The organism is Chelatococcus caeni (genome assembly GCF_014196925.1).
Taxonomy (GTDB): Bacteria; Pseudomonadota; Alphaproteobacteria; order Rhizobiales; family Beijerinckiaceae; genus Chelatococcus_A; species Chelatococcus_A caeni.
Genome location: NZ_JACIEN010000006.1, coordinates 166,119 through 277,179 on the forward strand (window position 1 = coordinate 166,119; position 111,061 = coordinate 277,179).

A 111,061-nucleotide genomic window follows, 5' to 3' on the forward strand; every position below is an offset into this window, starting at 1 on the left:
CTGAAGTCGGTGCCGCCGTCGATCCGCGAGGCAGCGCTCGGCATCGGCGCCTCGCACCAGCAGGCGGTGTTCCACCACGTGCTGCCGCTCGCCATGCCCGGCATCATGACGGGGACGATCATCGGCATGGCGCATGCGCTCGGCGAAACCGCGCCCCTGCTCCTCATCGGCATGGTGGCCTTCATCGTCGACGTGCCGGGCTCGATTACCGACGCGGCGACGGCGCTGCCGGTGCAGATCTACCTGTGGTCGGACCTGCCGGAGCCGCTGTTCCAGGCCAAGACGGCCGCCGCCATCCTGGTTCTGCTCGCTTTTCTCTTTATCATGAACGGGCTCGCCATCCTGCTGCGCCGCCGCTTCGAGCGCCGCTGGTGAGCCGCGTCCCGAGCCGAAGGGAGTTCTCTATGATGACGACGATGCCGAACATCGAGCTGGCCAAGGCCACGGCGGCCGAAGCCGCGGACGAGGCGGTGACGAAGGTCGTCGCCCGGGACGTCAACGTCTACTACGGCGACAAGCACGCCCTGCACGATGTCTCGATCGACATTCCCGAGAAGGCGGTGACGGCCTTCATCGGCCCGTCCGGCTGCGGCAAGTCCACCTTCCTGCGCTGCATCAACCGGATGAACGACACGATCCCGATCTGCCGCGTCAGCGGTCGCATCGAGATCGACGGCAGCGACATCTACGACCGGGGCCTCGACCCGGTGCAGCTGCGGGCGAAGGTCGGCATGGTGTTCCAGAAGCCGAACCCCTTCCCCAAGTCGATCTACGAGAACGTCGCCTACGGGCCGCGCATCCACGGGCTCACCAGTTCCAAGGCCGACCTCGACGAGGTCGTCACCATGAGCCTCAAGCGCGCCGGCCTCTACGAGGAGGTGAAGGACCGCCTCACCTCGCCGGGCACCGGCCTCTCCGGCGGCCAGCAGCAGCGCCTTTGCATCGCCCGCGCCATCGCCGTCAATCCCGAGGTCATCCTCATGGACGAGCCGTGTTCGGCGCTCGATCCCATCGCCACCGCGAAGATCGAGGAGCTGATCGACGAGCTGCGCGAGAACTACACCATCGTCATCGTGACGCACTCGATGCAGCAGGCGGCGCGCGTCTCGCAGCGCACGGCCTTCTTCCACCTGGGCAAGCTCGTGGAAGAAGGATCGACGGAACAGATCTTCACGGCCCCGCAGGACAAGCGGACGCAGGACTACATCACCGGGCGCTTCGGCTGAGGCCGCCGCAGGAACAAGGATTGCCGACGATGACCGATCATATCGTCAGCTCGTATGACGTCGAGCTCGACACCCTGCGCAGCAAGATCGCCGAGATGGGCGGCATCGCCGAGAAGATGCTGGGCGACGCGACGATGGCCCTGGTGCGGCGCGATGCGGCCCTCGCCCAGGCGGTGATCGCCGTCGACGAGCGGCTCGACGCCCTGCAGCACGACGTCGAGGAGCGCGCCGTGCTCACCATCGCCAAGCGCCAGCCGATGGCGGTGGACCTGCGCGAGATCGTCTCCGCCATCCGCGTGGCGGGGGACATCGAGCGCGTCGGCGACCTCGCCAAGAACACCGCCAAGCGCGTCGTCGCCATCAGCAACGAGATGCAGCCGCAGAAGATCGTCGGCGGCGTGCAGCACATGAGCGACCTCGTGCAGGCCCAGCTCAAGGACGTGCTCGACGCCTATGCGCAGAAGGACACGGCCCGCGCGCTCGACGTGTGGCAGCGCGACGACCGCATCGACGCGCTCTACACCTCGATCTTCCGCGAGCTCCTGACCTACATGATGGAAGATCCGCGCAACATCAGCTTCTGCACGCATCTCCTGTTCCTCGCCAAGAACATCGAGCGCATCGGCGACCACACCACCAATGTCGCCGAGACCATCCACTATCTCGTCACCGGCAAGCCGCTCGCCGCCGAGCGGCCGAAGAGCGACGAGTCGAGCTTCACCACGGTGCCGGTCGCCGGCCAGCAGTAAGCGTCGATCACGCGTAACGGAAGGACCGATGGGACCTCGTATCCTCATCGTCGAAGACGAAGAGCCGCTCACACTCCTCCTGCGTTACAACCTCGAGGCCGAAGGCTACACCGTCGACGCCGTCGCCCGCGGCGACGAGGCCGAGGTGCGCCTGCGCGAGCAGGTCCCGGACCTCGTGTTGCTCGACTGGATGCTGCCGGGCCTGTCCGGCATCGAGCTGTGCCGGCGCATGCGCGCCCGGCGCGAGACCGAGCGGCTGCCCGTCATCATGCTCACCGCCCGCGGCGAGGAGGGCGAGCGCGTGCGCGGCCTCGCCACCGGCGCGGACGACTATGTCGTCAAGCCCTTCTCGGTGCCGGAGCTGCTGGCGCGCGTGCGCGCGCTGCTGCGCCGCGCCAAGCCGGGCCATGTGGCCACCCTCCTCACGGCCGGCGACATCGAGCTCGACCGCGAGACCCGTCGCGTGCGCCGTTCCGGCCGCGAGCTGCACCTCGGCCCCACCGAGTTCAAGCTGCTCGAGTTCCTGATGCAGAGCCCCGGCCGCGTGTTCACGCGCGAGCAGCTGCTCGATGGCGTCTGGGGCCACGACGTCTACATCGACGAGCGCACGGTGGACGTGCATGTCGGCCGCCTGCGCAAGGCCATCAACCGCGCCCGCAAGCCCGATCCCATCCGCACGGTGCGTGGCGCCGGCTATTCCTTCGACGAGACCTTTTCGCACGCGGAGTGAGGGGCGGCGGTGCCGGCCGCCCGTCCGCTTCCTCGCCATCAAAGAAAAAGGCCGGAGCGTCGCCGCCCCGGCCTTTCGTTTATCTTGAAGCCCGCTGCGAGGCTCAGGAGCGCATCACCTTCTTCTCGCGCCGGCGGTCCGCCGCCGGCTGGTAGGCGATGCGCGCATGGTGCGCGCAATAGGGCATGCCGAGGAGGGAGCGGGCGCCGCAGAAGCGGAAGTCCGGCGTCGTCGGGTCGCCCATCGGCCAGCGGCACATGGCTTCCCGCAGCTCCATGATGGTGACGCGCTCGCTCAGCGGCACGACCACCTCTTCCTGCGGCTGGAACTGTTGCTGCGGCACCGCCTCGGTCTCGAGCTCCGGCGCTGCGGCGAGGGCCGTGTTGCCGCGCACGACGGTCTGGCCCGACGGCTGCGCCATGGGATGGCTCAGGCTGCGTGTGGGCGCCGCCTTGCGTGGCCGGGATGCCGCCGGGGCCGCCGACTTGGCGCGGCCGGAGAGGCCGAGCCGATGCACCTTGCCGATGACGGCATTGCGCGTCACGCCGCCGAGCTCGGCGGCGATCTGGCTGGCGCTGAGGCCCTCGGTCCAGAGCTTGCGCAGCAGCTCCACCCGCTCGTCGCTCCAGGTATTGCTCTGATCGCTCATCGCTCTCTCCGCCCGGCTCGTCTCGGCGCGCGCAAGGGAAGCGCGAAAGAGGCTCTCGCCTCGTCGCATCCTGCTGCAGGTAGCGCCGATAGGGAATTGGCCACACGATATGTCGTGGTCTGTGGCTCGGAAACTACAATATGAGGGAAGGCGCGAGCAAGGCTTCGCGCCGGCCGATCTGCGTTTTCCCCAAGATCATGACAGCAATCGGGCGCCGGCTGATCGATCGTATCAATGCGATTGAATTGACAGGCTCCGTGACCCATCTAAAATTGTGGACGGTGCCGCCCCTGCCCGGGCGGCACTTTGATTTTCGGGAAAATCCGAGGCGTCCGGCGGCAGGCCGGTGCCTCATCGCGGAGACGAGAGACGTGACTTCGCCGCTTCTGCAGACCTATGCGCGGGCCGACATCGAATTCGAGAAGGGCGAGGGCGCGTGGCTCGTGACGCGAAGCGGCGAGCGATACCTCGATTTCGGCGCCGGCATCGCAGTCAACGCCCTCGGCCATTGCCATCCGCATCTCGTCGAGGCGCTGACCGCGCAGGCCGGCAAGCTCTGGCACACGTCGAACCTCGTGCGCATCCCCGAGGGCGAGCGGCTCGCCCAGCGGCTGGTCGATGCCACCTTCGCCGACAATGTCTTCTTCACCAATTCCGGCGCCGAGGCGCTGGAATGCGCCATCAAGATGGCCCGGCGCTACCATTCGTCCAAGGGCCAGCCCGAGCGCTTCCACATCGTCACCTTCGAGGGCGCCTTCCACGGCCGCACGCTGGCGACCATCGCCGCCGGCGGCCAGAAGAAATATCTCGAGGGCTTCGGCCCCAAGGTCGAGGGCTTCGACCAGGTCGCCTTCGGCGACTGGGAGGCGCTCGAGGCCGTCGTCGGCCCGCAGACCGGCGCCATCCTCATCGAGCCGATCCAGGGCGAGGGCGGCATCCGCGCCGTTGCGCCCGAGGCGCTGCGCCGCCTGCGCAAATTCTGCGACGAGCGGGGCCTCCTCCTCATCCTCGACGAGGTGCAGAGCGGCGTCGGCCGCACGGGCAAGCTCTTCGCGCACGAATGGGCCGGCATCACGCCGGACATCATGGCGGTGGCCAAGGGCATCGGCGGCGGCTTCCCCATGGGCGCCTGCCTCGCCACCGCCGAGGCGGCGAGCGGCATGACCTATGGCGTGCACGGCACCACCTTCGGCGGCAACCCGCTCGCCATGGCGGTCGGCAATGCGGTGCTCGACGTGGTGCTGGCGCCCGGCTTCCTCGATCAGGTGGCGCAGACCGGCCTGCTCCTGAAGCAGCGCCTTGCCGCGCTCAAGGACAGGCATCCCGGTGTCATCGCCGAGGTGCGCGGCGAGGGGCTGATGCTCGGCCTCAAGCTCGCCGTGCCGAACACGGAATTCGTCGATGCGGCGCGGGCCAACCGGCTCGTCGTCATCGGCGCCGGCGACAACGTGGTGCGGCTGCTGCCGCCGCTCACCATCGGCGAGGCCGAGGTGAGGGAGGCGCTGGAGCGCCTAGAGGCGACCGCCGCCGCCGTCGAGGCCGCCCGCTCGGCCGAGAAGGGAGCAGCGTGATGAGCGGCTCCGTGCGTCACTTCCTCGACCTCACCGATTTCACGCAAGGCGATCTGCGCCAGGTGCTCGACGCCAGCGCGGCGTTGAAGGCCGGGCGCCGCAAGGGCCAGCCGCCGAAGGAGAAGCCGCTCGCCGGCAAGGTGCTGGCGATGATCTTCGACAAGCCGTCGACGCGCACGCGCGTGTCCTTCGACCTCGCCATGCGCGAGCTCGGCGGCGAGCCGCTGATGCTGACAGGCAAGGAGATGCAGCTCGGCCGCGGCGAGACCATCGCCGATACGGCGCGCGTCCTCTCGCGCTATGTCGACGCCATCATGATCCGCATCCTCGACCACGAGGCGATGCTGGAGCTCGCCCGCCATGCCGACGTGCCGGTGATCAACGGGCTGACGAAGCGTTCGCATCCCTGCCAGATCATGGCCGACGTGCTGACCTTCGAAGAGCATCGCGGCCCGATCAAGGGCCGCACCGTCGCCTGGTCGGGTGATGCCAACAACGTGCTCGCCTCCTGGGTGCACGCCGCGGCGCGGCTCGATTTCACGCTCAACATCGCGAGCCCGCCGGAGCTCGCCCCGCCCGAGGAGGTCATCGCCTTCGCCCGGCGGGAGGGCGCGCGCGTCAATGTCACGAGCGATCCCTTCGCGGCGGTGGACGGCGCCGATGCCGTCGTGACCGACTGCTGGGTGTCCATGGGCGACGAGGACGAGGGCCGCCGCCACAACCTGCTCAAGCCCTACCAGGTCAACGGCAAGCTGATGGGCGCCGCTGCCAAGGGCGCCATCTTCATGCACTGCCTGCCGGCGCACCGGGGCGAGGAGGTGACGGACGAGGTGATGGACGGGCCGGCTTCGGTCGTCTTCGACGAGGCGGAGAACCGCCTCCATGCACAAAAGGGTATTCTGGCTTGGTGTCTGGGAGCAATCGCGTAATGGACATGGCTGCGTCGCCGGCCGGCGACGACCGCGTCCTGCCCTTCGCGGTGGAGGGGCTCGACGTGCGCGGCCGCGTGGCCAGCCTCGGGACGAGCGTCGACACGATCATCGCGCGCCACGACTATCCCGCCCCCGTCTCGCGCGTGGTCGGCGAAGCCGTGGTGCTGACGGCGCTGCTCGGTTCGGCGCTCAAGCTCGACGGCCGCTTCCAGCTGCAGACGCGCAGCGACGGGCCGATCGACATGGTCATCGTCGATTTCGATGCGCCGGGCCGGCTGCGCGCCTGCGCCCGCTTCGATGCCGGGCGCCTCGAGGCGGCCATCGCCGAGCGCGCGACGGCGACGGGCGACCTCATCGGCCACGGCCATCTCGCCCTCACCATCGACCAGGGCGGCGACATGAACCGCTACCAGGGCGTGGTGGCGCTCGAGGGGCAGAGCTTCGAGGAGGCGGCGCACCAGTACTTCCGCCAGTCCGAGCAGATCCCGACGCTCGTGCGCCTCGCCGTCGGCGAGGCGCTGGGCGGCGGCGACCATGCCTGGCGGGCCGGCGGCCTCATGGTGCAGTTCCTGCCGCGCTCGGCCGACCGGATGCGCCAGCCGGACCTGGACCCCGGCGATGCGCCCGAGGGGCACGATCCGGCGGCCGGGCCGGACGAGGACGATGCATGGGTCGAGGCCAAGCTCCTCGTCTCCACCGTCGAGGATCACGAGCTGCTCGATCCGACGCTGACGCGCGAGCAACTGCTCTACCGCCTCTTCCACGAGCGCGGCGTGCGCGTCTTCGAGCCGCAGCCGGTCGAGGAGAGCTGCCGCTGCTCGTCCCACCGCATCCTTGCCATGCTCAAGCGCTTCTCGCCCGAGGATCGTGCCGACATGGTGGGGGACGACGGCCGCATCGGCATCACCTGCGAATTCTGCTCGCGCCATTACGACATCGACCCGGCGGATGTCGCGGAGGAAGCCGATGCCGGCTGACGATCGCGGACGTCCGCGGGGCACGGACGGCTATGGCGAGAACGCCGAGGTGCTGGTGGCCCGTTACGAGAGCCTGTCGTTCCTCGACAACCATGCCGACATCCTGCACCTGCTGCCGGCCGCGCCGGCGCGCGTCGTCGATATCGGCGCCGGCTCGGGCCGGGACGCGGCGGGCTTCGCCCGCCTCGGCCACGAGGTCGTCGCCGTGGAGCCGACGGCGGAGATGCGCAGCCGCGGCGAGGAACTGCACCGCGATGTCGCCATCACCTGGCTCGACGATTGTCTGCCGGACCTCGCGGGGCTGCGGCCGATGGGCCCTTTCGACGTCGTCGCCATGACCGCGGTGTGGATGCATCTCGATGCGGCGGAGCGCGAGGCCGCCATGGCCGTGATCGGCAATCTGGTCGCGCCGGGAGGCCTCCTCGTCCTCTCCCTGCGCCATGGCCCGGTGCCGCCCGGCCGCCACATGTTCGCGGTGACGGGCGACGAGACCGTCGCCCTTGCCGCAAGGCACGGCTTCGAGCAGGTTTTCCGGGCGCAGGTCCCGAGCAAGCTCAGCCAGCCGGGCGTGAGCTGGACCAAGCTCGCCTTCCGCAAGCGGCGTGGCTGACGCCGCCTATTGCGCGAGGCTGCGCGCCAGGTCGCGCATGAAGGCGGCGCCCGCCTCCAGTTCCGCGAGCGTGATGTACTCGTCCGCCTGATGCGCCCGGTCGATGGTGCCCGGCCCGCAGACCACGGTGGCGATGCCGGCGTTCTGGAAGTGCCCGGCCTCCGTGCCGAAGGGCACGGTGATGGTGCGGTTGCGGCCGGCAAGGCGCAGCGCCAGCGTCTCGGCGGCCGAGCCTGTGTCGGGCCTGAGGCCGGGAACGGAGACCTCGCACAGGGTTTCGATGCGGCTCGCCGGCGCCGTGCGCCGCATGCGCGCGAGGACCGTCTCGGATACCGCGGCGAAGCGGCGCGGGATCTCCTCAGGGTCGAGATCCGGCAGGCCGCGGAACTCCCAGTGGAAGGTGCAGTTGCGCGCGAGGATGTTGCGCGCCGTGCCGCCGGCGATGGTGCCGATGTGGATCGTCGTATAGGGCGGGTCGAAACGGCCGGACGCGTCGCCGCGCGCCACGAAGTCCTCGGCCATGCGGTTGAGTTCCGCCACGAGGTCGCAGGCGGCCATGACCGCGCTCGCGCCGAGCTCGGGCTTCGAGGAATGCGCCTCGACGCCGTGCACCTGCGTCTCGAAGGTCACGACGCTCTTGTGCGCATCGGCCACCTCGAGGCCCGTCGGCTCGCCGACGAAGACGGCGCCGGGCAGCGGCAGGTCCTTGCCGAAGCAGGCGATGCCGTCGACCACGCCGAGGCAGGTCGTTTCCTCGTCATAGGAGAGGAAGATGTGGATCGGCCGCTTGAGATCCGCGGCCAGGAACTCGGGCACGAGGGCGAGCGCCAGCGCGCAGAAGCCCTTCATGTCCACCGCGCCGCGGCCATAGGCGCGCCCGTCCGCGACGCGCAGGCTGTAGGGATCGCTCGTCCAGGCCTGGCCGGCCACGGGCACGACGTCGGTATGGCCGGAGAGGACGACACCGCCGGGCACGGCCGGGCCGATGGTGGCGAGCAGCGCCGCCTTGTCGCCGGTGGCGTTCGGCAGGCGGATGTACGGCACGCCCCAGCCGTCGAGATAGGCCGCGACGAATTCGACGAGCGCGAGGTTGGACTTGGCGCTCTCGGTGTCGAAGGCGACGAGCCGCGCCAGCATGTCGAGAGGGGAAAGGCGCGTGCCGGTCATGCGGGGCCCGATCGGTTGCTGCTGCGAAGGATCAATGCATGACCCGCCGCACATAGGGGCTGTCCAGCGGGAACAGCGGGATATCCACGGGAAAACGCTCGCCGCGCTGCGTGATCATGTCGTAGGAGCCCGTCATCGTACCGTGGGCCGTCGAGAGGGGGCAGCCGCTGGTGTAGGTGAAGCTCTCGCCCGGCTCGAGGATCGGCTCCTCGCCGATGACGCCGGGGCCGTGCACCTCCTGGGAGCGGCCCTCGCCGTCGGTGATCGTCCAGTGGCGCGTCTTGAGCTGCACGGTCTCGGCGCCGAGATTGACGATCTCGACCGTGTAGGCCCAGAAGAAGCGGCTTTCGCGCGGCGAGGATTCGTCCTCGAGGAAACGCGGCTCGACAGTGACGCGAATTCCCTTCGTTTCGGCCCGGTACATCTCGCAGCTCCGTGAACGTCGCAAACGGACAACGCCCCGTCCGGCGTGGTAAGCGCTAACGGGGCCGAGCGTCAATCGCCCCGCGCGCCGGGGAGGCAGCACGACATGCTCGATGGGATCATGCGCCGTGTCATCGACCCGCCGCTCGCCGTCGCGGGCCGGCGGCTGGCCGCCGCCGGCGTTGCGGCCGATGCGGTGACGCTCGCGGGCTTCGCAGCCGGGCTTGCCGGCGCGGCAGCGGTCGTCCTGCGGCTCGATGTCCTTGCCGCCCTTCTCTTCCTCGCCGGGCGCCTCGCGGACGGCCTCGACGGGGCGATCGCGCGGGCCGGCCGGCGCACCGACCGCGGCGGCTTTCTCGACATCGTCTGCGACTTCGCCTTCTACGGCGCCTTCCCGCTCGCCTTCGCGCTGCGCGATCCCGACGCCAATGCGCTCGCCGCGGCGGCCCTTCTGTTCAGCTTCTACGTCAACGGCGCGACTTTCCTCGCCTATGCGGCGGTGGCGGCCCGGCGGGGATGGGAGACCGAGGCGCGCGGCGTGAAATCCATCTATTTCACGGCCGGCCTCGCGGAGGGTACCGAGACGATCCTCGCCTTCCTCCTCATGCTGGCGCTGCCGCAGCATTTTCCGGTGATCGCCTACGCGTTTGCCGCCATGACGCTGGCGACGGCCCTCGGCCGGGGGCTCGTCGGCTGGCACCGCTTTCGCGATGCCCCGCAGGGGCGCGCTCCGGGCTTTTCCCCGCCGGAACGGGACGATCACGCGCGGCCATAGCCTTTGCGGTGAAAGCGCGCTAATCACGGTGCGCCCGCTCATCGGGCGTTGTCCGTTTGTCCCGCGAGGTTCCTGCGAGGTTTCATGGTCCAGCTCGTTCCCGGCATCCAGCCTGCAGAGACGATCGCCGCCTTCGCCGAGACCGGCGTCATCCGCACCGCGGCGGCCTTCGACGGGGACCAGATCCAGCCGGCGAGCCTCGACCTGCGCCTCGGCGCACGGGCCTATCGTGTCAGGGCGAGCTTCCTGCCCGGCCGCGGCCGCTCGGTGCGCGAGCGGCTCGCGGGCCTCTCCCTGCACGAGATCGACCTGACCCGCGGGGCCGTGCTCGAGACGGGCTGCGTCTACATCGCCGAGCTGCAGGAGGGGCTTGCGCTGCCTGCCGGGCTCGCCGCCGCGGCCAACCCCAAGAGCTCGACGGGCCGCCTCGACGTCTTCACCCGCGTCATCGCCGACCACGGCCGTGAGTTCGACGTCATCGACGCCGGCTACGAGGGGGCGCTGTTCGCCGAAATCTCGCCGCGCACCTTCCCGGTGCTGGTGCGCCAGGGTTCGCGCCTGTCGCAGCTGCGCTTCCGCCACGGCGCCTGCCGTCTGACCGATGCGGAGCTCACGGCCCTGCACGAGGAGGAGCGGGTAGTCACCTCGCACGAGCCCTCGATCCAGGCCGGCGTCGCCGTCAGCGTCGACCTCGCCGGTTTCGGCGAGCGCCGCCTCGTGGGCTATCGCGCCAAGCGCCACACTGGCCTCGTCGATGTCGACAGGCCCGGCGCCTATCAGGCGAGCGCCTTCTGGGAGCCGCTCTATGCCGGCGGCCAGGGCGAGCTCATCCTCGATCCGGGCCAGTTCTACATCCTCGCCTCCAAGGAAGCCGTGCACGTGCCGCCGGACTACGCGGCCGAGATGGTGCCCTTCGATCCGCTGGTCGGCGAGTTCCGCGTGCACTACGCGGGCTTCTTCGATCCCGGCTTCGGCCATGCCGGGGCGGGCGGCTCGGGCGCCCGCGCCGTGCTCGAGGTGCGCTCGCGCGACGTGCCCTTCATCCTGGAGGACGGGCAGATCGTGGGCCGCCTCGTCTACGAGCGCATGGCCGCCCGCCCGGCCGTGCTCTACGGCGCCGGCGCCGGCTCGCACTATCAGGCGCAGGGGCTGAAGCTCTCCAAGCACTTCGTCATGGACGTGTGACCGGCCGGCCTGTGGCGCCGGAGCGCGGCGCGGAGGCCGCGCCGCCGGCGGGGCTGTGATATCAGGCCTTCTTCTCACCATAGTAGTAATTCGCCTGCTTGCCGAAGACCAGGCCGCGCAGGGTGCGGCGCATGCCCTCCGAGCGTCGCAGCGGCTCGATGACAGCGCGCATGGCCCGGTAGGCGGCGACCTTCACGCCGTCCATCAGCGGGCTGGTCCCCGGCGCGGGCTGCGGAAACCCATATTTGCGCAGCAGGCCGTTGGCGCGCAGCAGGGTGTTGAGACGCTCCGCCCGCGGCGACTTCCAGGTGATGGCCATGGAGACGGAATGGCCGTCGCCGGTGCGCACCCAGTGCGGCCACAGGTGAGGCACGAAGAGCCCGTCGCCGGCCTGGAGCGAAAAGACCTGCGCCTTCTCCTCGTGGCGCGGGTCGTAGCGCTTGTTGCGGTGCTTGGAGGGCAGCATCTCCAGTTCCTCGTCGCTCAGCAGCGAGCGGTCGCGGTTGTCGAAGATGTGGAAGAACTTCGGCCCGCGGATCTGGACGAAGAAGTTCTCCTCCGGGTCGACATGGAAGGGCGTGGTCGCATTCGCGGAGGCGACGAAGACGAAGCCCTGGATGTCGTGGAAGCCTGCCTCCTCCAGGGAGCCGTGGCCGAGCTTCTCGGCGACGCCGGTCAGCACCTCCTCGAGGAGCGCGCGATAGGCCGGCTCCACCTCGACGCGCTTCAGCACCATCCAGGCGTTGCACTGCTCGATGCGGTGCACGACCTCCTCGGCCGGCATGTCGAGCGTCGGCACGTCTTCCGGCTTGACGCCCGGCGCGACATCGCCGGCGTTATACTCCACCCGGTCGCGCGGCAGCGTCTTGGCGAGGCGGGCGAGCGTGGTGAGCGAGAACAGCGGGTGGTCGGCGAGATTGTGGCGCGTGGCGAAGGGCTCGCGCGGGAAGCGGCTGGAAAAGTCGGCCTCGGTGGCGGTGATCTCGGCAATCATGGCTGTCAGTATCCCTTCAGGCGGTAGTAGACGTGCTTGGCCGCGCCGCGCAGGCGGCGACGCAGGTGCTCGAGGCGGGCGACGGCGGCCGGGAGGCCGTGGCCCTCCGGACGCAGGCCGATGAAGAGATCGGCGACGGCCATCCGTTCCGGCCACAGGTGGTCGATCATCGGATAGTCGGCGATGGCGCAGGAATCGGTGCGTTCCACCGTCGGGCGCTCGAGCTGGGACCGGGTGAGGGCCAGCGTCAGCTGAACCCCGGGCGAGAAGCGGGCGAACTGCTCGTCGTAGGCGATCTTCCAGAACCAGCTGTGGCTGCCGGCATCCAGCAGGAGGCCCGCGGCGACGGGTGTCGCGCCCGCGCGCAGCATGACGACCCGGCAGCGGCCTTCGCTGGCGAGCAGCCGCGTCATGGTGCGCACGAAGGTGGCCGTGCCGTTGGATTGCAGCAGGGCCGTACCGCGTTCCGCCTTCCAGCCGGACGCCTCGAGCGCGAGGAACATCTCGGTGGCGTCGCGCACGGCCTGCGGCTCGCTCGCCGTCTCGATGTGCACCTCGCCGAGGTCGCCGAGCCGGCGCAGCTGGCGGCGCAGTTCCTTCAGCTTCTTGCTCGGCAGACCCGCTGCCTGGAACGTCTCGGGGTCGTGCCCGCCGTTGAGCACGGCCCGCTCGTGACGGTCGAAGGGGCGAACCGGCAGGCCGCGGGCCTGGGCGGCGGCCGTGAGCGTCCGCGCCACCGCCCCCTCCGCCGGAAGCAGCGGGAACAGGATGCCGCCGGCCAGCGCGGCGCGCTCCGCCATGTGGTCGAGGAACGCGCCGGCGACGGCCGGGGCGTCGTCCGCATCGATCAGCGGCGTATCGAGGCCGCAGAACGGCATGTGCCACATGCGCGACACGCCGGGTACATCGATCCGCCGGCCGTCGGCGAGGAAGAGGCCGAGGAGATCGCGCGGCTCACGGCCGCTGTCCCGCCAGACGAGCACCGCGCCGGTGTGCTGTTCCGAGGCGATGTGCAGCGCGGCGGTGAGCGCGAAGGCGCGCTCGGTGAAGATGTTGCGCTCCAGCGCCCGGCGGGCGAGGTCGTCCCAGGCCTCCGCGAGGTCAGACAGTCCTGCAACGGGCCGCCGCTCGATGACGAAACGGCCGCCGGAGGCGGCTGTGAGGCCCGCAACAGGCCTTGTGGTGCCGCGCGCCGCGGGCGGCTTCTTGGGGATGTCCTGCAAGCGACGAGCGGCGTTGGATGTCATGCCGGCTGTTCCGATCTGCAACTTTTTGTCCCACCACGAAACGGGTCCGGCCGTCGTGCGGCCGGCTACGGGGGCTGTTGCATGGATCGTGCCGGCGTGAAGGCCGGGAGTGCCGTTCGGCGTCAGCGCGCGTGGTCGATGGCTGGCCGCGGATCTGTGGTCGTCTGCGCATCCGGCACATCCGACGCGGGCGCGCCGTAAAGCTTGTAGAGCTGTCGCGCGGCGCCGAGGCCGATGACGACCACGATGACGATGTAGGCGATGAGCCACAGACGCCGCTCGCGGCGACTCTCCCAGCCCGGCGGAACATTGGACGGATCGTCCATCGGCGCACCTCCGGCTGCAGCATGGCAGAGGCGTGGCGCCATCCGCAACGAGGCCGAGCCAGGAAGTTCGGCCAGGAAGCTGGGCCAGAAAATCGGCCAAGGAAACGGGGCAAGGAAAGCGGGGATGTATTGCCCTCGCCACGAAGCCCCATGGTGACAGCTGCGCCGGAACCGGCTATGGAAAGGCGTCGCCATCGTTGCATTGGAACGAATGCGCGACAGGCCGCACACAGGCTTCGCGGGTGTAGTTCAGTGGTAGAACGACAGCTTCCCAAGCTGTATGTCGAGGGTTCGATTCCCTTCGCCCGCTCCAAAAAATCAAGGAAATTAATTCCCCGGCTCCCGTCCCGTTCTCGTGGAGATCGGAGCGGAACGGGGCCATGAGGATCTGGATCGGGCAGGTCGGGACAAAATGTCCCGAAAACCCGCAGTGGCTGTCGGCTTGTTGCGCAGCGCTCAGAGCAGGGCTGGCTGTCGGCGCTCCGGCTGCGGTCCCTTCGCGGAGATGATCAGCTCCCTCCCATGCCGTGGCCCGGTGCGCACCCTAGAGGCCAAGCCATTTGTTGAGGATGCTGTAGCCGATGGGGCCATACCGGCGCTCGAGGGGCTCCAGAAGTTCATAGGTGGTCGTGCCCGGATGCAGTCGATCCAGAACTTCCTGCCGATCCTCGGGTCGCACGGTGACGAGCGTTCCATCCGGCCGCGTGACTGTCCAAACCTGCAGTGGTTGGGACGGGGGGCGCTGCCTCGTCGTTGGCGGCTCGTCCGTAAGTCCCAACGCCCACCTGAACTGGTCCGTTCTTTCCATGATGCGCCGTTCGGATTGAACCAGCGGATAGCTCACGTTGAGCCGCTTCGCGAGGTCTTTCGACTCGATCCACGGGCGCTCCTTTAATCCTTCCCTGATCTTCTGGCGATCTGGTCCGATCTCTTGAGTTCCGCCGTAAGCGGCTGCCGTGACAAGCCCGCATCGAAGAAAGGCTTGTCGCCTCTCCCAAACGGTATGTTCGCTGACGTTGTTTGCGCGCGCGAGCTCTTTGTTATTCTGTTCCGGATTATCCAATATGGCTTGTTCCAAATGCGTCAGCATGGGACGTATTCGGGAAAGCTGCACATCATACGCATCGAGTTCGCGCTGGATCGCAGCCGCAACGCTGGTTCCGGCCGCCTCCGGCGAAGTATCATGCGGCATACCCCGGTCCACCCGGTCCGGCGCAGCCGAGGCATGCGACGGACGGGACGCCTGTCGGGGCAATTGTTGATTGGGCATGGACTGTTCGAGGAGAGCCCGACTCGTGCTGGGCGCAGCCGGGCTCGACGGCGCGCGGGCACTCGCAGGTGATAAGGCTGCCCCTCGCCATGCATCCGGCTGAGACCTGCTCGCTCTCGGATGATCGGGCGAGATCTCGGCAGCCCGCCACCTCTCGCCTCCCGAGGCCGCATTCAAATCCCGGGAAGGACCATAGGCAGGCGGTGAAACAGGAGGGGTCAGCCCACTTTCATGCGGCATGTCCGGTGCAAGCAATACAAGGGGCGGAAATTCGGGGGACGCCTGGAAGGCCTGGGTAGGTTTGGGAGGTCTCGTCTGGCCGACGGGCGGGCTGCGATCCATGATTCTAAGCCTATAAACTGGTCAAAATGATAATCCATGTATGTGTCAATGAAGTTGTAGGCCGCTATTAGGAAAATGGGAAAAGAGGTTTCGTGGTTCAAATGCAATGCAATATATTTGCCATGTGAGCTTTCTCTCTTGAGATTCGCAAGCTCAGCCTCTTGGTGCGATGCCGGATAGGCCGCCTGTTGAAGTCACAATTTGAGCCTGTGGTAGGCGCGTTTTGCCGCGGCGCGGAGCGCCCGCCGCATCAGCTCGAGGCGCAGGGCCGTCCAGGTCCGGGCGTCGCCCGCCGGGCGCAGGCCGATGAAGAGATCCGTGACCGCCATGCGCTCGCGCCAGAGATGGTCGATCATCGGATGGTCGGCGATGGCGCAGGAATCCGTGCGGGTAAGGGTGGTCTCGGCCAACTGTCGGTGGGTCAGCGCGAGCGTGAGCTGCACGCCCGGGGAGAAGCGCGCGAAACGCTCGTCATAGGCGATCTTCCAGAACCAGGCCTGGTCGCCGCTCTGCAGCACGAGCGCTGCCGCCACCGGCATCTCGTCGACCGAGAGCGTCTCGACATGGCAGCGTCCCTCGCGCGCCAGCAGTCGGGTCATGGACCGCACGAAGGTGGCCGTGCCGTGGTCCTGCACGAGGGCGGTGCCGCGCGCGCCCTTCCAGCCCGAGGCCTCGAGGCCGAGGAACACCTCGGTCGCGTCCCGCACGCCCTGCGGGTCACGCGCTTCCTCGATCCGCACCCGGCCGTGGTCGCCCAGCCGGCGCAGCTGGCGGCGCAGGTCCTTCAGCTTCTTCGCCTTGAGGCCGGCGTGCAGGAGCCGTTCGGCATCCTGACCGCCATTGAGGACGGCGCGCTCGTGCCGGTCGAGCATGTGCACCGGCAGGCCCCGGGTGCGGGCGGCCTCCGCAAGCGCCGTCGCCACCGAGCCCTCGGCGGCCAGCATCGGCAGGACGAGGCCGGCGCCGGCGCGTGAGCGGCGGGAGAGGTGGTCGAGCAAAGCGGCGGCCACGGCGCCGCCATCATCGGCATCGATCAGCGGCGTGCCGAGGCCCGAGAGCGGCACGTGCCAGCCGCGGAGGAGGCCGGGCGCGCCAAGGCGCCGGCGCGCGGCGAGCAGGAGGAGGCCGGCGAGCTGCCGCTCGGCGTCGCGCTCGCGCCAGACGAGGACGGCGCAGGTGCCCTGCGCCCCGGCGAGGTGCTGCATCGCGGCGAGGGCGAACGGCCGCTCGGCGAACACGTTGCGCTCCAGCGCGCGGCGGGCGAGATCGTCCCAGGCCTCGGCGATGTCGCCGAGCTCGGTGCCGGCGCGCTCCTCGACCACGAGACTGCCCGCATCGGCATCGCACGGCTTTTCGCCCTTGCCGGGCGTGGACGGACGCGGCGAGCCGGCGGGGGCGATCACCGCGCCGAATCTGAAACGGACGACATTCGGTTCCATGGCGGCCCTGTCCCGCTTCTGCCCCTGGCGTCCCGTCGCGGGACGGATGTCGCCGTCGTGGAGCGGTCGATCATCCCAATAGCAGGGGGCGTGCCGGAAAGGCGCGCCGAAGGATCAGCGGTTTCCGCCGATGGCGAGCGGATTGTCGGTGAGCGCCTGGGCATCGGGCGTGTCGACCGCAGGCGTGCCGTCGAAGGCGCCCCACAGGCGCCTGACGAAGCTCTCGTCGAGGTCGCGCAGGATGAAGACGATGCGCGTGCGCCGGTCCCCGTCCGGCCAGGCGTCGAGCACCACCGGCGGGTGGAAGATATGTTGCACGCCATGGATGACCACCGGGTGCTCCGGCTCCTCCTTCACGGCGACGAGGCCCTTGACGCGCAGCAGGTTGGGCCCGTGCACCGAGCGCAGCAGGTCGAGAAAGAGGTCGAAGGAGGGGGCCGGGATCGGCCGGTCGCTGGTCAGGCAGAAGGCGCGGATACGCGCGTCGTGCCGGTTGACGTCGTGATGGTGGTGGCCGTGGCTGTGGCCGTGATCGTCGTGATGATGATGGTCATGATCAGGGTGGCCATGGTGATCGTGCCCGTGGCCATGATGATGCGCCTCCTCGAAGGCCTCGGCGCCGAGCCAGCGGGCGACGTCGCCGATCTTGCCATCCGGGCAGTAGAGGCCGTGGTCGAGAAGGCGTTCGGCGGTCGCGGCGGCATCGTCCACGCGCACGATGTCCGCCGCGGGGTTGAGGGCGGCAAGACGCGCCGTGAGCCGCTTCAGGCTGTCCGGGCTGCCCTCCGGCAGCAGATCGGCCTTGGTCAGGACGAGGCAGTCGGCCACGGCGGCCTGTTTCACCGCCTCCTCATGCGCATCGAGCGTCGCCTCGCCGTTGACAGCGTCGACGAGCGTCACGACCCCGTCGAGCGCATAGCGCATCGACAGGTAGGGGTGGCGCAGGATCGTGTGCAGGATGGGAGCGGGATCGGCGAGACCCGTGGTCTCGATGACGACGCGGCGGAAGGGTCGGATGCGGCCGTTGTCGCGCCGGCGCAGGAGGTCCTCCAGCGTCCCCACGAGATCGCCGCGGATGCTGCAGCACAGGCAGCCCGCCGCCATCAGTACGAGGTCCTCGTCGACCTTCTCGACGAAGAGGTGATCGAGCCCGATTTCGCCGAATTCGTTGATGACGACGATGGTGTCCGCCATCCACGGGTCGCGCAGCAGCCGGTTGAGCAGGGTCGTCTTCCCCGCCCCGAGGAAGCCGGTGACGACATTGAGCGGGATCGGCGCCGGACGGCCGGGCTGGGCAGCGGTCATGGAAAGAAAGTCCCGCATGGCTGGCGGGCCACCGGCCGTGCCGGCGGTCGCGTCAAACATTCCACGCCGCCGGCCCTGCGCCGGCGGCAATGTTCTACTATTACATTTGTCGCGCGATGGACAAGCGCAAGACCGGGCGAGCGCTGCCTGCGCGCGACCGGTCGGGCCGCTAATTGCCGCTCACCTTCCGGGCCGGCGGTGTCTTCTGCACGGCCTTTTTCGCAGGGGCCTTCGTCTTGATGGCGGGGCGCGGCGGCGGTCGCACGGCGCCCTGCAGCACCATCGGCCCACTGCCGCTGAGCGTGGTGCCCTCGGCCTCCTGCGGCGCGAAGGCGCGGGCGGCGGTCGGCGTCGCGGCCGGCGGCGTCGCGGCGACGGCGGCCGGGGCTGCTTTGGAGCCCGGGGCGCGGCCGACATAGACGTCGATGGGCGTCGTCGGCTCCCGCGGCCCGAGCGTGCCCGGCTTGTCGCCCATGACCTTGGAGAGGCCGGGGGAGGGCGAGAAGATATTGAACAGGCCGGCGTTCGCCTCGACCGGCTGGATCTCGTCGCCATCCTCGCCGACCGTGCCGCGGTTGCGGCCGCATACCGCCTCGCGCATGTCGGGCGGGGACGTGTAGGAGGCGGGCATGGCCTCCAGGCTCGAGCCGCCCCAGCCGGCGCTGGCGAAGCCCTTGTCGAAGAGCGCCGCGGCGCGGATCGTACGCTCGGTGGCATTGTGCGCGCCGAGCACCACGGTGATGAGGGTGCGCCCGCCCCGCGTCGCCGTGGCGACCACGTTGAAGCCCGAGGCGCAGATGAAGCCGGTCTTCATGCCGTCGGCGCCCGGATAGCGGCCGATGAGGCCGTTGGTGTTGCGCATGATGCGCTTGCCGAAGCGGATCGCCCCGATGCCGAAATAATCCTTGTACTGCGGAAATTCCGTCAGCAGCGCCCGGGCCAGCACGGCCATGTCGCGGGCGCTCGTGCGCTGGCGCTCGTCGGGCAGGCCGTGCGGGTTGACGAAATAGCTGTCGTGCATGCCGAGCCGGCTGGCGGAGGCATTCATCATGCCGGCGAAGTTCTCGACCGAGCCGCCGACCCCCTCCGCGAGCGCCACGGCCATGTCGTTGGCTGACTTGACCATGATCATCTTGAGGGCGTTGTCGACCGTCACCTCGGTGCCCGGCTTGAAGCCCATCTTGGAGGGGATGACGGCCGTGGCCGTCGCGCTCACCGCCAGCGGCGTCTCGAAGGTGACGCGCCCGGCGCGGATCTCACTGAGCACGACATAGGTCGTCATCAGCTTGGTGATCGAGGCCGGATACCAGGCGAGCGTCGCATCCTCCGCGTGCAGCACGCGGCCGGAACTGGCATCCACCACGATGGCGGGCGCGGCGAGCGCCATGGACGCCGAGAAAAAGAGTGCCGCAAGGCCGGAAAAAAGAGGTGCAGCCGTTCGCGAGAAGAGAGCGGATGTCATGTCGAACCTGTCCGGGTCGCCTGCCGGCGCATGGCCGACACCGTGGTGCGATGCGGCCCGAAGCAGTCCTCCCGGGCTTTCAAACCCGGAAGGCAAGCGTTTTCGCTGGTCAGTCGTAACCTGTATCGTCTGATTTGCATAGGGTCGCAGCCGCCTGTAGACAGCAATTGCGGCAGCGTCCGGGCGGACGGTGGCGTCTTCCACACCCCGTATCACCGGACGTCCATCGTGGTCACAGCCCTTCTGTGGATCCCCGCCACCATCGCGGCCGCGGCCGCGCAGACCCTGCGCAACGCCATGCAGCGCAGCCTGACCGATGTGCTCGGCACGGTCGGCGCGACGCAGGTGCGCTTTCTCTACGGCTTTCCTTTCGCCCTTCTCTTCCTCGCGCTCGTCACCGTCGTGACGGGGGAGGTTGTGCCGGCGCCGGGCGCGGGCTTCCTCGCCTTTGTCACGGGCGGGGCGCTGGCCCAGATCGCGGCGACGGCGCTCATGCTCGCCGCCATGCGCCGCGAGGGCTTCGCCGTCACCATCGCCTATACCAAGAGCGAGCCGGTGCAGGTCGCCCTCTTCGGCCTCATCGTCCTCGGCGACCGGCTGACCTTGCTCGGCGCCGGCGCGGTCGTCGTCGCGACGCTCGGCGTCGTCATGATGTCGGTGAAGCCGGGCAGCCGCCTCACCTCCCTTGCCCGCGGCGGGCCGGCGCTCGCCGGCATCGCCTCCGGCGCGTGTTTCGCGCTCGCCGCCATCGGCTTCCGCGGCGCCATCCTCGCCCTGCCGGAAGGCTCGTTCCTGGTGCGGGCGACGACGACGCTCGTCTTCGGGCTCGGCATCCAGACGCTGGTGCTCCTCGCCTATCTCGCCCTCTTCGACAGGGGCGCGCTCATCGGCAGCTTCCGGGCCTGGCGGCCGTCGCTCTTTGCCGGCTTCATGGGCGCGCTCGCCTCGCAGTTCTGGTTCGTCGGCTTCTCGCTCACGAGTGCAGCCAACGTGCGCACCCTCGCCCTCGTCGAGGTGTTCTTCGCCCAGATCGCGGCGCGGCGCCTCTTCGCCCAGTCGGCGTCGCGGCGCGAGATCGCCGGCATGCTCCTCGTCTGCCTCGGCGTCGCCATGCTCTTCGCCGCACAGTGATATGAGCGATAATCGGGTTGCGACCCGTCATAGGCGGGTGCACAGTGCGCCGCACAATGATGGGAGGATGACAGAAATGACCGCGGCAATCGTCGGCTGGGCCCACACGCCGTTCGGCAAGCTCGACACCGAGAGCGTCGAGAGCCTCATCGTCCGCGTCGCCAACGAGGCGCTCGCCCATGCCGGCATCGGCGCCGACGATGTCGACGAGATCGTGCTCGGCCATTTCAACGGCGGCTTCTCGCAGCAGGACTTCACGGCCTCGCTCGTGCTGCAGGCCGATCCCGCGTTCCGCTTCAAGCCGGCGACGCGCGTCGAGAACGCCTGCGCCACCGGCTCGGCCGCCGTCCATCAGGGCCTCAAGACCATCGCCGCCCGCGATGCGCGCGTCGTGCTCGTCGTCGGCGTCGAGCAGATGACGACGACGCCCGGGCCCGAGATCGGCAAGAACCTGCTCAAGGCCTCCTATCTCAAGGAGGAGGGCGACATCACCGGCGGCTTCGCCGGCGTCTTCGGCAAGATCGCCGGTGCCTATTTCCAGCGCCACGGCGACCAGTCCGACGCGCTCGCCATGATTGCGGCCAAGAACCACAAGAACGGCGTCGACAATCCTTATGCCCAGATGCGCAAGGATCTCGGCTTCGACTTCTGCCGCGCCGAGAGCGAGAAGAACCCCATCGTCGCCGGGCCGCTGAAGCGCACCGACTGCTCGCTCGTCTCCGACGGCGCGGCCGCCATCGTCCTCGCCGACATCGAGACGGCCTTGAGGATGCGCCGGGCCGTGGCCTTCCGCGGCACGGCCCATGCACAGGACTTCCTGCCCCTGTCGCGCCGCGACATCCTGAAGTTCGAGGGCTGCACCAGGGCTTGGGGCGAGGCGCTCGATCGCGCCGGCCTGACGCTCGACGACCTGTCCTTCGTCGAGACGCACGACTGCTTCACCATCGCCGAGCTCATCGAATACGAGGCCATGGGCCTCGTGCCCGAGGGCGAGGGTGCTCGGGCCATCAAGGAAGGCTGGACGGAGAAGGGCGGGCGCCTGCCGGTCAATCCCTCCGGCGGCCTCAAGGCCAAGGGCCATCCCATCGGCGCGACGGGCGTCTCCATGCACGCGCTCTCCGCCATGCAGCTGTGCGGCGAGGCCGGGGGCATCCAGGTGCCTGGCGCAACCCTCGCCGGCATCTTCAACATGGGCGGGGCGGCGGTCGCCAACTATGTCTCGGTGCTCGAGCGCATCAAGTAACGGCATCGCCTGCCGGCGGTCAGGGGCGCCTCGGGCGCCCCTTTGCATTCCAGGGGCCGATGCCCATATCCTGTGGGCGACTTCCCGCCGAAGCCGAAGATGTTCTGCCGAGGATCATTCCCCCGGCGCCCGCGTGGTCACGGCCAGCGCGTGCATGCCCTTGGCGAACTCCTCGGCGAGCAGGGCGTTGACCATGCGGTGGCGTTCGACGCGGCTCTTGCCGGCGAAGGCCGGGGAGGTGATATCGACACGGAAATGCGTCTCGCCACCCTCGCGCCAGCCGGAATGGCCGATGTGGTTGTCCGATTCGTCCGTGACCGTGAGGTGGGTGGGGGCGAGCCCCGCCGTGAGTTTGGCGCCGATGGCGTCCTTCATGCCCATGAGTGAACCCTGCATTGCAACGCCGCTGTGTCTCCGCGGCACTTGTTCTGATAACCGCGTCTCACATAAGCTCTGAGCCATGAATCTCAACTCGCCCCTCTTCGACCGCATCCGTGTCCGCCCCGCGGCGGAGGAGACGACGCGTCGCGACGAGCCGGCGTGCGAGCATCCGGGCTGCACGGGCCTCGGCCTGCATCGGGCGCCGAAGGGGCGCGGGCAGGAGGGCCAGTACTTCCGCTTCTGCCTCGAGCATGTGCGCGCCTACAACCAGTCCTACAACTACTTTTCCGGCATGAGCGAGGATGCCGTCGCCGCCTACCAGAAGGATTCGGTCATCGGCCATCGGCCGACGTGGAAGATGGGCGTCAATGGCGCCGCGCGCATGCGCTCCGCCGCCTATGCCAAGGCCGAGGACGAGGCGGAGGTGGTCGATCCGTTCGACTTCTTCGCCGGCGCGCGCGAGGCGCAGGGCACGACCCGCCGCACCGAGCCGGCCCGGCGCCTGTCCGCGCCGGCTGCCCAGGCGCTCGACACCCTCGGGCTCGACGAGACGGCCGATGCGCCTGCCATCAAGGCGCGCTACAAGCAGCTGGTGAAACGTTTTCACCCCGACGCCAACGGCGGCGACCGGTCCTTCGAGGCGCGGCTGCAGGAGATCATCCGCGCCTACAACACCCTGAAGACGGTCGGATTGTGCTGAACCACCTGTCGTCGTGATGGTCATGATGACGCATGGTGATTTGTGCGCGCCGGCGCGAGCCTATATCGAGTGCAATATCGATATATTTGGGCTTGCCCGCGGGCGGAGGCGGTGAAACTCTGCCGCGACACGGCGGGAAGTCCCGCCGATTGTGAGGAGCCATGCAAGCGACCACTGAAACGGGTGCGAACCTGCCCGACATGAAGCTGTCCGTGCGGCAGGTTTTCGGCATCGACACCGATCTCGAGGTGCCGGCCTATTCGACGCCCGAAGAACACGTTCCCGACCTCGATCCCGACTATCTCTTCGACCGGGAGACGACGCTCGCCATCCTCGCGGGCTTTGCCCGCAACCGCCGTGTCATGGTCACCGGCTATCACGGCACCGGCAAGTCGACGCATATCGAGCAGGTCGCGGCGCGCCTCAACTGGCCCTGCGTGCGCATCAATCTCGACAGCCATGTCAGCCGCGTCGATCTCGTCGGCAAGGACGCGATCGTGCTCAAGGAAGGCAAGCAGGTCACCGAATTCCAGGACGGCATCCTGCCCTGGGCGCTGCAGCACAACGTCGCCCTCGTCTTCGACGAATATGACGCCGGCCGCCCGGACGTGATGTTCGTCATCCAGCGCGTGCTGGAATTATCCGGCAAGCTGACGCTGCTCGACCAGAAGCGCGTCATCCGCCCGCACCCGGCCTTCCGCCTGTTCTCCACGGCCAATACCATCGGCCTCGGCGACACCTCGGGCCTCTACCACGGCACGCAGCAGATCAACCAGGGCCAGATGGACCGCTGGTCGATCGTGACGACGCTCAACTACCTGCCGCACGACAAGGAAGTGGCGATCGTCCTCGCCAAGGCCAAGCACTACCAGAGCGGTGAGGGTCGCGACATCGTCAACAAGATGGTGCGGCTGGCGGACTTGACGCGCAACGCCTTCATCAATGGCGACCTGTCGACGGTCATGAGCCCGCGCACGGTCATCACCTGGGCCGAGAACGCGGACATCTTCGACGACATCGGCTTCGCCTTCCGCGTCACCTTCCTCAACAAGTGTGACGAGCTGGAGCGGCCGCTGGTGGCGGAGTTCTACCAGCGCTGCTTCGGCAAGGACCTGCCGGAATCGGCCGTCAACGTCGCCCTGAGCTGACGGGAGGCGAGAGGGCAGCGCCGTGAGCATCTCGAACCGCAAGCCCGCCACCTCGAAGGAGGGGCCGAGCGAGCCGCTGAAACGCGCCGTCGCCGGCACGATGCGGGCCATCTCCCGCCGGCCGGAGCTCGATGTCGCCTTCGCCGTCGACCGGCCGGCGCTCGTCGGCGAGCGTGCCCGCCTGCCCGAGCCTCCGCGCCGCATGAGCGAGGCGGATGCCGCCATCCTGCGTGGCCACGCCGATGCCATGGCGCTCCGGCTCGCCTGCCACGACGAGGCCGTGCACCGCCGCTTCGCCCCGGACGGGCAGGCTGCGCGGGCGCTGTTCGATGCCGTCGAGCAGGCGCGTGTCGAGGCCATCGGCGCGCGGCGCATGAGCGGCGTCGCCGCCAATCTCACGGCGATGCTCGAGGACCGCTGCCACCGCGCCAACATGCAGGACGTCGCCGATCGCAGCGACGCGCCCATCGAGGAGGCCGTCGCCATGATCGTGCGCGAGCGGCTGACCGGCCAGCGCCCGCCGCCGTCCGCGCGCAAGCTGGTCGACATCTGGCGCGACGTGGTGGAGGACAAGGCGAGCCGCGAGCTCGACAGGCTGGCGTCCTCGGTGGAGGACCAGCGCCTGTTCGCCCGCGGCGTGCGCGACATCCTCGTCAGCCTGGACATGGCCGACGAGACGGACCTCGACGCCGAGGACGAGGCGGACGACGACAGCGAGGACAAGTCCGACCAGCAGCAGGACGAGAACGAGGGCGAGGGCGAGCGCCAGTCGCAGGACGAGGGCGGCGAATCGGAGAGCGCCGCCGAGGCCATGCAGGAGCTCGAGGAGGGCATGAGCGAGGCCGCCGAGGCGCCCTCCGGCGAGATGCCCGACGATGCCGACGTCTCGGAGGCGGATGATGCCGGTGAATCCCGCCGCCCGCCGACATCGCTGTCCAACGAGCCGCGCGGCCCCGAGTACAAGGCCTTCTCGACGCGCTTCGACGAGACGGTTGCCGCCGAGGAGCTCTGCGATGCCGAGGAGCTGGCGCGGCTGCGCGGCTATCTCGACAAGCAGCTCGCCAATCTGCAGGGCGTCGTGGCGCGTCTCGCCAACCGCCTGCAGCGGCGCCTTCTCGCCCAGCAGAACCGCGCCTGGGAATTCGACCTCGAGGAGGGCATGCTCGACCCCGCGCGCCTGCCGCGCGTGGTGACGGACCCCTTCCAGCCGCTCTCCTTCAAGCGCGAGAAGGACACCGACTTCCGCGACACGGTGGTGAGCCTGCTCATCGACAATTCGGGCTCCATGCGCGGGCGGCCGATCACGGTGGCCGCAACCTGCGCCGACGTCCTCGCCCGCACGTTGGAGCGCTGCGGCGTCAAGGTGGAGATCCTCGGCTTCACGACGCGTGCCTGGAAGGGTGGGCAGTCGCGCGAGCTGTGGCTGCAGTCGGGCAAGCCGGGCAACCCCGGCCGCCTCAACGACCTGCGCCACATCGTCTACAAGGCGGCCGACGCGCCCTGGCGCCGCGCCCGGCGCAACCTCGGCCTGATGATGCGCGAGGGCCTCCTCAAGGAGAACATCGACGGCGAGGCGCTGGACTGGGCGCACAAGCGCCTCCTGGCGCGGCCCGAGCAGCGGCGCATCATGATGGTGATCTCGGATGGCGCGCCGGTCGACGATTCGACCCTATCCGTCAATCCGGGCAACTATCTCGAGCGCCACCTGCGCCACGTCATTGCCGAGATCGAGGAGCGCTCGCCCGTCGAGCTCATCGCCATCGGCATCGGCCACGACGTCACCCGCTACTACCGCCGGGCGGTCACCATCGTCGATGCCGAGGAACTCGGCGGCGTGATGACCGAGAAGCTCGCCGAGCTGTTCGACGAGACGGCGAGCCGTGCCGCACCCGTCGCCGGCCGGCGCCAGCGCCTCCACGCATGAGATGGCCACGGCCGACGCGCCGCGCCCTCCTCGGGGGCGGGCTGGCGGCCGCGGGCCTCGCCGCCTTCGGGCTGCACCGCGTCAATGCCCGCCCGCCGGTGCCGGACGGGCCGGTGCGCCTCAATGTCGAGGCGCGCCGCATCGACGCCTTCCGTCCGGGCGATCCCGGCCGCCAGCGCTTCGGGGCGCTCGTCTTTCGCGGCGGGCTGCAGCTCAAGGCGGGCTATGAAGGGTTCGGCGGCTTTTCCGGCCTCGCCTTCGCGGACGACGGCCGGCTCGTCGCGATCTCCGATGCGGCCGAGTGGCTCGTCGCCCGGCCGGAGCGCCAGGGCGATCGCCTCGTCGGCCTCGCCGAGGTGGTGATGGCGCCGATGCTCGCCGGCAACGGCGTGCCGCTGGCGGCAACCTCGGCTTACGACACCGAGAGCCTCACGATCGCCGGCGGCACCGCCTATGTCGGCGTCGAGCGCGTGCACCAGATCCTGAAGTTCGACTGGGCCCGGTCGGGCGTCGCGGCACGCGCCGAGCGTGTTGCCGTGCCGGACGAGGCACGTCGCCTGCCCCGCAACCGCGGGCTCGAGGCCATCGGCGTCGCGCCGCGCGGCAGCCCCGTCGCCGGTGCCATCGTCGCCATTGCCGAGCGCTCGGGCGAGGACGAGACGGCCGGCTTCATCATCGGCGGGCGGCGGCCCGGCCGGTTCGCGTTCGGCCGGCGGGACGGCTTCGACGTGACGGATCTCGCCTTCCTGCCCGGCGGCGATCTGATCGTGCTGGAGCGGCGCTACGTGCCGCCCTTCAGCATCGGCATGCGCATCCGGCACATCGAGGGACGGGCGCTCGTGCCGGGCGCCGTCCTCGACGGCACGGCGCTCATCGAGGCGGACAACGGCTACGAGATCGACAACATGGAGGGGCTCGCCGTGCGCCGCGGCGCCGCGGGCGAGACCATCCTCACCGTCATCTCCGACAACAATTTCTCGATGATGCAGCGCACGCTGCTGCTGGAATTCGCCCTGGCATCCTAGTGTCAAGAGGCGCGGGCCTCGACCGCAGGCCGCACGAGGCCCATGAGGGCACCGTAGGGCACCAGCATGGCGAGCGCCATCACGACCTTGACGAGGAAGTCGCACACCGCCCAGCCGATCCAGACGGGAACGGTCGTCGAAAGCGGCCCGCCGCCATAGGTGGCGAGATCGGTCACATCGCCCGCGAAGGCGAGCGTGAAGAACAGGGCCGTGTCGAGCGCCGAGCCGAGGAGGCTGCCGGTCAGCGGCGCCTTCCACCACGCGAGCCGGCGCAGGCGGTTGAACACGCCGATGTCGAGCAGTTGCCCGACGAGGAAGGCGGTGCCCGACGCGAAGGCGATGCGCGGGCTCGCGGCGACGACGGAAGCCGCCAGCGCCAGCACGAAGCCGACGATGACGAGGCGGCGCGCCGTCGCGGCGCCATAGCGGCGGTTGGTCAGGTCGGTGACGAGGAAGGCGACCGGATAGGTGAAGGCGCCCCAGGTCAGGTAATCCTCGAGGCCCCAGGGCGTGAAGGGGTGCTGCACCGCGACGTTGGAGGCGAGCACCACCAGCGCCATGGCGGTGACCGGCGCCCACAGGCGGCGCGTCTGCGCCGGCAGGATGGGGCGTCGATCACGGTCCATGGCCGGCTCCTCTCACCAGTCGCGGGCGTCCAAACGCAAACGGGCGGCCGTGAGCCGCCCGCAGGAAGACTGGCGCGCCGGCCTTATTCGGCGGCGGCGAGCTTCTTCTCGACCTCGCGCTTGAGCACGCGGGCGCCCTGCGACAGGTCGCCCTCGGAGGCCTTGACGAGGAAGGCATCGAGGCCGCCGCGGTGCTCGACCGAGCGCAGGGCGGCAGCGGCGATGCGCAGGCGAACGGCGCGGCCGAGCGCATCCGACTGCAGCGTGACGTTGCACAGGTTCGGCAGGAACCGGCGCTTGGTCTTGCGGTTCGAGTGGCTCACGAGGTGGCCGGTCAGAACCGCCTTGCCCGTCAGTTCACAACGGCGTGCCATGATTATTCGTCCTCAACGCTACAGGTGCCGCCGACCAGGCAAAGCCCCATGACCGGCAACCGTCGCCGGCGGCTGGGCACCACATGTCCCGAGAAAGTCGCGGGTGTATAGTGGACTTCGCCTGTGTTCGTCAAGGACGTGAACGCGCCCATCTCGCCAAATGGCGCAGGAAGCGCCACGATTCGGACTGATTCGCAGGCCAGTAAGGACGAGCGGGCATCCGGGGTTCGACATGCAGGCGCGCTACCGATCGACGCGGTGGAAGTCTCTTCCCCGCATGCTGGGCCGCTCCGGCTGGAGCATGGCCTGTCTTCGCGCGTCCGCGGGCGCGTCCCTTGCCTTGGCAGCCTTCGTGGCGCCGGCCGCGGCCGGCACGGTCGAGGCGAGATACGACATTTCGCTGATGGGCTTCAAGATCGGCGTGGCCACCGTCAAGGCGGATATCGACGGGGATCGCTACGACCTCTCGATCTGGGCCAAGCTCACCGGCCTTGCCGGGGTCATGACCAGCGGCAAGGGCGCCGCCACGGCGACGGGGAGCGTGGCCAGCAGCCGTCCCGCCCCGGGCACCTTCGCCATCACCACCGCGGGCTCCGAAAAATCCATCACCGTGCGCATGGCGATGTCCGGCGGCGCCGTCCAGGCCGTCGAGGTCAATCCGGAGATCGAGCCGCACCCCGACCGAATCGCCGTCACCGATGCGCATCGGCGCAACGTGCTCGATCCGGTCAGTGCCCTCTTGATGCCCGTCTCGGCCACGCTGTCGCCGACGAATGCCGCGAGCGCGGGCCCGAACGCCTGCCGGCGCACGCTGCCCATCTTCGACGGGGCCGCCCGCTACGACGTCACCCTGTCGCCGAGGACGGTGCGCACGGTGAACGCCAACGGCTATCAGGGTCCTGTCGCGGTCTGCGACGTGCGCTATTCCGCCATCGCCGGGCACCGCGCCAACCGCAAGGTGACCAAGTTCATGGAAGAGAACAGGGACATGCAGGTGTGGCTCGCGCCGCTCGCCGGCACGCGCCTGTTTATGCCCTACCGCATCGCCGTGCGCACGCCCATCGGCCTCAGCGAGATCGAGGCGACGAGCCTGACCATGGACGGCGTCCCGCTTGGGCGGGACATGTCGCCGGTGCGCGCCCAGAACTGAGGCGGTTGCGGGCGGGACCGGCGCTTCACGGTTCTGCGAGCGAGGCATACGTGCGGCCCCGATTCCTGTTCCATTTCAGCACGTCGCGGTAAACGCGTGGCGTCCCTCGGGCCGTGGTGCCCTCGTGGCGCCGATGGCGGCTTGTGCTCTCTTGCGGGAGGCGGCCACAATATCTTGTGGGGACCGGATCGGGAACGGCGCCTTCGCAGTGATTCGTCGCATCTCTGTTCCCGTTTCGGCCTGATCGTTAACGTCCCGGACGCTCACGGCTCTCCGGCGCGTTAAGGATCGCCGGCTGCAGGAAGCCTCTGCCCGTTAACCGTTCCGCGTGCTTCATCGCGCCGCGGCAGGACCTTCGATGGCGGGCATTTGTGGCGCAGGGCAGGTGCGGCCACCATATGTCGTAGCGAACGAATCCTGATTCTCCACGAGTCAGCGATTCGGGCTCCCTTCGTTCGCGGCCTGTTCGCATCGTTAAAAAGCGAGCGGGCGGGCGTTCCGCTGTGGTACAGGAGGGCGCCGGGGCAAAGCCTCGCGGCGCCGGGCCGTTTGTCGTAATCGGGATCGCATGCTTCTTCGATCATTGCCGCCTTCCGTGCGCGCCCGCGGGGTCACCGCCGTGCTCGGGCCGACCAACACGGGCAAGACGCATCTCGCCATCGAGCGCATGCTGGCGCACGAGAGCGGGGTAATCGGCCTGCCGCTGCGCCTCCTGGCACGGGAGGTCTACGGCCGCCTCGTCGAGCGCGCCGGCGCCGATCAGGTCGCGCTCGTCACAGGCGAGGAGAAGATCAAGCCGCTCAACGCCCGCTACTGGGTGGCGACGGTCGAGGCCATGCCGCGCGACCTCGACGTCGCCTTCTGCGCCATCGACGAGATCCAGCTCGCCAGCGACTTCGACCGCGGCCACGTCTTCACCGACCGGCTGCTCAACCAGCGCGGCCGCTCCGAGACCCTCATCATCGGCGCGGCCACCATGCGTCCGCTGGTCGAGAAGCTGCTGCCGGGCGCCAACATCGTCTCGCGGCCGCGCCTGTCGCAGCTGAGCTATGCCGGCGAAAAGAAGATCACGCGGCTGCCGCGCCGCTCGGCCGTCGTCGCCTTCTCGGCCGAGGAGGTCTATGCCGTCGCCGAGCTCATCCGCCGGCAGAAGGGCGGGGCGGCCGTCGTGCTCGGGGCCCTGAGCCCGCGCACCCGCAACGCCCAGGTCGAGCTCTACCAGTCCGGCGACGTCGACTATCTCGTCGCCACCGACGCCATCGGCATGGGCCTCAACCTCGACGTCGACCATGTCGCCTTCGCCAGCGAGAGGAAGTTCGACGGCTACGGCTTCCGCCAGCTGACACCCGCCGAATTCGGCCAGATCGCCGGCCGCGCCGGGCGCCACATGCGTGATGGCACCTTCGGCACCACGGGCCGCTGCCCGCCCTTCGATTCCGAGCTCGTCACGGCGCTCGAGGACCATGCCTTCGAGCCGGTGCGCATGCTGCAGTGGCGCAACCCGGATCTCGACTTCGCCTCGCTGGCTGCCCTGCAGCGCAGCCTCGCCGCGCCGCCGCGCGAGGAAGGGCTGACGCGCGCGCCGACCGCCGAGGACGAGGCGGCGCTCGACATCGCCGCCCGCGATGCCGAGGTGCGCCGCCTTGCCGGCTCGCGCGCGGCGGTCGAGCGCCTGTGGGAGGTGTGCCAGGTGCCGGACTACCGGCGCGTCGCATCGGCCGCTCATGCCGACCTCGTCGTCACGATTTACCGCGATCTCGTCAGCAACGGCGTGCTAGCGGAGGACTGGTTCGCCCGTCAGGTCGGCCTCGTCGACCGCACCGACGGCGACATCGACACCCTCTCCGCACGCATCGCACAGGTGCGCACATGGACCTTCGTCGCCAACCGTCCCGACTGGTTGACCGATCCCGAGCATTGGCAGGCGCGAACCCGTCAGGTAGAGGACAGGCTGTCGGATGCGCTGCACGAGCGTCTGGCCAGCCGGTTCGTCGACCGGCGCACCAGCGTCCTGATGCGGCGTTTGAGAGAGAATGCGATGCTTGAAGCGGAAGTCACCGCCGCTGGGGACGTTCTGGTCGAAGGCCAGCACGTGGGCCAGCTCCACGGATTTCAGTTCGCCGCGGACCCGCAGGCGGACGGCACCGAAGCCAAGGCCCTGCGCGCCGCGGCGCAGAAGGCGCTGGCCGGCGAGATCGAGATGCGCGCCGAGCGCCTCGCCAACGCCGGCGACGAGACGTTCGTGCTCGCGAACGACGGGGTCGTGCGCTGGATGGGCGAGGCCGTGGCGCGGCTGGTGCCGGGCGAGAAGCTGCTGGGCCCGCGCCTGCGCATCCTCTCCGACGAGCATCTGACCGGCCCGGCGCGCGACAAGGTCGAGCAGCGATTGGAGCTGTGGCTCAAGGCGCATGTCGCCAAGCTGCTCGGGCCGCTCATCGCGTTGGAGGAGGCAAGCGAGCTCAACGGCATCGCCCGCGGCATCGCCTTCCAGATCGCCGAATCCCTCGGCGTGCTCGACAGGGCGCGCGTGGCGCAGGAGGTGAAGGGCCTCGACCAGGAGCAGCGCGGCGCCCTGAGGCGCATGGGCGTGCGCTTCGGCGCCTATCATCTCTACCTGCCCCAGCTCCTGAAGCCGGCGCCGCGGGCGCTCGCCGCCCAGCTGTGGGCGCTCAAGCACGGCGGCCTCGACGTCAAGGGGCTCGACGACATCCCCCATCTCGCCGCCTCGGGGCGCACCTCGATCCCGGTCGATGCCGAGGCGCCGAAGGCGCTCTATCGCGCCGCCGGCTTCCGCGTCTGCGGCGAGCGGGCCGTGCGCGTCGACATCCTCGAGCGCCTCGCCGATCTCATCCGCCCGGCCATCGCCTACCGGCCCGGCACGACGCCCGGCGAGCCGCCGGCCGGCGCCGCCGACGGTGACGCCTTCGTCGTCACCGTCGCCATGACGTCGCTCGTCGGCTGCTCGGGCGAGGACTTCTCGTCGATCCTCAAGGCGCTCGGCTATGTCATGGACCGCCGCACGGGCCCGGCCATCACGGTGCCGCTCGTGCCGGCGCCCCGGCAGGTGACGCCGCCCGAGCGTGGAGCCGAAGCCGCTGCCGCGGAACCGGCCGAGCCCGCCGGAACGGAAGGCGAGGCCGCGGCTGCTGACGCCGCACCTTCCGAGAGCGAAGGAGCGGTCGAGGACACCGAGGCACAGGCTGCTGCCCCGGAGGCCGCCAACGAAACCGTTGTCGAGGCCGAGGCTGCCGAGCCGGCCCCCACCGAGGTGCCGGCCGAAGCGCCCGCCGACGGGCCGCAGCTCACGGTGGAATCGGCATCCCAGGAGCCGGCATCCCAGGAGCCGGCCTCGCAGGAGCCAGCCGCTCGGGAGGCTGGGCCGGAGGAGGCCGCTGCGGCCGATCCGGCCGAGCCGGTCCTGATCGAGGTATGGCGCCCGCATCGCCATCACCATCACGCCCCGCAGCGGCAGGGCGCGGACAAGCGCGGCCGCCGCCATGGCCGGGGCGAGGCGCCGCGCGAAAGCGCAGCGGGACGGCCGGAGGCTCCGGCGGTGCGCGGGCCGATGCGCCCGGCCCAGCCGCGCAACGGTGCCCCGGGCGGCGGGCGGCCGGCGGACAAGCGGGCCGACGGCGGGCAGCGCCGCGGCAAGCCGGGAGAGGGACGCGGCGAGCGCCGCCACGAGCAGCGCAGCGAGCGGGCGCCCGATCCCAATTCGCCTTTCGCCAAGCTGCTCGCCCTCAAGCAGCAGCTGGAATCGCGGGACGACAAGAAGTAGCGGCGCCGCGGGGCGCGAGCCCCGCCGCCCGCGCGGGCGGAGTGCATGGCGGAGCAGGAAGCCGAGCGGCTGCGTCTCGACAAGTGGCTGTGGCACGCGCGCATGGCCAAGAGCCGCACGCTCGCCGCCAAGCTGGTAATGGCCGGCCACGTGCGCCTCAACGGCCGGCGCATGGAGGATCCCGCCCGCCGCATCGGCAAGGGCGACGTCCTCACGATCGCCCTCGCGCACGGGACCTTCGTGGTCACCGTCGTGGCGCTCGGCACGCGCCGCGGGCCTGCGGCAGAAGCGCGCACGCTCTATGTCGAAAATTTGCAGGACGGCCCTGCACCCAGCGAATGAGTGCGCTCTGGCGTCATCCGCGCCGGCTCCTTAAGTCACGGTACGGGCTGGTGTGCGACGTTGTGATGCAGGCGCGGCATTCGCCGGTCGCGCGCGACGAGACGTCGCTTGCTTTGCCGGCCCGGAGCGGGTAGAGCGCGCTTTCGCACTGACGGACGGGCTAGGGCCCGCCTTCTGAACACGGGACCAGGCGGCAGGAGAAGCGGATGACCTACGTCGTCACCGACAACTGCATTCGTTGCAAGTATATGGATTGCGTCGAAGTTTGCCCGGTCGACTGTTTCTATGAAGGCGAGAACATGCTCGTCATCCACCCGGACGAGTGCATCGATTGCGGCGTGTGCGAGCCGGAGTGCCCCGCCGAGGCGATCAAGCCCGATACCGAGCCCTCCCTCGAGAACTGGTTGAAGCTCAACGCCGATTACGCCAAGGTATGGCCCAACATCACGCAGAAGCGTGAGGCGCCGGCCGATGCCAAGGAGTTCGACGGCATCGCCGGCAAGCTCGAGAAGTATTTTTCGCCCGAGCCGGGCGAGGGAGATTGAGCGCCCCTGCCGCGCCCGTTTGAAGGGTGCGGCGCGGTAGACCTTTGATTTTCACTGCATTTTATGATAGGTTGTTGTTCTACAGTCGGTTAGCGCAATGGGCACGGTCGTTTTCGCCGTACTTTGTTCAGCCAGAGAACGTCAGTAGCGGACCTGCGATACCCTTCGCAGGCGTCCAGGGTCTTTGCGCGACACGGGTTCATCGACTGAGATCGGTTTGCGAGGCAGAGGTGTTCCTCCTGCCCCGCTGGTGTTGTGCCACCGCCGCGGATCAGCCTTCCCGGTGGGGGGGCGTATCGTCCGTTTCGAGGCGAGTGCGATCAGGAGGCGACCACTATCATGACGAATGCCAAGAAGACCGCCCAGCGTCAGGGTTTCAAGACGGGGGAATCCATCGTCTATCCCGCTCATGGCGTCGGCCAGATCGTCGCCATCGAGGAGCAGGAGGTCGCCGGTTTCAAGCTGGAACTGTTCGTCATCACGTTCGAGAAAGACAAGATGACCCTGCGCGTGCCGACCACGAAGGCGGCGAGCGTGGGCATGCGCAAGCTCGCCGAGACGCCGCTCGTCGACAAGGCGCTGGAGACGCTGACCGGCCGTGCGCGCATCAAGCGCACGATGTGGTCGCGCCGCGCTCAGGAATACGAGGCCAAGATCAATTCGGGCGATCTCATCGCCATCGCCGAGGTGGTGCGCGACCTGCACCGCTCCGACGCGCAGCCCGAGCAGTCCTACAGCGAGCGCCAGCTCTATGAGGCCGCGCTCGACCGGATGGTGCGCGAGATCTCGGCTGTCAACCGCGTCACCGAGACCGAGGCGCTGAAGCTCATCGAGGACAGCCTCGCCAAGTCGCCCAAGCGGGCGGCGAAGGCGCCGGCCGAGGCCGACGCCGACCTCGACGCCGAAGAGGTCCAGGAAGAAGCCGCCTGATCGCCTTCAGCTCACGCAGGAGCCCGGCAGAGATGCCGGGCTTTTTGCTGTCTGGCAGTCGGCCAGCTTGACGGCGCGGCCTCGGGCATGCCTGCGCCGGAGGAATTTCACCCTTCGCTCGAAAACGAGTTCGGCCGCGTCGCGCCGCGCCTGGCAGCCATCCTCCGCGGGCGCGCGACCCGGCCGCGAAGCCCCCGGCCTTCAGGTCACGGCGCCGATCATTCTTCCGTGATGATCTTGTAGGTCCAGCCGGGCGTGAGCGGCTTGCCGGCGGTGAGGCCGTTGAGCACGAGGAAGCGTTCGAGCGGCCGGTCGGGAGCCGACATGCGGCTGGCGAGGCTCTCGGCCGTATCGCCGGGCTGCGCCGTGACGAGGGCGATGCGGCGCGGGCGGATGGACGCTATCTCGTGCGAGGAGAGGCGGCGGAAGCTCGCGAGCGTCTGGCGGAAGGCCCGGGTCGTGGCCGCGCTGTTGTCGCGCGAGGCATAGACGAGGCGGTAGACGGCATTGTCGACGCGGATGGCCGCGAGCTGGAAGTGCCACTCCTTGCCCTCGGTGGTGCCCGTCGCGGCCGGCAGGCCGTTGATCGTCGTCTCGGCGATGTTCTGGGTCGTCATTCCCTCGATCCAGCCGGAGGCGAGGAAATCCTTGAGACTCTGTGCCGGAGGCAGCTCGACGGCGTCAAGGCGCAGGGCCTGCGACCCGTCCGGCGAGACGCCGAAGACGGCCTGGGCGGTATTGTCGAGCTGGAACCCCTCCGGCCCGGCGAAGGTGATGCCGAGGCGCGGGTGCTGGAAACGGCGGCCCTGCACGACGCCGTCGGCCGGATCCTCGCCATAGGCGAGGCCGTTGATGGCGTTGAGATAGGTGTTGCGGTCCGCCGCCCCCGCGGCGCTGCCGGCCTGCCGTGCCGCGGCGATGGCCTGGGACACGCGCTCCGGCGTCGTCGGATGGGTGGAGAGGAAGTTCTGGCCCTGGGCCGACCGGCTCGAGCTGCCATTGAGCTCGGCGTTGCGGCTCAGCGAGACCAGGAAGCGCGCCGCGCCGTAGGGGTCGTAGCCTGCCTTGGCGATGGTGCGCACGCCGATGCGGTCCGCCTCGAGCTCCTGCGCGCGCGAGAAGCCGGCGATCGACAGGCGTGTCTCGTCGCGCACCTGCTCGCTCGCTGCCGGGTCGTTCAGCACCTCGGAGACCACGCGGCTCACGAGCATGGAGCGCTGCTCCATCTCCGCGCGCGCAACGGCATGGCGGGCGGTGACGTGGGCGATCTCGTGGGCGAGCACGCCGGCGATCTCCGACGTGTCGTTGGACAGAGCGAGCAGGCCGCGCGTGACGTAGACGTTGCCCGTCGGCAGGGCGAAGGCGTTGACGGTCGGGGAGTTGAGGATGGTGACACGATAGCTCTCGGCCGGACGGTCGCTCGCCGGCGTCAGCTTCGCCACCACCTGCTGCAGCAGCTGCTCGGCCCTGGCGTTGCGATATTCGCCGCCGAGCGCGGAGACGAGCTGCTGGTGCTCGCGGCTCGCGGCCCGGTCGAGGCCGGTCAGCCGCGGCGCGGCTGGCGGCAGGGGCGCGGTGTCCGGCAGCCGGGTGCCGTCGAAGGCGCAGCCGGCCAGGAGAAAAGCCATGAACAATCCGGCCGCGAGACGCGCGGCGCGTCCCGGCCCGATTCGTCCTGCCCTGTCGCTCAGCCTGCTCATTCCGTCCCGGCCACCTCGATACGCTCTACGTCTTCCGCCCGTGTTACCTCGATCAACGGCCCGCCGCGAAGCTCGACGACCCCGCGCACACGCACCCGGCGCCCCTCGAGCGAGGCTGCGGTGAGCCCGGCCGCGCGCATGATCCGCCAGATCGGTTTCGACACGGTGACCGTCATGTCCTCGGACCACCTCCGGCCGAAATTCAGATAGGTGCGCGCCGAGCGTTCGCCCACACTCACGACGATGCCCTCGACGATGGCGAAGCGTCCCGCGAGGGCCGCAAGCGCTTCGAGATCATCCGCCTGCCGCACCGCATGCTCGGCTTCGCGCCACAACCCGCGCACCTCGCGCCGCGCCTCTGTCTCTGCCGTGAGCAGAGCCGGTATGCAATCCTTCACGCCATACTGCGGCCATACACGCGCCAAACCGTTCCGCACCAACAGCTCCTCGAGCATCATGACATCGGATGCGCCTTCGGCGTCGGTCGACGCGCGTTGTGGGAAAACGTCCCAAGCGGCCGAAAGGTTCTTTCCGACCAAAATTGAGGCAACATTGCGGCCCCATCGGTCCGTTCCCGCCCCGATTGCGGCGAGCGCGACATCTTCTCCGGCGAGTGTTGCAAGCCGTCCACGCCAAGCCTCGGCCGCCGGCCCCTCCTGCGGCAGCAGGATGCCGGCGAGCCGCACCATGCGGCCGTCATCGAGGCCGAGGTCGCCGTGCCGCGTGACGGCGGCGATGCGCACGGGACCGGCGGCCTGCCCGGCGCAGGAGGCCGCAGCAGCCACCGACGTCGATGCGAGCAGGGCCGCGAGCGAGCCCGCGATCCCGACATGAAGCATCTGCCGCGCTGCAATTTCGAGAATCATGTGCTAAAGGGGCTGCGGTTGTCCCGGTAGCTCAGCAGGATAGAGCAACGGTTTCCTAAACCGTAGGTCACAGGTTCGAATCCTGTCCGGGACGCCATCACTTTCCCTTGTTACCCCACCGACGGCACACGGGCCAGCGCCTCCGACGCCACCTGTGGCGGATGCGTGGCAATTTGCGTCGAGGGGCGATAGTCTCGCGCCTCTGGAGCCAGCGGGGCGCCGCGGATGAGCGAGGCGGGAACCGGCAGGGCGCAGCTGCGTCGCCCGGCGGAGGAGGAAGTCGCTGCAAGGCCCGCCGTTATCCGGCTGATGGCTGTGGCGGCGCTTGTCGTGCTGTTCGACATCTTCCGGCCGCAGATCGTCGGCATCGACTTCGAGCAGGCCATCGAGATCTATTCGCCGCTGCTGCGCGGCCTGCTCATCGGCATCTACGCCCTTGGCCTCTGTTTCGGCCTGATGGCGCCGCGCCGCTTCGCAGCCTCGCTGCTGCGCGCCTGGCCCATCTTCCTGGTTCTCCTACTTGCGGCGCTGTCGGCCTTCTGGTCTCCGCTTCCGGGGGTGACGCTGCAGAAGACCTTCGCCAGCACGGCGACCTTCGTCCTCGGCTGCGGCTATGTCGCCTATTTCGGCGCCCGGGAGACCTTGCGTCTGGTCGCGATCGTGCTCGCCATCGGTATCCTCGCCAGCGCGCTCTTTGCCTTCATGACGCCTGAAGACGCGCTGCACCAGCGCACGGATGCCTTTGAATCCATCCATGCCGGCGTCTGGCGGGGCGTTTTCTACCATCGCGTGCTGCTCGGCCAGGCGGCGGCGCTCACCTGCATCATCTGGCTCTTCTGCGCCGGGCCGTCCCTCGGGCCGCTCGTTCTGCGGCTTGCCGTCGCCGCCGTGGCCGTCCTCTGTCTCGTACGGTCGGAATCGGCCGGCGGCTATGCGGCGCTCGTCATCGGGGTTGCCGCTTTGGCCGGGCTGCGCCTCCTCGAAGGGGCCGGGCGGAACCTGCGCGGCGTGCTGCTGGTCCTCGGCATCTTCCTCCTCGTTCCGCTGCTGATCGCGGCCGAGGCGCTCATATCGGTCGGTATCGCGGCGCTCGGGCGCGACCTCACCTTCACGGGCCGCTGGCAGCTGTGGGTGCTGCTGATCGATCTCGTGGGTGAGAATCCCTGGCTCGGCTATGGCTTCAGCGCCGGCTACCAGGTGCTGCGGCCGGCCGTCACCGCGATGTTCGGCTACGATTTCGTCAATCCGCACAGCGGCTACATGGATATTCTCGTCGGCCTCGGCGTTGTCGGGCTCCTCGCCGTCCTCTTCGTCCTCTTCATTCTCCTTCGCCAGTCCCTGCGCCTTGTCTTGCGGGAGGACGTGGCACGGCTCGGAGCCTTGCGCTACCTGCCCTTCGCCGTCGCCGTCTTCCTGATCGGCGCGAATGTGGTCGAGGCCATGCTGATCGAGAGCCGCGGCTTCGCGACGGCGCTGCTCGCGCTGACCTTCGCGGCTGCCGGCGATGCGGTTCGCGGCCTCGCGGCCGCCCCGCGCCTGGCTGCGGCGCCGGCCGTTCTGCCCACCCTCGCGGGGCAGGCGCGATGAGACGCGCCATGGCCCTCGTCCTGGCCGTCGCGCTGGTGACCGCCGGCCTTGTCATGCTGCGGTCCCACGGTTGGGCGGTCCGCGCGGCGGGAACCTTCATGCCGGAGTTCGGCGCAAGCCAGCTGCCGCGTGTCGCGATCGCTGATTCGCCGGTTCCGGGACCGGTCGGCGGCGTCGAATCGGGCGAGGTTCTGGCCGTTGCCGCACTGGCCTGCGACAGCGAGTGGCTGGCGCTGGTGGCGCGGCGGAGCGGCGAGGAGGCGGAGCGGCAGCGCGGGGCCTGCGCCGATCTGCGCCGGCGCCTCGTGCGAGCCTCGCCCCGTTCTGGCGATGCCTGGCTTGCACTGGCTGCCACCCATGTGACCGGGGGGCGCCTCGACGACCAGGGCAGGGCTGCCCTCGCCCTGTCGATCCGCACCATGCCTTTCGAGGCGTGGATGGCGGAGCGGCGGGTGCTCTTCGCCCTCGATGCCTTCGACGCCCTCACGCCGGACGAGCGCAGGCGCATCGCGGCGGATTTCGCCGTCCTCGTGATGTCGGGGCACCGCATGCAGCGCATCCTCGCGCGCGCGTCGCTGGACCCGCGGGCCGAAAAGGTCGCGCTGGCGCTGGGTGACTTGGCGGGCGGCGAGGTGCGCGCATGGTTCGCCACCCAGCTCGCGCGGCTCGATGCCGCCGAGAAGTGAACGCCTTCCACAGGCCGCTCCGGGTCCGCCCGTTTGACACCCGATCGGGCCAGACCCATATTCGAATGATGATGTTGAAGGTCGTGCCACAGCGCCGTTTCCTGCTTCGCGCGGGTTCCCTTATCGCGGGAACATAGCCCCGGGCGCGGTGTGGCCATTGGCTGCCCGGGCTCGGGGCAGCCGCCGGGCTCCGGCCCGACGACCGCCGGCGCATGCCGGCCTGTAGCAGCATCGCACGACGATCACCCCCATGACGCGGCAAGGCGCCGCGGCGGCCGGCCCGCAGGCGCCTCGGGCCGCCGGGGTCGTTCCCGCAACTGGCCTGCCCGGCAAGGGGCCGTGCCGGGCCGCCAACGCTCAATCGAGAGGTTACCCATGTCCACCGTGTCTTCGCGCCGCACCTTGCGCCGCCCGCCCATCACGGTCTCGCAGGAGGATTTCGACCGGCTCTACGCGCTGGCCGAGGCCGCGGCCGACCGCCAGCCGGAGGTCGCCGAGAATCTCCTGGGCGAGCTCGACCGGGCCAAGGTCCTGCCAGCCGGCAAGCTGCGCAGCGCCGTCGTCGCCATGGGCTCGCGCGTCACCTTCGAGGATGAGGTGACCGGCAAGGTGCAGACGGTCGAGCTCGTCTACCCCGGTGAGGCCGATATCGCGGCCGGCCGCATCTCCATCCTGACTCCCATCGGCGTCGCGCTCATCGGCCTCGCCGCCGGACAGTCGATCTCGTGGGAGACGCGCGGCGGCGAGCGGCGGCAGCTCAAGGTCCACGCCGTCGAGGAGCGGTCCTGAGGCGCCACCGGGCGCCTCGGCGGTGACGCTCGGCAAAAAGCGTGATTGCAAGCGCCTCGTGAAACGGTAATGTGCCGGTGACGGTGCCTCGCTCCCGCGAGGTGAAAAGGGAACGCGGTCGAAAGCCGCGGCTGCCCCCGCAACTGTAGGCGGCAAGCGCCGGGCCGGATGCCACTGGGACCCACGGGTCCCGGGAAGGCGGCCCGGGGCCGAGAGCCGCAAGCCAGGAGACCTGCCGTCGCCGATCCACGCGTGAGGCTGCCGGGTGTGGCAGCCAGGGAGATGCACGATGACCGCAGTCGCAACCGCCCGCGTTGCCAGCCGCGCCGAAGCCTTCAAGGTGGCGCTTCTCGCCTTCGTCCTCGGCACGGGCCTCGTCTTCGTGACGGGCTTCGCCCATCCCGACACCATCCACGACGCCGCGCACGACACGCGCCACGCCCTGAGCTTCCCCTGCCACTGACGGGCAATGCTTCAACGCGTGCTCGCGGTCGGCCTTGTGGCCGGCCTCGTTGCTGGGCTTGCGGTTGCGGTCCTGCAGCATTTCACCACGACGCCGCTGATCCTGGCGGCGGAAGTCTATGAGGTCGAGGCCGAGCAGCAGGCCCGTGGCCTGCTGGTGCCGGCCAATATCATCCTCGCTCACGGCGGCCACGGCGCCGGTGCTGCCGTATCGGGCGGTGAGGCCGGCTTCGATGCCGGCAGGGCCTTGCTGACCGGCCTTGCCACGGTCGTCACGGCCGTCGGTTTCGCCCTCGTCATCCTCGCCGCCATGATCGCGGCAGGCGGGCGCATCGACGAGCGCCGGGCCCTCGGCTTCGCCTTCGCCGCCTTCCTCGCCGCCGGCCTTGCACCGGCCCTCGGCCTCGCGCCGGAACTGCCCGGCAGTGCCGCCGCGCCGCTGCTGGCGCGGCAGGTCTGGTGGATCGCGACGGCGGCGCTGACCGCGGGCGGCCTGTGGCTGTTCGTGCGCCACGGCGCGTTCTGGGCCCGTGCCCTCGCCCTTGCCATGATCGCGGCGCCGCACGTCGTCGGCGCGCCGCATCCGGCCGCCTACGAGAGCCGCGTGCCGGCCGAGCTCGCCGCCCAGTTCGCGGCCGCCTCGCTCGCCGTGCAGGCGGTGCTGTGGCTATCGACCGGGCTTCTCGTCGGCCTCCTCTGGCAGCATCTGGCCCGCCGGGCGGGTGAGGCGTGATGGCGGCGCCTGACGTCACCGTCTTCGTCTGCGTCTCCTGCCGGCGGCGCGCCGACAATGCCGCCGGCTTCGACGAGCCGGGCCGCGTGCTCGCCGAGCGCCTCGCCGACCGGCTGGCCGATGATGCGCCCGGCGCCGCGGTGGTGCCGGTCGAGTGCCTCGCCGTCTGCAACCGCCCCTGCACGGTGGCGCTCGCCGGCGAGAGCAAGTGGACCTATCTCGTCGGCGACCTCGACAACGAGGCGCATCTCGACGACATCGCCGCTGCCGCACGCGCCTATGCCGCTACCGACAACGGTATCGTCGCCTGGAAGGAGCGGCCGCTGCCCTTCCGCAAGGGCGTCGTCGCGCGCGTGCCGCCCCTGGCCTTTCGCCCGCAGACACCGGCGCCGGCCCTGAGCGGCAGCGATGCGCTGACGCAGGACTAGCCGCGCCGCCCCTGGCGCAGCCCCCGATTTTCTTGTGCCGCCGTGATGCGGCAGACTGGACCGACAGATGCAAGCGACCCTTCCAGCAACCACGGCCAAGGTGCCGTGCACCATCGTCACCGGCTTCCTCGGCGCGGGCAAGACGACCCTCGTGCGCCGCATCCTCGAGGGCGGCCACGGCCGGCGCATCGCCGTCATCGTCAATGAATTCGGCGATGTCGGCTTCGACGGCTCGTTCCTCTCCGGCTGCGGCATCGCCGGCTGCCCGGAGGAGGCGGTGGTGGAGCTGCCCAACGGCTGCCTGTGCTGCACGGTGGCGGATGACTTCGTGCCGGCGCTCGACCGGCTGCTCGCCATTGAGCCGGCGCCCGACCACATCGTCATCGAGACCTCGGGCCTCGCCCTGCCCAAGCCGCTCGTCAGCGCCTTCAACTGGCCTCAGATCCGCTCGCGCGTCACCGTCGACGGCGTCGTCGCCGTGGTCGACGGGCCGGCCGTGGTGGAGGGGCGCTTCGCCGACGATCCCGTTGCGCTCGCCGCCCAGCGCGCGGCGGACGAGACTCTCGACCACGACAATCCGCTCGAGGAAGTGTTCGAGGACCAGCTCCTGTGCGCCGACCTCATCGTGCTCAACAAGACGGACCTGATGAGCCCGGCCGAGATCGAGGCGGTGTCCGCGCAGATCTCGGGCGAATTGCCGCGCGCGATCAAGATCGTGCCGGCCGCGAACGGTGCCATCGACGCGCGCGTCCTCATCGGCCTCGGCGCGGCGGCGGAGAACGACCTCGCCGCCCGCCCGTCGCACCATGACGACGTCGGCGAGCACGACCACGACGATTTCGAGAGCGCCGTCTTCCCGGTGGCCGATGTCGATTCGCCGCAGGAGATCGCCCGGCGCGTGGCCGCCGCGGGCGCGGTGGATGGTGTCCTGCGCATCAAGGGTTTCCTTGCGCTGCCGGACAAGCCCATGCGGCTCGTGGTGCAGGCGGTGGGATCCCGCGTCGGCCACCACTTCGACCGGGCGTGGAAGCCGGGGGAGGAGCGCGCGGGCCGGCTCGTCGTCATCGGCCTCAAGGGCTTCGACCAGGCTGCGGTGGCGGGCGCGCTCGCCGGGTGAGGAACGCGCGGGCTCGCCGGCCCGCGTGAAAGGTGAGGGACGGAGGCGATGCACCTCCTCGCGACGACTTCCGTGACGCTCGACGAGGCGAACGAGGCGGTGGACGTCGCCCAGTCGCCGGGCGACATCGTCGTGCTCTCCTTCGCCGACAGCGACCTCGCGCTCGTCGCGGCCGCTCATGCCCGCCTCGGCAAGGGCTTCCCCAGCCTGCGCCTCGCCGACCTCAAGCGGCTGCGCCACCCCCTGTCGGTCGACCTCTATGTCGATCAGGTGGCGGCGAAGGCGCGCTTCGTCCTGGTGCGTTGCCTCGGCGGCATCGACTATTGGCGCTACGGGCTCGAGCGGCTGTCGCAGCTCGCGCGGGAGACGAACCTCATCTTCGCGGCGGTGCCCGGCGAACCGCGGCCCGACCCGGCGCTCATGGCGCTCTCCAGTGCCCCGCCGGACCTGCTCCGCGTGCTCCACGCCGATTTCTCGGCCGGCAGCGAGCCGGCGATGCAGGCGATGCTCGGCCGCATCGCGGCAGCCCTTGGCCATGAAACGGCGAGCGAGACCGCGTCTGCACCGCCGGCGCCGCTGCCGCCGCTCGTCGCCTGGTCGGCCGAGGGCGGGGCCGTGGAGCCCGAGGCGGCGCTTGCAAGCCTGCCGGCTGACCGGCCGGTCGTGCCGCTCCTCTTCTATCGCTCGGCGCTCGCGGCCGGGGATGTCGCGCCGGCCGCAGCCCTCGCCGAGGCCTTGGCCGTGCGTGGCCTCGCGCCGCTGCCGCTGGCGCTCACCAGCCTCAAGGATCCTGCCGTCGCCGAGCCGCTGCGCCGGCTCATCACGCTGCGCCCGCCCGCCGTGATCGTCGCGCTGACGGGCTTTTCGGCGCGGGACGATGCCGGCTTCGTCCTCGACGCGGCCGGGGCGCCCGTCATCCAGGCGATCGTCTCGGGCAGCACGCGCGAGGCCTGGGCGGAGGCGCCGGCCGGCCTCGCCGCCGCGGATCTTGCCATGCAGGTCGTGCTGCCGGAGGCGGACGGGCGCCTCATCGGCCGCGCCGTCGCCTTCAAGGAATGGGCGCTCGACGTGCCGGCGGCCGATTTCGTCGGCCGGCGCAAGGTCGCCGATCCGGAGGGCGTGGCGGCGGTCGCGGATCTCGCCGCCCGCTGGGCGCGCCTTGCCGCGACACCGCGCGGCGAGCGGCGCCTCGCCTTCATCCTGTCCGACTATCCCGCCCGGGCCGGCCGCGCCGGCTATGCCGTGGGGCTCGACACGCCGGCGAGCCTATGCGCTATCTTCGACGATCTCGCCGCGGTCGGCTTCGACACGCGCCGCAGCTTCGACGTGGCCGAAGTGATGCCGCGGCTGACGGGCTCTTCTCCCTCCCCCGGCGAAGCGGCGGGGAGAGCCGGGGTGGGGGGCGGTGCCGCAGGTGGGTGCTCGCCGAATACGATGGCTACGGCAGGTGATTCCGAACGCCCCGGCGCTGCGCCCGAGGGCGCCCCACCCCTGGTCCCTCCCCGCCGCAAGCGGGGGGAGGGGGACAGGGGGCACCCGGTCAGCGCGGTTGATCTCTCCCGCGATCCGGGGGGCGATGGCGAAGCGCTCCTGTCCCTTGCCGATTATCGCGTCTGGTTCTCCGCCCAGCCCGCCGCGCTGCAGGCGGAGGTTCTGGACCGCTGGGGCGCGCCTGAATCGGACCCCGCCTGCCGCGACGATCATTTCGTCTTCCCGGTCCTGCGCGCCGGCAAGGCGCTCGCCGCCCTGCAGCCGGGCCGCGGCCTGCCGGGCGCCGACAGGAAGGCGCTGCATCACGCGCCGGACGTGCCGCCCTGCCACGGCTATCTCGCCTTCTATCTGGCGCTCCGGCGCGCCGGCATCGATGCCCTCGTTCATCTCGGCACGCACGGCACTGTGGAATGGCTGCCGGGCAAGGCCGTGGCGCTGTCAGGGGCCTGCTGGCCGCAGGTGGCGGCGGGCGACCTGCCGGTGATCTATCCCTTCATCGTCAACGATCCGGGCGAGGCGGCGCCCGCCAAGCGGCGCATCGCGGCCCTGACGCTCGGCCATCTCACGCCGCCGCTTGCCGTCGGCGGGCTCCACGGCGAGGCGGCCGCGCTGCGCGACCTCGTCGAGGAATATGCCGGCGCCCAGGCGCTCGACCCGCGCCGCGCGAAGCTCCTTGCCGAGGACATCCTGTCGCGCGCCGAAGCCTCCGGCCTCGCCGCCGAATGCGGCATCGTCCCGGGCATGGCCATGGCGGAGGCGCTGAGCGCGCTCGATGCGCATCTGTGCGACCTCGCCGAAATCTCCTTCGCCGAGGGACTGCACATCTTCGGCCGCAGCCCGGCGGCGGCGGAGCGGGCGCGCCTCCTCGCCGAGATCGCCGGGCTCGACGAGGCGCAGGCAACCCGCGTGGCCGAGGCCGTCGCGGCGAGCGGCGCGGCCGAGCGTGACGCTCTCGTCGCCGCGCTCGACGGGCGCTTCGTGCCGCCCGGCCCATCGGGGTCGCCGGCCCGCGGGCAGGTGGAGGTGCTGCCCACCGGCCGCAACATGACGACGCTCGACCCGCGCGCCGTCCCCACCCCGGCCGCCACCCGGCTCGGCGAGCGCGCCGCGGCCGAGGTGATCCGCCGCCATCTGCAGGAGACGGGGGACTGGCCGCGCCGCATCGTCATGGACCTGTGGGCCTCGCCCACCATGCGCACCGGCGGCGAGGACATCGCCCACGCGCTGGCGCTGATGGGCGTGAAGCCGGAGTGGGACCATGCCTCCGGCCGCGTCGGCGGCTTCACCATTCTGCCGCTGGCGCTGCTCGACCGGCCGCGCGTCGACGTCACCCTGCGCGTCTCGGGCGCCTTTCGCGATACCTTCCCCATCCAGCTGGCGCTGCTCGACCAGGCGGCGCGGGCGGTCGCGGCGCTCGACGAGGAGGACGGCTGGAACCCGCTCGCCGCCGCGCGCCGCGCCGGTGGCCTCCTGTCCCGCGTCTTCGGCGCCGCGCCGGGCCGCTACGGCGTGGGGCTGGCGGACCGGGTCCTGGCGGATGACGAGGCCGCGCGCGGGGACCTTGCCGCGCTCTACCTGGCCGCGACCGACCACGCTTATGGCGCCGGCGAGGCGCGTCGGGACGGCTCCTTCGCGGAGCGGCTCGCGGCGGCGGATGCCTTCGTCCATGTGTCCGACACGCGCGAGCGCGACATCCTCGACGGCGACGACGCCATGGAGGCCATCGGCGGCTTCGCCGTCGCCGGGCGCGACGGGGCGCTCGTCTTCAGCCTCGACACCAGCCGGCCGGAGGCGCCGCGCGTGCGCACCGTCGAGGAGGACGTCGCTCGCCTCGTCCGCGGCCGGCTCGCCAACCCGCGCTGGGTCGCCGGCCAGCTCGCCCATGGCTGGCGCGGCGCCGCCGAGCTCGCCCAGTCGCTCGATGCCGTCTTCATCTGCGCGGCCACCACGGGCGCGGTGTCGGACCGCCAGTTCGACATGCTCTTTGCCGCCTATGTGGGCGACGAGGCGGTTTTCGCGCAGGTGCGGGAGGCCAATCCTCCGGCCGCCGGTGCTATCCTCGAGCGTTTCGCCGCGGCCCGCCGCCGCGGCCTGTGGCGCTCGCGGCTCAATTCCGCCGCCACCCGACTGGACGCCCTCGTCCGGGAGGCCGCGGCATGAGCGGCGCGGCTCCCGTACCGGCCAGCCGACGCGGCTGGTGTCCGGGCATCGCCCGCCCCATGGCGACCGGCGACGGCCTCCTCGTGCGCATCCACCCGCGCCACGGCTGCTTGACGACGGCACAGCTCGGAGGGCTCGCCGATCTGGCTGAGCGCTACGGCAACGGCCCCACCGATGTTACGAGCCGCGGCAACCTGCAGTTGCGCGGTGTTGCCGAGGCCGATCATGGCGCGCTCTCCGACGCGCTCGCCGGACTCGGCTTCATCGATGATTTGCCGGCAACAGGACCGCAGCGCATCGTCTTCCTCGATCCGCTCGCGGGTCTCGACGGCCTGCGCGACCTGCGCCCGCTCGCCGACGCCATCGAGGCCGCGCTGCGGCCACTGCGCGCGAAGCTCCCCGGCAAGTTCTGCATCGCCCTCGGACATGAAGGCACCGCGCCCGCCGTGGCGGCGGACCTCGAGGTCGCCGTCGATGCGGACGGAAACGCTGTCGTCCGTTTGCGCGATGTATGGCCACCTGAAGCTGACGCGCCCTACTCCCCTCCCACTTGCGGGGAGGGGCTGGGGGTGGGGGTCACGACGAAAGAGGGTGGTTGCCTTCCTGGCTGGACCCCCCCCCTCCCTAACCCTCCCCCGCAAGGGGGGAGGGAACAGGCGGCCGGTCTCCCGGTCCGGATTGCTGCGCTGGTATCGGAATTCCTCGCCAATAACCCCGGTAAGCGGAGCCCTCGGCAAAGAAACGATGTGCCGGCTAATTACCTCGGCCTTCTGCCAGCCGGCGAACAACCGATCCTCGCTGTCGCCCCGGCCTTCGGCCGCCTCGCCGCTGCCGACATGCGCCGGCTCGCCGGCTGGGCCGGCCGCCACGGCGCGGGAGAACTGCGCCTGACGCCGTCCCGGGCCGTGCTCATCCCGCATCTTGACAGGGGCGCCGCGGACGGGCTGATGCGCGAGGCGCGGGCGGCCGGCTTCATCGTCGATGCCGACGATCCGCGGGTCTTGCTCGTCGCCTGCCCGGGGCGCCCGGCCTGCCGGAGCGCCTTCGCGCCGGCGCAGGCCGATGCCCTGCGCCTCGCCGGCGTGGCCGGGCTCTTCGGCGCCATGCATGTCTCGGGCTGCGCCAAGGGGTGTGCGCGCCAGGCGCCGGCGCCGCTCACGCTGGTGGGCGAGGCGGGCGGCTATGGCGTGGTGCTCGACGGCACGGCGCGCGATGCGCCGCTCGCCGTGCGCTCCGTGGCGGAGATCGAGACGCTGCTGCAGGCGGTTGTCGCGACCGGCCCGTCGCGGGGCGAGGCAATCGCGGCCCTCGCCCGCGCGCTGAGGCCTGAACTGGGGAAGGAGATGCCGCGATGAGCGGCCGTTACGATTACGAACGCGACGGGGCGGCGATCTACCGCGCCTCCTTCGCCATCATCCGCGCCGAGGCCGATCTTGCGCGCTTTTCCGGCGCCGCCGAGCGCGTCGTCGTGCGCATGATTCACGCCTGCGGCATGACGGACCTGCCGCAGGACGTCGACATGTCCGCCGGTTTCGCGGAAGCGGCGGCGGCGGCCCTGCGCCGGGGGGCGCCCATCCTCTGTGACGCGCGCATGGTGGCGAACGGCATCACCCGCGCGCGCCTGCCGGCGGGTAACGAGGTCGTCTGCACGCTCGACGATTCGCGCGTGCCGGCCCTCGCCGAAAAGATCGGCAACACCCGCACCGCCGCGGCCATGGAGCTGTGGCGCGAGCGGCTCGCCGGCAGCCTTGTCGTCGTTGGCAATGCGCCCACGGCGCTGTTCCGGCTGCTCGAGATGCTGGACGAGGACGCGCCGCTGCCGGCTGCCGTCATCGGCATCCCGGTCGGCTTCGTCGGCGCGGCCGAATCGAAGGCGGTGCTCGCCGCCGACGGGCGCGTGCCGCATCTCGTCGTCCACGGCCGGCGCGGCGGCAGCGCCATGGCGGCCGCGGCGGTCAACGCCCTTGCGAGCGACAGCGAATGACCCCCCCAGGCAAGCTCTTCGGTGTCGGCATGGGACCGGGCGACGCCGGCTACGTGACGCTGCGCGCCCGCGAGGTGGTGCTTGAGGCCAGCCTCGTCGCCCATTTCGCCAAGAAGGGCCGGCGCGGCCATGCCCGCACCATCGCGGATGAGGCCATCGGCACCGCCGGGCGCGAAATGGCCCTCGTCTATCCGGTGACGACCGAGATCGCCGTGGCCGATCCGGGCTACGGCGCCGCCATCACGGCCTTCTACGACGAGGCGGCCGAGGCGATCGCCCGGGAACTCGCCGCCGGCACCGATGTCGCCGTGCTGTGCGAGGGCGACCCCTTCTTCTACGGCTCCTTCATGCATCTGTGGCGACGCCTGCGCGGGCGCTTTTCGGTGGAGGTGGTGCCGGGCGTCACCGGCATGTCGGGCTGCTGGTCGCGCGCGGGCGTGCCCATCACCTGGGGTGACGACGTGCTCACGGTGCTGCCGGCGACGCTCGCGAAGGACGATCTGGTGCGCCGCCTCGGCACGACCGACGCCGCCGTCATCATGAAGCTCGGCCGCAACCTCCCCAAGGTGCGTGCGGCGCTGATCGAGGCCGGGCTCATCGAGCGCGCCGTCTTCGTCGAGCGCGGCACCATGCACGGCGAGATCGTCTGCCCGCTCGCCGAAAAAGCGGACGACGAGGCGCCCTATTTCGCCATGGTGCTGGTGCCCGGCGAGGGGCGTCGGCTGTGAGCGCGCCGGGCCGCCTCGTCATCGTCGGTCTCGGGCCGGGCGAGCCGCACTGGCTGACGCCGGCGGCGCGCGCCGCGCTCGAGGGGGCGAGCGACCTCATCGGCTACGGCCCCTATCTCGACCGGCTCGGCGACCTGCAGCCGGACCAGCGCCGCCACGCCTCCGACAACCGGGTGGAGCTGGAGCGGGCGCGCCATGCCCTCACCCTCGCCGCCGAGGGCCGGCAGGTGGCCGTCGTCTCGGGCGGCGATCCCGGCGTCTTCGCCATGGCGGCGGCCGTGTTCGAGGCGCTCGAAGGGGGCGATCCCGCCTGGGCCGGGCTCGACATCGCGGTGGAGCCCGGCGTCACCGCCATGCTCGCAGCGGCCGCCCGGGCCGGCGCGCCGCTCGGCGGCGATTTCTGCGCCATCTCCCTGTCCGACAACCTGAAGCCGTGGGACGTGCTGGAGAAGCGGCTCGCGGCAGCGCTTTCGGCCGATTTCGTCATCTGCCTCTACAATCCCATCTCGCGCGCGCGGCCCTGGCAGCTCGGGCGCGCCCTCGCCATCGCCCGCGCGCATCGCGCGCCGCAAACGCCCGTCATCTTCGCCCGGGCCGTGGGGCGGGCCGACGAGAAGCTGACGGTGATGCCGCTTGCCGAGGCGGCCGGCGGCCTCGCCGACATGGCGACCCTCGTCATCATCGGCGCCTCGACGACGCGCTGCGTGCCCCGCCCGGCCGGGGAACGACCCTGGGTCTACACGCCGCGCAGCTACGGAGGCGGGCGATGAGCAGAGCGGCGTCAATTCTCCCCTCCCCCTTGCGGGGAGGGGTCGGGGGTGGGGGGCGTCAGGCCGGGCGCCGGTCGCTTGTGCAGCGGATGGCGCTACCCCCCTCCCTAACCCTCCCCCGCAAGGGGGGAGGGGACGCTGGCGCTCCGGTGCCTGGCAATGAGCCATGCCAGCGCCGCCTCGGCCGTCTCGACCGTCGGCACGTCGGGCCGGTCGGGCCGTCGCACCATGACGACGGGCAGGCCGAGGTTCCGGGCCGCGATGATCTTCGCCTCGGTGGCGCGGCCGCCGGCGTTCTTGGAGACGACGACATCGATCGCCTCGCGCTGCATCAGCGCCATCTCGTCCTCCACCGCGAACGGCCCGCGCGCCCGGATGAGCGTGGCGGACGCGAGAAGCCCCTCCGCCGGCTCGATGCTGCGCACGACATAATGGTGCTGCGGCGCCGCCGCGAAGGCGGCGAGCTCCTGCCGCCCGATGGTGAGGAACACGCGGGCGGGCTTTCCGCCGAGCGCAGCCGCCGCGCCGGCCATGTCGGCCACCTCGGTCCAGCTGTCGCCCGGCTGGCGCTGCCACGGCGGCCGGGCGAGGGCGAGGAGCGGCACGCCTACCATCCTGCGGGCGGCGGCTGCGTTTGCGCTGATGCGCGCGGCGAAGGGATGCGTCGCATCGACGACGGCCGCGATCTTTTCCTCGGCGAGGAAATGCGCCAGCCCGTCCACGCCGCCGAAGCCGCCGATGCGCGTCGTGACAGGCGCTGCGGCAGGCGCGCTCGTGCGCCCGGCGAGCGACAGTACGGGCTCGAACCGCGTATCCTCCGCCACGAGCCGGGCAAGGGCCGTCGCCTCGCTGGTGCCGCCGAGAAGGAGAATGCGCATGGCCGCTGACATGCCGGACTTCTCGCCCAAGGCAGCGCCGATGTCGAGCGCCGTGCCAATATCGAGCCCCACGCCCTGGCTGACCATCGTCGGCATCGGGGAGGACGGGCGCGCCGGCTTGTCCCCCGCCGCGCTCGCCGCGCTCGAGGCGGCCGAACTTGTTGTCGGCGGGGAGCGGCACCTCGCGCTCGCGGCGCCCTTTCCCGGGCGGGCCCTCGCCTGGCCGAGCCCGCTCAAGGAGGCTTTTCCGGAGATCCTCGCCCATCGCGGCCGGCCGGTGTGCATCCTCGCGAGCGGGGATCCCTTCAATTACGGCATCGGCGCGCAGCTCGCCGCCCTCGTGCCGGCCGACGAGCTGCTGTGCCTGCCGCAGCCCTCGTCCTTCTCGCTCGCCGCCGCGCGCCTCGGCTGGTCGCTGCCGGATGTGACGACGGTCAGCCTGCACGGCCGTGCGCTCGCCGGCATCGTGCCTTACCTGCAGCCCGTTGCGCGGCTTATCGTGCTGACATGGGACGGCACGACGCCCGGCAAGGTGGCGGCGCTGCTCGCAGAGCGCGGCTTCGGCGCCTCGCGCCTCACCGTGCTCGAGGCCATGGGCGGGCCGCGCGAGCGGCGCCTTGCGACGACGGCGCAGGGCTTCGACCTTACCGGGATCGGCCCGCTCAACACGCTCGCCGTCGAGGTCGTCGCCGGCCCCGACGCCCGGGTCGTCACGCTCGTGCCGGGGCGCGACGATGCCTGGTTCGAGAACGACGGCCAGCTCACCAAGAGCGAGATTCGCGCCGTGACGCTGGCGGCGCTCGCCCCGCGCGCGGGCGAGGTGCTGTGGGACATCGGCGCCGGCGCCGGCTCCATCGCCATCGAATGGTGCCTCGCCCATCCGCGCAACCGCGCCTTCGCCATCGAGGAGCGGCCGGACCGCGCGACGCGCGCCGCGGCGAATGCGGACAGGCTCGGCGCCACGGGCGTCACCGTGACGGTCGCGAAGGCGCCGGAGGGGCTCGCCGACCTGCCGCGGCCCGAGGCCATCTTCATCGGCGGGGGGCTGACGGATGCCGGCGTCTTCGAGGCGGCCTGGGCCGCCTTGCCGGCCGGCGGGCGGCTCGTCGCCAATGCCGTGACGCTGGAGAGCGAACAGCGGCTCGCCGCGCTCTTCGCCGCCCACGGGGGGCGGCTGCGGCGCCTCTCCGTGGCCCGAGCCGAGCCGGTCGGCGGCTTCCATGGCTGGCGCACGGCGATGCCCGTGACGCAATGGGTGGCGGACAAGCCATGATCGCCCTCGGCATCGGTCTTTCGAGCGTCGCCGACGGGGCGGCCATCGCGGCGCTCGCATGCCGGGCATTGGCCCATGCCGGACTGGAGGCCTCCGTGCTCGCCGTGCCGGACTGGCGCGCGGACCTGCCGGCGGTGGCCGCGGCGGCGCGCCTCATGGGCCTGCCGCTCGCGCCGGTATCGCGCGCGGCCATGCAGGCGGTCGAGGCGGCCGTGGTGACGCGCTCGCCCGAAAACCTTGCCCGCTACGGCGTCGGCTCGGTCGCCGAGGCTGCGGCGCTCGTCGCCGTCGGGCGCGGCGCGCGCCTTCTCGTGCCGCGCCTTGCGGAGGCGGGCGCGACCTGCGCCGTGGCTGAAGGGGAGGGGCCATGACCGTCCATTTCATCGGCGCGGGTCCCGGCGCCGCCGATCTCATGACCCTGCGGGGGCGCAGCCTCATCGAGCGCTGCCCCGTCTGCCTCTATGCCGGCTCCATCCTGCCGCCGGAGATCCTCTCCTGGTGCCCGCCGGGCGCGCGGCTGGTCGATACGGCCGGGCTCGACCTCGATGCCATCGCCGCCGAGTTCGCGCGCGCCCATGCGCTCGGGCAGGACGTGGCGCGCCTGCACTCGGGCGACCTCTCCATCTGGAGCGCGGTGGCCGAGCAGATGCGCCGGCTCGATGCCTTTGGCATTCCCTATACGCTGACGCCGGGCGTGCCGGCCTTCGCGGCGGCGGCGGCCGCGCTCGGGCGTGAGCTGACCCTGCCGGGCGTCGCCCAGTCGCTCGTGCTCACCCGCACCGGCGGCCGCGCCTCGCCCATGCCGGACAGGGAGAAGCTCGCCACCTTCGCCGCGACGGGCGCGACGCTCGCCATCCATCTCTCCATCCATGTCGTCGACAAGGTGGCGGAGGAGCTCGCGCCGCACTACGGGCCGGATTGCCCGGCGGCCGTGGTCTGGCGTGCGTCCTGGCCGGACGAGCGTATCCTGAGGGGCACCCTCGCCAGCATCGCCGGCGAGGTGGCGCGCGAGAAGCTGGAGCGCACCGCGCTCATCCTCGTCGGGCCGGCGCTCGCCCGGGAGGATTTCCGCGACAGCGCGCTTTATACGAAGACCTATGCGCGGCGCTTCCGCCCGCAGGAGGGGGAGAGCGAGACGTGATGAGGCTGCCGGAGATCGAGACGCCCGCCTTCGCGCCCGGCTCGGTGTGGCTCGTCGGCGCCGGGCCCGGCGATCCCGGGCTCCTGACGCTCCATGCCGTCAAGGCGCTCGCCGAAGCGGACGTCATCGTCCACGACGCGCTCGTCGATCCGCGCATCCTGGCGCTCGCGCCGCCTTCAGCCCGGCGCGAATATGCCGGCAAGCGCGGCGGCAAGCCCTCGGCGAGCCAGCGCGACATCTGCGAGCGGCTGATCGCGCTCGCGCGCGAAGGGCTGCGCGTGCTGCGCCTCAAGGGGGGCGATCCCTTCGTCTTCGGCCGCGGTGGCGAGGAGGTGCTGGCGCTCGCCGCCGCCGGCGTGCCGTTCCACGTGGTGCCGGGCCTGTCGAGCGGCATCGCTGCTCTTGCCGCCCATGCGGTGCCGGCGACGACGCGCGACACCAACCAGGCCGTCATCCTCGCCACCGGCCATGCGGCGCCGGGCGAGGCGGGGGCCGACTGGGCAGCGCTCGCCCGCGCCGGTGTACCGATCGTTCTCTACATGGCCGTCGCCAACCTGCCGGCCATCGTGGCCGGGCTCAAGGACGGCGGCATGCCGGGCGCGACGCCGGCGCTTGCGGTGGAACAGGTCTCGACCCCGGCCGAGCGGCTGGTGGAGGGCACGCTCGACGAGCTTGCCACGCTCGCCGCCGCCGGCGGCCTCAACGCGCCGGCGGTGATCGCCGTGGGCGCCATCGCGCGGTTCCGCGCCACGCTCGCCGCCCGCCTGAGGGAGGCTTCGTGAGCCGCGGCCTCCTCATCGCCGCCCCGCGCTCCGGCTCCGGCAAGACGACGATCACGCTCGCGGTGATGCGGGCGCTCAGCCGGCGCGGCCTTGCCGTGCAGGGCGCCAAATGCGGGCCGGACTATATCGACCCCGCCTTCCATGCCGCGGCGACCGGGCGGCCGAGCTTCAACCTCGACAGCTTCGCCATGCCGCCGGCCCTGCTCGATGATCTCGTCGCCGGCCATGTGGCGGCCGACCTCGTCATTGCCGAGGGCTCCATGGGACTCTTCGACGGCGTGACCGGCGGCGAGGGGGCGACCGGCGCCAGCGCCGACATCGCCGCCCGCTTCGGCTGGCCGGTCGTGCTGGTGCTCGACGTCTCGGGCCAGGCACAGTCGGCGGCCGCCACGGCCCTCGGCTTCCGCAGCTACGATCCGCGCGTGACGATCGCCGGCGTCATCCTCAACAACGTCGCGAGCGAGCGCCACCGGCGCCTCGCGGCCGACGGCATGGCACGCATCGGCCTGCCCGTCCTCGGCGTCGTCATGCGCCGCAAGGAGATCATCCTGCCCGAGCGCCACCTCGGCCTCGTCCAGGCGGGCGAGACGGCCGACCTCGCCGCCCGCCTCGACGCACTGGCGGACCTCGCGGAGGCGTCGATCGATCTCGACGCCTTGCTGCGCGCTGCGCGGGAAGCGCAAAGTGCAGGCGACGAGCGGGAGCGACAGGCTCCCTCCCCCCGCTTTGCGGCGGGGAGGGTTGGGGTGGGGGGCAGCGGCGCGACGATCGACAGCCGGCCCATCCAAGCGGGAACACCCCCCACCCCTAGCCCCTCCCCACCGCAAGGCGGGGGGAGGGGAACGGCGCCCAGTCCTTCATCGCCCAGTCCTTCATCGCCCGGCCTTCCATCGCTCCGCCTGCCACCGCCCGGCCGGCGCATCGCGCTGGCGCAGGATGCCGCCTTCTCCTTCGTCTATCCGCATGTGCTCGACGGCTGGCGGCAGGCGGGGGCGGAGATCGTGCCGTTCTCGCCGCTGGAGGACGAGCCGCCGGCGGACGATTGCGACGCCTGCTGGCTGCCGGGCGGCTATCCGGAACTGCATGCCGGGCGGCTCGCCGGCAATGCGCGCTTCCTCGACGGCCTCCGCGGGTTCGCGGCGAGCCGGCTGGTGCACGGCGAATGCGGCGGCTACATGGTGCTGGGCGAGGCGCTGGAGGATGCCGAAGGTGTGACGCACGCCATGGCCGGCCTGCTGCCCGTCGTCACCTCCTTCGCCAGGCGCCGCCTGCATCTCGGCTATCGCATCGCGACGCTGGCCTGCGACAGCGTCCTCGGTTCCGCCGGCGCGGTGCTCGTCGGCCACGAGTTCCACTATGCCTCGGTGACGGCCGGTGCTCCGGGCGAGGTCGATTGCCTCGCGCAGGTCCGCGATGCGCATGGAACGGACATCGGCCCCGTAGGCCACGTGCGCGGGCGCGTCAGCGGCACCTTCTTCCACGCGGTCGCACCGCGCTAAGTCCTCTCAGGGGCTGGCGACGATGAGCGCCCAGTAAACCTTGTATTTCGACCCCGGCGCATAGGCCGTGGCGATGCCGAGGCGCGTCGCGCCGGGTGCCAGCATGGTGCGGTCGTGCTGGGGCGATTCGCGCCAGCCGGAGAAGGCCTCCGCCACAGTGTGATAGCCGGCCGAGAGGTTGACGGCGGGGGAGGCGACCCCGGCCGCGGCGAGGCGCTGCTTCACCGCATCGGCCGAGCTCGGCCTGTCGGCCGTCGCCATGCGCTCAGCCTCTGCCTGCGCCTCGCGCTGCAGGGCGGCGTCGACGGCGACGGGCGGCAGGCCGTGGTTGCGGCGATAGGCCGAGATCATGCCCGCGGCGCTCGCGGCATCGACGCTCGCCCCCGCCGAGGCGAGTGAGCGGTAGAAGGCCGGCTGCTGCGTATCCGGCGGCGGGGAAGAGCAGGCCGCAAGGAGCGCGAGCGGGGCCGCGGCAAGCGCGCGGCGCAACAGGCGCCGGACGGGGAGGTCGTTCACCATGGTCATCCTATGAAGGTTTGGACGTCTCGGCCGCGCCTGCCGGCGCCGGCGTGGCCTGTGTGGTGCCCGTCAGCCGCTCGAGCGCCTGTTCCAGCCGCTCGGTGCCGCGCACGTGGAGGTCGCGCTGCGGGTAGGGGATCTCGATGCCCGCCTCGCGCAGCTTGCGGAAGATGGCGAAGAGCAGAGCGCTCTTCACGCCGAGTGACGCTTCGACATTGCCGACGAAGCAGCGCAGCTCGAAATCGAGCGAGGATTCGCCGAAGCGGATGAACAGCACCGACGGGGCGGGCTCGCTGAGGACCTCGGAATGCTCGCGGGCGCAGCCCTCGAGGATGCGCGCCACCTCGTCCGGGTCCGCCTCGTAGGAGACGCCGACGGGCACGATGATGCGGCCGATGCGGTTGTTGTGCACCCAGTTCTTGACGACGCCGGAGATGAGGTTGGAATTCGGCACGATGACCGCGGCGCGGTCGAAGGTCTCGATCTCCGTGGCGCGCACGTTGATGCGCCGAACATAGCCCTGCTCGTCGCCGACGACCACCCAGTCGCCGACGCGGATCGGCCGCTCCCACAGGAGGATGAGGCCCGAGACGAAGTTGTTGACGACCGACTGCAGGCCGAAACCGATACCGACCGAGAGGGCACCGGCGACGATCGCGATCTTCTCGAGGCTGAGCCCCATCTGGGCCGTCGCGAGCGCGACCGCGAGGAAGAAGCCGAGGTAGCCGGCCGCCGTGCGGATGGAATTGCGCAGCCCGGAATCGAGCTCCGTCGCTGGCAGGAACTTCTGGTCGAGCCAGCGCTGCACGGCCCGCGTCACCACGATCACGATGAGGAAGGTGACGATGGAGATGGCGATCGCCGTCGGCGACAGCCTGACCTCGCCGAGCTGGATGCCGGCGAGCCCGCTGCGCAGCGAGCCGAGGATGTCGGACGATTCGATGCCCCAGGGCGCGAGCACCAGCACGACGGCGCCGATGGCGAGCAGGATCCGGATGGTGCCGCCCACGAGCACCGACAGCTGGTCGAGCGCGCGGCGGCGCAGCCCGAGGCTCGTCTGCAGCGACAGCGCGAAGCGGCTGTCGGGGCGGATCGCGTGCTCGAAGGTCTCCTCGACCAGGACGAGCAGCAGGAAGAGCACCGCCGCGAGCGTCGCCACCCAGACGACCTGCTCGACGAGGAAGGTGGCGAGGGCGATGTAGCCCGCGAGGCAGGCGATGACGATGATCGCCGTCACCAGCCAGCCGAGGGCCTTGAGCGGCCCGCCAGCCCGGCTGTCGGGCACGTAGGGGCCGAGGCAGGCTTCCTCGCTGGCGCCGGACGATTGCGTCCGGTGCAGCGTCACCGCCAGCAGCGCCGCGATCGCCGCGGCATGGACGCCGCGCAGGAAGACGAGGACGGCATAGTCGGCGCCGATGGATTCGGCGATGCGCTCCACCGTCGTGAACAGGAGGACGAGGCCCGAGCCGGTCGTGACCGCCGTGACGAGGATGCGCGCCGTCCCCTCCTGCACCGGCACCAGCCGCCAGGCCGGCAGGCCGGGCGCGATGAGGCCATGGGCGAGAGAGCGCACGAAGGCGAGAAAGACGAGGCTCGTCAGGAAGGTCCCGACGATGGGCGCAACCCGCGGCGGCAGCAGCTGGATGCTCTCGAGCGCAAGATAGAGCACCAGCGCCCCGGCAAGGACCGGCACGGTCTGGGCGAGCACGATGCCGAGGGCTGTCACGGACTGCCGCAGCCGGCTCGGGTCCGTCACCTCCGCGGGGCGGCGTGCGACATGCGGCAGCAGCCGGACGCGCGCGAAATGCAGGGCAAGGCCGATGCCGAGGGCGGCGAGCAGCGCCAGCACCTCGCCGCTGCGGGCGCGCCGCTCGAAGGTCGCCAGCCAGTCGCGCGTGACCGTGGAGAGCGCGGCGAACTCGCCCGGCAGGGCCGAGAGCATGCGCGACCAGAGGTCGGGGCTGAGGAGGCCGTGCGTGCGCTGGAAGATCATGCGCGTGAAGGCCGCCTGCCGCCGTTCGGTCAGCGTGGTGCGGATCTGCTCGGACTGCACCTGCAGCGCCCTGGCGAGGCGGATCGTGTCCTCGAGTTCCTTCAGCGACCGGCTGCGCTCCTCCCGCTCACGGCTGATCTCCACCGTCTCGGGCGCAGCACCCGCCTCCGGCGCCGCGCCGAGCTGCGTCAGCCGCGCCTTCACCGCGTCGGCCTTCGGCGTCAGCGCCGTGAGCGTCGCCTGGATGCGGGCGGCCGGCGCCTCCAGCAGCTGGCGCAGCCGCTGCAGGTCGTCGTCCGAAAGATCCTGGCGCGTCAGGGCGTTCTCGATCTGGTCGAGCTGGGCCCGTACGCCATCGAGCTGCGCCCGGTGGACGCCGGCATCCTGGCCGTTGCCGGTCTCGGCCGCCGGTGCCGGCGCAGCCTGCACCGGCGCCGGCTGCTGCTGTGGTGGCGCGTCCTGCGCGGCGGCGGGCAGGACGAGGCCAATGGCGAGGGCGATGGCCGCCGCAACGCGAAGGATCGGGACAGGACGTGTCATGCGCATGCGGCATCCGCTGCTTCGGCGCAGCCCCCTGGCTTCGCCCGCGGCAACCTCTTCGGCTGTTGCGGCAAAGACAAGGCGGCGGAGTTGCGCTCTTTGGGCAGCAAGCGGGCCATCGGTGAAGGAAGCGTTAATGCCCGGCGGGCGGGTTGCGGCGGCAGGCGCTGGCGGGCAAGCTGCGGGCCCGGTCCACCCTCGCGGACATCCATGTCGATCATCCGTCTCTACGCCCGTGTCCTCAGCCTGCTGAGGGACGAGGCGCGCCTGGCGCTCACGCTCGCCCTCGCCAATGTCGCGCTCGCGGCGGCGCTGTTCGCCGAGCCCGTGCTCTTCGGCCGGCTCATCGACGTGCTCGCCCGCGCCCAGGCGCCGGATGTGCCGCTCGACACGCGCCGTCTTACCCTGTTCGCCGGCCTGTGGGTCGCCTTCGGCCTGTTCTCGATCGCCATGGGCGTCGTCGTCGCGCTGCATGCCGACCGGCTGTCGCACCGCCGGCGTCTCGCGGTCATGGCGCGGCTCTTCGAGCACGTCCTCGGCCTGCCCCTGTCCTTCCACGGCGAGAACCATTCCGGCCGGCTCCTCAAGGTGATGCTGGAAGGCGCGAACGGCATGGCGAGCCTGTGGCTCTCCTTCTTCCGCGAGCATTGCGCCGCCTTCGTCATGCTCGTCGTGCTGCTGCCGCTGTCGCTCGTCATCAACCTGCGCCTCGGCGCGCTGCTGCTCGTCCTCGTCCTCGTCTTTGCGGTGCTCATCAATTTCGTCCTCAGGCGCACGCAGACCATGCAGGGCACGGTCGAGCGCTATCACAGCGCGCTGGCCGAGCGGGCCTCGGACGCCCTCGGCAATGTGCCCGTCATCCAGAGCTTCACGCGCATCGAGGCCGAGGCGCGCGCCCTGCGCGAGACGACGGACCGGCTGCTTGCGGCCCAGACCCCCGTCCTGTCCTGGTGGGCGCTCGCCACCATCTCGACGCGTGCGGCGGCTACGCTCACCATCCTCGCCGTCTTCCTCCTCGGCACCTGGCTGCATCTGCGCGGCGAGGCCAGTATCGGCGAGATCGTCACCTTCATGAGCCTCGCCACCTTGCTCATCGGCCGGCTGGAGCAGGCGGTCGGCTTCGTCAACGTGCTCTTCATGCAGGCGCCGAAGATCGCCGAGTTCTTCGCCGTGGCGGACACTGCCCCCACGGTCGCCGACCGGCCGGATGCGGTCGCTGCCGGGCAGCTCTCCGGCGCCGTCACCTTCGACGGGGTGAGCTTCTCCTACGACGGCAAGCGGTCCGCGGTGGCGGATGTGACCTTCGCGGTCTCCCCCGGCGAGACGGTGGCGCTCGTCGGCGCCACCGGTTCGGGCAAGTCGACGACGCTCGGCCTGCTCTACCGGGCCTTCGATCCGCAATCGGGCACGATCTCGGTGGATGGGCGCGACATCCGTTCGCTGACACTCGAGAGCCTGCGCCACAATATCGGCGTCGTCTTCCAGGAGCCGATGCTCTTTGCCCGCTCGATCGCCGAGAACCTCGCCGCCGGCAAGCCCGACGCGAGCGAGGACGAGATGCGGGCGGCGCTCGCGAAAGCTCAGGCGAGCGAGTTTCTCGCCCGCCAGCCGGACGGGCTCGCCACCGTCATCGGCGAGCGCGGGCGCACGCTCTCGGGCGGCGAGCGCCAGCGCCTGTCGATTGCCCGCGTCCTTCTCAAGAACCCGCCGATCCTCATCCTCGACGAGGCGACGAGCGCGCTCGACGCGGCGACGGAGGCGAAGCTGCAGAAGGCGCTCGAGGCGGTCATGGCCGGGCGCACCACCTTCGTCATCGCCCACCGGCTCGCCACCATCCGCAACGCCGACCGCATCCTCGTCTTCTCCGACGGCCGCATCATCGAGAGCGGCACCTTCGCCGAACTGGTGGCCAAGGGCGGCCATTTTGCGGCCCTCGCCCGGGCGCAGTTCCTGGCCGAGGCCGAGACGCAGCCGGAGGGCGCCGGCATCGCCGAGACGTGAGGTTTCGGTGGGCCGTGGTGGTGTGTGCCATGGGGCCGCGGCTAGGCAATCGCCGCACGGCCACCCGCCGCCGTGCCCGCGCTCGTCGCGGGCATCCACGCCCTGACGCTCGTGCTGCCTCAAAGGACGTGGATGTCCGGGACAAGCCCGGCCATGACGGCCCGGTCGCGTTGCCGGGCCGATGCTCTTCGCGTCGACAGAACCGCCGTGGGCAGAACCTTCGATGCCCTACTCGCCCGCCGCCTTGCGACGTGGGATGAGCGGCGTCACGCGGAGCAGCGTGATGCGGTTGCGCGTCTTGCGCAGCACCTGAAAGCGGAAATTGTGGAATGTGAAGGCCTGGCCCTGCTCGGGAATGGTCTGCGCCTCGTGGATGACGAGGCCGGCGATGGTCGTCGCCTCCTCGTCCGGCAGGTCCCAGTCCATGGCCCGGTTGAGGTCGCGGATCGGCACCGAGCCGTCGACGTTGATGGAGCCGTCCGGCAGCGGCCGCACGCCCTGCACGATGATGTCGTGCTCGTCCTTGATGTCGCCGACGATCTCCTCGATGATGTCCTCGAGGGTGATGAGGCCCATCACCTCCCCGTATTCGTCGACGACGAGGGCAAAGTGCGTCTTCTTGGAGAGGAAGGCGCGCAGCTGGTCGACGAGGCCGGTCGTGTCCGGCACGAACCACGCCGGCAGGGCGATCTTCTCGATGTCGAGCTTCTCCGCGTCGCCGCCGGCGGCGGCAAGCGCCCGGAGCAGGTCCTTGGCGTGCAGGATGCCGATGATGTTGTCGCCCGTGCCCCGCCACAGGGGCAGGCGCGTATAGGGCGAGGAGAGCACCTCGCTGACGAGTTCCTGTGGCGGCAGGTCGGCGTTGATGGTGCGCATCTTGGTGCGATGGACCATCACGTCCGAGACCTCGAGGTCCTGCAGGTCGAGGAGCCCGCCGAGCATGTCGCGGTCGTCCTTCACCACGCCGCCCTCGCGGTGCAGCAGGTCGACCGTGCCGCGCAGCTCCTCGTGGGCGGAGAGGATCGCCTGGTTCTCGCCGATGCGGATGCCGAAGGGCCTGAGCGTCAGCCGCACGACGGCCTCGACGGCAAGGGCGAGCGGCCCGAACAGGGCCACGATGAAGGCGACCGGCCGCGAGACGAGGAGCGCCACCCGGTCAGGGGAGTTGATGGCGACGGTCTTCGGCATCACCTCGGAAAAGACGACCACGAGCACGGTCATCGCCGCCGTCGCATAGATCACCCCGGCGCTGCCGAAGAGTGCGACCAGCACGCTCGTCGCCAGGGACGAGGCGAGAATGTTGACGATGTTGTTGCCGATGAGGATGGCGCCGATCAGCCGCTCGCGCATGGCGAGCAGGCGGTTGACGATGCTGGCATTCGCATCGCCGCCCTTCTCCAGCGCATGCATGCGTGCACGCGAGGCGCCGGTCAGCGCCGTCTCGGAGCCGGAGAAGAAGGCCGAGAGAATGAGGCAGATGAAAACGGTCCCGAGCGCAAGCCAAAGGTCGGCCGTCATGACGGCTGCAGTTCCTCCGTGAGAAAATCGCGCACGGCGCCCGCCTCGATGCCCTTGGCGACGAAGCTCTCGCCGATGCCGCGCGCCAGAATGAAGGTGAGCGCCCCGCGCTCCACCTTCTTGTCCTGGCCCATGGCGTCGATGAGGCTGTCCGCCGTACCGACGCCGCCGGGCACGTCCTGAAGCCGCGACGGCAGGCCGACGGCCTGCAGATGCCGGGCGACGCGCACCGCATCCTGGCCGGGGCACAGGCCGAGCCGCTGCGAGAAGCGGAAGGCGAGGGCAAGGCCGATGGCCACCGCCTCGCCGTGCACGAGGCGGCTGCCGTCGTAGCGGCAGGCGCGCTCGAGCGCATGGGCGAAGGTGTGGCCGAGGTTGAGCAGCGCCCGCTCGCCCGTCTCGCGCTCGTCACGCGAGACGATGGCGGCCTTGGCGGCGCAGCTCACGGCCACCGCATGGTCGCGCTCGTCGCCGGGGGCGAAGACGCGCGCGCCGTTCGCCTCGCACCAGTCGAAGAAGCCGGCGTCGTTGATGAGGCCGTATTTCACCACCTCGGCATAGCCGGCGCGGAACTCCCGCGCGGGCAGCGTGTCGAGCAGCGCCGTGTCGGCAAGCACCAGGCTCGGCTGGTGGAAGGCACCGACGAGGTTCTTGCCGTGGGGCGAGTTGATGCCGGTCTTGCCGCCGACGGAGGAATCGACCTGCGCGAGCAGCGTCGTCGGCACCTGCACGAAGCGCACGCCGCGCCGCACGACCGCGGCGGCGAAGCCCGCAAGATCGCCGACCACGCCGCCGCCGAGCGCGATGACGAGGTCACCGCGCTCGATGCGCGCGGCGAGGATGCCGTCGCACACTTCGGCGAACCGGGCGTAGCTCTTCGAGGACTCGCCGGCCGGCACGGTGACGAGGGCCGTCGTGAGGCCGGCGGCTGCGAGGGAGGCCTCGAGCGCCGCCGCATGCAGCGGCGCGACCGTCTCGTCGCTGACGATGGCGCAGGCGGCGGGCTTGAGCGCCGCCACGGCGGAGCCCGCCTCGGCGAGGACGCCGCGGCCGATCCGGATGTCGTAGGACCGCTCGCCGAGCGACACGCTGACGACGCGCGCAGGGGTGGCGGGGCGGGCGGGGGAAGGGGATGTTGTCACGGTAGGGCCCGTTATGCGCGGCCGGCGGGCGATTGGAGGAAGGCGGAGAGGCGCCGGATGATGTCCTCCACCACCGCCTCGTGCGGGGCATCGCGCGAGATCACGGTGATGGCGGCCTCGGCATAGACCGGATAGCGCAGCTCGATGAGCCCGCGCAGGGTCTTTTCCGGATCGGGCGTCTGCAGCAGCGGCCGGTTGGGGCGCTTGCGCACGCGCCTGATCAGCACGTCGAGGTCGGCCTTGAGCCACACCGAGATCCCGGCTTCGGCGATTCGGGCGCGCGTTTCCGCGTTCATGTAGGCGCCGCCGCCAGTGGCGAGCACCTGCGGCCCCTCGCCGAGCAGCCGCTCGATCACCCGCCGCTCGCCGTCGCGGAACGCGGTCTCGCCATGGGCGGCGAAGATCTCGGGGATCGTCATGCCGGCCGCCGCCTCGATTTCGTTGTCGGCATCGACGAAGGTGAGGCCGAGCCTTGCGGCGAGCCGCCGCCCGACCGTGCTCTTGCCCGCGCCCATCATGCCCACGAGCACGATCGAGCGCGTGCCGAGGCTGCGGCGCAGCGCGTCGGGCGCGAGGGCGGCCGGTGGAGCCTCGTCGTCCACGGTCGCCATGTCCTGATAGCTCGTCATCTTGGTATTCACTCTTCGATGCTTCACTATCACGGACGGGAAAGCCGCGCCACGGTGGCCGCGGCATGGATTTTGACGGCAGGCTCCGACACGTGCCCACCCTGTTCCGCTTTCTCTTCGTCGTCGGGTTCATCGTCGGCGCCGTCTATGCCGGCATGTTCGCGCTCGCCACCTTCGTCGAGCCGCAGGAGCGCGAGATCACGGTGACCATTCCCAATTCCCGCCTCGGCAAGTGACCCCGGCAGCTGACCATGCGCGACGACCGGTTGATCGCCCTCTATCTCGACATGCTGGCGGCCGAGCGCGGCGCCTCCGCCAACACGCTCGCCGCCTACGGGCGCGATCTCGAAGACTACACCACCTTCCTCGCCGCGGCGGGCACGGGCCTGACGGATGCGGATGCGGCGACGGTGCGCGCCTATCTGCAGGACGTGCACGCCCGCGGCTTCAAGGCGAGCTCGGCGGCGCGCCGCCTGTCGGCCGTCAGGCAGCTGCACAAGTTCCTCTATGCCGAGGGCTATCGCGGCGACGACCCGACCGGCGCCATCGAGGGGCCGAAGCAGGGCCGGCCGCTGCCGAAGGTGCTCAGCGTCGCCGAGGTCGACCGGCTCATCGCCACGGCGCACGAGGGCATCGACGACGAGAAGCGCCCCCTGCGCGAGCGCCGCCGCGCCGCCCGTCTCGCCTGCCTCCTCGAGCTCATCTACGCCACCGGGCTGCGCGTGTCGGAGCTCGTCTCGCTGCCCGTGGCCGCGGCGCGCACGAAGGAGCGCTTCCTCCTCGTCAAGGGCAAGGGCGGCAAGGAGCGGCTGGTGCCGCTGACGGAGGCAGCGCGCCGGGCGATGCGGACGTGGCTCGACCTCGCCGCCACGGGCGAGGCCGCGGACAGGCCCTCGCCCTGGCTCTTCCCGGCCGACAGCGAGAGCGGCCACCTGACCCGCCAGGCCTTCGCGCGCGAGTTGAAGGACCTCGCCATCGCCGCGGGCCTCGATCCGGCGCGCGTCAGCCCGCACGTGCTGCGGCACGCCTTCGCCAGCCACCTCCTGCAGAACGGCGCGGACCTGCGCATCGTGCAGGAGCTGCTCGGCCACGCCGACATCGCCACGACCCAGATCTATACCCATGTGCTCGACGAGCGGCTGAAGGCCATGGTGCGCGACCTGCATCCGCTGGCGGATGAGGGGTGAGAGCGTCATATGCCCGCCATGGCACCTGCGGTATGGCCGCAGGATGACAGGCCTCCTGCCCGAAACCACGCCCCATGCCGCCGGCATGCTCGATGTCGGCGACGGGCACCGCATCTATTGGGAGACCGGCGGCAATCCGCAGGGTGAGCCGGCGGTCGTGCTTCACGGCGGGCCGGGCTCCGGCATCTCCGCCGGTGCGCTGCGCTATTTCGATCCGCTGCGCTGGCGCATCGTGCTCTTCGACCAGCGCGGCTGCGGCCGCAGCACGCCCCATGCGAGCGCCCCCGGCACAGACCTGTCGGCGAACACGACGGCCCATCTCGTCGCCGATGTCGAGCGGCTGAGATGCCATCTCGGCATCGCGCGCTGGCTCGTCCTCGGCGGCTCCTGGGGTTCCACGCTGGCGCTCGCCTATGCGGCGCGCCATCGCGAACGCGTCGCGGCCATGGTGCTCTACAGCATCGCCCTGACGAGCGCCGCGGAGATCGACTGGATCACGCGCGGCGTCGGCATGTTCTTTCCCGAGGCGTGGGAACGCTTCTGCAGCGGGGTGCCGCTCGAAGCGCGCGACGGCAGCCTCGTCGAGGCTTATCACCGCCTGCTCGTACACCCCGACCCCGCCGTGCACGGCAAGGCGGCCCGCGACTGGTGCGACTGGGAGGCCGCGATCCTCGCCGTCCATCCCGGCCATCGCCCGCATCCGCGCTGGGACGATACCGCCTTCCGCCTCGGCTTCGCGAGGCTCGTCACCCACTATTGGCGCCATGCCGGCTGGTTCGGGGAGGGCGAACTGCTCGCCGCGGCGGAGGGCTTCGGCGAGATCCCCGCCGTCCTCGTCCATGGCCGGCTCGACTTCGGCGGACCGCTGGTGACGCCCTGGCGCCTCGCGCGCCGCTGGCCCGGCAGCGAACTCGTCCTCGTCGGCGGGGCCGGCCACGACGCCCGCGACCCCGGCATGGCCGAGGCGGTCGCCGCAGCCGTCGGCAAGATGCCGGCGGCGTGAGCCGGGCCGGTGGCCGCACTTGCCTCGCCGCCGCGCTCATGTACAAGGATCTGGTGATCGACCGGCGGGCCCAGGGCTCCGGTGTCGTGCCTGATCGGGCCGGGCGCCCGACCCACAGCGGGCGGGCATGAATTGAAACTCGATTTCTTCACGCTCTACGTCATCATCCTCCTCAACTCGCTGACCCTGACCTTCGTCTGGGGGGCCATCTGCTACGCCTACTGGACGTTCGAGGCCGCGCGCTACTGGCTGGCGAGCTGCATTCTCACCACGCTCGGCGGCTGCCTTCTGGCGCTCGAGGCGTTGCCCTTCGGCAATGCCTTCATCGTTGCGGGCAACGCCTGCATCATCTTCGGTTTCGCCGTCACATGGGGCGGTGTGCGCGTGTTCTACGGGGCAAGGCCGCGCTGGGATGTGGCCATTGCCCTCACGGTGGTCGCGAGCCTCGCCATGGCGCTGTTCCTCGACAGCCGCCCCGGCCTCAACATGGCGACGGCCGGCGGCCAAGTCGCGGCCGTCGGTCTGGCGGCGCTCACCCTTCTCAGAAACGGCAGGCGGCGTCTCGGCGCGCTCGTCGCCGCTTCCGCCATGGGCCTCGCCCTCCTCGGCCATGGGGCCGAATTCGCGACGAACGGCCTGCGCCTTGCCGGGCTGATGACGACGGAGGCGTATTATGCGGTCGCTGCCGTCTTCCTCGTCGCCGTCATTTTCGGCGGAGGCGTCTGGAATCTCGGCTTCGTGCTGATGGCGGTCGACCGCCTGCGCTCCGAGCTCGCGGCCCTGGCACAGGAGGACGACCTCACAGGACTGCCCAACCGTCGCCGCTTCATGCAGGCGAGCGAGCGCCTCGAGGCGATCGGCCGGCGCACGGGCCAGGGCTTCTCGCTGTTGCTGATCGACCTCGATTGTTTCAAGGAGATCAACGATCGTTACGGCCACGCCGCCGGCGATGCCTGCCTCGTGCATTTTGCCGCACTCGCCTCCTCGCGCCTGCGCAAGGGCGACATGCTCGCCCGCCTCTCCGGCGACGAGTTCTGCGTCAGCCTGCCTGGCGCCGATCTCGCCAGGGCCGCGACCGTGGCCGGCGATCTCGTCAACCTCGTCGCGGCGAACCCCTGTCTGTGGCGGGGCGAGACGATCTTTCTCTCCATCAGTGTCGGCATCGCCGAATGGCGGCCCGACATGGAGGCCGGACCGGCGCGGATCATCGAGGAAGCCGATGCCGCGCTCTATGCCACCAAGAAGCGCGGCCGCAACGGCTTTTCCGTGGCCGCCGAGGCGCTGGCGGTCACATGAACACGCTCGCCGCGTGACAAATGCGATGCGCGACTGCATGCCATCATGCCAAGTCGGCGACTATATAATATATAATACCAATATCACTTATTGAATGTATAGTACTATGCCGCGTGGTTCCGTTTTGCTTGTTCGTGATATTTCGCGAGGACTTCATTATGGGTATGGAAGTGGATAATAATACAATTCCATCTTCTGGGGCGGGCGAGGGGGCGGCGGCTGCCCGGTTCCGGGACGCGGCGCAGGCGGGATCGGGGCGCCGGGTCCGCGGGCCCGCGTTGGCCGAGATCCCCTTGGGTGCGCCCAGCGTGACGATCAGCTATCGGCCGGACCGCTCGGTGGTCATCCACCTCGGAGATCCGGTGCCGATTAACGGGGCGGCGGCATCGCAGGGGCCTTCCCGTGCACAGTCGGTCGCGATCGACATTCCCGAGGAACAGGTCATCGGTTCCTGGCTGGCGTCCTCCGTCCCGCAGGAGCTTGACGAGGATGTGCGCGCGGCCCTCGGCCTGCATCTCGAGGGCGTGAGCCGTCGCCTGACCGAAAAAGGAGAGCGGCTCGAGGACATCAGGGCGCTGGCGCTCAAGGCGTTGCGGCGCGATGTCCTGACGGCCGCGGCGTGCGGGGCGGTCAATGCCGTTCCCGCCATGACGGCCGGATGGGCGGCCGACTTCACGCCGAATTTCTTCGCCGAGGCGGAAAAACTGGGCAATCCGCTTGGCAAGGCGGCCGCCACGGCGGCGCAGGCGGGAGCCTTCGAGCACGCGGCCGATGTGCTTGGCTGCTATCTGCTGTCGTTGCGCGTGGTGCCCGCAGTCGGTGACCGGTTCTATCTGGCGCCGAACGTGGAAAAGCTGGTCGAGCCGGCGGCCAAGGCCAACAAGGCCATGGAGCTCGGGCAATGGCAGGTCTTCCGCAACCGGTTCCTGACCAACCAGACGGGATCGGTGCGCAACCTTCTGCTGCTCCCCATCGCCGTCGCGGTGGAGGCGGCCTCCTCGCCGAGGACGGCCGGCGTCGTCGACAAGATCGTCAACAACGCGCTGCGCATGCCGGGTGGCGCCATCAAGGACGGCATCCGCTATGGCATCGAATACCAGGCCGGCCGTTATGGCCCGTTGTGGCTGTTCGGCAGGCGCGACTGGGAGGAGGTTTACGACGCCCTGAAGGCCTCCCCGCCCTACGAGCCTGCCCTCAACGCCGGCCGCAAGGTCGCATTGCTGCCCTACGATGCCGTGCGCAGCCTCGGCGACAACCTGAAGGATGCCGTGTCCGTCGAGAATGTCGCGCTGGGTGGATGGCTCGTCGGCGGCTTGAGTGCCTATGCCGTGACGAGGACGGCCGTCAAGGATGCGGTCGAGGGGTCCGGGGCGAGCCGGCTCTGGGGCGATGCGGCCGGAAGGCTGGCAGCCTTTCCCCTGAGAGTGCCGCTGTCCGGCATCTACGACAACGCCTCGATCAAGGAGGCGGTCAGGACCGTGGCGGGAAGCGCGATGCGAACCGTTTCCCGCACCCTGGAAGGCTGGGCCGGGGGAGCGGCCCGGCCCGCCGGCGAGGTGGAGGCGCCCGAAGCGGTCGTCGTGGTGCCACGGCAGGATCCTGGCGAGTCGCAGCAGGCGGCAGCGACCGACGCTCCGCCCCACGCCTGACGCAAGGAGCCGCAGCTTCAGCTGCGGCTCCTCTCCCCGCGATCAGTTCAGCGGCACGCCGGCCGGCCGGCGCTCGCGCACCACCGGCGTGTCGCCGATGACGAGGCCCTCCGGCACCGCCGTGACCGGAACGGTTTCGCCGTCCTTCACCCGGCCGGCGAGGATCATCTCGGCGAGCGGGTCCTGCACGTTCTTCTGGATCACGCGCTTCAGGGGGCGTGCGCCGTAGGCCGGGTCGTAGCCCTTGGTCGCCAGCCATTCGCGCGCCGCCTCGTCGAGCGCGAGCGTGATCTTGCGGTCCTCGAGCAGCCGGGCGAGGCGCTTGAGCTGGATGTCGACGATCGAGCCCATCTGCTCGGGTCTCAGGCGGTGGAAGAGGATGATCTCGTCCACGCGGTTGAGGAACTCCGGCCGGAAGTGGGTCTTGACCACCCCCATCACCTCCTCGCGCACGGCCTCCGAATCCTCGCCCGCCTTCTGCGCGACGAGATATTCGGCCCCGAGGTTCGAGGTCATGATGATGAGCGTGTTGCGGAAGTCGACCGTGCGGCCCTGCCCGTCCGTCAGCCGCCCGTCGTCGAGCACCTGCAGGAGCACGTTGAACACGTCCGGATGCGCCTTCTCGATCTCGTCGAATAGCACCACCTGGTAGGGCCGCCGGCGCACGGCCTCCGTCAGCGCGCCGCCCTCCTCGTAGCCGACATAGCCGGGAGGGGCGCCGATGAGCCGGGCGACCGAGTGCTTCTCCATGTATTCCGACATATCGATGCGCACCAACGCCGTCTCGTCGTCGAAGAGGAAGGCGGCGAGCGCCTTCGTCAGCTCCGTCTTGCCGACGCCGGTGGGGCCGAGGAACATGAAAGAGCCGATCGGACGGTTCGGGTCCTGCAGGCCGGCGCGCGCGCGGCGCACGGCGGTCGACACCGCCTCCACCGCCTCGCTCTGGCCGACGACCCGGCGCGCCAGCTGCTCCTCCATCTTGAGGAGCTTCTCCTTCTCGCCCTCGAGCATCTTGTCGACGGGCACGCCCGTCCAGCGCGACACCACCTGGGCGATGTTGTCGGGCGTCACCGCCTCCTGCACCACGCCGGCGCCGTCCCCCTTGCCGTCGGCCTTGGCCTCGGTCTCGGCCAGTTCGCGCTCGAGTTGCGGAATGATGCCGTAGGCGAGCTCGCCGGCGCGCTGGTACTCGCCCTTGCGCTGGGCGATGGCGAGGTCGTTGCGCGCCTCGTCGAGCTTCTTCTTCAGCTCCGCGGCGCGGCCGAGCTTGTCCTTCTCCGCCTGCCAGGCAGCGGTCAGCACCGAGGACTGCTCCTCGAGCTCGGCGAGCTCCTTCTCGAGGCGCACGAGCCGGTCCTTGGAGGCGGCATCGCTCTCCTTCTTCAGGGCCTCGGCTTCGATCTTGAGGCGCACGATCTCGCGGTCGAGCGAATCGAGCTCCTCCGGCTTGGAATCGACCTGCATCCGAAGGCGCGCCGCCGCCTCGTCGACGAGGTCGATGGCCTTGTCGGGCAGGAAGCGGTCGGTGATGTAGCGGTTCGACAAGGTCGCGGCCGCGACGAGCGCTGCGTCCTGGATGCGCACGCCGTGGTGCTGCTCGTACTTCTCCTTGAGGCCGCGCAGGATGGAGACCGTGTCCTCCACCGTCGGCTCGGAGACGAAGACGGGCTGGAAGCGCCGGGCGAGCGCCGCGTCCTTCTCCACGTGCTTGCGGTATTCGTCGAGGGTCGTCGCGCCGACGCAGTGCAATTCGCCCCGGGCGAGCGCGGGCTTCAACAGGTTCGAGGCGTCCATCGCCCCGTCCGCCTTGCCGGCGCCGACGAGCGTGTGCATCTCGTCGATGAACAGGATGATGCCGCCCTCGGCCGCCTGCACCTCCTGCAGCACGGCCTTCAGCCGCTCCTCGAACTCGCCGCGATATTTCGCGCCGGCGATGAGCGAGCCCATGTCGAGGGCGAGCAGGCGCTTGTCCTTCAGGCTCTCGGGCACGTCGCCGTCGACGATCCTGAGGGCGAGGCCCTCGACGATGGCCGTCTTGCCGACGCCGGGCTCGCCGATGAGCACGGGGTTGTTCTTGGTGCGCCGCGACAGCACCTGGATGGTGCGGCGGATCTCCTCGTCACGGCCGATGACGGGATCGAGCTTGCCCTCGCGCGCCGCCTGGGTGAGGTCGCGAGCATATTTCTTGAGGGCGTCGTAGCCTTCCTCGGCCGAGGCGGTGTCGGCCTTGCGGCCCTGGCGCAGGGCCTCGATGGCGGCATTGAGGCCCTGGGCCGTGACGCCGGCCTTCGCCAGCGCCTTGCCGGCCTCGGTGTCCTTCTCGATGGCGAGGGCGATGAGCAGCCGCTCGGCGGTGACGAAGCTGTCGCCCGCCTTGTCCGCCGCCTTCTCGGCCGTGTCGAACACCCGGGCAAGACCGGGCGAGAGATAGAGCTGGCCGGAGCCGCCCTCCACCTTCGGCAGCTTGGCGAGCGCCTGTTCGGCGAGTTGCAGCGCCTCGCGCGAGCGTCCGCCGGCGCGGTCGATGAGGCCGGCCGCGAGCCCTTCGGGATCGTCGAGCAGCACCTTCAGGAGATGTTCGGGCGAGAACTGCTGGTGGCCCTCGCGCAGGGCGAGCGCCTGCGCGGACTGCAGGAAGCCCTTCGAGCGGTCGGTGTACTTGTCGACGTTCATCAATACCTCCTCGAGGCCACGCCGCCCGCCAGATGATGCCCGGGAAGGCGCCCCCCATTCAACGGATTTGCCGGCCGGAAGACCCCGTTGCGGCGATCCTCGGTACGGCTGCGGCATCGGTCATTGCGCCGCGTCAATCATGTAGGTGTTGCACAGTAGCCACATCAAGAGGGCGGGCGCCGATGCAATCCGCTTATCCGCGAAAAGGCCGACACGGCCGCGCCAAAACGAAAAAGGCGGGCTCGTGGCCCGCCTTTTGCGAAGTCGTTACGATGGCTCGGGCTCACTCGCCGGCGGGCACCTTGTCGTCGGCGGCCTTGCGGGCGCGGGGACGGCGGGTGGCGCGGGGCTTCTCCTCCGCCGGAGCGCTCTCGACGGCAGCCTCCTCGGCCGGCGCGGCGGCCTTGCGGCGGCGCGTGCGCTTGGGGGCTGCCTCTTCGGCAGCCGCCGGCTCATTCGCCGAGGCGGGCGCCTCATCCTCGTCGACCGGGGCGATCGGCGTGCGCACGGGCGTCGTCAGGAAAGCCGGCAGGCCGGCCTTTTCCTCGCTCTCGGCGCGCCGCGCCTCGCCCGCGGCATTGCCGTTCACATAGGCCGGCCGGGGGCCGCGCTCGCGCCGCTCGCCGCGCTCTTGGCGGTCGCCGCGGTCCTGGCGGTCGCTGCGGTCCTGGCGCTCGCCTCGTTCCGGACGATCACCGCGGTCCTGCCGCTCGCCGCGGTCCTGGCGCATCTGGCGGTCGCCGCGCGGGCCACGCTCGAAGCGCTGCGGGCGCTCGGGCCGGGCCTCGCCGTCGTCGTCGGCGAAGGTCTCGCCGCGGACGTCCGGCTGGGGAGCGCCAAGCTCGTGCACGGCCGGCTGGCCCTGCCCCTGGCCGTAGCCGAAACCGTTGCCTTCCTCGGCATCGAGATCGTCGCGCTCGTCGTCATACGGCCGCTGGAAGCCGCCGTAGGTCTGCTGCAGCTGCGACTGCGCCGCCGCGATGATGCGGAAATAATGTTCCGCGTGCTGGAAATAATTCTCGGCCGCGACCGGATCGCCGGAAGCCTGGGCGTCGCGCGCCAACTGGCTGTATTTCTCGGCGATATGTTGGGCGGTGCCACGCACCTTCACGTCCGGACCGTTCGACTCGTAGCTTCTCGTCAGCGGGTTGGGACCCTTGCGGTTGCGCCCCCGCATACGCCTGTTCTGACCTGGTCTCATCTATTGTCTCTTTGAAGCTTCCTGAACCGCATGACATCCCGACGCCGCAGACCATCCCGGGCGGAAGACCGCCGAGAGGCATTGAGCGAGCCGGTTGGTTCGGATCGCATGCCGAACCGAAGGGGCTTGTCAGCCGAGAACGTCATGTAACAGCGGCAATGATCCGAGGGCGAGCGAGCTCTCCGGATACTTCCCCGGCCGCGCCGAACCGACGTCGCCTCGTCGTCCGACGCTTCATGCCAGGCGCAGACGCATCCCGGCACTCCGAAGACTTGATGTTCGCGCCGACCCGGAGGCTTGCTGTCGCAACCTCGACCGGGCTTGCTGAAGCCAGATCATTTGTCGTGGAGCGCGATTCCTGACCGGACACTAGCGGCTTTGACCGTGACCGCCAAGCCTTTTTTGCGCTCCGGCCCGGCGGGTGGCCTTCGCTGGCAGGCTCAGCGGTCCGCCTCGACGAGGACCGTGCGGGCGATGCCCCCGAGGTCGGCATGGACCGTTATCCGTCCGCGCCCGGCGAAGAGGCCTGCGACGGCTCCGTCCTGCCCCTCGCCGACTTCGAGCGCCGCAAGACCGCCCGCCGCGAGGAGACGCGGTGCGTCCGCCGCCAGGGCCCGATAGGCATCCAGTCCATCGCGACCGCCGTCGAGGGCAAGGAGCGGGTCGTACTGCCGCACCTCCGGCGCGAGCCCGGGGATCACGGCGCTCTCGATATAGGGCGGGTTGGAGACGAGGACGTCGACCGGCCCCGCAGCGGCCGTGGACCAGTTGCCGACGATGAAATGCGCCCGGGCGGCGAGGCCGAGGCGCTCGGCGTTGCCGCGGGCCGTCTGCGCCGCCTCCAGGGCGCGGTCGATGCCGAGGCCCGTCGCCTGCGGCAGTTCGTGCAGCAGGGCGAGGAGGATGCAGCCGGTGCCGGTGCCGACGTCGACGATGGCGAGCGGCGCATCGGCGCGGCCCTGCGCCCTGAGCGTCTTCAGCACCGCCTCGACGAGCGTCTCGGTATCGGGCCGCGGCTCGAGAGTCGCGGGCGACAGACGGAAGGGCAGGCCCCAGAACTCCCGCTCGCCGAGGATGCGCGCCACCGGCTCGCGATCGAGCCGGCGCGCCGCAAAGGCGGCGAGGTGCTTCGAGCCGGCTTCGCCGAGCGGCTCCGCCGGTGTGGCGGCGAGCTCCGCGCCGGCGATGCCGAGTGCTGCCAGCAGGAGAAGGCGGGCGTCGAGCGCCGGGCTGTCGATGCCGGCTGCCGCGAAGGACGTGCGCAAGTGCCGCAGGGCTTCCTGGCGCGTCGTGGTCGGCATCAAGGGCGGAACCGGAATGGGCATGGTCGTCGGGGTGATTCTCCCGCTCCATCGCAAACGGAGGAGGGGACATGTGGTGCCCGCTTGTTCGCGGGCCGCTGGGCCTGCATAAGGCGCCGTCTTATCCGCCTCGGAACCTCCGCATGCAAGCCTTCTCTCCCTTCGAGCAGCTCGCCGAAGCCCTCCTGCCGCATCTGCCGGTCTCGTCCGACGGTTCGCACGACCTCGGCCACCTGCGGCGGGTGTGGCACAACGCCTTCGCCATTCAGGCCGAGGAAGGCGGGGAGGCCAGGGTCGTCGCGGCGGCGGTCCTGCTGCACGACTGCGTCCATGTGGAGAAGAACGCGCCGCAGCGCAGCCGCGCCTCCCGTCTCGCCGGCGAGCGCGCCGCCGCGATCCTCGCCGGGCTCGGCTGGCCGGTGGAGGAGGTCGCCGACGTCGTCCATGCCATCGAGGCGCACAGCTTCACGGCCGGCATCGCGCCGCGCACGCTGGAGGCGAAGATCGTGCAGGACGCCGACAGGCTCGACGCCATCGGCTTCATCGGCGTCGCGCGCTGCTTCTACATCGCCGGCCGCCTCGGCTCCGCGCTCTACGATCTCGACGACCCCGACGCGGCGCACCGCCCGCTCGACGGCACGCGCTTCGCGCTCGACCACTTCCCGGAGAAGCTGCTGCGTCTCGGCGACGGCTTTCAGACCCCGGCCGGCCGCCGCCGCGCGCAGGAGCGCATGGCGGCGATGCGCGGCTTCCTGGAGGGATTCCGGGCGGAGATATGAAGGCAGCTTCGCTGGGCGACACGTGCCTTCTCCCTCCCCCACGAAGTGGCGGGGAGGGTCGGGGTGGGGGGCGGGTCAGCAGGCAGGCTGTTCGAAACCGGTCGCACGCCAAGAAGCACCAGCGTCGTGGGGCGGCACTGCCCCCCACCCCTAACCCTCCCCGCCGCAGGCGGGGGGAGGGGATGGGCCGCGCGCTTGGCGGTGTCCTGCGCTCCTTTATCCCTCCTGCGCGGCGAGCTGCGCCGCCTGGTGCTCGGTCGTCAGGGCGTCGATCACCTCGTCGAGGGCCGTGCCCATCATCACCTCCTCGAGCTTGTAGAGGGTGAGGCCGATGCGGTGATCGGTGAGGCGTCCCTGCGGGAAGTTGTAGGTGCGGATGCGCTCGGAGCGGTCGCCGGAGCCGACCTGCGCCCGCCGGTCGGCGGCGCGCTCCGCGTCCTTGCGCTGGCGCTCGGCGTCGTAGAGCCGCGAGCGCAGGAGCGCCATGGCCTTGGCGCGATTGCGGTGCTGCGAGCGTTCGTCCTGCACCAGGACGACGATGCCGGTCGGCAGATGCGTGATGCGCACAGCCGATTCGGTCTTGTTGACGTGCTGGCCGCCGGCGCCGCCGGCGCGCATGGTGTCGACCCTGAGGTCGCCTTCGTCGATGGCGAAGTCGACCTCCGCCGCTTCCGGCAGCACGGCGACGGTGGCGGCGGAGGTGTGGATGCGGCCCGAGGCCTCCGTCTCCGGCACGCGCTGCACGCGGTGGACCCCGGATTCGAACTTGAGGCGGGCGAAGACGCCGCGCCCCTTCACCTCGGCGATGATCTCCTTGTAGCCGCCGACGGTGCCCTCGCTCTCCGACAGGATCTCGACGCTCCAGCCCTTGAGGTCGGCGTAGCGGCTGTACATGCGGAAGAGGTCGCCGGCGAAGAGGGCCGCCTCGTCCCCGCCCGTGCCGGCGCGGATCTCGAGGATGGCGCTCTTCTCGTCGGCCTCGTCCTTCGGCAGCAGCATCAGCTTGAGGGCATGCGCCGCCTCACCCACCGCCTCGCGCGCCTGCGGCAGCTCCTCTTCGGCGAGGGCGCGCATCTCGGCATCGGTCGCGGGGTCGTCGAGAAGGGTCTCGATGTCCTCGAGGTTCTTCCGGGCGCCCTCGAAGGCATCGATGGCGACGACAACGGGGTCGAGCTCGGCGAGTTCGCGTGACAGGGTGACGAAATCGTCCGCCCCGGCGCCGGCCGCCAGCGTCGCGGTCAGGATGTCGCGCCGCGCCCTGATGGCGTCGAGCCGCTCGCGCGGTGGAGTAAAGATCTGGTCGGACATGGCTTTTCCGAAATGCGGCTGCTTCGATGCGGCTGCCCGGGCCTCGCCCGCAGCCGTGGAACCGGATGCGCGGCAGCGTCGCTACAACGGGACGTCGTTCGCCTCGGCGAAGCGCAGGAGCGCCTTGCGCAGGGACAGGTCACCATCCCCCGCGAGCAGCCGCTCCATCTCGGCCGTGATGGCGCCGGCATCGAGCTTGAGCAGCATGGCCTTCACGGGCCCGACGGCGGACGGCGACATCGACAGCCGCCGGTAGCCGAGGCCGATGAGCGCCATGGCCTCGAGCGGCCGGCCGCCGATCTCGCCGCAGACGGTGACGGGGCAGCCGAGCGCGTCGGCCCGCTCGGCGACGACCTTGAGGGCCCGGAGCGCCGGCCGGCACAGCGGGTCGAACCGCGCCGAGACCTGGCGGTTCTCCCGGTCGGCGGCGAAGAGGAACTGCATCAGGTCGTTGGAGCCGACCGACATGAAGTCGACCCGGCGCGCGACCTCGTCGATGTGGAAGAGGAGCGAGGGCACCTCGACCATGACGCCGAGCGACAGCGAAGCGGGCGGCGGATGGCCGTGCCGGGCAAGATGCGCCTCTTCCCGCGCCACGATGGCCTTCGCCATCTCGAATTCCTCGACGGTCGCGACCATCGGGAACATGATCCTGAGGTGGTGCCCGGCGCCGGCGCGCAGCAGGGCGCGCACCTGCGAGCGCAGCAGCCCCGGCCTGTCGAGGCCGATGCGGATGGCGCGCCAGCCGAGCGCGGGGTTCTCCTCCTCCACCTGTTTCATGTAGGGCAGCACCTTGTCGCCGCCGATATCGAGTGTGCGGAAGGTGACGGGGAGGCCCTGCGCGGCTTCCAGCACGCTCGCATAGAGCGCGAGCTGTTCGCCGGTGGTCGGCAGGCGCTGCGCCACCATGAACTGGATTTCGGTGCGGAACAGGCCGACCCCGGCGGCATTCGTCTCCGCCAGGTGCGGCATGTCGACGATGAGGCCGGCATTGATGTTGAGGTCGATCTCGAGGCCGTCGCGCGTGCGGCTGGGCACGTCGCGCAGGCTGCGGTACTGCTCCTGCCGGCGGGCGCGCAGCCGCGCCTTCTCCGCATAGGCCGCCTCGACGTCGGGCGCCGGGCGGATCTGCACCTCGCCCGCGCCGCCGTCGACGATGATGGCGTCGCCCTGCTCGACGAGGCTCGTGATGTTCTCGACCTCGCCGACCGCGGGGATGCCGAGCGCCCTGGCGACGATGGCGATATGGCTGGTCGGGCCGCCTTCCTCGAGGATCACGCCCCTGAGATGCGCCCGGTCGTAGTCGAGCAGCGCCGCGGGCCCCATCGAGCGGGCCACCAGGATGGCATTCTCCGGCAGGCCTTCCCGGCTGGTCGCGAGGTCCGTGCCGGCCAGCGTGTGCAGCAGCCGGTTGGCGAGGTCGTCGAGATCGTGCAGGCGCTCGCGCAGATAGGGGTCGGTCTGGCGCAGGAGACGGGCGCGGGTGTCGGACTGTACGCGCTCGACCGCCGCCTCCGCGGTGAGGCCGGTCAGCACCGCCTCGCGGATGCGGCGCAGCCAGCCCTGGTCGTTGGCGAACATGCGCACGGTCTCGAGCACGTCGCGGTGCTCGCCGTGGTGGGCGACGTCGCCGCGCTCGATGAGCTTGTCGATGGCCGCCCGCATGGCGGCGATCGCATCCTCGAGGCGCTGCACCTCCCGCTGCACGTCCTCGGCGATGAGGTTCTTCACGACGACGCGCGGCTCGTGCAGCACCACGTGGCCGAGGCCCACCCCATCGGCGAGGCAGACGCCGCGCTGGTGCAGCGGCCGGCGGATGGCGATGTCGGCGCCGGGGGTCGCGATGGCCTGCAGCTCGCCCGAGGCGATCAGCTCGGCCAGGACCATCGCGGTCGTCTGCAGCGCCTCGATCTCCTCCTCGCTGTAGAGGCGGTGCGCCCGGTTCTGCACCACGAGCACGCCGAGGGTGTTGCCCGCGCGCAGGATCGGCACGCCGAGGAAGGCGTGGTAGATCTCCTCGCCCGTCTCCGGGCGGTAGCTGAAGGCGGGGTGCGACTGGGCGTCGGAGAGGGCGAGCGGCTCGGCCTCGCGGGCGATGAGGCCGACGAGGCCCTCGTCCGCGCGCATGGCCGTCAGGTGGACGGCTTCGCGCTTCAGGCCTTCGGTGGCATAGAGCTCCAGCACGCCGTCGGCGCGCATGACATAGACCGAGCACACCTCCGCCACCATGTTGGCGGCGATCTGGATGACGATCCTGTCGAGCTTCTCCTGCGCGTGGACCGGCTCCGCCATGACCTCGCGGAGGCGGCGCAGGAGAACGCGCGGGCCACCGAGAGCGCCTCGCATCAGCCGGTTCCCGTCATCGGGCTGCTGGCAGCCCGTTCCCTCTTCGTCGGACCGGCGCCGATGATCGACTCCGGCCGACAGCTTCAACTAGCCGTATAACCAAGGTCTTGCTGCACCCGCAAGCCGCCGCGCGCATCAGGGTGCGGATTTCCTCCCCGTCCGCCTCACGCGGGGGAGCGCCTCAGGGCGGCGAACAGGCGCCCGTCGATGGCGAGCAAACCCAGGCCGATCAGGCCCATTCCGGCCAGATGCCTCGCCGCGATGGCCTCGTTGAGGAAGATGGCGCCGAAGAAGACGGCGCTCACCGGGATGAGCAGCGTCACGAGCGACAGATTGACCGCCCCCGCCGCGGTGAGGATGCGGAAGAAGAGGATATAGGCGAGCGCGGTGGAGGCGAGCGCGAGCGCGACGATCGCCGTGACAGGGCCGAGACCGGGTGCCGGCAGCGTCCACGGCTGCTCCACGAGAAGGGCGAGCGGCGTCATCATCGCCGTGGTTGCCGTGAGCTGGCCGGTGGCGGCCACGAGCGGGCTCAGCCCGTAGCCGCGGAAGCGGCGCCCGAAGATGCCGGAGAAGGCGTAGGAGAGCGCCGCGAGAAGAACGGCGACGGCGCCGATGACGTCGGCACCCAGGCCCATGACGGCCGCCGGCCCGATCATCACCGCAACGCCGGCAAAGCCCAGCGCGACGCCGGCGAGCCGGTTGCCGGTCAGCTTTTCGTCGCTCGTCAGGAAATGGGCGACGATGACGGTGAAGACGGGCGTCATGGCGTTGAGGACGGAGGCGACGCCGCTCGGGATGCGCGCCTGTCCCCAGACGATGAGGCTGAAGGGGATGAGGTTGTTGAGGAGGCCCATGATCGCGAAGGCGACCCAGAAGCGGCCGTCGATCGGCAGCCGCTGGCCCGAGAGCCGCAGCACGAGGTTGAGGGCGAGGGCGGCGATGCCGACGCGGGCCAGCACGATAGTGAGCGGCGGCACGGCCTTGACGGCGATGCCGATGAAGAGGAACGAGCCGCCCCACAGGACCGAAAGGGCGATCAGCATCGCCCATTCGGTTGGTCCCATGGCGGGGGTGCGTGGGGTGGCCGTCATCGTGCTCCTCGATCGCTGCCCGTCGCAGCCGCCTGAACGTTAGCCGCGCGCGGGGAGGAGGCCACCCGAAACCGGGCCGGTCTTGCCTGCGCTCTAGGCCTTGTCGAGCCCGTAGAGCGAGTGCAGCGTGCGCACCGCGAGCTCGGTATAGGCCGCGTCGATCAGCACCGAGAACTTGATCTCGGACGTCGTGATGGCGCGGATGTTGATGCCCTTGTCGGCGAGCGCCTTGAAGGCCTTGGCGGCGACGCCGGCGTGGCTGCGCATGCCGACGCCGATGGCGGAGACCTTCACGACGTCGGTCGCGCCCTGCAGCGTGGCATAGTTGATCTCGCCGCGCGCCTTCTCGAGGATCGTCTTGGCGCGCTCATAGTCGGCGGCCGGCACGGTGAAGGTGATGTCGGTCGTCGTCGTGTCGTCGGACACGACCTGGATGATCATGTCGACATTGATGTTGGCATCGGCCAGCGGCACGAAGATCGCGGCGGCGACGCCCGGCTTGTCGGCGACGCGGCGGAGCGTGATCTGGGCCTCGTCCTTGGAATAGGCGATGCCGGTGACGATCTGCTGTTCCACGATATCCTCCTCGTCACAGATCAACGTGCCCGGCTTGGGATCGGCGGGATCGTCGAAGCTGGAACGCACGAAAGTCTTCACATTGTGGGTCATGGCGAGCTCGACCGAGCGCACCTGCAGCACCTTGGCGCCGAGCGAGGCCATCTCGAGCATCTCCTCGAAGGAGACGCGGTCGAGGCGTCGGGCCTGGGGCACGATGCGCGGGTCCGTCGTGTAGACGCCGTCGACGTCGGTGTAGATGTCGCAGCGGTCGGCATGGATGGCGGCGGCGAGCGCCACCGCGCTCGTGTCCGAGCCGCCGCGGCCGAGCGTCGCGATGCGGTTGGTCGGCTGGTGGATGCCCTGGAAGCCGGTGACGACCGCGACCTCGTTGCGCTCCTCGAAATGCTGGATGATGCGCGAGCCGTCGGCGCCCGTGATTCGCGCCGCGCCGTGGGCGCCGTCGGTCAGGATCGGGATCTGCCAGCCCTGCCAGGAGCGGGCCCAGATGCCCATGTCCTGCAGCACGATGGCGAGGAGGCCCGCCGTCACCTGCTCGCCGGAGGCGACGACCGCGTCATATTCGCGCGCGTCGTGCAGGGCCGAGGCCTCCCGGCACCAGCCGACGAGCTCGTTCGTCTTGCCGGCCATGGCCGAGACGACGACCGCCACCTGGTGGCCGGCCTCGACCTCGCGTTTGACGTGCCTGGCCACGTTGCGGATGCGTTCGATATTGGCGACGGACGTGCCGCCGAACTTCATCACCAGACGGGCCATGGCAGGACTGACACCATTTACAGGACGACGGGAGGTGCTACAGCGACCAGGAGCCTGGCGCCAAGCACGCAAAAGGCGCGTATAGATGACGGGAGCCCCCCGCCGTGTCAACGGCGGGGAAAGGCCCGGACAAGGGTGAGGGACATGGCTGGGACGAGGAGCGAGCCGCGGCACGGCACGGGTGAGCGCCGCACGGTGGATGAGCGGGAGGTGGCGCGCTTCGCCGCGCTCGCCGACACCTGGTGGGACCCGCGCGGATCGATGCGCGTGCTGCACAAGTTCAACCCGGTCCGCGTCGGCTACATCCGCGACGAGGCGTCCCGGCATTTCGGCCGCGACCCGGCGAGCCTGACCTGCCTGCACGATCTCTCGGTCGTCGACATCGGCTGCGGCGGCGGGCTGCTGTGCGAGCCTCTCGCGCGCCTCGGGGCCGAGGTCACGGGGCTAGACCCCGCCACCACCAATGTGGAGGTGGCGCGCCTGCACGCGGAGCGCGCGGGCCTCGGCATCGCCTATCGTGACGAGACGGTGGAGGCCCTCGCCGCCCGCGGCGAGCGCTTCGACGTCGTCTGCGCCATGGAGGTGGTGGAGCACGTCGCCGACGTCGGCGCCTTCGTCGCGGCCTGCTGCGCGGTGGTGAAGCCGGGCGGCCTGCTCTTCATGGCGACCATCAACCGCACGCTGAAGTCCTATGCGCTCGCCATCGTCGGCGCCGAATATGTCCTGCGCTGGCTGCCGCGCGGCACCCATTCCTGGGAGAAGTTCGTCACGCCGGACGAGCTCACCGACGCCATCGAGGACGGCGGCCTCTCGGTGCTCGACCGCACCGGCGTGGTCTACAATCCGCTTGCCGACAGCTGGCGTCCGTCGCGCGATCTCGACGTCAACTACATGCTGGTCGCCGCCCGGCCGGGCGAGGCCGGCGCTTAGGTACGATGATCGAGGGCAGCGATGCCGCCGGCGCCGGCTGGCGGCCCATGACGGTGACGGACCTGCAGGATGTCGATGCCATCGCGCGGGCGGTGCATCCGGGCTTTCCCGAACGGCCGGAGGTCTTCACCGAGCGCCTTGCGCTCTTCCCGGCCGGCTGCCTGATCCTGGAGCGGGACGGCGAGGCGGCCGGCTATCTCCTCAGCCATCCTTGGCACGCCGGCGCGCCGCCGCCGCTCGACAGCCTGCTCGGCCGCCTGCCGCCTGCCGCGACCACCTATTACCTGCACGACATCGCCCTGTTGCCGCGCGGTCGCGGCACCGGCGCGGCCGGGGCCGCGCTGCCCCACCTCGTGCGGCAGGCGCGGATCGTGGGTGCCGATAACCTCTCGCTCGTTGCCGTCAACAATTCCGCTCCGTTCTGGCAGCGCCACGGCTTCGTGGCGGCCGACGCACCGGGACTTGCCGACAAGCTCGCCAGCTACGGCGGGGACGCGCTCTACATGCTGCGCAGGGTGGCGTCTTAAGCGCCGCGGCTCGCGATGGCGACGCCGACGGCGGCGATGGCCATGCCCAGCATCTGCACGGGCGCGAGGCTCTCGCCGAAGAGGAGGAAGGCCATGACGGCCGACACCGGCGGCACCAGGTAGAGCAGGGAGGCGACGCCCGCCACCGCGCCCTTGCGGATGAGGTGCATCAGCAGGAGGATACCGCCCATCGACAGGATGACGACCGCCCAGGCGAGGCCGGCGAGCGCCGCCGGCGCGGGCGCGAAGCGCATCTCGCCGACGAGCAGCATGGCCGGCAGGGTCACGAGCGCCGCCCCGACGAACTGCACGACGGCATTGGTGCGCAGGTCCGAGCCGGCGCCCGTCCGCTTCTGCCAGAAGGTGCCCATGGTGATCGACACCATGCCGAGCGTGCAGGCGAGCACCGCCATCGGCGCGAGGCCGTCGACGCCGCCGAGCTTCGGCACGAGCACGAGGAGGGCGCCGGCAAAGCCGGTGACGATGCCGAGCCAGCGCCGCGGGCTCACCCTTTCGCCGATGAGGGCCCCGGCGAGCGCCCCGGTGAGCAGCGGCTGCATGCCGGCGATGAGTGCGGCGATGCCGGCCGGCAGGCCATGGCTGACCGACCAGAACACGCCGCCGAGATAGATGCCGTGCAGCAGCACGCCGGCCACGAGGCCGTCGCGCCAGCCGCGCGCCGTCCGCGGCCAGAGCGCGCCAATGGCGAGGCACAGGCCGCCGAGCACGGCTATGGTGAGGCAATAGCGGATGAAGAGAAAGGTGAACGGTTCAGCGTGGGGCGCCACGAGGCGCGCCACGACGAAGCCTGTCGCCCAGATGACGACGAAAAGTGCCGGCATCAGCCGTTCGGCGAGCGTGGAGGGCGGGAACGGCACGGCGGGTCGATCCGTTGTCGAGAAGGGGCCGCACCCAACCATGGCGGCGGCCGGGCCGCAATGGCGGGAAGGTCACACCGCCGCGCTACCATGTGCCCGGCCGCCATACGACTTGCCAGCGGCGGCCGGAATGCCGACCTTGGCAGGCGAGCGACGGGAAGAGCGATGCAGGTCACGAGGCGAAAGGCCGCCGTGCAAGGGGGGCAGCGGTGAAGGCGATCGGCACTTCGGCGCGCGTCCTCTGGCGGGCCTTCGAGCGGTTCAACGACCACGACGGCTGGGCGATCTCGAGCCACATCGCCCTGTCCGGCCTGATGTCGCTCTTTCCCTTCCTCATTCTCGTCACGGCGCTTGCCGGCTTCATCGGCTCGACGGACCTTGCCCGCGGGGTTGCCGATCTCATCTTCGAGACCTGGCCGAGCGAGGTCGCCGGCTCGGTCGCCGGTGAGGTGCGCAAGGTCATGACCGAGCAGCGGCGCGACCTCCTGACGGTGGGCGCCCTGCTCGCGGTCTATTTCTCGTCGAATGGCGTCGAATCGCTGCGCATCGGCCTCAACCGCGCCTATGACTGCTACGACTGGCGGCCCTGGTGGCTGACGCGGCTCGAGGCGATCGCCTTCGTCCTCGTCGGAGCCATCGCGCTCATCGTCTTCGCCCTGCTCGTCGTCTTCGGCCCGCTCGCCTGGCGGGCGGTCCTCTCGGAGGTGCCGGCGCTGCGCCCGCTCGGGCCGCTTATCGTCACGGCGCGCTTCGCCGTGGCGACGGTCGTCATCGTCGTGGCGCTGCTCATAGCCCACCTCCTCCTGCCGGGCGGGCGGCGCAGCGTGACGTCCGTGCTGCCGGGCATCGGCGCGACGCTGGTGCTCTGGCTCATCGGCGGCACCGCCTTCGGCCTCTATCTCGACAGCTTCGCCACCAATTACGTGTCGACCTATGCCGGCCTCGCCTCCGGCATGATCGTGCTCGTCTTCCTCTACATCCTGTCCGCCATCTTCATCTTCGGCGGCGAGCTCAATGCCGCGCTCATTCGCGAGCGCGAGGTGGGCGCGGGCGGATTGTAGCGGGAGCGGCCCCACAGGGCTGCGGAAGCCTGAACCACCAAGAGGCTAGCGTTCCGCCGTCATGCCCGCGCTCGTGCGGGCATCCACGCCGCGACGAGCGTGCGAGGCCCGAGACGTGAATGGCCGGGACAAGCCCGGCCATGACGGCGGAGAGGCCGGCCCGGCAGTGGCGCCACGGGGGGATCCGCCGGGCTCCGGATGGATCGGCCCGCAGCACCGCCCGGGCGTCGCTCACCCGTCCTGCGCGGCGGCCTCCAGCACGTCGTCGAAGCTGCGCAGGCCGGGGCGCGGTGCGTTGACGAGCACGGCCATGTTGCCGGGCTTGTGCTGGTTCTTCCACATCTTGGTGTGCGCGGCCGGGATCTCTTGCCAGGAGAACACCTCGGACATGCACGGGTCGATGCGCCGGTCGACGACGAACTTGTTGGCGGCGGAGGCCTGCTTGAGGTGGGCGAAATGCGAGCCCTGGATGCGCTTCTGCCGCATCCAGACGTAGCGGGCGTCGAAGGTGAGATTGAAGCCGGTCGTGCCGGCGCAGAACACCACCATGCCGCCGCGCTTCACGACGAGGGTCGAGACCGGAAAGGTCTGCTCGCCCGGATGCTCGAAGACGATATCGACGTCCTGCCGGCCGGTGATGTCCCAGATCGCCTTGCCGAACTTGCGCGCCTCCTGCGTCCAGGCGGCATATTCGGGCGAGTTCACCTTGGGCAGCTGGCCCCAGCAGTTGAAATCCTTGCGGTTGATGACGCCCTTGGCGCCGAGGCCGAGGACGTAGTCACGCTTGTCCTCGTCAGAGATGATGCCGATGGCATTGGCGCCGGCGGCGGCGCAAAGCTGCACCCCGAAAACGCCGAGCCCGCCCGAGGCGCCCCAGACGAGCACGTTGTCGCCAGGCTTGAGCGTATGCGGCGCGTGGCCGAAGAGCATGCGGTAGGCGGTGGCGAGGGTCAGCGTGTAGGAGGCGCATTCCTCCCACGTCAGGTGCTTCGGCCGCTCCATGAGCTGGCGCGACTGCACGCGGCAGAACTGGCCGAAGGAGCCGTCCGGTGTCTCGTAGCCCCAGATGCGCTGGGAGGGCGAGAACATCGGATCTCCGCCGTTGCACTCCTCGTCGTCGCCGTCGTCCTGGTTGCAGTGCACGACGACCTCGTCGCCGACCTTCCAGCGCCTCACCTTGGAGCCGACGGCCCAGACGATGCCGGCCGCGTCCGAGCCGGCGACATGGTAGGGCTGCTTGTGGACGTCGAGCACCGAGATCGGCTGGCCGAGCGCGGCCCACACGCCGTTGTAGTTGACGCCCGCCGCCATCACGAGCACCAGCACCTCGTCGTCGCCGATGGTCCAGGTGGGCACCACCTCGAGCTGCATCGACTCTTCCGGCGGTCCGTGCCGCTCCTTGCGGATGGCCCAGGCATGCATCTTCGCCGGCACATGGCCGAGGGGCGGGATCTCCCCGATGGCGTAAAGGTCCTTGCGTTCGTCCGTGCGGGTTGCGGCGGTCGCTGTGGCTGCGGCGTTCATGCGGCCTCCTGTCGCTCGTGTTTCCCCGGCGCGCCCTCTTGATGACGGGGCTCTGCTGCGCTGCGCCATGGACAGAATGAATGATATTGCGATGCAGCGAAAGCGAAAACGCCCGTTGGTGAGCGCCGGTTGCATTCGACCTTTGGCCAATCCGGCATTTTGCGCTTGCAGCGCAGGTTGTTGCGCCGCACCATGGCGGCAGAACAGACGGCGCGGGCAATGAACCCGCGACAGCATGACGGGGAGACGGCATGAGCGAGCGAGACGGCGGCGCGCGCCCGCACCGGGACAGGCCCTGGATCTTCCGCACCTATGCGGGCCATTCGACGGCAGCGGAATCGAACCGGCTCTACCGCACGAATCTCGCGCGTGGCCAGACCGGCCTGTCGGTCGCCTTCGACCTGCCGACGCAGACGGGCTACGACCCCGACCACGCGCTCGCCCGTGGCGAGGTCGGCAAGGTCGGCGTCTCCATCGCCCACATCGGCGACATGCGCACGCTCTTCGAGGGCATCCCGCTCGCGGAGATGAACACTTCGATGACGATCAACGCGACAGCGGCGTGGCTGCTGTCGCTCTACATCGCCGTGGCCGACGAGCAGGGCGCTCCGCGCGGGCGCCTCACGGGCACGACGCAGAACGACATCGTCAAGGAATATCTCTCGCGCGGCACCTATGTCTTCCCGCCGGTGCCGTCCATGCGCCTCACCAAGGACGTCGTGCTGTTCACGACGCGGGAGGTGCCGAAGTGGAACCCGATGAACGTCTGCTCCTACCACCTGCAGGAGGCGGGGGCGACGCCCGTGCAGGAGCTTTCGTTCGCGCTCGCCACGGCCATCGCCGTCCTCGATACGGTGCGGGGCAGCGGCGAGGTGGACGAGGACGCCTTCGCCGAGGTGGTCGGGCGCATCTCCTTCTTCGTCAACGCCGGCATGCGCTTCGTCACCGAGCTGTGCAAGATGCGCGCCTTCGCCGAGCTGTGGGACGAGATCTGCCGCGATCGCTACGGCATCACGGACCCGAAGAAGCGCCTCTTCCGCTATGGCGTGCAGGTCAATTCCCTCGGCCTCACCGAGCAGCAGCCCGAGAACAACGTCTACCGCATCCTCATCGAGATGCTCGCCGTCGTGCTCTCCAAGAAGGCGCGGGCGCGGGCCGTGCAGCTGCCGGCCTGGAACGAGGCGCTCGGCCTGCCGCGCACCTTCGACCAGCAATGGTCACTGCGCATGCAGCAGATCATGGCCTATGAGACGGATCTGCTCGAATATGACGACATCTTCGACGGCTCCCGTGTAATCGAGGAGAGGGTCGGGGCGTTGAAGGAGGCGGCGCGGACGGAACTCGCCCGCATCGAGGCGCTCGGCGGGGCCGTCGCCGCCGTCGAGACCGGCTATCTCAAGCGCGCGCTCGTTGAATCGAATGCGGCCCGGCTCGCCGCCATCGAGGCGGGCGAGCAGGTCGTCGTCGGCGTCAACCGCTGGACGGAGAGCGAGCCTTCCCCGCTGCTGGCTGGCGAGGGGGCCATCCTCACCGTGCCGGAGACGGTGGAGATGGAGGCCGTGGCCCGGCTCAGGGAGTGGCGGGCAAAGCGCGACGGCAGCGAGATCGCGGCGGCGCTGGCCGATCTCGAGGCGGCGGCGCGCGAGGCGCGTAACGTCATGGAACCGTCGATCCGCTGCGCCCGTGCCGGCGTCACCACCGGCGAATGGGGCGAGACCCTGCGCCGCGTCTTCGGCGAATACCGTGCGCCGACCGGCGTGACGACCGAGACGCGCTCGCCCGAGGTCGACCGCGACGTGCGCCTGCTGGTGACCGATCTTTCGGAGAAGCTCGGCGGTCCGCCGCGCCTCGTCGTCGGCAAGCCGGGGCTCGACGGTCATTCCAACGGCGCCGAGCAGGTGGCCCTGCGCGCCCGCGACGTCGGCATGGACGTGACCTACGACGGCATCCGTCAGACGCCGGCCGACATCGTGGCGCGCGCCCGCGCGGTCGATGCCCATGTCATCGGCCTCTCCATCCTCTCCGGCTCGCACGTGCCGCTGGTGCGCGACGTGATGGCACGGCTGCGCTCCGAGGGGCTCGACCACATCCCGGTCGTCGTCGGCGGCATCATCCCGCCGGAGGACGAATTGGTGCTGAAGAACATCGGCGTCTCCGCCGTCTACACGCCGAAGGACTATGCGCTCGACGAGGTGATGGCCGGCATCGTCCGGGTCGTCGAGCGTGCCCGCGCCCGGCTCGATGCCTGAGCGCTCCATCAAGAAACGATAACGAAAGGGAGACATGATGAGCCCTGCCGCCGCCGCGAGCACGACATCAACCGATCTGCGCACCCTCGCCCGCGAGGCGGCGGAGGCGCTCGGCGCGCTGGCAGGGGCCGCGACCGAGGCGGCGCGCGCCGCCGTCATGGTCGGGGGACGCATCGCGCCGGAGAGGCTCGACCGCGCCCAGCACATGGCGCACGGCCTCGCCTGGATGGCGACCTATGCCACGGCCGTGCGCGAGCTCGCCGCCTGGGCGGACCGACTGGCCGAGGAGGGCCGTTTCGGCGAGGTCGAGGAGCTCATCCTTGCCGTCGGCGCCGGTGAATATTGCGCGCAGGTCTTCGGCGGCATCCCCATGAGCCAGGGCGAGATCGTGCGGCCGGATGTCTTCGGCCTCGACGAAGGGGCGCTTGCCACCTTGCGTACGCCGGCGCTGCGGGCGCTCATCGCTGAGGGCAACACGGCCGAAAACCGCGCCCGGCTCGCGACGCTCATCCGCCAGCGCGACGGTGCCTCCAGCATCGGCGACACCGGCCTCGACGAGACGCTGGAGGCGATCCGCGCCGAGATGCGCCGTTTCGCCGATGCCGAGGTGGTGCCGCATGCGCAGGACTGGCATCGCAGCAACAGCTACATCCCGCTCGAGATCATCGCCGACATGGCCGCGCTCGGCGTCTTCGGCCTGACAATCCCCGAGGAATACGGCGGCATGGGCCTCTCCAAGGTCTCCATGTGCGTCGTGTCGGAGGAGCTGTCGCGCGGCTATATCGGCGTCGGTTCCCTCGGCACGCGCTCCGAGATCGCGGCCGAACTGATCCTCGGCGGCGGCACGGAGGAGCAGAAGGCGCATTTCCTGCCGAAGATCGCGAGCGGCGAGATCCTGCCGACGGCGGTCTTCACCGAGCCGAACACCGGCTCCGACCTCGCCTCGCTGAAGGCCCGCGCCCAGCGCGAGGGCGATGTCTACAAGGTCTACGGCAACAAGACCTGGATCACGCATCCCGTGCGTGCCGACCTCATGACCCTGCTCGTGCGCACCGATCCGGCCGAGCCCGGCCACCGCGGCCTCTCCATTCTGCTGGCCGAGAAGCCCCGCGGCACCGACGAAGATCCCTTCCCGGTGGCGGGGCTGACGGGCGGCGAGATCGAGGTGCTCGGCTATCGCGGCATGAAGGAATACGAGCTCGCCTTTGACGGTTTTGCAGTGCCGGCGGCGAACCTTCTCGGCGGGCGCGAGGGGCAGGGCTTCAAGCAGCTGATGCAGACCTTCGAGGCGGCCCGCATCCAGACGGCGGCGCGCGCCATCGGCGTCGCGCAATCGGCCTTCGAGCTCGGCCTGCGCTATGGCGAGGAGCGCGTGCAGTTCGGCAAGAGCCTCATCCACTTCCCGCGGGTCGCCGACAAGCTGGTCATGATGGCGGTCGAGATCATGCTCGCCCGCCAGCTCACCTATTTCGCCGCCCGCGCCAAGGACGAGGGCCGGCGCTGCGATCTCGAGGCCGGCATGGCCAAGCTTCTCGCCGCGCGCGTCGCCTGGGCGGCGGCGGACAATGCGGTGCAGATCCACGGCGGTAACGGCTTTGCGCTCGAATATCCGGTGTCGCGCGTGCTGTGCGACGCGCGCATCCTGTCGATCTTCGAAGGCGCTGCCGAAATCCAGGCCCAGGTCATCGCCCGCCGCCTCATCGAGGAACAGTCCTGACCCTTGCCGTGTTCGCTTCCTGAAGGGGGCTTCCCACGCGCGTGTCTGGCATCGCGCGTGCCCGCTTCCCACATAAGTGAGTGCAGCCAAGGAGGATCATGATGAGCGGATTACGCCTTGCCCACGATACCTGGGTTCTCGTCGGCGACGGAGAGAAGGCGCTCTTCTTTCGCAACGAGGGAGACGCCGCCTATCCGAACCTCGTCGTCGAGAACATCTTCGCGCAGGACAATCCGCCCAATCGCGAGCAGGCGACCGACGTGCCGGGCCGCATGAACCGCGGCCGCCCCAGCAACAACAAGAGCGCCATCGAGCCGACCGACTGGCATCGTCTCGCCAAGGATCGCTTCGCGAGCGAGGTGGCGGAGACCCTCTATCGGGCGGCGCACGAAAAGCGCTTCGAGCGGCTCGTCGTCGTCGCACCGCCGCAGACGCTCGGGGAACTGCGCAAGGCCTTCCACAAGGAGGTCAGCGAGCGCATCGTCGCGGAGGTGGACAAGACGCTCACCTCCCATCCGGTCTACGATATCGAGAAGGTCCTGACGGCCTGAGGTTTCGCGCGCCACCCGACGGGCGGCGGCATGCACAGGAAGCCATTGCAAAAGCCCCATGGTCGCCGGCGGGTGTTGCCACGCCGCGCGTTGCGTTGTCAGCTATCGGGATGGCGCAACGAGCGAGGGGAGCGTGCCGGCGATGGGATGGGCCTTGGAGAGTTTCGGAGCCGATGCCATTCATCGCCTGCCCTGGCCCGAGAACGGCGACGAGGTGCGCTTCGTGGAGCATGCCGGCGGACTGTGGTTCGTGGCGGCCGACGTCTGCCGGCCCCTGCGCTTCACCCTGAACCGCGCCGGCGCCATCAACGTCACCCAGGCGCTCGCCTGTGTCGGCCCGCAGGACAAGATGCTGGTGCGGCTCGAGACGAGTCCCGGTACGTTCCGGCCGTTCACGCGCTACATGCTGGTGTCGGAAGCGGGCCTCGAATCGCTGGTTGCCGAAGGGCTCGCCCGCCGCGTGCCGGCTGTCGATGCAGCCGACGTGCCGGCCCTCGCCCGGCTGGTACGCTCCGCCGCGCGCAATCTCGTCGCGGCCCTCGGCGGCCGGGCGGGCGCCTCGCCGCACGAGAGCGGCGAAGCTTCCCCGGAGGAGCCCTTGCGCCCTGCGGTCGGAGGCTGACCTCGGATGCTGCCTCAGCCGCGTCCGGTCGCCCGCTCGAGGGCGGACGAAAGGTCGTCGTAGAGGTCCTGCGGGTCCTCGATGCCGACCGACAGGCGCAGGAGGTCCGTCGGGCAGGGCGACCCCGCGCCCTCGATGGAGGCGCGATGCTCGATCAGGCTCTCGACGCCGCCGAGGGAGGTCGCCCGTTTCCACAGCTCGACCTTCGCGGCCGTCGCAATGGCCGCCTGTTCACCCGCCGCCAGCCTGATCGACAGCATGTAGCCGAAGCCGTGCGCCATCTGCCGGGCGGCGACGGCATGGCCGGGGTGGTCCGGCAGGCCCGGATAGAGCACCTTCGCCACCGCGGGATGGGCGGCGAGCCGTTCGGCGAGCGTCGCAGCCGAGGCGCTCTGGGCCGCGGCGCGCAGGTGGAAGGTGCGCATGCCGCGCATCAGGAGATAGGCCTCGAAGGGGCCGAGGATGCCGCCCTGGCCCCGGCGGATCGTCGTGATGCGCGCCCAGAAGTCGTCCTCTGCAGCGGTGACGAGGGCACCGGCGACGACATCCGAATGGCCGTTGAGGATCTTTGTCGCCGCATGCATGACGATGTCGGCGCCGAGGGCCAGCGGCTGGCTGTGATAGGGCGAGGCGGTGGTGGAATCGACCGCAAGGCGCGCCCCGGCCGCATGGGCGATCTCGGCGGCGGCGGCAATGTCGGTGATCGTCCACAGCGGGTTCGACGGGGTCTCAATCCAGACGAGCCTGGTGCGGCCGGGGGTTACGGCGGCGCGCAGCGCATCGAGGTCGGTGGTATCGACGAAATCGACCACGAGACCCCAGCGCTTGGCCTCGTTCGCCAGCCAGTGGCGCAGCGCCCAGTACATCACGGTCGGCGCGACGACGTGATCGCCGGGATCGAGCGCCTGGAACACGGCCGTCGCCGCGGCCATGCCCGAGCCGAAGAGAAACGCCGCCTTGCCTCCCTCCAGCATGGCGAGGACGTCCTCGGCCTCGCGCGTCGTGGCATTGTCGGGCCGGCCGTAGACGTAGCCCGACGAATAGGCGTTGTCCTCGTCCCGGATATAGGTCGTCGCCACATGGATCGGCGGCACCACGGCCTTGGTCAGCGGATCCGTGACGCCCATGGCCTGGGCGGCGAGGGTGCGGGCGGACCAGGGCTTCTTCGGCGCGGTCATGGGAGGCTCCGTGCGGCGCGGGAAACGGGACGCGTGCATATGACGCGAGCCGGCAGGCCAGGCAAGGGGCGCCGCGGGAGGCCCTCCTGCGCGCGGCGCATGGGCGGCAGGCGCCGCGGTCCTCAGCTCAGCGCGTCGCGCACGCTCGTGCGCAGGTCGGCGAGGGAAAAGGGCTTCGTCAGGACGTCGATGACGACGCCCTCGAGGGAGCTTGCCCGCTCGCGCTGGTCGGCGAAGCCGGTCATGAGCATGACGGTGAGCTCCGGATAGGTGCGCTTTGCCGCATGCGCGAGGGCGATGCCGTCCATGATGGGCATGCGGATGTCGGTGAGCAGGAGGTCGAAACGGCCCTCGTGCTGGTCGAGGCGGGCAAGACCGTCCTCGCCGTCGATGGCCGTGACGACCGCATGGCCGTCGATCTCCAGCCCGCGCTTCAGGAAGCCGCGGACGCCTTCTTCGTCGTCGACGAGCAGAATATGCGCCATCGTCACTGTTCCTTGCGGTCCTCGTTTTCCGTCTCCACGACGCCGACGAACGGCAACTGCCGGTAGCGGTGGGCCACGTCCATGCCGTAGCCGACCACGAACAGGTCGGGGCATTCGAAGCCGGTGTAGTCGGCGTCGATCTGCACCGCGCGCTTGCCTGGCTTCTCGAGCAGGACGGCGGATTTCACGGTGCGCGCGCCGCGCGCCATCAGAAGGTCTTTTGCGAAGGCGAGGGTACGGCCCGATTCGAGAATGTCGTCGACGAGCAGCACGTCGCGGTCGCGCACGTCGCTCTCGACATCCTTCAGGATCTCGACCTGCCCGGAGGAGACGGTTGCCTCGCGATAGCTCGACATGTGCACGAACTCGACCTGCGGCTCGAGCCCGGCCCTGTGCAGCGCGCGGATGAGATCGGCCGCGAACATGAAGCTGCCCTTCAGCACGGCGACGACGAGCAGGTCGTGCGGCTTGGAGGCCGCCACGGCCCGGGCGATGTCCTCGTTGCGGGCGGCGATCTTGCTCTCGTCGAACAGGACCCGGATGCTCTTGGTCTGCATGGTCTGGCCTTTATCGTTGCCCGCTGCGGAGCACATGCTGCCGCTTAGCCGCCACCGGCGATGGGCGCAAGTGCGGCGGGCGGGGAAGGAACAGGCACGGGCACGCCCGGGTCCGGGGCGCCCGCGCCTGCACTGGGATGAGCCTATAGGCGTTGGCACGGGAAGGACAGACAATGGACATGGCGAATCAGGCTGGCTTGCGCGGCCCGCCCCGGTTAGGACAGGCATCCGCGTAACACCAATTGGTCGGCCCTCATGGTTAACGAACCGTGAACGCGCCGCGGCCGTGAGGAGGTGACTGGTGGTTCGTTTCGACAATGTCGGACTGCGCTACGGCATGGGGCCGGAGGTGCTGAGAGACCTGACGTTCTCGATCGAGCCGCGCTCGTTCCAGTTTCTCACCGGCCCCTCGGGCGCCGGCAAGACGACGCTGCTGCGCCTCGTCCTCCTCGCGCTCAAGCCCACGCGCGGCCTCATCACCCTCTTCGGCGAGGACGTCTCGCAGATCGGCGGGGACGCGCTGACCGCCCTGCGCCGGCGCATGGGCGTCGTCTTCCAGGATTTCCGGCTGCTCGACCACCTCACCACCTACGAGAACGTCGCATTGCCGCTGCGCGTGCAGGGGCGGGAGGAGGTGAGCTACCGCGCCGAGGTGGTGGAGCTGCTGCGCTGGGTCGGCCTCGGCGAGCGCATGCACGTGCTGCCGCCGGTGCTCTCGGGCGGCGAGAAGCAGCGCGCCGCCATTGCCCGCGCCCTCATCGCCCGGCCGGAGCTGCTTCTGGCCGACGAGCCGACCGGCAACGTCGACCCCAGCCTCGCCAAGCGCCTGCTGCGCCTCTTCATCGAGCTCAACCGGCTCGGCACGTCGGTCATCATCGCCACGCACGACCTTGCGCTCATGGACCAGGTGGACGCCCGTCGCCTGGTGCTTGGCGAAGGCCGCCTGCACATCTACGAGTGATCGCATGATGCGCCGCTCCGAACAGACCAACGCCGCACCGGCCGCAGAACCCGACCTCGGGCCGCTGCCCGAGACGTTGCGCCGCAACCAGCCGCTCGTCCCGGCCGATTCGGTCGCCGGCCGGGCGCTCGTCACCGTCATCGCCATCCTGACCTTCCTCGCGGCGCTCGCCGCCGGTGCCGCCGAGCTCGTCGCCGGCGCCTCGGCCGAATGGCGCTCCTCGATCTCGCGCGAGGTCACCATCCAGGTGAAGCCCAACACCCAGCGTGACATCGAGGCCGATGTCGCCACCGCGACCGCGGTGGCCGGCGCCGACCCGCAGGTCGATTCCGTCTCCGTCTACTCGAAGGAGGAGGCGGAGCGGCTGCTGGCGCCCTGGCTCGGCACGGGGCTCGACCTGGTCGAGCTGCCGGTGCCGCGGCTCGTCGTCGTCCGCCTCAAGGGCGGCATCACGCCGGACCTTGCCGGCATGAAGCAGCAACTGGCCGAGCAGGTGCCGACCGCGAGCCTCGACGATCACCGCATGTGGATCGCGCGCCTGTCGACCATGGCGGGCACCCTCGTCGTCATCGCGCTCGCCATCGTCGGCCTGGTGCTCACGGCGGCGGCGCTGGCCATCGCCTTCGCGACGCGCGGGGCCGTGGCGAGCAGCCGCGAGATCCTGGAGGTGCTGCATTTCGTGGGCGCGGATGACCGCTTCATCGCCCGCGAGTTCCAGCTGAGGTTCCTCGGCCTCGGCCTCAAGGGCGGGGCCATCGGCTGCCTGGCGGCCATCCTGCTCATCGCGGCGCTCGGCTTCCTCGCCGGCTACTGGCGCGCGAGTCCGGGCGGCGATCAGATCGAGGCGCTGTTCGGGGCCTTCGACATCGGCTGGCGCGGCTATGGCGCCGTCGTCGTGGTGACGGCGATCGTCGCCGCCGTGACGGCGCTCGTCTCGCGCGTCACGGTGCGCCGTCACCTGAGTGGGCTGGGCTGACAACGCGTGGCTGTGCGCGCTTTCTGCCTAGTGCCCGCCGCATTCGTCGTTATGCTGCGCGGCGAAAGGTTGAAAGCATGAGCGTCGTGGGCAACGAGCCGGTCGCGGTCGATCCTGCCGAAGGCGAGCCGTCCGCCGTGGCGACGGCAGTGCCCCCGCGGCGCGGCAGGGGATGGCTGGTGCTGCGCCGTGGCGTGGCTGCGGCCGGCCTTCTCGCCTGCCTTGCCTTCGCCGTCGGCTTCTTCGTGTTCACCGACATGGTCGGCCGCGCGGAGCGGCGGGTGAACGCGAGCGCCGATGCCGTGGTGGCCCTGACCGGCGGCGCCCAGCGCATCGCCGATGCGGCCGACCTGCTGAAGCAGGGCTATGCCCGCCGTCTCCTGATCAGCGGCGTCAACAAGCACACGACGCCCGCCCAGCTCGCCGAGCTCAACCCGGAGCTTGGCGAACTGGTCGAGTGCTGCGTCGATCTCGACTACCGGGCGCGCAACACCATCGGCAACGCCATCGAGACGCGTCGCTGGGTGCAGCAGCACGCCTTCCGCTCGCTGATCGTGGTGACGTCGAACTACCATATGCCGCGCTCGCTGGTGGAGCTCGGCAACGTCCTGCCCGAGACCGAGCTCGTGCCGCACGCCGTCTCGGCCGACCGCATCGACACCGAGCGGTGGTGGCGCGACCCTGTCGCCGCGAAGCTGCTCTTCATGGAATATCTGAAGTATCTCGTCGCGGTGGCGCGCACCTATGTGGAGCGCGATCCGGAAGATTCGCGCGTCGCGGTCTTCGTCGGCGGCCGCAAACCGGTTGCGACCGTTCCCGTGCTGCGCTAGGCGGTCAGCGGCGCGCCGGCCCGCGCGCGCAGATGCCGCCGGATGCCATGCTCGCTCTCCGTTCCCTCGCCTTCAACATCGCCTTCTACGCCAACCTCGTCGTGTGGCTCGTCATCTGCCTGCCGACGATGCTCCTGCCGCGGCGCGCCCTGATGGCGGTGGCGCGCGGCTGGGCCCGGAGCTCCCTGTGGCTCCTGCGCGTCATTGCCGGCACGCGTCTCGAGGTGCGCGGCCTCGCCAACATCCCGCAGGGGGGCTGCCTCGTCGCCTGCAAGCACCAGTCGATGTGGGAGACCTTCGCGCTCGTTCCCTTCTTCTCGGATCCCACCTTCATCCTGAAGCGGGAGCTCATGTTCATCCCCTTCTTCGGCTGGTACCTGTGGAAGGCCGACATGGTGCCCGTGAACCGGCGTGGCGGCGCGCGGGCGATGGTGCGCATGACCGAGAAGGCGGCCGAGGAGGCGCGCGACGGCCGCCAGATCATCATCTTCCCCGAGGGCACGCGCCGGCCGCCGGGCGCCGAGCCCGCCTACAAATACGGCATCGCCCATCTCTACGGCCGGCTCGGCGTGCCGTGCCTGCCGGTCGCCCTCAACTCCGGCCTCTACTGGCCGCGCCGGCGCTTCATCCGCCGGCCCGGCACCATCGTGGTCGAGTTCCTGCCGCCGATCCCGGCCGGCCTGCCGCGCGACAGCCTGGTGCCGGCGCTGGTCGATGCGATCGAGCCCGTCGCCCGCCGCCTCCATGCCGATGGCCTTGCGGAGATCGGCGGGACCATCCAGCCGGCACCGGAGCGGGCGGAGGCCCCGTGATCAGCTGAAGCCTCGGCGCTTGACAACATGGTTAATTTGTTCTCTCTTTGTCCGGAACAAATAGGGAACATGGAGCCGGATATGAGCGCAGTCGTCCAATTTCCCATGCACATGGCGCGCCGTCCCGTCGCGCGCCCATTGGCCCGCCCGCTCGTTGCGGGGCGCCGGGCCGTGCAGGACGAGGCCCTCCACGTCGCCTCGGGCGGCGATCTCCTGCCGCTGCGTGCCTGGCGCGGGCGCTCGGGGCGCCGCTATGTCGTGTCGGTCTATCCGATGACGGCCATGTGGCAGGAGGCGCATCTCGACGCCGTGCTCATCGCCGTCGCCCGTGACGGTGAGGCGCGCCGCATCGTCGGGGTGCGCGATTCCTCCCCGCTCTCGCCCGAGGGCTTCGACGGCGCCTGGTTCGGGCAGATGCGCGCCTGCGGCGCGGTGGAGCTGCACGTCCACCTCCTCGCGATCAGCGCCGAGGAGCGTGCGGCCGTCGCGCGGGACCTGCGCCCCTTCCAGTGATCCGGCTTTGCCGGGCTGGCGTCAGCGCAGCTGCGCCGCGAGCCAGGCGAGCGTCGCGTCGTGCACGTCGAGCGCCATGAGGTGCTCGTAGGTGTTCAGCACATATTCGGGATTGGGGCCCGACTGGCCCACCCCCTGGCGGACGATGGCGAGCAGCGCCTCGCGCGGCAGCTCCCCGGCATATTGGTGATGCCGGCGGTCCGCCACATAGGTGAGGGCGGTCACGTGCCTGCCGTCGTCGAGGCGCACGGGCAGGTGGCGCTCCAGATAGACGGCCGTCGCCTGCTCCCGAGCCCTCAGATAAGCGATCGTCTCCGCGACCTCCGGCCGCGGCACGCGGAAGGCCACCCCCTTGCAGGCGCCGCCGCGGTCGAGCCCGAGGACGAGGCCCGGCCGCTCCGGCGTGCCGCGATGGACGTGCGAATAGACGCACAGCGAGCGGCGGTAACCGGCGAGCCGGGCGGGAAAGCGGTCGATGAAGGGAAAGCCGGGCCGCCACATCAGCGAGCCGTAGCCGAAGACCCACAGATCGCCTGATTCGTGGCCCATGCCCTTCCGTCTCGTCGATGAACCGTCTCGTCGATGACAGGCCGTTTCCGCCGACGCCGAAAGCTTGCCCGCGCCGCCGCTTGGCCGCAAGCCGGGTAACAGCTAGGAAGGGGCGGTGCAACAAGGGAGAGGGCGTTGAACGAAAGCGAACAGGTCGACAGCAGCGCGGCCGGCGTGCGCCGCAGCCGCTGGGGGCTCTATCTGCCGGTCGTGCTGCTGGCGCTGCTCGTCGCCGGCTGGTCCGTCTTCTGGTTCAGCGCGCGCGCCCGGGCCCTCGATACGGTCGAATTGTGGCTGGCGCGCGAGGTGGCCGAGGGGCGCCGCTGGTCCTGCCCGCAGCGCTCGGTCGGCGGCTTTCCCTTCCGCTTCGAGCTGCGTTGCGAGAACGCCACCTTCACAGGTGACACCGACATCGGCCCCGCCACGGGCGAGCTGAAGCGCTTCCTCGCGGTCTCGCAGGTCTATCGGCCGCAGCACGTCATCCTGGAGGTCGAGGGGCCGCTCGTGGCGCGCAGCACGGCCAACGATGCCAGCCTGACGCTCGACTGGCGCCGCTTCGATGCGAGCGTCGTCATCTCCAACGATCTGCCGGAGCGCGTCGCCGTGAGCGTCGCCGAGCCGACGCTCACGGTGAGCGCGCCCGATTCGCCCGGGGGCAGCTTCAAGGCGGAGGCCGTGGAGATCCATGCCCGGCGTACGCCCGAGCGCGCCGGCGCTTATGACCTGGCGCTCGACCTGCGCAAGGCGAGCGTGCCCGAGCTCGACGCACTCCTCGCGACCTCCGATGCGGCCGACATGACGCTGCGCGCAACGGTGACGGAAGCCGAGATGCTGGCCCGCGGTGCCACCCCGGCGCGGCTGGAGGCCTGGCGGGAGCGCGACGGCGCTGTCGAGCTGACGCGCCTTGCCCTCGTCAAGGGGCCGCAATCGCTGGAGGCGAGCGGCAGGCTCGGGATCGATGCCCTGCATCGGCCGGAGGGCACCGTCGATGCGTCGGTGGCCGGCCTCGAGGGGCTGCTCTCGCGCTTCGGCCTCGGCGGCAACGGGCTCGGCGGCCTCATCGCGGGCGGCCTCTCCGTGCTCGGCGGCGGCAGGGCCGGAGCCGAGGCTCCGGGCGCGGGCGCCCCGGGCATGACCAGGCTGCCGCCCATCCGGTTCACGGACGGACGGATCCTCCTCGGTCCCTTCCAGGTGGGCACGGTCTCGCCGCTGCGCTGAGCGGCGGGCCGGTCACTGCCCGTCGCCGTCTCCGCCTCGCCGGCGGCCGAAGTCCGGCTCGGTCGTCTCCTGGCCGACGGCGATGATGTTGCGGCGGATGGCGCGCGTGCGCGTGAAGAGATCGAACAGCGCCTGGCCGTCGCCCCAGCGGATGGCCCTCTGCAGCGCCGCGAGATCCTCGTTGAAGCGGCCGAGCATCTCGAGCACCGCCTCCTTGTTGTTGAGGAAGACGTCGCGCCACATGGTCGGGTCGGAGGCGGCGATGCGCGTGAAATCGCGAAAACCGCCGGCCGAGAACTTGATCACCTCCGACTGGGTGACCTCCTCGAGGTCCGCCGCCGTGCCGACGATGTTGTAGGCGATGAGGTGCGGCACGTGGCTGGTGATGGCGAGCACCAGGTCGTGGTGCTGCGCCGTCATCACCTCGACATTGGAGCCGAGCGCGCGCCAGAAGCCGCGCACGGCATTGATCGCCGCGGGATCGGCGTCCTCCGGCGGGGTCAGGATCGACCAGCGGTCGATGAACAGCGTCGCAAAGCCCGCGTCGGGGCCGGAATATTCCGTGCCCGCGACGGGATGGGCGGGGACGAGATGGACGCCCGCCGGCATGTGCGGCGCGAGCTGGGCGAAGGCCGCGCCCTTGACCGAGCCGACGTCGGAGACGATGGCGCCGGGCTTGAGATGCGGCGCAATGGCCTCGGCGACGGCGCCATAGGCGCCGACCGGCACGCACAGCACGACGAGATCGGCCCCCGCGGCCGCTTCGGCGGCATCGGTGGTCGCGATATCGGCGAGGCCGAGCTCGCGCACGCGCACCGTCACCTCGGGCGAGGCATCGGCGGCGACGAGCGTGCCGGCGAGATTCAGGTGGCGCGCCGCCCGCGCGATCGAGGAGCCGATGAGGCCGAGGCCGATGAGAGTGATCCGCTCGAAGAGCGGCGTGTCGCGCGGCGGGCCGAGACGGTCAGGCATCGCCCCCTCGCAGGAAATCGGCGAGCGCCGCGACGACGAGGCGGTTGGCCTCGGCCGTGCCGATCGTCAGGCGCAGCGCGTTCGGCAGGCCATAGGCGCCGACCCCGCGCAGGATGAGCCCGCGGGCCGAGAGGAAGGCATCTGCCGCCCTGGCGCCGCGCTTCGCCTCGTCTGGGAAGTGGATGAGCAGGAAGTTGCCGACGCTCGGGGTGACGGAAAGGCCGAGCTTCTCGATCTCCCGCGTCAGCCAGGGCAGCCACTCCTCGTTGTGCGCCACGGAGGCCGCGATATGCGCATCGTCGGCAAGCGCGGCGATGCCGGCCTCCAGCGCCGGGGCGCCGATGTTGAAGGGGCCGCGGATGCGGTTCAGCGCATCGGCGACATGCGCCGGCATGTAGCCCCAGCCGAGGCGCAGGCCCGCAAGCCCGTAGATCTTCGAGAAGGTGCGCGTCATGACGACGTTCTCGCTCGTCGCCACCAGCTCGAGCCCGGAGGCATAGTCGTTGCGCCGCACATATTCGGCGTAAGCCGCGTCGAGCACCAGGAGCACGTGCGGCGGCAGCCCGGCGTGCAGGCGCTTGACCTCGTCGAAGGGGATGTAGGTGCCCGTCGGGTTGTTGGGATTGGCGAGGAAGACGATCTTCGTCCGCTCGGTGACCCGCGCGAGCAGGGCATCGACGTCGGTCGTCAGGTTCTTCTCCGGCGCCACCACCGGCGTGCCGCCGGCCGCCAGGATGGCGATACGGTAGACGAGGAAGCCGTGCTCGCTGAACAGGCCCTCGTCGCCCGGGCCGATATAGGCGTGGGTCAGGAGGCTGAGCAGCTCGTCCGAGCCGGCGCCGCAGACGATGCGGCCGGCGTCGAGGCCGTATTTGGTGGCGATCGCCTGGCGCAGGCGCGTCGCGGCCCCGTCCGGATAATAGGCGATGTGATCGGCAGCGGCGTGGACGGCGGCGATGGCATGCGGGCTCGGGCCGAGCGGCGTCTCGTTGGAGGAGAGCTTGTAGACCTTCTCGACACCGGCCGCGGCGCTCTTGCCGGGAATATAAGCGTCGATGGTGAGCACGCCGGGACGAGGCTCGGGACGGGCCGTGACGATGGCCATTGCGATGGGCTCCGCTATCGGACGGGGGAGGAAGAGGCGCCGCCGCCCTGTGAGGGCGCCTCGGGAACGACGAACCGGGCAGCATGGCTGCCGATCTCGGCAAGATGCGCGCGCCCGGCACCGGCGCCGGTCAGCGCCTCTTCGAGGGCGGCAAGCGTCACCGTGCCGGGCATGGAGAGGAGAAGCGAGAGGCCGCCGGCGATGCCGGCCGAGCCGAGCACCTCGGCACCGAGGGCGGAAATGGCGGCAGGGACGGTGTCACGCCATCGCTCCACCCGCGCCGAGACGAGCACGATCTCGCGCACGGCGGCATCGGCCACCGGCTTCGACACGACGAAGACCGGGGTCGCCGCCGGATGGTCCGGCCGTTCGATGAAGGGCAGGCGCGCGATGACCTTGGGCGCGCCGGCCCCCGTGAGCCGCGCCCACCAGGCGCCCGAGGCGGTCCCCTGGTCGGGGCGGAAGATGCCGAGATCGCCCTTCGAGGCGGCGACGGCGGCGATCACCTCCGCGGCGCTCGCATGCGGCACGTAGGGCACCGTGAAGCCGAAGTGGAAGCGGGCGGAATCGCGCATCGGCGCATCGCCGCCGGAGATGTCGGCATGCACGCGGTAGGGCGCCTGCACATAGGTAAAAGTGGCGATGATGACGCGCAGGATGCTCTCGGCCGTGTCGAGCGGCAGGATGCCTTCGTGGCGCGCGGCCAGGCGGCGCATCATGTCCGCCTCGCGCCCGGGGCGGAAGGCGGAGCCCGATTCCGACGTCTTCTTGACCGCGATGAGCCGGTCGATGATCTCGCCGCGCTCCATGAGCAGGCGGTGCATCGCCTCGTCGATGCGGTCGATGTCCTGCCTGAGGGCGGCGAGGTCGACGTTTGGCAGGGTCCCCGACATGTTCCCATCCGCATGAGCTGCCGCCCCGCACGCCATCGCGGTCCGGCAAAGCCGGTCTTGTAGAACGCGGCGCGACGGAACGCAAAGAGATCGGTGCAAGATTGCCTGCTTGCGCATCGGCCCCTCACCCCAGCCCCCTCCTCCCAGGGGGCAGGGCAATCGTATATCCTGGGGGAGGCGCACTGATCCCTCCCCTCCAGGGGAGGGTGGATCGGTCCGCAGGACCGAGACGGGTGGGGTCAAGGCAGGGACGCTGTTCGCAATCTCAGCCGCGCGGCCCCCTCCGTCGCTGCTATCGCAGCGCCACCTCCCCCCTGCGGGGGAGGATCACGACCTCGATGCCCATATGCGATAGTCCTCTCCCCGCCCGCGGGGAGAAGGTGTCCGCGCAGCGGCCGGCTGAGGGGCCGTGACGCAACGCCCCATCCGCCTTTGCCGTTGACGAGCGGCCCTTTCGTTCATTAGGAAAATGGTTCGGTAAAACGAACGGAGCGCCGCTGGTCAGACGGCTCCGGAACGCGTCGGGTGAGGCGATGGTCCAAAGTGCAGTCGCACGCCAGCTGGGGGCTTCGCAGGTGGACGAGCCGGCGAGTCTCGTCGCCCGCTTCGGGCCGGACAGGCCGCTCGTCATGGACTGCGGCGTCGACCTGGCGCCGTGGCAGATCGCCTATCAGACCTACGGCGAGCTCAATGCGGCGCGCTCGAACGCGGTGCTCGTCTGCCATGCCCTGACGGGCGACCAGCACGTCGCCAACCTTCACCCCGTCACGGGCAAGCCGGGCTGGTGGGAAACGATGGTCGGGCCCGGCCGGCCCATCGACACCGACCGCTTCTTCGTCATCTGCGCCAATGTCATCGGCGGCTGCATGGGCACCACGGGGCCGGCCTCGCTGAACCCGGCGACGGGCAGGCCCTGGGGCATCGACTTTCCCGTCGTCACCATCCGCGACATGGTCCGCGCCCAGGCCATGCTGGTCGATCACCTCGGCATCGACAGCCTGTTCTGCGTGGCCGGCGGCTCCATGGGCGGCATGCAGGTGCTGCAATGGGCGGCGAGCTATCCCGAGCGCGTCTTCTCGGCCATGCCCATCGCCGCCGCCGCCATCCATTCGGCCCAGAACATCGCCTTCCACGAGGTCGGCCGCCAGGCGGTCATGGCCGATCCCGACTGGCGCCACGGCCGCTATCTGGAGGAGGGCGTCAAGCCCGCCAAGGGCCTCGCCGTGGCGCGCATGGGCGCGCACATCACCTATCTCTCGGAGAAGGCGCTGCATCGCAAGTTCGGCCGGCGCCTGCAGGATAGGGAGGCACCGACCTTCTCCTTCGATGCCGATTTCCAGGTGGAGAGCTATCTGCGCTACCAGGGCGAGGCCTTCGTCGAGCGCTTCGACGCCAACAGCTATCTCTACGTGACGCGGGCGATGGACTATTTCGACCTCGCCGCCGATCACGGTGGCGTGTTGGCCAATGCCTTCCGCGGCACGAAGACGCGCTTCTGCGTCGCCTCCTTCACCTCGGACTGGCTGTTCCCCACCTCCGGCTCGCGGGCCGTGGTCCATGCGCTCAATGCGGCGGGGGCCTCCGTCAGCTTCGTCGAGATCGAGAGCGACAAGGGACATGACGCCTTCCTGCTCGACGAGCCGGAACTCTTCGCCACCACCGGCGGCTTCCTCGCCGCCGCGGCGCGCTCTCGGGGCCTGTGACCATGGACGCGACGACGGCCTTCCCGGATCATCTGCCGGTCCGCTCCGACCACCGGCTCGTCGCCGACATGGTCGAGCCGGGCGCGCGGGTGCTCGATGTCGGCTGCGGCGACGGGGCGCTGCTCGCGCTCCTCATGCGCGAGCGCGGCGTCGACGGGCGCGGCATCGAGATCTCGCGCGAGGGGGTCAGCCAGAGCGTGGCGCGCGGCCTCTCCGTCATCCAGGGCGACGCCGACGCCGACCTCGCCGACTACCCGGACGATTCCTTCGACTACGTCATCCTGTCCCAGACCATCCAGGCGACGCGCCAGCCGCGGCAGGTGCTGGAGCACATGCTGCGCATCGGCCGCCGGGCCATCGTCTCCTTCCCCAATTTCGGCCACTGGCGCATCCGCCTCGAACTCGGCCTCAAGGGCCGCATGCCGGTGACGGAGAAACTGCCCTATTCCTGGTACGACACGCCCAACATCCACTTCTGCACGATCCGCGACTTCGTGGCGCTGTGCGACGAGGTGGGCGCGCAGATGGAGCGGGCCGTGGCGCTCAACGCCAGCGGCGAGCCGGTGCGCGTCAGCGTGCCCTGGTGGGTGTGGAACCTCTTCGGCGAGAACGGCGTGTTCCTGCTGCGCCGGCGGTGAGTATGCACTGAGGCACGCCTCTGATCCCTCACATGCGCAAGTCGGGTGTTCCCGACTTGCGCATGTGAGCGCGGAACTCGAGCAAGCCCGAGTTCCGCGGAGGGTGGATCGGTCCGCAGGACCGAGACGGGTGGGGTCAAGACTGGGAAGGGCGTTCACAGTCTGAGCCGCGCGGCCCCCTCCGTCGCTGCTAGGCAGCGCCACCTCCCCCGTGCGGGGGAGGATCTGGCGGCTCACGTCACCCCCGCACTGCGATCGCTTCGGCGAGGCCCACCGTGCGCCGCGCCATCTCCGCGTGCAGGCGCTCGACCATGCGCCCGTCGAGGTTGACGGCGCCCTTGCCGGCGTTCTCGGGTGCATCGAAGGTCGCGATGATGGCGCGCGCGCGCGCCACCTCGGCCTCGTCGGGCGCGAAGGCGGCATTGGCCGCCGCGATCTGGCCCGGATGGATCAGCGTCTTGCCGTCGAAACCCATGTCGCGCCCTTCGGCACATTCGGCCGCGAATCCCTCCGCATCGGAGAGATTGTTGTAGACGCCGTCGAGGATCGAGAGCCCGTGCGCGCGCGCCGCCGCAAGGCTGGTCGCGAGCCAGGGCAGCATGGGCGCCCGGCCGGGCACCAGCCGCGCCCCCGTCTCCTTGGCGAGATCGTTGGTGCCCATCACGAAGCATTCGAGGCGCGTCGCCTGGTCGGCGGCCGCCGCGGCGATCTGCGCGATGTTGAGGATGGCGAGCGGCGTCTCCACCATCGCCCAGATGCGGATCTTGTGCGGGGCGCCCGCTGTCGCCAGCCGGCGGCCGACCGTGGCGAGCACCGCCGGGGTCGACACCTTGGGCAGGAGGATGGCATCGGGCACGCAGGCGATGGCGGCGGCCAGGTCCTCCTCGCCCCACGGCGTGTCGAGGCCGTTGACGCGCACGATCACCTCGCGCGGGCCGAAGCCGCCGGCCGTGACGGCTGCCGACACCTGGGCCCGCGCCGTCTCCTTCGCATCCGGCGCCACGGCATCCTCGAGGTCGAGGATGACGACGTCGGCCGGCAGGCTGCGCGCCTTCTCAAGGGCGCGGGCGTTCGAGCCGGGCATGTAGAGCGCGCTGCGGCGCGGGCGGATCTCGGTCATGGGCGGGAATGCTCCTTTTCGCGCTGCAGCATAACGCCTCGACGCCGCCGCGCCACTCATGCAAAAGGTGAATGCTGCCTGTGGACAGGCGGGGTGCGGAGAACGCGGCATGTGGCTGGCGGGGGGTCGACGGTTGTCCGGCCGGATGGGTTGCGGCGCTGGCGCCGGCCGTCGAACCCTTCGCGGCCCGCCTCCTCGTCGTGCCGCGCCTCGAGGAACTCTTCGGCCTCGCGGAGGTGCCGGCCATCGTGGCCGTCGACATGCCCATCGGCCTGCCGGAGCGCGTCGGCCATGGCGGACGCGGCCCCGAGGCGCTGGTGCGGCCGCTCCTCGGCGGGCGCCAGTCGAGCGTCTTTTCCGTGCCGTCCCGCGCGGCCGTCCATGCCGGTGACTACGCTGCGGCCTGCGCCGCCGCGCTCGCGACCTCCGATCCGCCGCGGCGGGTGTCGAAACAATGCTTCCATCTCTTTCCGAAGATCCGAGAGCTCGACGCGCTGCTGCGCGGCCGGCCGGATCTCGCCGGCCGGGTGTTCGAGGCCCATCCCGAGGTCGCCTTCTGGCGCCTCAACGGCGAACGGGCGCTCGACCAGCCCAAGAAGGTCAAGGGCCGCCCCTGGCCGGCGGGCCTCGCCCTTCGTGAACGCCTCCTGCGCGCCGCCGGCTTCGGCGACGGCGCGTTCGGCCTGCGCCCGCGCGGTACGGGCCCGGACGACGTGCTCGACGCCCTCGCCAATCTCACCGTCGCCCTGCGGATCGCCCGTGGCGAAGCCCGCAGCTTCCCCGATCCGCCGGGCCGTGACGAGGCGAATTTACCAGTCGCCATCTGGACATAAGACAATCCGCGGAGGGTTGGAGGCGCCGCTTCCTGCCGCTATGGTCCGCGCGACCACCGAGGAGATATTCCATGCACGGCACCCTGGCCGATGGCCCGCTCTCGCGCGCGACGATCGAGGCGGCCCATGAGCGTATCCGCCCGCATATCCGCCGCACGCCCGTCATCGACCTCGCCGCCGGCGACCTCGGGCTCGACGTCCCCGTCAATATCAAGCTGGAGCTCCTCCAGCACGCCGGCTCCTTCAAGCCGCGCGGCGCCTTCAACACGCTCCTGTCGCTGCCCGTGCCGGCGGCGGGCGTTGCCGCCGCCTCGGGCGGCAATCATGGCGCGGCGGTGGCTTATGCCGCGATGAAGCTCGGCGTGAAGGCGCGCATCTTCGTGCCCGAGATCTCGAGCACCCCGAAGATCGCGGCGATCCGCGCCTTCGGCGCCGACATCGTCATCGGCGGCGCCCGCTATGCCGACGCCCAGGACGCCTGCGACAGCTACGTCGCCGACAGCGGCGCGCTGCGCATCCACCCCTTCTCCGCGGCCGAGACGATCGCCGGCCAGGGCACGGTGGGCCGCGAGTGGGAAGAGCAGGTGCCGGATCTCGACACGGTTCTCGTCGCCGTCGGCGGCGGTGGGCTCATCGCCGGCATCGCCTCCTGGTGGCACGGCAGCAAGGTCAAGGTCGTCGGGGTGGAGCCGGAGGGCTCATGTGCGCTGCACGCGGCGCTCGCAGCCGGTGCGCCCGTCGACGTGCCGGTCGAATCGGTGGCGGCCGATTCGCTTGGCGCCCGCAATGTCGGGCCGCTCGTTCACGGCATCTCGCAGCGCGCGGTCGAGCGCGTCGTGCTCGTGCCCGACGAGGCGATCGTCGAGGCGCAGCGCCGGCTCTGGCGCGGCCTCAGGATCGCGGCCGAGCCGGGCGGGGCGACGGCGCTCGCCGCCCTGATCGCCGGCGCCTATGTGCCGGCCCCCGGCGAGCGGCTCGGCATCCTCGCCTGCGGCAGCAACGTCGATCTCGCAACCCTTGCGGCACTTACCGCCTGACATCGAAGGAGGACCGGCACATGGCAAGCGCCCAGTTCCCGCAGCGTCTGACGGACGGCTACACGTCCTTTGTCAACGAGCGCCTGCCGCGCGAGCGTGATCGCTTCGAGCATCTCGCCGAGAAGGGCCAGCGGCCGGAGATCATGATCATCGGCTGCTGCGACTCGCGCGTCTCGCCCGAGGTCATCTTCGACGCCGCGCCGGGCGAGATGTTCGTCGTGCGCAACGTCGCCAACCTCGTGCCGCCCTACGAGCCGGACAAGGTCTCCCACCACGGCACCAGCGCGGCGCTGGAATTCGCCGTCCAGGCGCTGAAGGTGAAGCACATCGTCGTCCTGGGCCACGCCCATTGCGGCGGCATCCGCGCCTTTGCCGGCGAATCCGAGCCGCTCTCGCCCGGCGACTTCATTGGCAAGTGGATGGATCTCATCGCCCCGGCGGCGGAGCGCCTCGGCCCGCGTCGCGACGGCGATACCGAGACGGACTATCTGCGCAAGCTCGAATATGCGGCTATCGAGAACAGCCTCGCCAACCTCATGACCTTCCCCTGCGTGCGCATCCTCGTGGAGAAGGGGCGGCTGGCACTGCATGGCGCCTTCTTCGGCGTCGCCACGGGCCATCTGCTCGTGCGCGACCCTGCGACGGGCGCCTTCGCGCCGGTGATCGCGGACCTGCCGGGGCGGGTATCGGCGATCGGCTGCACATAGCGAGGCAGTCGGCAATCGGGAGTAGGCAGTCGGATGACAGCGACTGCCGATTGCCAATTCCCGACTGCCTTCTTCAGGCCGCCTTCTTCTTGGCCGTGATCAGCTTGCGGTTGGCGAGGCACTCGGCGATCTGCACCGCGTTGAGGGCCGCGCCCTTGCGCAGGTTGTCGGAGACGATCCACATGGCGAGGCCGTTCTCCACCGTGCCGTCCTCGCGGATGCGGCTGATGTAGGTGGCGTCCTCGCCCGCCGCCTCGTGCGGGGTCATGTAGCCGCCGGGCTCGCGCTTGTCGACGACGAGGCAGCCGGGGGCCGAGCGCAGGATGTCGCGCGCCTCGTCCGCCGTGATCGGCTTCTCGAACTCGATGTTCACGGCCTCCGAATGGCCGATGAAGACCGGCACGCGCACGCAGGTGGCAGTGAGCTTGATCTTCGGGTCGAGGATCTTCTTCGTCTCGGCCGTCATCTTCCACTCTTCCTTCGTGAACCCGTCCTCCATGAACACGTCGATATGGGGGATGAGATTGAAGGCGATGCGCTTGGTGAACTTGTTGCTCTTGACCTCGCCGGCCGAGAAGATGGCGCGCGTCTGGTCGAAGAGCTCGTCCATGCCCTCCTTGCCGGCGCCGGAGACCGACTGGTAGGTCGACACGACCACGCGCTTGATGCCGGCGGCATCATGCAGCGGCTTCAGCGCCACGACGAGCTGCGCCGTCGAGCAGTTCGGATTGGCGATGATGTTGCGCTTGGTGAAGCCCGCGACGGCATCGGCATTCACCTCGGGCACGATCAGCGGCACGTCGGCGTCGTAGCGGAAGGCCGAGGAATTATCGATGACCACGACGCCCTGGGCGCCGATCTTCGGCGCCCATTCGCGCGCCACGTCACCGCCGGCCGACATCAGGCAGATGTCGACATCGGAGAAGTCGTAGGTCGCGAGGTCCTTCACCTTCAGCGTCTTGTCGCCGTAGGAGACCTCCTGCCCGATGCTGCGGCGCGAGGCGAGCGGCACGACCTCGTCGGCCGGAAAGGCGCGCTCGGCCAGGATGTCGAGCATCTCCCGGCCCACATTGCCGGTGGCGCCGACGACAGCGACCTTGAAACCCATCACGTTGTCTCCTCGAATTTCTCGCGTCTCCCCCTCGGGCGTCGTGCGCCGTCTCGGGCGCCTCCTCTCGCCCCGTGGGGAGAGGACCGGGGGGACGAGCGGACTGTCAGCCGGCCGTTTTGGCCGTCAGCGTGGCTTTCGTTTTCGTCAGCGTGCTGAGCGCAAGCGGCGAAGCCATGGAAAGTCCGTCGGTTCCAGTCGCGGCCGAACGAGAGCGAGCCGCACCCGTCTCTGCACCACGGCGGGCGTGTTCTGTCAAGCGCGACGTGGATGCAGGGAGCGGCCGGCGTGGCCCGTTAACCTTACCGCTGGCGGCTGCCCGGCAACGGGTCGTTGACTCTCCTTGGAGATCGCCGCGCGGCGGTAACCGATGGTCAGGCATATGCGGCGAGCCTTGTCCGCTACGACACCGGAAAACCTTCGGCAACAGAAGGGCAGGGAGCGTGTCCATGACGCGATATCACCAGGGCCGTGCGGCGGGGCCGCCCATGCCGCACCTCTCGCCGGGCGACAGGCTCTACGAGGAATTGGACCGGCCGATGCGCCGGCGGCCGCGGCGCAGCGCCGCGGCACGGCTGCAGCGCACGCTCCTGTCCGGGCTCTTAGTCGTCGCCCTTGCCGGCGGCGCCTATGTCCTTCAGGCCGCGAAGGGGCCTGAGGGCGCCGGAGCCGGTGACGCGCAGGCGGACGTCAGGCTCGCGGAGGATGCAGCGGTGCCGGCGACGCCCGGCCTCGACGCCGCCGTGGCGCGCCCCATCTGGATCCGCGCGAGCGCGCCCGTGCCCGTGTTCGCGCTCGCGGCCTCGGGCATCGGCCCCGGCTTCGGCGACAGGGAACGCAGCTACGAGGCCCAGCATCACGGCCTCGGCGGGCAGGAGGATATCGTCGGCATCGGGCGTTTCGCGGCGCCGGGCCCGCATCTGCGCCTGTCGGTCTATCGGCCGGGCGGGGAGGCGGGCACTCCGTCCAGCTTCTTCGTCGACATGGTGCGGGCCGCTTCGGAGGCGGGGCTCGCCGTCTCCCGCACGTCGGTGCCGCGTGGCGTCACGACGAAGCTCGGCACCATGGAGGTTGCGGAAGCGCAGCTGGTCGGCCAGGGCGTCGTGCGCAGCTGCTCCGCCTTTCGCCTGCTGCACGATGCACCAGCCCTGCGCCTCAGCGGCTGGGTCTGCGGCGCCGATGACAGGCCGCGCGCCGACGCCGCCCTACGCTGCGTCATCGACGGCCTCGAGCCAGCCGCCTCGCTCGATGACGGAGGCCTGAAGGCTCTGTTCCATGCGGCGAGGCCGGCCGCCACCTGCGGCGCTGCGCCGCGCGTGGCGGAGGAGGCGCCGGCGGCCGATGGTATCGCGGAACTGCTCGCGACCTCGGCCGACGTGCCCTTGCCGCCGGTCCGGCCGGCCTCCTTCGGGCGCACGTGAGCTGCCCGTCACCGCAAGTTGAGCGCCGGGAAGGGTCTGTGCCGGTCGGCGGCGGCGCCCTTCACGGCCCGTTATGCTATTCTGTGGCTAGTGGCCGGGCCGATATGGCAAGCGAGGGTCAGCAC

Annotated in this window: 103 protein-coding genes, 2 tRNA genes and 1 riboswitch (1 of these 106 running past the window's edge); of the genes, 66 read left to right on the forward strand and 39 right to left on the reverse strand. The window is 70.4% G+C overall.

Features of this window, described 5'->3' with window-relative positions:
* The 4 genes in view from pstA to phoB are tightly spaced (at most 32 nt apart) and all read left to right on the forward strand, a layout consistent with a single transcriptional unit that may run on beyond the window.
* Window positions 1-375, forward strand: partial view of a phosphate ABC transporter permease PstA gene (gene pstA, locus GGR16_RS20910; protein WP_183317937.1) — the 3' portion only. Its footprint begins 1,380 nt before the window's first position; only the last 375 of its 1,755 coding nucleotides appear in the window; its start codon lies off the left edge, out of view; the stop codon is at window positions 373-375.
* Between the two features lie 32 nt (window positions 376-407).
* The gene (gene pstB / locus GGR16_RS20915; protein ID WP_026015413.1) at window positions 408-1,226 is read left to right on the forward strand and encodes a phosphate ABC transporter ATP-binding protein PstB; all 819 of its coding nucleotides are present in this window, start codon (window positions 408-410) and stop codon (window positions 1,224-1,226) included.
* 29 nt (window positions 1,227-1,255) lie between these two features.
* Entirely contained in the window at window positions 1,256-1,975 is a 720-nt protein-coding gene (gene phoU / locus GGR16_RS20920) for a phosphate signaling complex protein PhoU (protein WP_019403748.1), read from the forward strand.
* Window positions 1,976-2,003: 28 nt separating this feature from the next.
* The gene (gene phoB, locus GGR16_RS20925) at window positions 2,004-2,705 is read left to right on the forward strand and encodes a phosphate regulon transcriptional regulator PhoB (protein ID WP_053193559.1); all 702 of its coding nucleotides are present in this window, start codon (window positions 2,004-2,006) and stop codon (window positions 2,703-2,705) included.
* Window positions 2,706-2,808: 103 nt separating this feature from the next.
* Here the strand turns inward: phoB and GGR16_RS20930 are convergent, their stop codons facing one another.
* A complete protein-coding gene (locus GGR16_RS20930) occupies window positions 2,809-3,354 on the reverse strand; it encodes a GcrA family cell cycle regulator (protein ID WP_183317939.1) in 546 nt (181 codons plus the stop codon).
* Between the two features lie 371 nt (window positions 3,355-3,725).
* Here GGR16_RS20930 and GGR16_RS20935 point away from each other — a divergent pair, with 371 nt between their 5' ends.
* Genes GGR16_RS20935 through GGR16_RS20950 form a run of 4 tightly spaced genes read left to right on the forward strand, consistent with a single transcriptional unit; the run spans window position 3,726 to window position 7,444 of the window.
* The gene (locus GGR16_RS20935) at window positions 3,726-4,925 is read left to right on the forward strand and encodes an acetylornithine transaminase (RefSeq protein WP_183317941.1); all 1,200 of its coding nucleotides are present in this window, start codon (window positions 3,726-3,728) and stop codon (window positions 4,923-4,925) included.
* Window positions 4,925-5,854: an ornithine carbamoyltransferase gene (argF, locus tag GGR16_RS20940; RefSeq protein ID WP_053193562.1), complete on the forward strand. Its 930-nt coding sequence runs from the start codon at window positions 4,925-4,927 to the stop codon at window positions 5,852-5,854. The genes GGR16_RS20935 and argF overlap by 1 nt, the downstream gene beginning before the upstream one ends.
* Window positions 5,854-6,834, forward strand: coding sequence for an Hsp33 family molecular chaperone (locus GGR16_RS20945; protein ID WP_183317943.1), 981 nt, complete (start codon window positions 5,854-5,856; stop codon window positions 6,832-6,834). Before argF ends, GGR16_RS20945 begins: the two co-directional genes overlap by 1 nt.
* Window positions 6,824-7,444, forward strand: a complete 621-nt coding sequence (locus tag GGR16_RS20950) for a class I SAM-dependent methyltransferase (protein WP_183317945.1) — start codon at window positions 6,824-6,826, stop codon at window positions 7,442-7,444. The genes GGR16_RS20945 and GGR16_RS20950 overlap by 11 nt, the downstream gene beginning before the upstream one ends.
* A gap of 6 nt (window positions 7,445-7,450) precedes the next feature.
* Here the strand turns inward: GGR16_RS20950 and argE are convergent, their stop codons facing one another.
* Window positions 7,451-8,611, reverse strand: coding sequence for an acetylornithine deacetylase (gene argE / locus GGR16_RS20955; RefSeq protein ID WP_053193565.1), 1,161 nt, complete (start codon window positions 8,609-8,611; stop codon window positions 7,451-7,453).
* A gap of 31 nt (window positions 8,612-8,642) precedes the next feature.
* A complete protein-coding gene (apaG, locus tag GGR16_RS20960) occupies window positions 8,643-9,035 on the reverse strand; it encodes a Co2+/Mg2+ efflux protein ApaG (RefSeq protein WP_019403756.1) in 393 nt (130 codons plus the stop codon).
* A 105-nt stretch (window positions 9,036-9,140) separates the two neighbouring features.
* On the opposite strand from apaG, the gene GGR16_RS20965 reads away from it, so the two are divergent.
* The gene (locus GGR16_RS20965; RefSeq protein ID WP_053193569.1) at window positions 9,141-9,809 is read left to right on the forward strand and encodes a CDP-alcohol phosphatidyltransferase family protein; all 669 of its coding nucleotides are present in this window, start codon (window positions 9,141-9,143) and stop codon (window positions 9,807-9,809) included.
* Between the two features lie 84 nt (window positions 9,810-9,893).
* Window positions 9,894-10,994 (forward strand): 2'-deoxycytidine 5'-triphosphate deaminase, encoded by a 1,101-nt coding sequence (locus GGR16_RS20970; RefSeq protein WP_019403758.1) that lies wholly within the window; start codon window positions 9,894-9,896, stop codon window positions 10,992-10,994.
* Window positions 10,995-11,055: 61 nt separating this feature from the next.
* Here the strand turns inward: GGR16_RS20970 and GGR16_RS20975 are convergent, their stop codons facing one another.
* The 3 genes from GGR16_RS20975 to GGR16_RS20985 form a co-directional block, all read right to left on the reverse strand.
* Window positions 11,056-11,988: a cupin-like domain-containing protein gene (locus GGR16_RS20975; protein ID WP_019403759.1), complete on the reverse strand. Its 933-nt coding sequence runs from the start codon at window positions 11,986-11,988 to the stop codon at window positions 11,056-11,058.
* Between the two features lie 5 nt (window positions 11,989-11,993).
* Window positions 11,994-13,235, reverse strand: a complete 1,242-nt coding sequence (locus tag GGR16_RS20980; protein ID WP_246373225.1) for a GNAT family N-acetyltransferase — start codon at window positions 13,233-13,235, stop codon at window positions 11,994-11,996.
* 122 nt (window positions 13,236-13,357) lie between these two features.
* Window positions 13,358-13,561, reverse strand: a complete 204-nt coding sequence (locus GGR16_RS20985) for a hypothetical protein (RefSeq protein WP_019403761.1) — start codon at window positions 13,559-13,561, stop codon at window positions 13,358-13,360.
* Between the two features lie 238 nt (window positions 13,562-13,799).
* Here GGR16_RS20985 and GGR16_RS20990 point away from each other — a divergent pair.
* Window positions 13,800-13,874, forward strand: a tRNA-Gly gene (locus GGR16_RS20990).
* A gap of 231 nt (window positions 13,875-14,105) precedes the next feature.
* Here GGR16_RS20990 and GGR16_RS20995 read toward each other — a convergent pair.
* From GGR16_RS20995 to GGR16_RS21010, 4 genes are all read right to left on the reverse strand, one after another.
* Window positions 14,106-14,831 (reverse strand): hypothetical protein, encoded by a 726-nt coding sequence (locus tag GGR16_RS20995; protein ID WP_156332724.1) that lies wholly within the window; start codon window positions 14,829-14,831, stop codon window positions 14,106-14,108.
* A 536-nt stretch (window positions 14,832-15,367) separates the two neighbouring features.
* On the reverse strand, window positions 15,368-16,612 hold the full coding sequence (locus tag GGR16_RS21000) for a GNAT family N-acetyltransferase (RefSeq protein WP_183317947.1): 1,245 nt from the start codon (window positions 16,610-16,612) through the stop codon (window positions 15,368-15,370).
* A 114-nt stretch (window positions 16,613-16,726) separates the two neighbouring features.
* Entirely contained in the window at window positions 16,727-17,917 is a 1,191-nt protein-coding gene (locus GGR16_RS21005) for a CobW family GTP-binding protein (protein ID WP_210289653.1), read from the reverse strand.
* Window positions 17,918-18,086: 169 nt separating this feature from the next.
* Complete coding sequence (locus tag GGR16_RS21010) at window positions 18,087-19,379, reverse strand: D-alanyl-D-alanine carboxypeptidase family protein (protein ID WP_082312473.1); 1,293 nt, start codon at window positions 19,377-19,379, stop codon at window positions 18,087-18,089.
* A 225-nt stretch (window positions 19,380-19,604) separates the two neighbouring features.
* Here GGR16_RS21010 and GGR16_RS21015 point away from each other — a divergent pair, with 225 nt between their 5' ends.
* Window positions 19,605-20,510, forward strand: a complete 906-nt coding sequence (locus tag GGR16_RS21015; protein WP_183318090.1) for a DMT family transporter — start codon at window positions 19,605-19,607, stop codon at window positions 20,508-20,510.
* A 76-nt stretch (window positions 20,511-20,586) separates the two neighbouring features.
* Window positions 20,587-21,753, forward strand: coding sequence for an acetyl-CoA acetyltransferase (locus GGR16_RS21020; protein ID WP_019403766.1), 1,167 nt, complete (start codon window positions 20,587-20,589; stop codon window positions 21,751-21,753).
* Window positions 21,754-21,867: 114 nt separating this feature from the next.
* On the opposite strand, the gene GGR16_RS21025 is transcribed toward GGR16_RS21020, so the two are convergent.
* Window positions 21,868-22,134, reverse strand: coding sequence for a BolA family protein (locus GGR16_RS21025; RefSeq protein WP_019403767.1), 267 nt, complete (start codon window positions 22,132-22,134; stop codon window positions 21,868-21,870).
* 79 nt (window positions 22,135-22,213) lie between these two features.
* Here GGR16_RS21025 and GGR16_RS21030 point away from each other — a divergent pair, with 79 nt between their 5' ends.
* The 4 genes from GGR16_RS21030 (at window position 22,214) to GGR16_RS21045 (ending at window position 26,931) form a co-directional block, all read left to right on the forward strand.
* Entirely contained in the window at window positions 22,214-22,834 is a 621-nt protein-coding gene (locus GGR16_RS21030; RefSeq protein ID WP_019403768.1) for a J domain-containing protein, read from the forward strand.
* 161 nt (window positions 22,835-22,995) lie between these two features.
* Entirely contained in the window at window positions 22,996-23,982 is a 987-nt protein-coding gene (cobS, locus tag GGR16_RS21035) for a cobaltochelatase subunit CobS (protein ID WP_183317950.1), read from the forward strand.
* Window positions 23,983-24,004: 22 nt separating this feature from the next.
* Window positions 24,005-25,906, forward strand: a complete 1,902-nt coding sequence (cobT, locus tag GGR16_RS21040; RefSeq protein WP_183317952.1) for a cobaltochelatase subunit CobT — start codon at window positions 24,005-24,007, stop codon at window positions 25,904-25,906.
* Entirely contained in the window at window positions 25,903-26,931 is a 1,029-nt protein-coding gene (locus GGR16_RS21045) for an esterase-like activity of phytase family protein (RefSeq protein ID WP_183317954.1), read from the forward strand. Before cobT ends, GGR16_RS21045 begins: the two co-directional genes overlap by 4 nt.
* A gap of 2 nt (window positions 26,932-26,933) precedes the next feature.
* Here GGR16_RS21045 and GGR16_RS21050 read toward each other — a convergent pair whose 3' ends face one another.
* Both GGR16_RS21050 and rpmB read right to left on the reverse strand, forming a co-directional pair.
* Window positions 26,934-27,557 carry a queuosine precursor transporter gene (locus GGR16_RS21050; protein ID WP_019403772.1) on the reverse strand — a complete coding sequence of 208 codons (624 nt, stop codon included), beginning with the start codon at window positions 27,555-27,557 and terminating at the stop codon, window positions 26,934-26,936.
* 83 nt (window positions 27,558-27,640) lie between these two features.
* Complete coding sequence (gene rpmB, locus GGR16_RS21055) at window positions 27,641-27,931, reverse strand: 50S ribosomal protein L28 (RefSeq protein ID WP_019403773.1); 291 nt, start codon at window positions 27,929-27,931, stop codon at window positions 27,641-27,643.
* A gap of 340 nt (window positions 27,932-28,271) precedes the next feature.
* On the opposite strand from rpmB, the gene GGR16_RS21060 reads away from it, so the two are divergent.
* The 5 genes from GGR16_RS21060 to GGR16_RS21080 all read left to right on the forward strand — a co-directional run bounded on the left by GGR16_RS21060 (window position 28,272) and on the right by GGR16_RS21080 (window position 34,676).
* The gene (locus tag GGR16_RS21060; protein WP_183317957.1) at window positions 28,272-29,081 is read left to right on the forward strand and encodes a DUF3108 domain-containing protein; all 810 of its coding nucleotides are present in this window, start codon (window positions 28,272-28,274) and stop codon (window positions 29,079-29,081) included.
* A gap of 568 nt (window positions 29,082-29,649) precedes the next feature.
* On the forward strand, window positions 29,650-32,859 hold the full coding sequence (locus GGR16_RS21065) for a helicase-related protein (protein WP_183317959.1): 3,210 nt from the start codon (window positions 29,650-29,652) through the stop codon (window positions 32,857-32,859).
* Between the two features lie 45 nt (window positions 32,860-32,904).
* Entirely contained in the window at window positions 32,905-33,201 is a 297-nt protein-coding gene (locus GGR16_RS21070; protein WP_019403776.1) for an RNA-binding S4 domain-containing protein, read from the forward strand.
* A 206-nt stretch (window positions 33,202-33,407) separates the two neighbouring features.
* Entirely contained in the window at window positions 33,408-33,746 is a 339-nt protein-coding gene (fdxA, locus tag GGR16_RS21075; RefSeq protein ID WP_019403777.1) for a ferredoxin FdxA, read from the forward strand.
* A 339-nt stretch (window positions 33,747-34,085) separates the two neighbouring features.
* Complete coding sequence (locus GGR16_RS21080) at window positions 34,086-34,676, forward strand: CarD family transcriptional regulator (protein WP_019403778.1); 591 nt, start codon at window positions 34,086-34,088, stop codon at window positions 34,674-34,676.
* 218 nt (window positions 34,677-34,894) lie between these two features.
* Here the strand turns inward: GGR16_RS21080 and GGR16_RS21085 are convergent, their stop codons facing one another.
* Together GGR16_RS21085 and GGR16_RS21090 are read right to left on the reverse strand one after the other, a co-directional pair.
* The gene (locus GGR16_RS21085; RefSeq protein WP_019403779.1) at window positions 34,895-36,304 is read right to left on the reverse strand and encodes a M48 family metalloprotease; all 1,410 of its coding nucleotides are present in this window, start codon (window positions 36,302-36,304) and stop codon (window positions 34,895-34,897) included.
* 68 nt (window positions 36,305-36,372) lie between these two features.
* Entirely contained in the window at window positions 36,373-37,242 is an 870-nt protein-coding gene (locus GGR16_RS21090; RefSeq protein WP_019403780.1) for a thermonuclease family protein, read from the reverse strand.
* Window positions 37,243-37,262: 20 nt separating this feature from the next.
* Between GGR16_RS21090 and GGR16_RS21095 the strand changes: the two genes are divergently transcribed.
* From GGR16_RS21095 to cobJ, 13 genes are all read left to right on the forward strand, one after another.
* Window positions 37,263-37,339 (forward strand) — tRNA-Arg (locus GGR16_RS21095).
* A gap of 128 nt (window positions 37,340-37,467) precedes the next feature.
* Window positions 37,468-38,829: an O-antigen ligase family protein gene (locus GGR16_RS21100; RefSeq protein WP_183317961.1), complete on the forward strand. Its 1,362-nt coding sequence runs from the start codon at window positions 37,468-37,470 to the stop codon at window positions 38,827-38,829.
* 8 nt (window positions 38,830-38,837) lie between these two features.
* Entirely contained in the window at window positions 38,838-39,515 is a 678-nt protein-coding gene (locus GGR16_RS21105) for a hypothetical protein (protein ID WP_183317963.1), read from the forward strand.
* A 375-nt stretch (window positions 39,516-39,890) separates the two neighbouring features.
* Window positions 39,891-40,304 carry a nucleoside diphosphate kinase regulator gene (gene rnk / locus GGR16_RS21110; RefSeq protein WP_019403783.1) on the forward strand — a complete coding sequence of 138 codons (414 nt, stop codon included), beginning with the start codon at window positions 39,891-39,893 and terminating at the stop codon, window positions 40,302-40,304.
* A 64-nt stretch (window positions 40,305-40,368) separates the two neighbouring features.
* A riboswitch (cobalamin riboswitch) is annotated at window positions 40,369-40,558 on the forward strand.
* Window positions 40,559-40,593: 35 nt separating this feature from the next.
* Entirely contained in the window at window positions 40,594-40,767 is a 174-nt protein-coding gene (locus GGR16_RS21115; RefSeq protein ID WP_071923186.1) for a CbtB domain-containing protein, read from the forward strand.
* Window positions 40,768-40,773: 6 nt separating this feature from the next.
* A complete protein-coding gene (locus GGR16_RS21120) occupies window positions 40,774-41,499 on the forward strand; it encodes a CbtA family protein (protein ID WP_183317965.1) in 726 nt (241 codons plus the stop codon).
* Window positions 41,499-41,927: a DUF1636 family protein gene (locus GGR16_RS21125; RefSeq protein ID WP_183317967.1), complete on the forward strand. Its 429-nt coding sequence runs from the start codon at window positions 41,499-41,501 to the stop codon at window positions 41,925-41,927. Before GGR16_RS21120 ends, GGR16_RS21125 begins: the two co-directional genes overlap by 1 nt.
* 67 nt (window positions 41,928-41,994) lie before the next feature.
* Window positions 41,995-43,044, forward strand: coding sequence for a cobalamin biosynthesis protein CobW (cobW, locus tag GGR16_RS21130; RefSeq protein ID WP_183317969.1), 1,050 nt, complete (start codon window positions 41,995-41,997; stop codon window positions 43,042-43,044).
* 48 nt (window positions 43,045-43,092) lie between these two features.
* Entirely contained in the window at window positions 43,093-46,695 is a 3,603-nt protein-coding gene (gene cobN, locus GGR16_RS21135; protein WP_183317971.1) for a cobaltochelatase subunit CobN, read from the forward strand.
* Window positions 46,692-48,050, forward strand: a complete 1,359-nt coding sequence (locus GGR16_RS21140) for a nitrite reductase (RefSeq protein ID WP_183317973.1) — start codon at window positions 46,692-46,694, stop codon at window positions 48,048-48,050. The genes cobN and GGR16_RS21140 overlap by 4 nt, the downstream gene beginning before the upstream one ends.
* A complete protein-coding gene (locus tag GGR16_RS21145) occupies window positions 48,047-48,679 on the forward strand; it encodes a precorrin-8X methylmutase (protein WP_183317975.1) in 633 nt (210 codons plus the stop codon). Before GGR16_RS21140 ends, GGR16_RS21145 begins: the two co-directional genes overlap by 4 nt.
* Window positions 48,676-49,407, forward strand: a complete 732-nt coding sequence (locus tag GGR16_RS21150; RefSeq protein ID WP_183317977.1) for a precorrin-2 C(20)-methyltransferase — start codon at window positions 48,676-48,678, stop codon at window positions 49,405-49,407. The genes GGR16_RS21145 and GGR16_RS21150 overlap by 4 nt, the downstream gene beginning before the upstream one ends.
* Window positions 49,404-50,177, forward strand: coding sequence for a precorrin-3B C(17)-methyltransferase (gene cobJ, locus GGR16_RS21155; RefSeq protein ID WP_183317979.1), 774 nt, complete (start codon window positions 49,404-49,406; stop codon window positions 50,175-50,177). The genes GGR16_RS21150 and cobJ overlap by 4 nt, the downstream gene beginning before the upstream one ends.
* A gap of 107 nt (window positions 50,178-50,284) precedes the next feature.
* On the opposite strand, the gene GGR16_RS21160 is transcribed toward cobJ, so the two are convergent.
* Entirely contained in the window at window positions 50,285-51,067 is a 783-nt protein-coding gene (locus tag GGR16_RS21160; protein WP_425486591.1) for a cobalt-precorrin-6A reductase, read from the reverse strand.
* Between GGR16_RS21160 and cbiE the strand changes: the two genes are divergently transcribed.
* From cbiE to GGR16_RS21185, 5 genes are read left to right on the forward strand one after another with little or no spacing between them, the layout of a single operon-like run.
* Window positions 51,066-52,328, forward strand: a complete 1,263-nt coding sequence (gene cbiE, locus GGR16_RS21165) for a precorrin-6y C5,15-methyltransferase (decarboxylating) subunit CbiE (protein ID WP_425486593.1) — start codon at window positions 51,066-51,068, stop codon at window positions 52,326-52,328. The genes GGR16_RS21160 and cbiE overlap by 2 nt on opposite strands.
* Window positions 52,325-52,699 carry a cobalamin biosynthesis protein gene (locus tag GGR16_RS21170; RefSeq protein WP_183317981.1) on the forward strand — a complete coding sequence of 125 codons (375 nt, stop codon included), beginning with the start codon at window positions 52,325-52,327 and terminating at the stop codon, window positions 52,697-52,699. Before cbiE ends, GGR16_RS21170 begins: the two co-directional genes overlap by 4 nt.
* Window positions 52,696-53,469: a precorrin-4 C(11)-methyltransferase gene (cobM, locus tag GGR16_RS21175; RefSeq protein ID WP_183317983.1), complete on the forward strand. Its 774-nt coding sequence runs from the start codon at window positions 52,696-52,698 to the stop codon at window positions 53,467-53,469. The genes GGR16_RS21170 and cobM overlap by 4 nt, the downstream gene beginning before the upstream one ends.
* Window positions 53,469-54,251 carry a uroporphyrinogen-III C-methyltransferase gene (gene cobA, locus GGR16_RS21180; protein WP_183318096.1) on the forward strand — a complete coding sequence of 261 codons (783 nt, stop codon included), beginning with the start codon at window positions 53,469-53,471 and terminating at the stop codon, window positions 54,249-54,251. The genes cobM and cobA overlap by 1 nt, the downstream gene beginning before the upstream one ends.
* A complete protein-coding gene (locus tag GGR16_RS21185) occupies window positions 54,248-55,750 on the forward strand; it encodes a cobyrinic acid a,c-diamide synthase CobB (RefSeq protein WP_183317985.1) in 1,503 nt (500 codons plus the stop codon). Before cobA ends, GGR16_RS21185 begins: the two co-directional genes overlap by 4 nt.
* 6 nt (window positions 55,751-55,756) lie before the next feature.
* Here the strand turns inward: GGR16_RS21185 and GGR16_RS21190 are convergent, their stop codons facing one another.
* Window positions 55,757-56,275, reverse strand: a complete 519-nt coding sequence (locus GGR16_RS21190) for a CAP domain-containing protein (protein WP_183317987.1) — start codon at window positions 56,273-56,275, stop codon at window positions 55,757-55,759.
* 1 nt (window position 56,276) lies between these two features.
* A complete protein-coding gene (locus GGR16_RS21195) occupies window positions 56,277-58,802 on the reverse strand; it encodes a DUF3772 domain-containing protein (RefSeq protein WP_183317989.1) in 2,526 nt (841 codons plus the stop codon).
* A 210-nt stretch (window positions 58,803-59,012) separates the two neighbouring features.
* Here GGR16_RS21195 and GGR16_RS21200 point away from each other — a divergent pair, with 210 nt between their 5' ends.
* Window positions 59,013-60,803 carry a glucan ABC transporter ATP-binding protein/ permease gene (locus tag GGR16_RS21200; protein ID WP_183317991.1) on the forward strand — a complete coding sequence of 597 codons (1,791 nt, stop codon included), beginning with the start codon at window positions 59,013-59,015 and terminating at the stop codon, window positions 60,801-60,803.
* A 228-nt stretch (window positions 60,804-61,031) separates the two neighbouring features.
* Here GGR16_RS21200 and GGR16_RS21205 read toward each other — a convergent pair whose 3' ends face one another.
* From GGR16_RS21205 to GGR16_RS21215, 3 genes are all read right to left on the reverse strand, one after another.
* Entirely contained in the window at window positions 61,032-62,321 is a 1,290-nt protein-coding gene (locus tag GGR16_RS21205) for an HlyC/CorC family transporter (protein ID WP_019402542.1), read from the reverse strand.
* Complete coding sequence (gene aroB / locus GGR16_RS21210) at window positions 62,318-63,409, reverse strand: 3-dehydroquinate synthase (protein ID WP_183318098.1); 1,092 nt, start codon at window positions 63,407-63,409, stop codon at window positions 62,318-62,320. Before aroB ends, GGR16_RS21205 begins: the two co-directional genes overlap by 4 nt.
* 65 nt (window positions 63,410-63,474) lie before the next feature.
* Window positions 63,475-64,092, reverse strand: coding sequence for a shikimate kinase (locus GGR16_RS21215; RefSeq protein WP_019402540.1), 618 nt, complete (start codon window positions 64,090-64,092; stop codon window positions 63,475-63,477).
* A gap of 92 nt (window positions 64,093-64,184) precedes the next feature.
* Between GGR16_RS21215 and GGR16_RS21220 the strand changes: the two genes are divergently transcribed.
* The 5 genes from GGR16_RS21220 to GGR16_RS21240 all read left to right on the forward strand — a co-directional run bounded on the left by GGR16_RS21220 (window position 64,185) and on the right by GGR16_RS21240 (window position 69,227).
* Window positions 64,185-64,328 (forward strand): hypothetical protein, encoded by a 144-nt coding sequence (locus GGR16_RS21220; RefSeq protein ID WP_019402539.1) that lies wholly within the window; start codon window positions 64,185-64,187, stop codon window positions 64,326-64,328.
* A 15-nt stretch (window positions 64,329-64,343) separates the two neighbouring features.
* A complete protein-coding gene (gene xerD, locus GGR16_RS21225; protein ID WP_183317994.1) occupies window positions 64,344-65,279 on the forward strand; it encodes a site-specific tyrosine recombinase XerD in 936 nt (311 codons plus the stop codon).
* A 43-nt stretch (window positions 65,280-65,322) separates the two neighbouring features.
* Window positions 65,323-66,282, forward strand: a complete 960-nt coding sequence (gene pip, locus GGR16_RS21230) for a prolyl aminopeptidase (RefSeq protein ID WP_183317996.1) — start codon at window positions 65,323-65,325, stop codon at window positions 66,280-66,282.
* A gap of 132 nt (window positions 66,283-66,414) precedes the next feature.
* Window positions 66,415-67,578 carry a GGDEF domain-containing protein gene (locus tag GGR16_RS21235; protein ID WP_183317998.1) on the forward strand — a complete coding sequence of 388 codons (1,164 nt, stop codon included), beginning with the start codon at window positions 66,415-66,417 and terminating at the stop codon, window positions 67,576-67,578.
* A gap of 278 nt (window positions 67,579-67,856) precedes the next feature.
* On the forward strand, window positions 67,857-69,227 hold the full coding sequence (locus GGR16_RS21240) for a hypothetical protein (RefSeq protein ID WP_183318000.1): 1,371 nt from the start codon (window positions 67,857-67,859) through the stop codon (window positions 69,225-69,227).
* A gap of 42 nt (window positions 69,228-69,269) precedes the next feature.
* On the opposite strand, the gene clpB is transcribed toward GGR16_RS21240, so the two are convergent.
* From clpB to prmC, 3 genes are all read right to left on the reverse strand, one after another.
* A complete protein-coding gene (gene clpB / locus GGR16_RS21245) occupies window positions 69,270-71,900 on the reverse strand; it encodes an ATP-dependent chaperone ClpB (protein WP_183318002.1) in 2,631 nt (876 codons plus the stop codon).
* A 283-nt stretch (window positions 71,901-72,183) separates the two neighbouring features.
* A complete protein-coding gene (locus GGR16_RS21250) occupies window positions 72,184-73,101 on the reverse strand; it encodes a DUF4167 domain-containing protein (RefSeq protein WP_183318003.1) in 918 nt (305 codons plus the stop codon).
* A gap of 440 nt (window positions 73,102-73,541) precedes the next feature.
* A complete protein-coding gene (prmC, locus tag GGR16_RS21255; protein WP_246373227.1) occupies window positions 73,542-74,402 on the reverse strand; it encodes a peptide chain release factor N(5)-glutamine methyltransferase in 861 nt (286 codons plus the stop codon).
* A gap of 143 nt (window positions 74,403-74,545) precedes the next feature.
* On the opposite strand from prmC, the gene GGR16_RS21260 reads away from it, so the two are divergent.
* On the forward strand, window positions 74,546-75,181 hold the full coding sequence (locus GGR16_RS21260) for an HD domain-containing protein (RefSeq protein WP_019402531.1): 636 nt from the start codon (window positions 74,546-74,548) through the stop codon (window positions 75,179-75,181).
* Between the two features lie 216 nt (window positions 75,182-75,397).
* On the opposite strand, the gene prfA is transcribed toward GGR16_RS21260, so the two are convergent.
* From prfA to GGR16_RS21280, 4 genes are all read right to left on the reverse strand, one after another.
* On the reverse strand, window positions 75,398-76,489 hold the full coding sequence (gene prfA, locus GGR16_RS21265) for a peptide chain release factor 1 (protein ID WP_019400238.1): 1,092 nt from the start codon (window positions 76,487-76,489) through the stop codon (window positions 75,398-75,400).
* A gap of 81 nt (window positions 76,490-76,570) precedes the next feature.
* Entirely contained in the window at window positions 76,571-78,835 is a 2,265-nt protein-coding gene (ptsP, locus tag GGR16_RS21270; RefSeq protein WP_183318007.1) for a phosphoenolpyruvate--protein phosphotransferase, read from the reverse strand.
* Between the two features lie 164 nt (window positions 78,836-78,999).
* On the reverse strand, window positions 79,000-79,929 hold the full coding sequence (locus tag GGR16_RS21275) for a DMT family transporter (protein WP_246373229.1): 930 nt from the start codon (window positions 79,927-79,929) through the stop codon (window positions 79,000-79,002).
* 93 nt (window positions 79,930-80,022) lie between these two features.
* Window positions 80,023-81,261, reverse strand: a complete 1,239-nt coding sequence (locus GGR16_RS21280; protein WP_019400242.1) for an aspartate kinase — start codon at window positions 81,259-81,261, stop codon at window positions 80,023-80,025.
* Window positions 81,262-81,405: 144 nt separating this feature from the next.
* On the opposite strand from GGR16_RS21280, the gene ubiG reads away from it, so the two are divergent.
* Together ubiG and GGR16_RS21290 are read left to right on the forward strand one after the other, a co-directional pair.
* Window positions 81,406-82,191: a bifunctional 2-polyprenyl-6-hydroxyphenol methylase/3-demethylubiquinol 3-O-methyltransferase UbiG gene (gene ubiG, locus GGR16_RS21285; protein WP_040403373.1), complete on the forward strand. Its 786-nt coding sequence runs from the start codon at window positions 81,406-81,408 to the stop codon at window positions 82,189-82,191.
* A gap of 5 nt (window positions 82,192-82,196) precedes the next feature.
* A complete protein-coding gene (locus tag GGR16_RS21290; RefSeq protein ID WP_183318010.1) occupies window positions 82,197-82,718 on the forward strand; it encodes a GNAT family N-acetyltransferase in 522 nt (173 codons plus the stop codon).
* Here GGR16_RS21290 and GGR16_RS21295 read toward each other — a convergent pair.
* Entirely contained in the window at window positions 82,715-83,596 is an 882-nt protein-coding gene (locus tag GGR16_RS21295) for a DMT family transporter (RefSeq protein ID WP_343059892.1), read from the reverse strand. The two genes, GGR16_RS21290 and GGR16_RS21295, sit on opposite strands and share 4 nt — an antisense overlap.
* A 209-nt stretch (window positions 83,597-83,805) precedes the next feature.
* Between GGR16_RS21295 and GGR16_RS21300 the strand changes: the two genes are divergently transcribed.
* Complete coding sequence (locus GGR16_RS21300) at window positions 83,806-84,657, forward strand: YihY/virulence factor BrkB family protein (RefSeq protein WP_019400246.1); 852 nt, start codon at window positions 83,806-83,808, stop codon at window positions 84,655-84,657.
* Between the two features lie 231 nt (window positions 84,658-84,888).
* On the opposite strand, the gene ccrA is transcribed toward GGR16_RS21300, so the two are convergent.
* A complete protein-coding gene (gene ccrA / locus GGR16_RS21305; protein ID WP_183318012.1) occupies window positions 84,889-86,181 on the reverse strand; it encodes a crotonyl-CoA carboxylase/reductase in 1,293 nt (430 codons plus the stop codon).
* A gap of 251 nt (window positions 86,182-86,432) precedes the next feature.
* Here ccrA and GGR16_RS21310 point away from each other — a divergent pair, with 251 nt between their 5' ends.
* From GGR16_RS21310 to GGR16_RS21325, 4 genes are all read left to right on the forward strand, one after another.
* Complete coding sequence (locus tag GGR16_RS21310) at window positions 86,433-88,430, forward strand: protein meaA (RefSeq protein ID WP_183318014.1); 1,998 nt, start codon at window positions 86,433-86,435, stop codon at window positions 88,428-88,430.
* 37 nt (window positions 88,431-88,467) lie between these two features.
* On the forward strand, window positions 88,468-90,147 hold the full coding sequence (locus tag GGR16_RS21315) for an acyl-CoA dehydrogenase family protein (protein WP_183318103.1): 1,680 nt from the start codon (window positions 88,468-88,470) through the stop codon (window positions 90,145-90,147).
* Between the two features lie 101 nt (window positions 90,148-90,248).
* Entirely contained in the window at window positions 90,249-90,698 is a 450-nt protein-coding gene (locus tag GGR16_RS21320) for a baeRF12 domain-containing protein (protein ID WP_183318016.1), read from the forward strand.
* A 154-nt stretch (window positions 90,699-90,852) separates the two neighbouring features.
* The gene (locus GGR16_RS21325; protein WP_183318018.1) at window positions 90,853-91,320 is read left to right on the forward strand and encodes a BRO-N domain-containing protein; all 468 of its coding nucleotides are present in this window, start codon (window positions 90,853-90,855) and stop codon (window positions 91,318-91,320) included.
* A gap of 14 nt (window positions 91,321-91,334) precedes the next feature.
* Here GGR16_RS21325 and GGR16_RS21330 read toward each other — a convergent pair whose 3' ends face one another.
* From GGR16_RS21330 to hpt, 3 genes are all read right to left on the reverse strand, one after another.
* Window positions 91,335-92,498: a trans-sulfuration enzyme family protein gene (locus GGR16_RS21330; protein WP_183318020.1), complete on the reverse strand. Its 1,164-nt coding sequence runs from the start codon at window positions 92,496-92,498 to the stop codon at window positions 91,335-91,337.
* A 122-nt stretch (window positions 92,499-92,620) separates the two neighbouring features.
* Entirely contained in the window at window positions 92,621-92,983 is a 363-nt protein-coding gene (locus GGR16_RS21335) for a response regulator (protein WP_183318021.1), read from the reverse strand.
* A 2-nt stretch (window positions 92,984-92,985) separates the two neighbouring features.
* A complete protein-coding gene (gene hpt, locus GGR16_RS21340) occupies window positions 92,986-93,540 on the reverse strand; it encodes a hypoxanthine phosphoribosyltransferase (protein ID WP_019400254.1) in 555 nt (184 codons plus the stop codon).
* Between the two features lie 337 nt (window positions 93,541-93,877).
* Here hpt and ftsE point away from each other — a divergent pair, with 337 nt between their 5' ends.
* From ftsE to GGR16_RS21365, 5 genes are all read left to right on the forward strand, one after another.
* Window positions 93,878-94,501, forward strand: coding sequence for a cell division ATP-binding protein FtsE (gene ftsE, locus GGR16_RS21345; RefSeq protein ID WP_245258827.1), 624 nt, complete (start codon window positions 93,878-93,880; stop codon window positions 94,499-94,501).
* 4 nt (window positions 94,502-94,505) lie between these two features.
* Window positions 94,506-95,477 (forward strand): cell division protein FtsX, encoded by a 972-nt coding sequence (locus GGR16_RS21350; RefSeq protein WP_019400256.1) that lies wholly within the window; start codon window positions 94,506-94,508, stop codon window positions 95,475-95,477.
* A gap of 77 nt (window positions 95,478-95,554) precedes the next feature.
* Complete coding sequence (locus GGR16_RS21355; RefSeq protein WP_019400257.1) at window positions 95,555-96,307, forward strand: YdcF family protein; 753 nt, start codon at window positions 95,555-95,557, stop codon at window positions 96,305-96,307.
* 47 nt (window positions 96,308-96,354) lie between these two features.
* Complete coding sequence (locus tag GGR16_RS21360; protein WP_183318023.1) at window positions 96,355-97,119, forward strand: lysophospholipid acyltransferase family protein; 765 nt, start codon at window positions 96,355-96,357, stop codon at window positions 97,117-97,119.
* 81 nt (window positions 97,120-97,200) lie between these two features.
* Window positions 97,201-97,632 (forward strand): hypothetical protein, encoded by a 432-nt coding sequence (locus tag GGR16_RS21365; RefSeq protein ID WP_156332727.1) that lies wholly within the window; start codon window positions 97,201-97,203, stop codon window positions 97,630-97,632.
* Between the two features lie 21 nt (window positions 97,633-97,653).
* Here GGR16_RS21365 and GGR16_RS21370 read toward each other — a convergent pair whose 3' ends face one another.
* Window positions 97,654-98,181, reverse strand: coding sequence for a gamma-glutamylcyclotransferase (locus GGR16_RS21370; RefSeq protein WP_019400260.1), 528 nt, complete (start codon window positions 98,179-98,181; stop codon window positions 97,654-97,656).
* Between the two features lie 135 nt (window positions 98,182-98,316).
* Between GGR16_RS21370 and GGR16_RS21375 the strand changes: the two genes are divergently transcribed.
* Complete coding sequence (locus GGR16_RS21375) at window positions 98,317-99,399, forward strand: DUF2125 domain-containing protein (RefSeq protein ID WP_183318025.1); 1,083 nt, start codon at window positions 98,317-98,319, stop codon at window positions 99,397-99,399.
* 12 nt (window positions 99,400-99,411) lie between these two features.
* Here the strand turns inward: GGR16_RS21375 and GGR16_RS21380 are convergent, their stop codons facing one another.
* From GGR16_RS21380 to GGR16_RS21390, 3 genes are read right to left on the reverse strand one after another with little or no spacing between them, the layout of a single operon-like run.
* Window positions 99,412-100,371, reverse strand: coding sequence for a prephenate/arogenate dehydrogenase family protein (locus GGR16_RS21380; protein WP_183318027.1), 960 nt, complete (start codon window positions 100,369-100,371; stop codon window positions 99,412-99,414).
* The gene (gene hisC / locus GGR16_RS21385) at window positions 100,364-101,476 is read right to left on the reverse strand and encodes a histidinol-phosphate transaminase (RefSeq protein ID WP_183318029.1); all 1,113 of its coding nucleotides are present in this window, start codon (window positions 101,474-101,476) and stop codon (window positions 100,364-100,366) included. Before hisC ends, GGR16_RS21380 begins: the two co-directional genes overlap by 8 nt.
* 14 nt (window positions 101,477-101,490) lie before the next feature.
* Window positions 101,491-102,369 carry a chorismate mutase gene (locus GGR16_RS21390; protein WP_019400264.1) on the reverse strand — a complete coding sequence of 293 codons (879 nt, stop codon included), beginning with the start codon at window positions 102,367-102,369 and terminating at the stop codon, window positions 101,491-101,493.
* Window positions 102,370-102,902: 533 nt separating this feature from the next.
* On the opposite strand from GGR16_RS21390, the gene metX reads away from it, so the two are divergent.
* Complete coding sequence (metX, locus tag GGR16_RS21395) at window positions 102,903-104,072, forward strand: homoserine O-acetyltransferase MetX (protein WP_026015534.1); 1,170 nt, start codon at window positions 102,903-102,905, stop codon at window positions 104,070-104,072.
* 2 nt (window positions 104,073-104,074) lie between these two features.
* Window positions 104,075-104,710, forward strand: a complete 636-nt coding sequence (gene metW, locus GGR16_RS21400) for a methionine biosynthesis protein MetW (RefSeq protein WP_050996764.1) — start codon at window positions 104,075-104,077, stop codon at window positions 104,708-104,710.
* 238 nt (window positions 104,711-104,948) lie between these two features.
* Here the strand turns inward: metW and GGR16_RS21405 are convergent, their stop codons facing one another.
* Window positions 104,949-105,830: an HpcH/HpaI aldolase/citrate lyase family protein gene (locus tag GGR16_RS21405; protein ID WP_019404465.1), complete on the reverse strand. Its 882-nt coding sequence runs from the start codon at window positions 105,828-105,830 to the stop codon at window positions 104,949-104,951.
* A gap of 71 nt (window positions 105,831-105,901) precedes the next feature.
* On the opposite strand from GGR16_RS21405, the gene GGR16_RS21410 reads away from it, so the two are divergent.
* From GGR16_RS21410 to GGR16_RS21420, 3 genes are all read left to right on the forward strand, one after another.
* On the forward strand, window positions 105,902-106,663 hold the full coding sequence (locus GGR16_RS21410) for a DUF429 domain-containing protein (RefSeq protein WP_183318031.1): 762 nt from the start codon (window positions 105,902-105,904) through the stop codon (window positions 106,661-106,663).
* 71 nt (window positions 106,664-106,734) lie between these two features.
* Window positions 106,735-107,700 (forward strand): threonine/serine dehydratase, encoded by a 966-nt coding sequence (locus tag GGR16_RS21415; protein WP_183318033.1) that lies wholly within the window; start codon window positions 106,735-106,737, stop codon window positions 107,698-107,700.
* A gap of 20 nt (window positions 107,701-107,720) precedes the next feature.
* Window positions 107,721-108,407, forward strand: a complete 687-nt coding sequence (locus tag GGR16_RS21420) for a carbonic anhydrase (protein WP_019404462.1) — start codon at window positions 107,721-107,723, stop codon at window positions 108,405-108,407.
* Between the two features lie 73 nt (window positions 108,408-108,480).
* On the opposite strand, the gene GGR16_RS21425 is transcribed toward GGR16_RS21420, so the two are convergent.
* Complete coding sequence (locus GGR16_RS21425; protein ID WP_183318035.1) at window positions 108,481-109,515, reverse strand: aspartate-semialdehyde dehydrogenase; 1,035 nt, start codon at window positions 109,513-109,515, stop codon at window positions 108,481-108,483.
* Between the two features lie 449 nt (window positions 109,516-109,964).
* On the opposite strand from GGR16_RS21425, the gene GGR16_RS21430 reads away from it, so the two are divergent.
* Window positions 109,965-110,936, forward strand: coding sequence for a hypothetical protein (locus tag GGR16_RS21430; RefSeq protein WP_183318037.1), 972 nt, complete (start codon window positions 109,965-109,967; stop codon window positions 110,934-110,936).
* The last annotated feature ends 125 nt before the right edge of the window (window positions 110,937-111,061 follow it).

Bases quoted from the DNA above. Each gene is read 5' to 3' on its own strand.
- GGR16_RS21070 (WP_019403776.1), top strand. From the start codon at position 32,905: ATGGCGGAGCAGGAAGCCGAGCGGCTGCGTCTCGACAAGTGGCTGTGG.
- prfA (WP_019400238.1), bottom strand. From the start codon at position 76,489: ATGTCCGACCAGATCTTTACTCCACCGCGCGAGCGGCTCGACGCCATC.
- GGR16_RS21415 (WP_183318033.1), top strand. From the start codon at position 106,735: ATGCACGGCACCCTGGCCGATGGCCCGCTCTCGCGCGCGACGATCGAG.
- GGR16_RS21030 (WP_019403768.1), top strand. From the start codon at position 22,214: ATGAATCTCAACTCGCCCCTCTTCGACCGCATCCGTGTCCGCCCCGCG.
- GGR16_RS21310 (WP_183318014.1), top strand. From the start codon at position 86,433: ATGAGCGAGCGAGACGGCGGCGCGCGCCCGCACCGGGACAGGCCCTGG.
- GGR16_RS21045 (WP_183317954.1), top strand. From the start codon at position 25,903: ATGAGATGGCCACGGCCGACGCGCCGCGCCCTCCTCGGGGGCGGGCTG.
- GGR16_RS20965 (WP_053193569.1), top strand. From the start codon at position 9,141: ATGCTCGATGGGATCATGCGCCGTGTCATCGACCCGCCGCTCGCCGTC.
- cobM (WP_183317983.1), top strand. From the start codon at position 52,696: ATGACCGTCCATTTCATCGGCGCGGGTCCCGGCGCCGCCGATCTCATG.
- GGR16_RS21050 (WP_019403772.1), bottom strand. From the start codon at position 27,557: ATGGACCGTGATCGACGCCCCATCCTGCCGGCGCAGACGCGCCGCCTG.
- GGR16_RS21205 (WP_019402542.1), bottom strand. From the start codon at position 62,321: ATGACGGCCGACCTTTGGCTTGCGCTCGGGACCGTTTTCATCTGCCTC.
- ptsP (WP_183318007.1), bottom strand. From the start codon at position 78,835: ATGCGAGGCGCTCTCGGTGGCCCGCGCGTTCTCCTGCGCCGCCTCCGC.
- GGR16_RS21410 (WP_183318031.1), top strand. From the start codon at position 105,902: ATGCTGCCTGTGGACAGGCGGGGTGCGGAGAACGCGGCATGTGGCTGG.
- GGR16_RS21380 (WP_183318027.1), bottom strand. From the start codon at position 100,371: ATGCCTGACCGTCTCGGCCCGCCGCGCGACACGCCGCTCTTCGAGCGG.
- GGR16_RS21355 (WP_019400257.1), top strand. From the start codon at position 95,555: ATGAGCGTCGTGGGCAACGAGCCGGTCGCGGTCGATCCTGCCGAAGGC.
- GGR16_RS21420 (WP_019404462.1), top strand. From the start codon at position 107,721: ATGGCAAGCGCCCAGTTCCCGCAGCGTCTGACGGACGGCTACACGTCC.
- argF (WP_053193562.1), top strand. From the start codon at position 4,925: ATGAGCGGCTCCGTGCGTCACTTCCTCGACCTCACCGATTTCACGCAA.
- GGR16_RS21090 (WP_019403780.1), bottom strand. From the start codon at position 37,242: ATGATTCTCGAAATTGCAGCGCGGCAGATGCTTCATGTCGGGATCGCG.
- prmC (WP_246373227.1), bottom strand. From the start codon at position 74,402: ATGCCGACCACGACGCGCCAGGAAGCCCTGCGGCACTTGCGCACGTCC.
- ubiG (WP_040403373.1), top strand. From the start codon at position 81,406: ATGGCTGGGACGAGGAGCGAGCCGCGGCACGGCACGGGTGAGCGCCGC.
- cobA (WP_183318096.1), top strand. From the start codon at position 53,469: ATGAGGCTGCCGGAGATCGAGACGCCCGCCTTCGCGCCCGGCTCGGTG.
- GGR16_RS21290 (WP_183318010.1), top strand. From the start codon at position 82,197: ATGATCGAGGGCAGCGATGCCGCCGGCGCCGGCTGGCGGCCCATGACG.
- GGR16_RS21360 (WP_183318023.1), top strand. From the start codon at position 96,355: ATGCTCGCTCTCCGTTCCCTCGCCTTCAACATCGCCTTCTACGCCAAC.
- cobS (WP_183317950.1), top strand. From the start codon at position 22,996: ATGCAAGCGACCACTGAAACGGGTGCGAACCTGCCCGACATGAAGCTG.
- GGR16_RS21115 (WP_071923186.1), top strand. From the start codon at position 40,594: ATGACCGCAGTCGCAACCGCCCGCGTTGCCAGCCGCGCCGAAGCCTTC.
- GGR16_RS21080 (WP_019403778.1), top strand. From the start codon at position 34,086: ATGACGAATGCCAAGAAGACCGCCCAGCGTCAGGGTTTCAAGACGGGG.
- cbiE (WP_425486593.1), top strand. From the start codon at position 51,066: ATGCCGGACTTCTCGCCCAAGGCAGCGCCGATGTCGAGCGCCGTGCCA.
- pip (WP_183317996.1), top strand. From the start codon at position 65,323: ATGACAGGCCTCCTGCCCGAAACCACGCCCCATGCCGCCGGCATGCTC.
- GGR16_RS21120 (WP_183317965.1), top strand. From the start codon at position 40,774: ATGCTTCAACGCGTGCTCGCGGTCGGCCTTGTGGCCGGCCTCGTTGCT.
- GGR16_RS21280 (WP_019400242.1), bottom strand. From the start codon at position 81,261: ATGGCCCGTCTGGTGATGAAGTTCGGCGGCACGTCCGTCGCCAATATC.
- GGR16_RS21160 (WP_425486591.1), bottom strand. From the start codon at position 51,067: ATGTCAGCGGCCATGCGCATTCTCCTTCTCGGCGGCACCAGCGAGGCG.
- apaG (WP_019403756.1), bottom strand. From the start codon at position 9,035: ATGTACCGGGCCGAAACGAAGGGAATTCGCGTCACTGTCGAGCCGCGT.
- GGR16_RS21150 (WP_183317977.1), top strand. From the start codon at position 48,676: ATGACCCCCCCAGGCAAGCTCTTCGGTGTCGGCATGGGACCGGGCGAC.
- GGR16_RS21260 (WP_019402531.1), top strand. From the start codon at position 74,546: ATGCAAGCCTTCTCTCCCTTCGAGCAGCTCGCCGAAGCCCTCCTGCCG.
- GGR16_RS21170 (WP_183317981.1), top strand. From the start codon at position 52,325: ATGATCGCCCTCGGCATCGGTCTTTCGAGCGTCGCCGACGGGGCGGCC.
- phoB (WP_053193559.1), top strand. From the start codon at position 2,004: ATGGGACCTCGTATCCTCATCGTCGAAGACGAAGAGCCGCTCACACTC.
- GGR16_RS21390 (WP_019400264.1), bottom strand. From the start codon at position 102,369: ATGTCGGGGACCCTGCCAAACGTCGACCTCGCCGCCCTCAGGCAGGAC.
- GGR16_RS21370 (WP_019400260.1), bottom strand. From the start codon at position 98,181: ATGGGCCACGAATCAGGCGATCTGTGGGTCTTCGGCTACGGCTCGCTG.
- GGR16_RS20985 (WP_019403761.1), bottom strand. From the start codon at position 13,561: ATGGACGATCCGTCCAATGTTCCGCCGGGCTGGGAGAGTCGCCGCGAG.
- fdxA (WP_019403777.1), top strand. From the start codon at position 33,408: ATGACCTACGTCGTCACCGACAACTGCATTCGTTGCAAGTATATGGAT.
- cobW (WP_183317969.1), top strand. From the start codon at position 41,995: ATGCAAGCGACCCTTCCAGCAACCACGGCCAAGGTGCCGTGCACCATC.
- GGR16_RS20970 (WP_019403758.1), top strand. From the start codon at position 9,894: ATGGTCCAGCTCGTTCCCGGCATCCAGCCTGCAGAGACGATCGCCGCC.
- GGR16_RS21190 (WP_183317987.1), bottom strand. From the start codon at position 56,275: ATGACCATGGTGAACGACCTCCCCGTCCGGCGCCTGTTGCGCCGCGCG.
- GGR16_RS21025 (WP_019403767.1), bottom strand. From the start codon at position 22,134: ATGGGCATGAAGGACGCCATCGGCGCCAAACTCACGGCGGGGCTCGCC.
- GGR16_RS21125 (WP_183317967.1), top strand. From the start codon at position 41,499: ATGGCGGCGCCTGACGTCACCGTCTTCGTCTGCGTCTCCTGCCGGCGG.
- hisC (WP_183318029.1), bottom strand. From the start codon at position 101,476: ATGGCCATCGTCACGGCCCGTCCCGAGCCTCGTCCCGGCGTGCTCACC.
- GGR16_RS21430 (WP_183318037.1), top strand. From the start codon at position 109,965: ATGACGCGATATCACCAGGGCCGTGCGGCGGGGCCGCCCATGCCGCAC.
- GGR16_RS20975 (WP_019403759.1), bottom strand. From the start codon at position 11,988: ATGATTGCCGAGATCACCGCCACCGAGGCCGACTTTTCCAGCCGCTTC.
- GGR16_RS21065 (WP_183317959.1), top strand. From the start codon at position 29,650: ATGCTTCTTCGATCATTGCCGCCTTCCGTGCGCGCCCGCGGGGTCACC.
- GGR16_RS21000 (WP_183317947.1), bottom strand. From the start codon at position 16,612: ATGGAACCGAATGTCGTCCGTTTCAGATTCGGCGCGGTGATCGCCCCC.
- phoU (WP_019403748.1), top strand. From the start codon at position 1,256: ATGACCGATCATATCGTCAGCTCGTATGACGTCGAGCTCGACACCCTG.
- GGR16_RS21320 (WP_183318016.1), top strand. From the start codon at position 90,249: ATGAGCGGATTACGCCTTGCCCACGATACCTGGGTTCTCGTCGGCGAC.
- rnk (WP_019403783.1), top strand. From the start codon at position 39,891: ATGTCCACCGTGTCTTCGCGCCGCACCTTGCGCCGCCCGCCCATCACG.
- GGR16_RS21330 (WP_183318020.1), bottom strand. From the start codon at position 92,498: ATGACCGCGCCGAAGAAGCCCTGGTCCGCCCGCACCCTCGCCGCCCAG.
- argE (WP_053193565.1), bottom strand. From the start codon at position 8,611: ATGACCGGCACGCGCCTTTCCCCTCTCGACATGCTGGCGCGGCTCGTC.
- GGR16_RS21335 (WP_183318021.1), bottom strand. From the start codon at position 92,983: ATGGCGCATATTCTGCTCGTCGACGACGAAGAAGGCGTCCGCGGCTTC.
- GGR16_RS21350 (WP_019400256.1), top strand. From the start codon at position 94,506: ATGATGCGCCGCTCCGAACAGACCAACGCCGCACCGGCCGCAGAACCC.
- GGR16_RS20945 (WP_183317943.1), top strand. From the start codon at position 5,854: ATGGACATGGCTGCGTCGCCGGCCGGCGACGACCGCGTCCTGCCCTTC.
- GGR16_RS21405 (WP_019404465.1), bottom strand. From the start codon at position 105,830: ATGACCGAGATCCGCCCGCGCCGCAGCGCGCTCTACATGCCCGGCTCG.
- GGR16_RS21145 (WP_183317975.1), top strand. From the start codon at position 48,047: ATGAGCGGCCGTTACGATTACGAACGCGACGGGGCGGCGATCTACCGC.
- GGR16_RS21085 (WP_019403779.1), bottom strand. From the start codon at position 36,304: ATGGCTTTTCTCCTGGCCGGCTGCGCCTTCGACGGCACCCGGCTGCCG.
- GGR16_RS21140 (WP_183317973.1), top strand. From the start codon at position 46,692: ATGAGCGGCGCGGCTCCCGTACCGGCCAGCCGACGCGGCTGGTGTCCG.
- GGR16_RS21215 (WP_019402540.1), bottom strand. From the start codon at position 64,092: ATGACGAGCTATCAGGACATGGCGACCGTGGACGACGAGGCTCCACCG.
- GGR16_RS21010 (WP_082312473.1), bottom strand. From the start codon at position 19,379: ATGACATCCGCTCTCTTCTCGCGAACGGCTGCACCTCTTTTTTCCGGC.
- GGR16_RS20950 (WP_183317945.1), top strand. From the start codon at position 6,824: ATGCCGGCTGACGATCGCGGACGTCCGCGGGGCACGGACGGCTATGGC.
- GGR16_RS21005 (WP_210289653.1), bottom strand. From the start codon at position 17,917: ATGACCGCTGCCCAGCCCGGCCGTCCGGCGCCGATCCCGCTCAATGTC.
- GGR16_RS21250 (WP_183318003.1), bottom strand. From the start codon at position 73,101: ATGAGACCAGGTCAGAACAGGCGTATGCGGGGGCGCAACCGCAAGGGT.
- hpt (WP_019400254.1), bottom strand. From the start codon at position 93,540: ATGCAGACCAAGAGCATCCGGGTCCTGTTCGACGAGAGCAAGATCGCC.
- ccrA (WP_183318012.1), bottom strand. From the start codon at position 86,181: ATGAACGCCGCAGCCACAGCGACCGCCGCAACCCGCACGGACGAACGC.
- xerD (WP_183317994.1), top strand. From the start codon at position 64,344: ATGCGCGACGACCGGTTGATCGCCCTCTATCTCGACATGCTGGCGGCC.
- GGR16_RS21315 (WP_183318103.1), top strand. From the start codon at position 88,468: ATGAGCCCTGCCGCCGCCGCGAGCACGACATCAACCGATCTGCGCACC.
- cobN (WP_183317971.1), top strand. From the start codon at position 43,093: ATGCACCTCCTCGCGACGACTTCCGTGACGCTCGACGAGGCGAACGAG.
- ftsE (WP_245258827.1), top strand. From the start codon at position 93,878: ATGGGGCCGGAGGTGCTGAGAGACCTGACGTTCTCGATCGAGCCGCGC.
- GGR16_RS20995 (WP_156332724.1), bottom strand. From the start codon at position 14,831: ATGCCCAATCAACAATTGCCCCGACAGGCGTCCCGTCCGTCGCATGCC.
- GGR16_RS21365 (WP_156332727.1), top strand. From the start codon at position 97,201: ATGAGCGCAGTCGTCCAATTTCCCATGCACATGGCGCGCCGTCCCGTC.
- rpmB (WP_019403773.1), bottom strand. From the start codon at position 27,931: ATGGCACGCCGTTGTGAACTGACGGGCAAGGCGGTTCTGACCGGCCAC.
- GGR16_RS21195 (WP_183317989.1), bottom strand. From the start codon at position 58,802: ATGACACGTCCTGTCCCGATCCTTCGCGTTGCGGCGGCCATCGCCCTC.
- GGR16_RS21105 (WP_183317963.1), top strand. From the start codon at position 38,838: ATGGCCCTCGTCCTGGCCGTCGCGCTGGTGACCGCCGGCCTTGTCATG.
- metW (WP_050996764.1), top strand. From the start codon at position 104,075: ATGGACGCGACGACGGCCTTCCCGGATCATCTGCCGGTCCGCTCCGAC.
- metX (WP_026015534.1), top strand. From the start codon at position 102,903: ATGGTCCAAAGTGCAGTCGCACGCCAGCTGGGGGCTTCGCAGGTGGAC.
- GGR16_RS21425 (WP_183318035.1), bottom strand. From the start codon at position 109,515: ATGGGTTTCAAGGTCGCTGTCGTCGGCGCCACCGGCAATGTGGGCCGG.
- GGR16_RS21020 (WP_019403766.1), top strand. From the start codon at position 20,587: ATGACCGCGGCAATCGTCGGCTGGGCCCACACGCCGTTCGGCAAGCTC.
- GGR16_RS20930 (WP_183317939.1), bottom strand. From the start codon at position 3,354: ATGAGCGATCAGAGCAATACCTGGAGCGACGAGCGGGTGGAGCTGCTG.
- clpB (WP_183318002.1), bottom strand. From the start codon at position 71,900: ATGAACGTCGACAAGTACACCGACCGCTCGAAGGGCTTCCTGCAGTCC.
- GGR16_RS21100 (WP_183317961.1), top strand. From the start codon at position 37,468: ATGAGCGAGGCGGGAACCGGCAGGGCGCAGCTGCGTCGCCCGGCGGAG.
- GGR16_RS20980 (WP_246373225.1), bottom strand. From the start codon at position 13,235: ATGACATCCAACGCCGCTCGTCGCTTGCAGGACATCCCCAAGAAGCCG.
- pstB (WP_026015413.1), top strand. From the start codon at position 408: ATGACGACGATGCCGAACATCGAGCTGGCCAAGGCCACGGCGGCCGAA.
- GGR16_RS21200 (WP_183317991.1), top strand. From the start codon at position 59,013: ATGTCGATCATCCGTCTCTACGCCCGTGTCCTCAGCCTGCTGAGGGAC.
- GGR16_RS21275 (WP_246373229.1), bottom strand. From the start codon at position 79,929: ATGACGGCCACCCCACGCACCCCCGCCATGGGACCAACCGAATGGGCG.